Here is a 113366-nt window from a genome sequence, read left to right as displayed (position 1 = left end):
ATGTTGACATGAGTTTCGTTACCACCGGGTTCGGCGGGCGCCGGCGCCGCGAAGAGCCCGACCTGCCGCCGGGGCAGTACCTCGCGCACGACTTCCCGGTCCTGTCCGCCGGGCCGACCCCCAGGCTGAGCACCGACCGGTGGGAGTTCGTCATCACCACCGAGACCGGTGAGCAGACGAAATGGACGTGGGCGGAGTTCACCGCCCTGCCGCACGAGGACGTGACGGTCGACATCCACTGCGTCACCAAATGGTCGAAGCTGCAGACCGGCTGGCGGGGCGTCGCGATCGACACCCTGATGGAGGACGTCGAGTCGGCCGCGGACTTCGTGATGGCGCACTCCTACGACGGGTACACCACGAACCTGCCGCTGGAGGACCTCCTCGACGGCAAGGCGTGGGTGGCGTACCGCTACGACGACGAGCCGCTCACCCCTGAGCACGGCGGCCCGGCCCGGCTGCTGGTGCCACACCTGTACTTCTGGAAGTCCGCGAAGTGGGTGCACGGCCTGCGGCTGATGTTGCAGGACGAGCCGGGCTTCTGGGAGGCGGCCGGCTACCACGACTACGGAGACCCGTGGCGCGAGCAGCGGTACCAGGGAGACTGAGCGTGCCGGGGCGCAGCACAGGACGACTCAGCTGGCGCAAGGCCGTGCTGTCGGCGGCCGTCTTCGAGACGCCGACGGCCCGGACGCTGACCTTCGACGTGCCCGACTGGCCCGGCCACCTGCCCGGCCAGCACGTCGACGTGCGGCTCACCGCCGAGGACGGGTACACCGCCCAGCGCAGCTACTCGATCGCGTCCGCGTCCGGGCTGCGGATCACCGTCCAGCGGCTCGAGGACGGCGAGGTCAGCCCGTTCCTCACCGACGTGTACGAGGTCGGGCAGCCGGTGGAGGTGCGCGGGCCGATCGGCGGCTGGTTCGTGTGGCGGCACACGGACCCGGCGCCGGTCCAGCTCGTCGCGGGCGGGTCCGGGATCGTGCCGCTGATGGCGATGATCCGGTCCCGCGCCGAGCTGGGCGTGCGCACCCCGTTCCGGCTGCTGTACTCCGCGCGCACCCCGCAGGACGTGATCTACGCCGACGAGCTGCGCCGGCGCGCCCGCGACGACCGCGGCCTCGACGTGCAGTACGTGTACACGCGGGTCCGCGGCTCCCGGGTCGGCGTCGCCGACCTCAACACGCACGCGTGGCCGGCGGACTTCCGGCCGGCGGTCTTCGTGTGCGGGCCGACCGGCTTCGTGGAGACGGTGGCGGACGTCATGGTGGCGCTCGGCCACGACGCCAGGAGCGTCAAGACCGAGCGCTACGGCTGACGCGGTTACATGATCCCCAGGTAGCGCTCGCGCTCGAAGGGGGTGACGACCCGGCGGTACTCTTCCCACTCGGTCCGCTTGTTCTTGAGGAAGAAGTCGAAGACGTGCTCGCCGAGGACCTCGGCGACCAGCTCGGAGCCGGCCATCACGTCGACCGCCTGGGCGAGGTTCTCCGGCAGCGACTCGTAGCCGGCGGCGCGCCGCTCGCCGTCGGTGAGGGCCCACACGTCGTCCTCGGCGCCCGGCGGCAGCTCGTAACCCTGCTCGATGCCGCGCAGGCCGGCGCCGAGCATGACCGCGTAGGCGAGGTACGGGTTCGTCGCCGAGTCCAGCGAGCGGACCTCGACGCGGGCCGAGTTGGGCTTGCCGTAGGCGGGCACCCGCACCAGCGCCGAGCGGTTGGTGTGGCCCCAGCAGACATACGCCGGCGACTCGGTGATCCGGTTCGCCAGGGTCTGCGGGAACAGCCGCTTGTAGGAGTTCACCCACTGGTTGGTGATCGCGGTGTACTCCCGGGCGTGCACCAGCAGGCCCGCGATGAACGCCTGGCCGACCTTCGACAGCTTCATCGGGTCGCTGGCGTCGTGGAACGCGTTGCGCTCGCCCTCGAACAGCGACAGGTGCGTGTGCATGCCGCTGCCCGGCTGGTCGGTGAACGGCTTCGGCATGAACGTCGCGTGCACCCCGTGGGAGAGCGCGACCTCCTTGATGACGTGCCGGAACGTCATGATGTTGTCCGCGGTGGTCAGCGCGTCGGCGTAGCGCAGGTCGATCTCCTGCTGGCCGGGCGCGACCTCGTGGTGGCTGAACTCGACGGAGATGCCGATCCGCTCCAGGGCGAGGACCGCCTGGCGGCGGAAGTCGCGGGCGACGGCGTGCGTCGTGTGGTCGAAGTAGCCGCCGGTGTCGACCGGGGTCGGCAGCGACCCGCGCTCCCCCAGCGACTCGAGCAGGAAGAACTCGATCTCGGGGTGGGTGTAGAAGGTGAAGCCTTTCTCCGCCGCCCGCGACAGCGCCCGGCGCAGCACGTGGCGCGGGTCGGCCCAGGACGGCGAACCGTCGGGCAGGGTGATGTCGCAGAACATGCGGGCGGACTCGCCCGACATGCCGCCCTCGAACGGGAAGACCTGGAACGTCGTCGGGTCCGGCATGGCGACCATGTCCGACTCGTACACCCGGGCGAAGCCCTCGATCGCCGAGCCGTCGAAGCCGATGCCCTCCTCGAAGGCCGACTCCAGCTCGGCCGGCGCGACCGAGACGCTCTTCAACGTGCCGAGCACGTCGGTGAACCACAGACGCACGAAGCGGATGTCGCGCTCTTCGAGCGTCCGGAGCACGAACTCCTGCTGACGGTCCACGGTGGTTCCCCCACGAGCTGCGGTGTCTACGGGCCAATTCGGGCAAGTCTCGCCCGAAGGTGTTACACACAAGTTACCGGACCTGCCCTTGGCGCCCGGCACTGGTGTGAACGTCCTGTGTCGGCCGGGGCCGTCACGGGTGAGCGGCACCGCGTGGCACTGGAGTGAAGGTCACAGACGCACCGGCGGCGGGTCTGGTCCACACTTGAGGTATGCCCCGGTTGCGCCTCGCGCTCGCCCAGATCGACCCTACCGTCGGTGACCTCACCGGCAATGCCTCCCTGGTGCACGGCTGGACGAGCAAGGCCGCCGGCGCCGGCGCGCACGTCGTGGCGTTCCCGGAGATGATGCTGACCGGCTACCCGGTCGAGGACCTGGTGTTCCGCAAGTCGTTCGTGGCCGCCTCCAAGCGCACCGTCGACGACCTCGCCGCCCAGCTCGCCGCCGACGGCCTCGGCGAGACCGTCGTCATCGTCGGCTACCTCGACGCCGACCAGGTCGGCCCGCGCAACGCGCTCGCCGTGCTGCACCGCGGCACGCAGGTCGCCACGTACTTCAAGCACCACCTGCCCAACTACGGCGTCTTCGACGAGGACCGCTACTTCGAGCCCGGTGACACCCTCACCGTGGTGCGGGTCGGCGGCGTCGACATCGCCCTCACCATCTGCGAGGACCTGTGGCAGGAGGGCGGCCCGTTCGCCGTCGCCGCCGCCGCGATGGTCGGGCTGGTCGTGAACATCAACGGCTCGCCGTACGAGCTGAACAAGGACGACACGCGCCTCGCCCTGGTCGCCCGCCGGGCCGCGGAGGCGCGGGCGACCGTCGCCTACGTCAACACCGTCGGCGCCCAGGACGAGCTGGTCTTCGACGGCGACTCGATGGTCGTGCGCCCCGACGGCTCGCTGATCGCCAGGGCGCAGCAGTTCGCCGAGCAGCTGATGGTCCTCGACCTGGACCTGCCGGCCGCCGAGCCGACCCCGCCGGCCGTCGACAGCGCCGAGATGCACGTCGTCAACGTCCTCATCTCCGACAGCGTGGCCGACAGCGGCCAGCCGGCGCCGGCGCCGGAGATCGCCGCCCGGGTCACCGACGAGGCCGAGATCTGGCAGGCGCTCGTGCTCGGCCTGCGCGACTACGTGCGCAAGAACGGCTTCCGGGGCGTCGCGGTCGCCCTGTCCGGCGGCATCGACTCCGCCGTGGTCACCGCCATCGCCTGCGACGCCCTCGGCCCCGCCAACGTCACGGCCGTGTCGCTGCCCAGCGCCCACTCCTCGCAGCACTCCAAGGACGACGCCGAGGACATGGCCCGCCGCACCGGCCTGGACTACCGCGTCGAGCCGATCCAGCCGATGGTCGACAGCTTCCTGGCCAACATGGCCCTGTCCGGCCTCGCCGTGGAGAACCTCCAGGCCCGCGTCCGCGGCGTCATCATGATGGCCATCTCCAACCAGGAGGGCCCGCTCGTGCTGACCACCGGCAACAAGAGCGAGCTGGCCGTCGGCTACTCCACCCTGTACGGCGACTCCGTCGGCGCGTTCAACCCGCTCAAGGACGTGCCGAAGACCCTGGTGTGGAAGCTCGCCCGTTGGCGCAACGAGGAGGCCGAACGCCGCGGCGACGTGCCGCCCATCCCGGAGCGGTCGATCACCAAACCGCCGAGCGCGGAGCTGCGCCCCGGCCAGCTCGACGCCGACTCCCTGCCCGACTACGAGGTCCTCGACGCGATCCTCGCCGGCTACGTCGACGGCGACCTCGGCCGCGACGACCTGGTCGCCGCCGGCCACGACCCGGCCGTCGTCGACCGCACCCTGCGCATGGTGGACCTCGCCGAGTACAAGCGCCGCCAGAGCGCCCCCGGCACGAAGATCTCCATCAAGGCCTTCGGCCGCGACCGCCGCCTCCCGATCACCAACCGCTTCCGCGAGAGCAGTTCCTAGCTTGGCCGGCCGCGGCGCAAACCGCCCGAAGCAAGGAACAGTGACATTTCGCATCCGTGGTGTCGGGGGGCGAGGGTCGGTGCGACCATCGGGGTGAACAGCCCGGGGACCCCGCGACGGGGCCTCGAGGAGTCCGAAGGAGGACATCGATGTCCGAAGTCCAGTCGCTGTACGGCGGTGCCGTCAACCGCCGGGTGCGCACCAGGGACCTGCTCGCCGCCAAGGAGCGGGGTGAGCGGTGGCCGATGCTGACGTCGTACGACCAGTACACGGCCGGCATCTTCGACGAGGCCGGGATCCCGGTCCTGCTGGTCGGCGACTCCGCCGCCAACAACGTGTACGGCTACGCCTCGACCGTGCAGGTCACCGAGGACGAGCTGCTGCCCCTGGTGCGGGCCGTGGTCCGCTCGACGCGGCGCGCGCTCGTGGTCGGGGACCTGCCGTTCGGCTCGTACGAGGAAGGGCCGGCGCAGGCGCTGCGCACCGGGGTGCGGTTCATGAAGGAGGGCGGCTGCCACGCCGTCAAGCTCGAGGGCGGCGTGCGGGTCGCGCCGCAGATCGCCGCGCTGACCGGGGCCGGCATCCCGGTGATGGCGCACATCGGGTTCACCCCGCAGAGCGAGCACGCGATCGGCGGGTACCGGGTCCAGGGCCGCGGCGACGCCGCCGACGAGGTGATCGCCGACGCGCACGCGGTCGCGGAGGCGGGCGCGTTCGCGGTGGTGCTGGAGATGGTGCCGGGTGAGGTCGCCAAGCGCATCACGCACGAGCTGCGCATCCCCACCGTCGGCATCGGCGCCGGCGCGGAGACCGACGCCCAGGTGCTCGTCTGGCAGGACATGGCAGGGCTGCGCACGGGGAAGGCGCCGCGGTTCGTGAAGCGGTACGCGGACCTCGCCGGCGCGCTCGGCGAGGCCACCCGGGCGTTCGCCGACGAGGTGCGCTCCGGGGCGTTCCCGGCCCAGGAGCACACGTTCTGACCGGCGAACACCGGCAGACGAACGTCAGAACGTGAAGTGTGAGACCAGCTGGCGCAGGTCCTGCGACATCTGCGCCAGCTCGGTCGCGGCGCCCTCGGCGGCGGCGACGCCCCGCGTGGTGGCGTTCGTGGCGTCGGCGACCCCGGCGATGTTCCCCGCGATCCGCTCCGCGCCGGTCGCCGCCTCGGCCACCGAACGGCTCATCTCGGCCGTGGTCGCGGACTGCTCCTCGACCGCGGAGGCGATCGTCGACTGGTACTGGTTGATCTCCTCGACGACGCCGGCCATCTTGCGGATCGCGTCCGCCGCGGCGCCGGTGTCGGCCTGGATCGCGGTGACCCGCTGGCGGATGTCCTCGGTCGCCTTCGCGGTCTCCTGAGCGAGGTCCTTGACCTCGTTGGCGACGACGGCGAAGCCCTTGCCCGCCTCGCCGGCCCGGGCCGCCTCGATGGTGGCGTTGAGGGCCAGCAGGTTCGTCTGCTCGGCGATCGAGGTGATGAGCTTCAGCACGTTGCCGATCTCCGTGGACGACACCGCGAGCCGCTCGACCTTCTCGTTGGCGGCGGCCGCCTCGCGCACCGCGCCGGAGGCGACCCCGGCCGCGTCGGCGGCGTTGCGGGCGATCTCGTGGATCGACACCCCCATCTCCTCGGCGCCGGTCGCCACGGTACTGACGTGCCGGGACACCTCACTCGACGAGGCGGACGCGTCGGCCATCTGCGCGCTGGTCGAGGTGGCCGCGCCGGAGATCTCGGCGCTGACCCTCGACAGCTCCCGGGAGGCGTTGGCGAGGCCGTCGGAGCTGCTGGAGACCTCGGAGATGGAGGTACGGATGCTGGCCATGGCCTCGTCGAGGCAGACCGCCATCTGACCGATCTCGTCCTTGCCGGCCACGCCGACGGACTGGGTGAGGTCGCCGTGGGCGAGCCCTTCCAGGACCGCGCGGACCCGGCGGACCGGCCGCACGACCGCCTTGCCGATCGGCAGCGCGATGGCCAGGAACAGCACGATGCCGGCGGCGATCGCCCCGATCATGGTCCAGAGGGTCGCGGTACGGGTGTCGGCCATCTCGGCCCGCTCGACGGCGATCCGCGCGTCGATCTTGTCCTGCAGCGCGCCGATCTTGTCGTCGAGGTCGTGGTTGCGGTCGGCGATCTCCGGCTCGCGGGCCATCACCGCGCGCTGGTCCTTCGCCGCGTCGCGGACGAACGCGTCGATGAACGCGTTGAACGCGACCGCGTCGGGCTTGATCGCCTCCAGGTCGGCGCGGATGTCCGCGGGCAGCGTGATCGCGTCGAGCTGGGCGAGGGTCTCGGTGACGGAGTCCAGGTCGCCGGGCAGGTCCTCGATGATCGCGGCGACGTCGACCTCGGCGAGCGCGCGGTACCCGTCGACCTTCAGCTCCGACCCGCGGGTGTCGAGGTGGTGCAGCCGGCCGTTCGCGGACTCCAGCGCGCGGACCTGCTCCGCCTGGTCGGTGAGCCGGTCCTGGGCGTAGATGCCGACGCCGCCCGTCGCGGCGGACACCAGGATCCCGGCGGCGCACAGCACACCGATCTTCTGGGCGATGCCCAGGTTCGCGAACACGGCCATCAACGACCCCAATCTGCGATGCGCCACGATGCACAGGTGACATCGGCCACACCCAGACGGGGTTGAAACATTCTTCTCAGAGCGAGACGTCGAGCCTTTCCAGACCTCTGATCACATATCCCGGTTTCCACTGCGGCTCCCGCTCCAACCGCAGGCCGGGCGCCTTCGCCAGCAGCGCGCCGAACGACGCGGCGAGCTCGATCCTCGCCAGCGGCGCCCCCAAGCAGTAATGGATCCCGGCGCCGAAGGAGATGTGCGGATTGTCGCGGCGTTCGACGTCGAGCCGCTCCGGGTCGCTGAACACGGCCGGGTCGTGGTTCGCGGAGCCGAACAGCAGCGCGACCTCCTGCCCCCGGCGAATCGTCTGACCGTGGACCTCGATGTCCTCCAGCACCCACCGTTCGAACATCTGCAGCGGCGTGTCGAACCGCATCAGTTCTTCGACCGCGACCGGCACCAGCCCGGGATTCGTCTGAATTTTCCGAAGTTGATCAGGATTGCGGAACAGGGCCCACCATCCGTTGCCGGTCACATTGACGGTCGCCTCATGCCCGGCGTTGAGCAGCAGCACACAGGTGCCGATCAGCTCGTCCTCGCTGAGCCCTTCGACGGCGGTGAGGGCACTGATCAGATCGTCCTGCGGGTCGCCCGCGCGGCGGCGGGCCAGGGCGCGCAGGTACTCGGAGAACTCCTCGGCGGCACGTACCGCCGCGGCCGCCGTCTCCCGCGACGGGTTCAGCTCGTACATGCCGCAGATCGCCGCCGACCAGGGCCGCAGGTGGTGCCGGTCGGCGTCGGGGATGCCCAGCAGCTCGGCGATGACCGTGACCGGCAGCGGCTCGGCGACCTCGGCGATCAGGTCGCCGCCGCCCTTGGCGACGAACGCGTCGACGAGGCCGTCGGCGAGGCGCTGGACCACCGGCCGCAACGCCTCGACCCGCCGCGGTGTGAACGCCTGCGACACCAGCCGCCGCAGCCGGGTGTGGTCCGGCGGCTCGCGGTCCAGCATGCCGTTGTTGTTGAGCCGCCAGAACGGCTCGTCCTGCGCCGGCGGCGGCGTGCGGCCCATCTCCTCGTGCGTGGCGACGTGCAGGTACGTGCGGCCCAGCCGCCGGTCGCGCAGCAGCGCGTTGACGTCCTCGTGCCGCGAGATCAGGTACTGGCCGCTCGGCTCGAACCAGCTGACGGGCTCCTGCTCGCGCAGCTGCCGGTACGCCTCGTATGGGTGCGAGACGAACGCCGGTGACCAGGGGTCGAACGTGCTCACAGGTCCGTCACCCGGATACCGGCGTGCACCTTGTACCGCTTGTTGACAGCGATCAGGTTCGCCGTCAACGCCTCGACCTGCCCGGCGTTGCGCAGCCGCCCGGCGAACACGCCCCGCATGCCGGCGATGCGGCCCGCGAGGGCCTGGACCTGCGCGGCCGCCTCCCGGTCGTCGCCGAGCACGAGCACGTCCAGGTCGACCCGCTCGACCTCCGGGTCGGCCAGCAGCACCGCGCTGACGTGGTGGAACGCGGCGCAGACCCGCGCCTCCGGCAGCAGTGTGGCGGCCTGCTCGGCGGCGCTGCCCTCCGGCACCGGCAGCGCGAACGGCCCCTGCTTGTCGAACCCGAGCGGGTTGACGCAGTCGACCACGACCTTGCCCCTGGTCAGCAGCGGCGCCAGCTCGGCGACCGTCGCCGCGTGCCCCTCCCACGGCACCGCGATCACGACCACGTCCGCCTCGCAGGCGAACGCGTTGTCGCCGCCCTCGGCCTGCGCGGCCACGCCGGGCAGCGCGTTGAGCTCCTGCGCCGCCTGGACGCCGCGCTCCGTGGACCGGGAGCCCACCAGCACCCGCACGCCCGCCCTGGCGAACCGGTACGCCAGGCCGCGACCCTGCGGCCCGGTCCCGCCGATGATGCCGACCCGCAGCGCTGACACGTCGGGCAGTTCGATCTGGTCGTAGCTCATGCGTCAAGTCTTACCGTGTGGAAGAGCACCTTGCGGCGGGTGGGGTCGGCCTCGGTGAGCCGCACCCGGATCCGCTCACCCAGCGGCAGGTCCCCGCCCTCCTCCCGGCCCTCGCAGCGGGCCCGCACCGGCGGCTCGTCCAGCGCGATGTCGGCCCGGTGCCGGTCCACGTCCAGCACCGCGGCGTCGAACTCCTCGCCGACGCGGTGCTGCAGCAGGACCGCCTCCACCAGGTCGACCGCGCCGCGCTCGGCGGCGTTGGCGACCCGGTCGGTGCGGCTCATCACCTCCGGCAGCCGCGGCAGCGCGTCGCGCGCCCAGGCCGGCACCTCGGCGCCCGTGTGCAGGGCGAGGCACACCTCGGTGACGTACCGGTCGGCCAGGCGCCGCAGCGGGGCCGTCACGTGGGCGTACGGGGCCGCCACCGCCCCGTGCAGCGGCTGCTCGGGCGCCGCGCCGTCGAACGGGGTGTACCCGGCGCCGCGCATCATCTCCGCGGCCTGGTCGATGAACGCCGCCGCCTTCGGGTCCATCGGGTCCAGCGCCGCGATCACCGCACCCGGGCCCGCCCCGTCCGGCCACGGCAGGCCCAGCGCCCGGGCGGCCAGGCGCAGCTTCCGTACCGCGTCCTGCTCCGGCGGCGGCATGGTCCGCAGCAGCCCGATGCCACCCTTGAGCATGATCTGCGCCGCGGCCATGCCGGTGAGCAGGGAGATCTGCGCGTTGAACTCCTCGACCGGCACCGGCCCGCGGATGACGAGCTTCCAGCCGTCGCCGTCGGGCTCGATCTCCTGCTCCGGCATCGGCAGGTTGACCGCGCCCCGGTCCAGCCCCCGCTGGGTGAGCAGCCGCCCGAGCTCCGGCAGCAGCTGGACCGACGGGTGCGGGGTGCCCGCGTCGACGTCGCGCTGCACCTGCGCGTAGTTGAGCTTCGCCCGGCTGCGGACCGTCGCCCGGCGCACGTCGGCGCCGACGGTCACGCCGGTGCCGTCCACGTCGATCGTCCACAGCACCGCCGGCCGGTCCTGGTCCGGCAGCAGGCTGGCGGCGCCCTCGCTGAGCACCGGCGGGTGCAACGGGACCTTGCCGTCGGGCAGGTAGACGGTCTGTCCCCGGCGCCAGGTCTCCGCCTCGATCGCGGGGGCGGTCACGGTGAACGCGGCCACGTCGGCGATCGCGTAGTACACCCGGTAGCCGCTGCCCTGCCGTTGCAGCAGCAGGGCCTGGTCGAGGTCCTTGGACGTCGGCGGGTCGATCGTCACGAACTCGAGGTCCGTGCGGTCCTCACGGTCGTCGTGCCGCTCCTTCGCGGCGGCCTCCGCCTCCCGATCGGCCGCCTCGGGGAACGCGGTGGGCAGGTCGAGCTCTCGGCGCAGCCCGGAGAAGTCGATGCGGGGCGCCCGGATACGTCGTAAGACCACGGCACAGTCTTACACCGCCCCCGCCGTACGAAGCGGCGGCGCCACGGTCCCAGTGGACCACGACGCCGCCGCTGCCGTTCACACCGTCACGGACGGGCCAGGCTCGCCCAGTCCTCGGGGGTCATGCTCGCCGCCCCTTCGACGTTGTTGCCGTTCTCGCGACCGGGGATCGCCTCGGTGGCGCCACCGCCCGCGGGCGCACTCGGTCCACCCTCGATGTCGCCGGGGGCACCGGCGTCGAGACCGCCCTCGGACACGACCGCCGGCGGGGTCGCCGGCTCCGCGGCCGCGGGGGCGGGCGCCGTCTCGGCCTTCTTCGCCGGCGCCTTCTTCGCGGGCGCCTTCTTGGCGGCCGCCTTGGCGGGGGCGGAGCCGGCCGGCTCGGTCGCCGCCGGGGCCTCGGCCGGCGCCGCCGCCGGGCTCTCGGCCGTGGTCGCGGCCGGGGTCTCGACCGTGGCGGTGGCCGGGGTCTCGGCCGTGGCGGTGGCCGGGGTCTCGGCCGTGGCGGTGGCCGGAGCCTCGGCCGCGGGGGCCGGGGCCGCCTGGGCCGCGGTGGCCTTCGCCGTCTTGGCCGGGGCCGCCTTGGCCGCGGACCTGCTCGGCGTCGCCGCCTTGCTCGCCGTGGCCTTGGTCGCGGTGGACTTGGTCGCGGTGGCCTTGGTCGCGGTGGACTTGGCGGGGGTGGCCTTGGCCGCCGTGGACGCCTTGGCGGGCGTCGCCGTCGACTTCGCCGGGGCGGTCTTGGTGGCCGTCGCCTTGGCCGCGGTCTTCGCCGGGGCCTTGGTCGCGGTCGCCTTGGCCGCCGGGGCCGCCTTGGCCGTGGTCGCCTTCGCGGCCGGGGCCGTCTTGCTCGCGGTGGCCTTCGCGGCCGGGGCGGCCTTGCTCGCGGTCGTCTTGGCCGCGGTGGACTTGGCCGCCGGGGCCGCCTTGGACGCCGCCGCCTTGGCCGCGGTCGCCTTCGCGGCCGGAGCCGCCTTGCTCGCCGCCGCCTTGGTCGCGGTCGCCTTGGCCGCCGGGGCCGCCTTGGCCGTGGTGGCCTTCGCCGCCGGGGCCGCCTTGGACGCCGCCGCCTTGCTCGCGGTCGCCTTCGCGGCCGGGGCCGCCTTGGACGCCGCCGCCTTGCTCGCGGTCGCCTTCGCGGCCGGGGCCGCCTTGGACGCGGTCGCCTTGGTCGCGGTGCCCTTCGCGGCCGGGGCCGCCTTGGACGCCGTGGACTTGGAGGCGGTCGCCTTCGCGGCCGGGGCGGCCTTCGCCGTGCCGGTCGCCTTCGCCGTCTTGGCCGGGGCCGCCTTCGCCGTGGTCGCCTTGGCGGTCGTGGCCTTCGCCGACTTCGCCGGAGCCGCCTTCGCCGCCGTGGACTTCGCCGCCGTCGCCTTGGCGGTCTTCGCCGGAGCTGCCTTCGCCGCCGTCGCCTTGGCCGTGGTCGCCTTGGTCGTGGTCGCCTTGGTCGTGGTCGCCTTGGTCGCCGGCGCGGCCTTCGCCGCGGTGGCCTTGGCGGTGGTCGCCTTGGTGGCCGGGGCCGCCTTCGCCGCCGTCGCCGTGGCCTTCGTGGCCTTCGTGGCCTTCGCCGGGGCCGTCTTCGCCGCCGTCGACTTCGCGGTGGTCGCCTTCGTCGCCGGGGCGGCCTTGGCGGTGGTGGCCTTCGCGGTCTTGGCGGGGGCCGCCTTCGCCGCGGTCGCCGTGGCCTTCGTGGCCTTCGCCGGGGCCGCCTTCGCCGCCGCGGTCGCCTTCGCCGTGGCGGTCTTCGCCGGCGCCGCCTTGGTCGCCGGAGCCGCCTTCGCCGTGGTGGCCTTGGCCGTGGTCGCCTTCGTGGCGGCCTTCGCCGGGGCGGCCTTGGCGGTGGTGGCCTTGGCGGTGGTGGCCTTGGCGGTGGTGGCCTTCGCCGTCTTCGCCGGAGCCGCCTTGGTCGCCGCCGCGGTCGCCTTGGCCGTGGTGGCCTTCGTGGCGGCCTTCGCCGGGGCCGTCGACTTCGTGGCCGTCGACTTGGTGGCCGCCTTGGTCGCGGACTTCGACGGGGTGGCCTTGGCGACCGCCTTCGTCGCGGCGGACTTCACCGCGGTGGTGGCCTTCGCCGCGGCCTTGACCGCGGACTTGACCGCCGCCTTGGCACCGGTGGCCTTGGTCGTCGACTTCGCCGGGACCGCCTTGCTCGCCGGAGCGGCCTTCGCCGCCGACTTCGTGGCGGTGGCCGCGGTGGTCGCCTTCGCCGCCGTGGACTTCGCGGCGGGGGTCGCCTTCGTCGTGGTGGTCTTCGCCGCCGTCGACTTCGCCGCCGGGGTGGCCGCGGTGGTCGCCTTCGCCGCCGTGGACTTCGCGGCGGGGGTCGCCTTCGTCGTGGTGGTCTTCGCCGCCGTCTGCTTGGCGGCCGGGGTGGTGGTCTTCGCCGCGGTCGACTTCGCCGTCGTGGACTTCGCCGCCGGGGTCGCCGCCGTCGACGACGCCTTCGACGACGTCGTGGACTTCGCGGCCGGGGTGGCTGCCGTCGCCTTCGCCGTGGCCGACTTCGCCGTGGCCGGCTTCGCGGCCGGGGTCGCCGTCTTCGCCGCGGTGGTCTTCGCGGCGGCCGGGGTGGCCGACTTCGCCGCAGTCGCCTTGGTGGCGGTCTTCGCGGCGGTAGCCTTGGAAGCGGCCGGGGTCGCCTTCGCCGTGGTGGCCCGCTTCGCGGCGGGAGCCGCCGCGCCGGACGAGGCCGTGCCCGCGGCCGAAGCCGGCTTCGGGGACGCCGAGGCGGAGCCCGAGGCCGCACCGGCGGCGGAAGACGCCGGCGTCGCGACCGTCAGTGAGGCAGGGGTCGAGCGCCGGCGGGGAGCGGCGGCGACCGTCTTCGCGGCCCTGGCGGGGGTCGTGGTCACTGCGGGCGTCGCCGCGTCCGCGGCGGGAGTCGTCGCGGCCGCGCTCGTTGCGGCCGATCTCGTGGTGGCCTTCTTAGCTGCGGCCATCGTGGTCCTCCTGGAGGAGTTCTCCCGCGTCCTGCGGGATGTTCGCGGTTGGGTTGTGCGGGTGGAGACGGGTCGAACGTGGTCGTGTGCCGGAGGCGGTTCGCGGTCGCCGCCGGCTGCGACGTGGTGCTAGTGCTTGCCTTCCCACCGTTCGTCCTCGGCGTCCCACGCCTCGTTGCGTTTCTGGACTGTCGTCAGCGCCTGTTCGGCTTCTGACGCCGAATCATAGGGGCCGAGCCGATCCCTTCCGGCGCACATGTCTGCCTCGGACTCGACCCGTTGGTGGGAAAGGCACCAGTAGTACCGCTCAGCACCGCTGCTGCTCATGACATCACTGTGCACCGCAAATGCAACACGCGCCACCGAAACCGGCAAATAGCTGGTTGGGATTCCACAGTAGACGCAACCGCCCGCGGAGGGGAGCAGACGCCCGAACAACGTCCGGAACGTGTCGCGCGCCCGCCCGGACAAAGCGCGAAGCCGTTGCGCGGCAAGCATTCCGGGAATCGATGCGGCGTCGGTACGGGTGGCGCGCAGGCACCGACGGGCACGGATGGCTGTGGTCACGATCACCCGAGGGTGAGCCGTTCGGTGGATCGGGATTCGAGTCGGTCGGGCGACCCACCCTCATCGTTAGGAGACGAACGGTCCACCGTGGACGCCGGCCGGTGGAAGTTTCCGGCGGCGGGCTCTATGCGGCGGCGGGCGAGGGCCAGATACTCGGTGCCGTGGAGCCCTCCTCTTCCCCGGCGGCGCGGGTCGCCGTCCTCGCGATCGGCGGCTCGGCGGCGGCGCAGGACGTCGCCGCGCACCTGCGCGCCGGGCGGGTGGCGAAGGCCGCCGACGGCCATGTCCTGGTCCTCTACGACGACCCCGCCGACGCGGTCCGCGACGCCGCCGGGTACCTGCGGCCGCGCGCCATGACGCTGGTCCGCTTCGGCCTGCACGTCGGGGAGCCGCCGCGGGAGGCCGGCGACCGGCTCACCGGGCCGGCGGTGTCGGCCGCGACCCGCCTCGCCGACCTCGCCGCCCCGGGACGGGTGCGGGTCTGCGCGACCGCCGCAGGGCTCCTCGACGGCACGGTGGCACTCGAGGCGGCGGGCGACGGCTCGTACCAGACGACGAAAGGATTTGGGACGGGGTGAGGTCGCCCTCGTGCGGCCCGCGGGCTGCGGGACAATCGAGGAGTGAGCCTCCATGCCGATGAGCTGCCGGACGTCCTTGCCGTCACCCCGCTGAGCGCGCCGCCCGACGTGTCGCTGCGGCCGCCGGGCTCGAAGAGCATCACCAACCGCGCGCTGCTGTGCGCCGCCCTCGCGCCGGGCCGCAGCACGCTGACCGGGGTGCTGTTCGCCGACGACACCCACGCCATGCTCGGCGCGGTGCGGGCGCTGGGCGCGACGCTGACCGTCGACGAGGCCGCGTACACGGTCGTCGTGGACGGCGTCGACCCGCGCACGCAGACGCGGCCCGCCGCCGTCGACGCCCGCCAGTCCGGCACCACCGGCCGGTTCGTCGTGCCCGCCGCCGCGCTGCGCCCGGCGCGCAGCGTCGTGGACGGCTCCGCGCAGCTGCGGGCCCGGCCGTTCGGCCCGCTGACCGACGCGCTGCGCGAGCTCGGCGCGACCGTCGAGGACCTCGCCGAGCCCGGGTTCCTGCCGGTCGCGGTGACCGGGCCGGTCGCCGGGGGCAAGGTCGCGCTGCCCGGCCACCTGTCCAGCCAGTTCCTGTCCGGTCTGCTGATGGCGGGGCCGCTGATGGCCGAAGGGCTGTCGGTGGAGCTGACCTCGCCGCTGGTGTCGGTGCCCTACGTCGAGGCGACCGCGGCCGTCATGGCGGCGTTCGGGGTCACCGTCGACGGGCTGCACGTGCGGCCGCAGTCGTACCGGGCGACCGACTACGCGATCGAGCCCGACGCGAGCGCCGCGTCGTACCTGCTCGCCGCCGCCGCGATCAGTGGGGGACGGGTCACCGTCGAAGGGCTCGGCACCGCCAGCCTGCAGGGCGACGTACGGTTCGCGGACCTGCTGGAGCAGATGGGCGCGCGGGTCGAGCGGACCGCCGACCGGGTCACCGTCACCGGCACCGGCACGCTGCACGGCATCGACGTCGACATGGCCGACATCTCCGACACCGCGCAGACCCTCGCGGCGGTCGCGGTGTTCGCCGACTCCCCCACCCGCGTGCGCGGCATCGGCTTCATCCGCAAGAAGGAGACCGACCGGATCGCCGCCGTCGTCACCGAGCTGCGCCGGGCCGGCATCGACGCGGTCGAGGACGAGGACGGGTTCACCGTCACGCCGGGCACGCCCGCGCCGACGGCCTTCCACACGTACGACGACCACCGCATGGCGATGAGCCTGGCGCTGCTCGGCCTGCGGGTGCCCGGCATCGAGATCCGGGACCCGCGGTGCGTGTCGAAGACGTACCCGACGTACTTCGTCGACCTGGCCCGCCTGTGACCGACGACGACGCCGACCTCGCGCGCCGCGCCGCGCTCGCCGGTGCCGAGGTCGGGCTGCGGTACTTCGCCGCCCTCGCCGAGCTGCCGAAGGAGGTCAAGGCCGACGGCAGCGTCGTCACCGAGGCCGACCGGGCGGTCGAGACGGCGGTGCGTGACGTCCTCGCCGCGGCGCGCCCCGGCGACGCGATCCTCGGCGAGGAGGGCGGGCTGACCGGTGCCGGCGGGCGGCGCTGGATCGTCGACCCGATCGACGGCACGGCGATGTTCGTCGCCGGCGACGACCGGTGGCTGGTGCTGGTCGCCCTCGAGGACGACGGCGGGATCGTCGCCGCCGCGGCCGCGGTGCCGGCACAGGGCGAGCTGTGGTGGGCCAGGCGCGGCGGTGGGGCGTACATGGGACGCATCGGCGACGACGGGCCCGGCCGGCGCCTGCGGGTGGCCCCCGGCGGCGCCGACACCCCCGACGGCGCCTCGCTCGGCATCGTGCCCGACGACGGCCAGGTGTTCCCGGCGGAGTGGGCGATGCTCGCGCCGCTGACCGCCGTGGCGCGAAAGGAGCCCTGGCCGACCCACGCGGCGCTGCTCGTCGCCGACGGGCGGCTCGACCTGGCCGTGCAGACGCGCGGCCAGGTGTGGGACTTCGCCGCCACGTCGCTCATCGTCGCGGAGGCCGGCGGGCGGTACAGCGGCCTCGACGGGCGGCCGGGTCCCGGCGCCGGGCCGTCGCTGTTCGCCCGCAGCGCCCCGTTGCACGAGGCCACCCTGAAGCTCCTCGGCGGGTCTTGACACTCATCGATGCATTCGTCCAGCATGTCCGGCGGGGTCATTACCGAACATGCTTGGAGAGTCACTGTGCGCCGTGCCCGGGGGTTGCTGTCCGCTGCCGTCGTCCTGTCCGCGCTGCTCACGCCCGGGATCGCCCGGGCCGAGCCGAGCCCGGGCGCGGCGCCGCCCGGCAGCACGGCCGCTGACGACGACCCGGCGGCGCACGGCCTCAAGCGCACCCCGCTGGACCTGACCGGCGACGCCGGCGGCGTGCAGACCAACGCGCTCGCGCCGACGACGATCCCCGGTGCCTCGATCTGCCGGCGGTACTACATCTTCAGCTACCGGGCCGGACGCTACGTCTCCGAGGAACAGGGGTACACCGGCAGCAACCACAACATGCTGCGCGCCAGGACCTCGGCCGGGGCGCTGGGCACCTGGGAGCAGTTCAGCCTCTGCGCCTACAACGGCCGGACCGACCTCATCTACATCCAGGCCAGCTCCGGCTACCTCGTTTCGGCCGAGTACGGCTACGCCGGCAACCTCAAGGGCATGCTGCGCGGCCGCGGCGAGTGGCCGGGCGACTGGGAGGTCTTCGAGGTGTGGTCCGACGCCGGCGTGTACTTCCTGCGCAACCAGGCGACGAAGGGCTGGGTGAGCGTCCGGGTCGACATGACCGGCAGCTACACCAACATGCTGCGCGGCAACGGCACCAGCGCCGGGCCGTGGGAGCAGCTGGCCCTCACCTCGGTGGCGTGAGCGGCGGCAGGTCCCGCCCGGCGAGCTCGTTGACCTCGCGCCACGCCTGCACCCACAGCGGCGTCATGCGCAGGTACACGTACCGCGGACCCGGACGGAACCCCGTCTTCGCCGCGAACGCGTCCGCCACCTCCGGCGCGATGCCGGTGGCCGCCAGCGGCTCGACGTCGCACTCCATGAGCACCACGTCGCGGGTCTGCCCGATCCCGACCCGGGCCCGCCCACCGGCGGCCAGGTTGCGGGCCGTCGGGTTGCCCGGCGCGGTGGAGAACAGCAGCGTCGCACCGTCCCACAGGAACGACAGCGGCACCATGCACGGCTCCCCCTCCGGTGAGGCCGTCGCCACCCAGGCGTCGACGTCGCGCTCGAGCCGTCGCAGCGTGTCGTCGACCCGCTGCGCTGTGCTCCGTGCCGGTGCGGTCATGATGCAAGCCTAAGCCGTGACCCGACCGAGGATGTGATCGTGGACAACGACACCGACCTGCTGGCCCAACGGTTCGAGGAACACCGCCGCCATCTGCGTGGGGTGGCGTACCGGATGCTCGGCTCCCTACCGGAGGCCGAGGACGCGGTCCAGGAGGCGTGGCTGCGGCTGAGCCGCTCCGACCACGCCGCCGTCGACAACCTCGGCGGCTGGCTGACCACCGTGGTCGGCCGGATCAGCCTCGACATGCTGCGCAGCCGCAAGTCCCGCCCCGAGGACCCCACCGACGACGTCGGCCTGCCCGCCGTCCTGCCCGCCGCCAGCGACCCCGAGCAGGAGGCGCTGCTCGCCGACGACGTGGGGCTGGCGATGCTGGTGGTGCTGGACACCCTGGCCCCCGCCGAGCGGCTCGCGTTCGTGCTGCACGACATGTTCGCCGTGCCGTTCGAGGACATCGCCACCATCGTCGGCCGCTCCCCCGCGGCCGCCCGCCAGCTCGCCAGCCGCGGCCGCCGCCGCGTCCAGGGCGCCCAGACCGAACCCGACCTGCCCCGGCAGCGCGAGGTCGTCGACGCGTTCCTCGCCGCCGCCCGGGGCGGTGACTTCCAGGCCCTGCTCGCCCTCCTCGACCCCGACGTCGTCCTGCGCGCCGACGCCGCCACCGTCCTGGCCGGCGCCGCCCCGGAGGTCCACGGCGCCGGCGCGGTGGCCGAGACGTTCGCCGGCCGGGCCAGGGTCGCGCAGACGGCCCTCATCGACGGCTTCGTGGGCGCCGTGTGGTCCGCCGGCGGCAAGCCACGCGTGGTCTTCGACTTCGTCGTGGAGAACGGCCGGGTGGTCGAGATCGAGCTGCTCGGCGACCCGGAGACGCTGCAGCGGCTGGACCTGGCCGTCCTCAACTGACGGCGCGCGCCGCGCGGTCGTGGACCTCCTGGAGGGGTGCACGACCGCGCGGCCCCGTGCACCCCGACACGCGTGGGCGTTTCCACGACGAGCTGACCGGGCCGCACCCACCACTATCGTCGACCCGTGCGGACGGTCGCCCTCAGCGAGTCCCAGAACGCGTCGCCTGCGTTGATCGGCGGGTTCGGCGCTCTCGTGCCGGTGTTCGCCCTCCTGAACCTCGGCTTGCGCTGGTGGGCCCAGCAGCGGGTGCGGGCAGGCAGATCGCTGCCCGGCCCGCTGGGGACCCTGCGACTGTTCGTCGACCACCCGAAGCTCTTCCTGGCCGGCCTGGGCCTCGAGGTCGCGGTCGGCCTCGTCCTGATCGCCGTCGCGGTCAGCGGAGCCGCCGACTGAACGGTCGGCCGCGCGCCTCCGGGGGTCCGTGGGGCGGCACGGGAGACGGACGGCGACCACCGGATCGGGGCGCGCCTGGCGCGGAAGCCGCCGCGCCGCCGGGCGCAGGCGGTGCGAGCGCCAGCGAGCACGGGGGTGCGGGTGGGAACCCCCGCCCGGCGCCGCCAGGCGCCGAGGGATACAGACGGACGAGTCGACCTGTACGCCGGGTTTTCACCGTACGCAAGACGTCTACCAGGGAAAACGGCCCTGTTTGATCTTGTCGGGCCGTCATTGGGCCGTGTCCTGCCGGTCAAGGATCGCGTCGATCGCGTCGCGGGTGCGGCCCTGGCTCGCCGGCATCAGGTGGGTGTACTGCCGCAGCGTGAACCCGGCATCCCAGTGCCCGAGGTACTCCGAGAGCGCCTTGATGCTCTCCCCCGCGTCGAGCAGCACCGACGCGTAGTGGTGCCGCAGGGCGTGGGTGCCGGTCGCCCGGGTCCGCTCGATGCCGGCGTCCTTGACCGCCGGGTTCCAGGCGAACTCGTCGAAGGTGTTCCGGCGGACCGCGTTGCCCCGTGGGGTGGTGAGCAGCAGGGTGACGGTCACCAGCTCGGCGCTGAACGGGTCCTCCCACGGCAGGGTGACGGCCACCGGCTTGTACGTCTCACCGCGGACTTCGAGACGCCGGGCCACCGACGCCGGGAGCGGCACCTTGCGCTCCCGGTTGCTCTTGGGCAGGCCGAACACGAGCCGGGACCGGACCACCTTGACCTGCCGCCGTACGTGCAGCCAGCCGCCGGCGACGTCGAGGTCCGCGTCGCTGAGCCCGAAGATCTCTCCCTGCCGCAGGCCGCAGCCCGCGCCGAGGTCGACAACCAGGCGGTATCGCGCGGGCAGCTTCGACCGGACGGCCTGGACCTGCTGCTGCGTCCACGGCACGATCTTCTTCTGCGCCGGTTCCGGCTGGACGACGGAGCGAGCCGCGCACGGGTTCTTCGCGATCTTCTGGTCGTCGACGGCGGCGTTGAGGATGGTCCGCAGGTGGGCGAAGACCACGGAGCGGGTGCTCAGCGCGAGTTTGCCCTCCATGGAGCGGTCCCACTCGCGGATCGTCCCGGGCTTGATCGCGCCGAGCTGCCGTGCACCGAAGAACGGCAGCAGGTGCTTGCGCACCCGGTACTCCACGGTCTCCCGGGTCGACTCGTCCAGCCGGGCGGTCCGCAGCCACTGCTCGGCGTAGGTGCCGAACAGCATTCGGCCGGCGTTCGGGTCGATGAAGTTGCCCCGGACCTTGTCCGCCTCGACCGTGGCGAGGAACGCCTCAGCGGCCCTCTTCTGCCGGTCGGGGAACGACTCATTGCGTTCGCGGCCGTCCGGTCCGAGGTAGCGGACGCGGTACCGCATGCCCGTGCCGTACCGGTCGGACTTGACCCGGACCGGCTTGCCGTCCTGCCGCACGGTCCGGTACCAGCGGTCCTCGACGTGTCCCATGGTCAGGCCGCCGACTGCTGGCGGAACCAGGCCCGCACGTCCGCCGGGTCGTAGCGCAGGTGCCGGCCGATCTTCGCGGCGGGCGGCCCGTAGTGCCGCTTGCGCCAGGTGTACAGCGTCTCCACCGGCACACGCAGGTACGCCGCCACCTCGTCGACGGTCCACGTGCTGTCTTGCTCGGGTGTCACCGGGTCACTCCTGTCAGATCTACTGTCAAGGAAGGCTTGACGCTCTGCCGCGCGTCAGGCGGCGGTGCTGCTCAGGTACTCGCGGGCCTGCTGCTGGTGCTCCCGGGCCATGGCGGCGGACGTGGTGGCCAGCATCGCGTCGGCCGGGCTGAGCCACCCGGCGCCGACGAACTGCAGGAAGTTCACAACGAGGGTCGTCGGCTGCTCGGCCACCTGGCCGTCGCCGGCGGGGCCGCTGGTCTCGGTGCGGCGGTGCACGATGCGGCGCTGGCGCAGCACGGCGAACGTGACGGAGTACGTGCGCGACTTGGTGAAGAAGTGGCCGCCGAACCCAAGCATGTGCGCCCATCGGCGCAGGCCACGCCAGTCGCGTGGGGTGCCGAGGGTCCAGCACGCTTCGATGAGCCGTTCGGTGTGGGTGCCGTCCGGGTCGGCGTACAGGCTGACGGTCGCGTCGGTGAGCCGGTTGGACGCGTGCCCGGTGACCTCGGTGGCCTTGGTGGCGTACTTGGCGAGGTACGCGGCGACCATGCCGTCGGTGACGTCGCCGTCGGCGGCGGTCGTGATGACCTTCGTGAGCAGCTGCTCGCCCCAGCCGATCCGCCATCCGTCCGGGTTCGCCGGGTGCGGGTCGGTGGTGAACGCCGTGCGAGCCGCGTACTCGACCGCGTCGACCAGGTCCTGCGCGTCGAGGCCGGGCGGCGGCGGGAGGATCGCGGTCTTGTCGTCGGGGTCGGCGCCGTCGAGCCGGATGATGGCGTGGAAGTGGATGACGCCCCGCCGCTGCATCTCCGCGGCCTTGCCCTTGGCGAGCCGGACCCGGTCCGGGTCGATGCCGCGTTGCCGGGCGACCCGGCGGATGTACTTGCGGATCGCCTCACCGGTACGCCGCCACAGCTCGCCGGCCTGGAGGTTCCACACGACCTGGGCGGCGTGGTCGTAGCAGTCCAGGCACATCGGCGTGCCGAGCGCCTTGTCCGTGGCCTCGTGCCGGGCGAAGCAGACGATGCGCCGGCCGTGCGGGCAGACGGCGACGTCGCGGCGGGCGTGGCACGGCTCCGGCCGGCAGTCGCACCCGGGCCGTTTGCCGCAGGTGTGCCGCTTGACGACGCGGGTGTGGACCTCGCCGAAGCTGGGGGCGGTGAACGTCGGGAACACCGCCGGGTGCTGCGCCACGTGCTCAGGGACGCCCTTGCCGCCGACGAGCCCGGCCCGCACGACCTGATAGGCGTCGCGCTTGTACGTCTCGGAGCAGCTCGGGCAGACGCTCTCCCGGCGATTGCCGCACGCCTTGTAGATGACCCCGTCCGGCATGTGCGCGGTGTCGACGCTGTCCAGGAGCCTGCCGGTGGCGGCCTCGATGGTGGTCATCGTGCCGGCGAGCCGGACCGGGCGGGTGCAGCCCGACGCCGCGCGGACGTGCGAGACCCAGGCCGGATAGTCGGGACGCGCGGCGCGGGCGATGGCCTGGTCGCGGATGTCCGTCGAGCGGGCCAACAGGGCGAGAGCGGCGGGTTCGGGGGTCACCACAGCGTCAGCGCCTCGTGCTCGGCCCCGGCCGGCGGCGCGGCGGGACGGCGCCGGCGGGCTGCCGGGGTAGGCAGGGTCCGCACGACGTTGGCGGCGTGGGTGGTGATGACCGGCCCGTCGGGCACCACGACGGCACAGTCCGGGGCCGGGCAGGGACAGTGCCAGGCGCAGGCGGGTCCGGTCGCCCGCCAGACCTCGGCGAGGACGTACCCGAGGCGGTTGACCACGTACGTCTCGGACGAGACCGGGTTCCAGCCGGGCTGGCGGTGCGCGCACCGGTCGTGGCGGCCGGCGAGGCAGTGCCCGCACGGACCCCACTGGCACGGGCACGTCTCGTCCAGAACCCGGCTGGCCCGGTGGTGCTTCCGGTTCAGCACGTGCTCGCGGATCCAGACGCCGGCGGCCGGGTCCATGACGGCCGGGGTGGACGGGATGACCGCTCGGGGGCGGCTCGCGGTGCGTCCGGTGACGAGCCGGACCGTGACGAACGGGTCAGCGACGGCGAGGACGACCGCACGGGGCTGTGACCAGCACTCCCGGGCCGCGCCCCGGGTCTTCGGGGTGAGGTAGACGGTCTCGCCGGCCGCCACGGGTTCGCGGCCGGTCATGACATGCGCCTCGTGCGTGAGGCAGGGCGGGGTGGGCTAGGTTCGGCGGACACGGCGCCGTGTTGGGGGACGCGATGAACATCGAGCTGGGCGTGTGGTTCGAGGCCGCGCCGGTCACCGACGAGCGGGCGGCCGACCGGTACCAGGACCTGCGCGCCGAAGCCGTCGAGGACGTCCCGCCGATACACCCACGTGCGTGGGCGTTCTACAACGAGCTGACCAGGCAGGACCCCGCCCCGGACGGTGCCGACGGCGAGGCGACCGTCTGGCAGCGGACGTGGGCGACCGACATCACGACCACGCCTGTGGCGGTCTTCATGACGATCGTCGCGGACGACGCCGATGACATGGTCCGCGTCGTGCACGAGATGGCCGAGCGGCACGAGCTGGTCTGCCACGTCCCACGGACCGGCGCCACCAGCATCCCGGACTACGTGCGCACCGGAACCCGCCTGGTCCTGGCGTCGTGCGACGGCGCTCGGTCCGTCAACCCCACCCCGAGGCACATCGCCGCGACCCTGCGACGGCTGTCCCCCACCAACGACTTCGTGATGTTGTGGTGGGGCGACGGCCGGTACCTGCAGGTCGAGGTCAGCCAATGGGCGCCAGGCGAGAACGGGTGGTACGTGCTGGAGTACGTCGACCCGGATGCGGGCCGTGGCGGCGTGACGATGGTGCGGGGGCTCGACGACACGATCGAGGCGTTCTACTGGTACGCCCGGGGCGACATGTCCTGGGCGGACCGGCACGTCTGGCAGTAGCGGCGGCGGCTCGGCGCACGGGGCCGTGCCCGAAGCCGAAGCTTCGGGCGCGACGCTGGACGTCGAGACAGTCACCGGGTCGCCCGTGCGGGGCGGTTGCCGTTGACGGTCGCGGGGTTCGGACGGGTTCCGTTGATCCCGGTGAGGACCTGGGAGGCCACGTCGGAGGGCACCTGGAGTCGCACGGCGAGCTGTCCGACGGTGATCGGGGTGCCGTGTTCGGTGCCGTACTGCTCCACGACCTGCCTGCCACGTTCGAGCAGGGCCGGGTCCAGCAGCGGCAGGTGCAGCAGTTGTGCAGCGTCAGGCGCGGTGACGGAGTCGGTGGCGGACGGTGCCAACTGCGAGGCCGGGCTGGTCAGTCTGGTCGAGCGGTGCGGGTGGTCGGGGGCAGCCGGACCGGACGCGGCAGCCGAACCCGTGAGGGCAGCGGGCCGTGACGGCCGGGTGATCCGGGTGGCGAGGTCCGCCGGGGTCGGCGGAACGTCCGCAGTCGCGACCGTGGCCGGGCTCGGCCTCATCGCCGTGGCGGCCCGGTCGCTGTCTGCTGGTGACGAATCCATCGGCGTCGGCCGGTCATGAGCCGTCACGGGGACGGCGACCGGCACGGCGGGAACAGTCGGTTCGGTAGCAGGTTCGGATGGTTGGTCGGTGGGCGTGACGGCGGTCGCCGGCACGGTGGTGCGGGTGGTGCGGCTGGTGCTCGTCGCGAGGAGCGCGCTGGTGGCCATGACCATTAGCCCGTCGACAGCGAGCGGGCCCAGCACCACGACCAGGTCCTCTTCGCCGTAGTGGGCGAGCAGGCCGGACAGGTGCCGGTAGGACACCAGTGCGGCGACCGCGGCGACGGGCAGGAGCCCGCCGAGCCGCATCAGCAGCCACTTCCAGCCGTGCGGCCACGCCACCCGGGCGAGGATCTCCACGGCGACGAACAGGAACACCGGCCAGACGATCGCGCCGACCACGGCACCGGGTTCCGGTGTCCAGCCGGCGGGTTGCCCGGGCGGTGCGATGAACGAGTGGGCGACGTTCGCCGCGACCGAGACGAGACCGCCGAGGATCGCTCCCAGGTAGGCCCAGCCACGGCCGGACGAGCGGCGCGAGACCTCATCGGTTCCTGATGACCTGCGCAACCACTTCATCGGGCACCGCCGACCAGGCTGCTGTGGAACGCAGCCGCCGCCCGCAGCACGCCGACCACTTCGGCCGTGGTCACGGCCGGGTCGGTGACCCAGTACCAGAGCTGGTTCAGGCCTTCGCCGGGCTGGACGGTGAGCCTGCCGGACGTGGCGAGGTAGCCGCAGAGCAGGTCCACGATCTCGGCGAACTCCGGGTCCGCCGCGTACAGGTCCTTGCAGCCGGCCAGGTTGCGCCAGTACCGGCCACCCGAGGCGACGACCGTGAGCGTTTCGATCACGCCCACCAGGCGCGGCGGCATTTCCGGGTACCGCTGGGCGAACTGGTGGCCGTCGGCGATCCGGTCCGCCGTGTGGCGGAACACCCGAGCAATACGAGCGGTGGTGCTGTACATGGCGATCAGCCCTTTCCGGTGCAGAGGTCGAGCAGGGTCGGTTCCTCGCGGTCAGAGCTGGGCGCCGGTCGGGCCGCCTGCTTGACCGCGCGTCGGCCCTGGCGGGCCGCTTTCGGGTCGTGCAGGTAGGCGATCTGGGCGTCGGTGAGTCGGGTGAGTGCCTGGTGGTCCTCGTTGCGCCGGGCGAACAGCAGCGGTCGCACGGTGGCGAGGGTCGGGCACTCGACGGACGTGTCGGTGTAGCGGTGGGCGCAGGCCGGGCACGTCGACGGGACCGGACTGCCAGGGAAGTGATCGGCGAACACGTCGACCAGGACGGTGACCGTGACGGTCAGGCCCGCCTGAGTGATGCGCCGGTCGAGGGTGACGCGGTCGGACTTCTCGCCGTACCGCATCTGGGCCGCCTGCCGGGACACCCCGAGCCGGGACCCGATCTCGTCCCACGAGTACGAGTACGGCGATTTGCGCAGCGCCCGGACGGCGTCACGCACCACCGTGTCGACCTCGGAGGCGAGCATCGCCAGACCGGGCAGCGCCTCCACGTCGCCGGCGGCGACCCGGCGGGCGTAGGCCCGCAGAATCCGCCGGGCGAACGCGTCGAACGCGGTGTTCTCCACGGTCCGCTTGGCACGCTTGCCGCGTTTGCCTGTCAAGCCGGGCTTGACGGTGTTCCGGCTCATGCGGCACCGCCCGCGAGCTGGACGTAGGTCGGCTGGCCGGGCACATCCCATACCGCCGTGGAGAACATGCCGTCGTCCTCGACAAGGTGGGCGATGCAGGTCAGCTCCGTCGTGCAGAAGCAGTGGCTGTCGCAGGTGTCGCAGTCACCCGACATTCCCGGGGTGTGCGGTGCACCGTCGTGCGGCAGGCTGTCCACCCAGGTCCGCCACTGCGCCCGCAGGGCCGTAACATCGGCCGGGTCGACCGCCGCCACGTAATAGCAGCGCAGGCACGCCGTGCACTCGTAGGCCCGCTCGATGCTGAACCGGTCCGTGCCAGGTTCGCCGACAACGACGAACGGCCGGTTCGGGTCCGGTACACACCGCTCGTCCTCGCAGCAGCGCGGCACCCACCGTCCCGGGTCCGACGTCGCGGCCTCGCGCAGCATGGCGAGGACCTCACCGACCGTCCGGTCCGGGGCGTCGTTGAACGTGTACGGGTCCCCGCACGCCTGTCCGTAGGTGTGAGTGAGGTAGCCGCCCAGGTGGCACATGGCCGCTTCGAACGTGTCGAAGCCCGGGTGGGTGAAGTTGTCCGCCGGCGCCTCAGCCGGGTAGCCGTAGGCGACCACCGACAGGGCACCGACCGTGCACGCCGCCGGCGTCAGGCAGGACGGGTCGGCGTAGTACTCCTTCTGGATCCAGCCGTGCTCGGACAGGTAGCCGGCCACTGCGAGGAGCGTCGAGCGCACCTCGGCCAGGTCGTCCGTCGGGCCGGTCCGGTCGCCCATGGGCGGGTTTTGGGTAGGCTGCATCGCAGCCACCTCCTTTCGAAGAAGGGCTGTGTGGTGGTTGGGACCGGCGGCACCGGACGCTTTCTCAGGGCGTAGATCCGGTGTCGTCGGGCTGGCCTGCCGGCCACCGCACGAGCCGCGCCAGGGTTCGCGGCCCGCACGGAAGCGGTCAGGAGCCGGCTACTCGTGCCAGTGCTGGACCACCGTGATGCAGCGTCGCCCGACCGTGCCGACCAGCGCGGCGAGCACGACCAGGACCCCGGCAGCGCCGAGCACGGCGCCGGTCGAGATGGCCGCGACCGTCATCTCGGCCAGCAGCCAGCCGCCGGCGGCGAGCAGCCCGAGCGTCGTGGGGACCGCGACGATCAGCACCCGGCGGACCTTGCGGTCGTGCCGGCGGATCTCGTCCTGCCGGCGCTGCCAGGCGGCGTACTGCTCGCGCCGGTCGAGGCGCTGCCGGTGCTGGCGGCCCATCGCGTCGGCGAGGGCCAGGGCGAGCACGGCGGGCGGGACGTTGCGCAGGTCGGCGCCGGTACGGGTGGCCGGGTCGACGTAGTGGATGACCCGCACGGGCGGGGTCTGGGCGGGCAGGTGCTTGGCCATGACAGGGGCTCCGTTCTCAGGCCGCGACGAGGTCGAGCTTCGGTTTGGGGGCTTGCGCCGCCTGCCGCTCCTGGCGGGCGGCGGCGCGGGTCTGCGCGGCGTGGGCCGCGATGCGGGTGCACGTGTCGTCGTCCATCCACCCGGTCTTCATCAGGTGCGGCACCCCACCCTCGGCGAGCAGCAGGTTGCAGCCGTGGTTGGTCGGGGAGATCGTGTTGGCGGTGTAGCCGCGGTTCGCCCAGCCGTGGCCGAGGATGATGTCCGACGAAGAGTCGGTGGTGCAGCGGAACGCCGCCCGGTACGCGAACAGGTCCCGCAGGCTGGTCGGGATGATGTCCGACGACGGCCGCTGGGTCGCCGCCACGACGATGATCCCGACCGCGCGACCCCGGGCGACCAGGTCACGCACCAGCGACGCGAAGTCCTCGCGCAGCTTCTTGTCCCCGACGGTGGCGGTGAAGTACGCCAGCTCGTCGATCAGGATCAGGATCGGCGAGAAGTTGTCGTTGCGGCGGATCTTGCGGCGCAGCCGCCACCGCAGGTGCCGGTACCGGTTGTCCATCACGATCTGCAGCCGCCGTACCGTCGCGATGGCCAGCGCCAGGTCAGGGCCGACGAACACGTCCGCGCACGCCTCCCACTGCCCGAGCTCGACCTGCTTGCCGTCGAACAGGCACAGCCGGCAGTCGGTGGACAGCGCGCCATGCGCGGCGATGACGTTCAGCAGCGATGACTTGCCGCCGCCCGGCTCACCGGCGATCAGCATGTTGCGGTAGATCAACCGCACCTCGACCGGCATGCCGGACTCGTCGATCCCCAGGTACACCGGGTCGAAGATCGACAGCTCCGGCACGTTCACCGGTACCGGCGCGGCGGCCGTCGTCGTGGGCATGGTGGTGACCCGCTCACGCAGCCTGCGGCAGCGACGCCGGCCGCTCAGTGGACGCCGACGCCCACGGGTCGTCCGGGACCACGTCCGGGGTGAACCCGTCCGCCCGCGAGCGGCTCAGCTTGGTCACCTTCGCCGTGGCGAACCGCAGCGACGGACCGACCTCGTCCGCGTCGAGCTGCATCATCGAGCGCTTCTCGCCCTTGTCGTCCTCCCACCGCGACAGCCGCAGCCGACCGACGACCACGACGCGGGCGCCCTTCGTCAGCGACTCCGCCACGTGCTCGGCGAGATCCCGCCACGCGGTGCACGGCATGAACAGCGGGTCCCCGTCCCGCCAGGTGTTCTGCTTCTGGTCGAACACCCGGGGCGTCGACGCCACCGTGAACCGGCACATCGCCACACCAGCGCTCGTGTACCGCAGCTCCGGGTCGCCGGTCAGGTTCCCCATGACCGAGACCACCGTTTCGTTCGCCATCTTCACTCCTTGGTTGCGAACCTCTGGCGCGCCTCTCTGGCGGCCACCGCACCCGCCCGGCGCCGGCCGGGCAGGACGGAAGCTGTCAGCGACGACCCCGCGACACCGGCTCCTCGACCGGCGCCGGCACGTCCTCCAGGTCCAGGCCACCCACGGGCTCGTCCCCGGCCAGGACCCCCAGGTCAGGACCGGCTGTCTTGTCCGCGAACAGCACGGCGAGGGGCGACAGGACCACCCCGGTCAGTGGGTCACGTCGGGTCACGTCGACCCGCAGCAGCGCCGCGTACCGTGCCGACGCCCGCGCCACCCGGACCTCGGACGCCCAGCAGGCCACCGCGACCTTGCCCGCCTTGCCGTCAAGGTCCGACAGGTCCAGCCCCGGACGCAGCCACAGCCACACCCGCTCCCCCGCCGGCGTCGGCCGCGCCCACAGCACGAGGGGCAACGTCCCGGACTGCGACCGCGACGCCGACCGCAGGAACTGCGCGAAGCACAGCCGCAGCCGATGCCGCACGACCACGCACCAGGCCCACGCCGTGACCCACCGACGCACCTTCGGGACGCCCAAGACCGTCCCGGCGAGCCCGACCAGCAGCAGCGCAGCCAACCAACCCGCCGTCACCCGACCGAGCCACATCACCGGACCGAGCACCAGCCCCGCGGCGGTGATCTCGACCGACCACCACCACAGCACCCGCAGCACCGGCCAGGCCGTCACGAGTACCGCCAGCGCCAGCCCTGTAACGACACCCACCAGGAGCGACACCGGTACCGCCGCCCACAGCGACAGCCCCGACAGGAACAGCACGACGGACGCCAACGCCGCGCCCACAGCCCCGCCGACGAACAGTGCAAGGCGTGCCTTCTGGGCGTACGACCGTGACACCGGCGCGTCGACCAGGGCGATCGTGCCGACCCGCCCGTCACCGAGGAACCTGCTCAGACCCATGCGACCCTCCGCACCAAGGTTTGTGGGTTTGTGGACAAACTTGATATCAGTGAGGGTAGATGCACGGGGAGTAGTCCGCAAGAAGTTCGCCCACAAACCTGCAAAGATGGGGGCATGGAGCCCCGCCCGACCGCCGTCCGTCCGCCGATCCACCTCCGGATCGCGGACGACATCCGCATGCAGATCGAGCGCGGCGAGCTGCCACCCGGCGCGGCGATCCCGACGCTCGCGGAGATCAGCGAGCGATGGTCGTGCGGCATGAACTCGGCCCGGGGCGCGGTCGCACTGCTCAGAGCCCAAGGACTGATCACCTCGGGACGCGGCAAGGCCCCCGTCGTACGCATCCCGCCCCGACGGGTGATCCGCTCATCCGAGCGGCATCAGATCGAGAAGGACCTTGCGCTCAAGCCCGAGGCCGAGCGCGGCGCCATCGGCGAGGCCGAGACGAACCTCAACATGTCCATCGGCGCCCAGCGCTTTTCGTCGCAGTACGACCAGGTGGAGGCGGGACCCGAACTGGCGAAGGTGTTCGGCGTAGAGCCGACGACTCTCATGCTCCGCCGGCAGTGGGAAGCGACCGACCCGAACACTGAGCTACGGCTGTCGTGGAGCGTCTCGCACATCCCGCTGGACATCGTGAAGAGCAACCCGGCACTGCTCGACCCGAACAACGAGCCTTGGCCCGGCGGCACGCAGCACCAACTGTCGACCGTCGGCGTGGAGATCATGAAGATGGTCGACGAGGTCACGGCCCGGATGCCGACCACCGTCGAGGCGCAGCTCTGGGGGCTGCCGGAGGGTGTGCCGCTCATCTTCTGCCGCAGGATCTCGATCGACGGCGACGGCCGCGTGATCGAGACGTCGGACGCCGACTACCCGGCGGACCGCACCGAGCTGCACTTCGTCACACCACTCCGTCCGTGGCCGAAGAGGCGTCAAGCCTGACTTGACGCTGAACGCACGAACCCTTCAAAGGACAGGACCCATGCAGGTAAGCCTCAGCGCGACCGATTCCGAGTTCCTGCGCCGCGCGATCGAGATCTCCCGCCACGCCCTCGAAGACGAGGGCAAGACCCCGTTCGGCGCCATCATCGTCATCGACGGGGCCGTGATCGCAGAGGGCACGAGCAGCGTGGTCGAGCTGATGGACCCGACCGCCCACGCCGAGGTCATGGCCCTGCGCCACGCCGGCCAGGTGCTCAAGCGCCACATCATGACCGACGCCGTCATGTATGCCAGCAGCGAGCCCTGCCCAATGTGCCTCGTGGCCTGCTACTGGGCCCGCATTCCCCGCCTCGTCTACGGCGCGTCGAGCTACGACGTCGGCACCTACGGGTTCGAGGATCTCCAGCTCTACCGCGAGCTGACCGTCGAGTCCGACCTACGCACGCTGCGGGTCGAGGCCGCCGCCGGCGACCTCCACGACCAGGCAGCCGCCGTGCTCAAATCATGGGCCGCCCAGCTTCCGGAGCCCGTCGTTCCGAAGCTCTGACTCACGTCGCGATCCCGCCCGAGAGATTTGCCGCCGCCTGGGCCGATGTTCACAGGGTGCAAGCAAGGCGAGCAGCCCACACGCCAATGCTGTCGGCGCAGGGTCCCGACTCACCTGGCCGATGTTCTAGATCCCTCGACAACGAGCTGGTCTACTGGTTGCGGGGTTCGACAGAACGCGCGAGTACACGTTCGCCCTTCGCCCCGTTCCACCAGCTAGCGAGTCTCGTTGAACATCGGAGAAGCTACTGCGACTCCGTTGCGCAGTCTCGCGATCACGTTGCGGAAGTACTAGTTGGCTACGCAAGCGTCGGAGGTGTCGAGTGGGCAAGACGAAGGGCCGCCCTCGGAAGAACGATCTCGTCGACATGTCGATCATCCCCGAGCAGCGCACCTACTCCCCACCACCACCGGAGGCGTGCGAGGAGACCACCGTCCCGATCCGACTTCCCGAGCCAGGACACGAGCTGCGGGTACGGTGCGCAATGTACCGCGGACAAGTTGTCGACTTCGCAATCATCCAGATAGCCCGAGTCGACGGCGACTGGGTGAACGTAGCGAAGATCGATTGCGATCGCGGCGTCGTACACCGCCACCAGTACGAACGCGATACGGGAGTTGACCTCTGGGACCACCGACCACTGTGTGAAATCCCACCCGATCACGGTTGGGAAGTAGTCGACAGGTGGTATGACGAAGCCCTGCAAATGATGGAAGATGAGTGGGAAGACAACCTGCGGAGGTGGAACGGTGACGCAGCGTAGTAGGGAAGCACGCGCTGTAGCGTTCGAGTTCGCTCGCCGTTTGCGTGATCCAGGGTTCCGCCGCTTTCTGGAGACGAACAAGTACTCTTCGGGACAAACTGTCGTGACGGCGCTGGACGACGAACCTTTGGCAGAGGTATTTGGTCGAATCATGGTCGAGACGAGCCCGCCCGTCGTCGTCGCGATCCGCCGCGAGTCTGCCGTACACGGCTTCGTTTGCATGACCATCGGACATGTGGGAGTGGACCCGGAGAGCGGCGACAACGAGCACGTCGGCCCGACGGCCACCATCGGCATGCTGTACGACGCAATGGCGGCCAGGACATCGCCTAGGACAGTACTTACTGTCCCCAACGACTGGGATGCACCCAAGTTCAACGTCTCGCTTGCAGTAGCTGGCTAGACCCAACCGCCTTCACGGCCCCGGTTGTCGGATCTCCCCGATAACCGGGGTCTACTGTTTGCAGACCTTCGAGCTCCAAGGGCGTTGCTCAAGGCCAGCAAGACCCCGCCCAAGTGTCCTGGATACCTGAACGCACACGTGGCTGGACGTGCGGCCGGACGCTGCGAGCGTGTCGGGCCGAAGCGGTGTCGGGCCGCGGTGTCGGGCCGAAGCGGTGAGAACTTTCCATACGTCTTCAAGGCGGCCCTGGCGGGCCGCTGCGCGCCGCTCGGGGCACGCCGCGCCTTGCCGCTTCGCTCCCGGCGCGGCGACCCCGGCTACGCGCGAGGTCCAGCGGGCACGCCGACGCCCCGGACATCCTCACCACGAGGAGCCGGGGCTTCAAGCGAACCGGTGGACTCGACGCCGATGCCTCGTTCTCAGCGCCGGCGATGGTAGCTAGCCGTAAGGGTGCCACTCCTCTATGGGAACGTAGTGCCACACGTCGTCGACCCGCTCCCCGAGGAAGAGTGGCCGGGTGAGGACTACATCCCCTGCCCGCTGTGCACGGACGACCAACCCGAGATCCACAAGGTGCGGGTCAGCGCCGGGCGAGTAGGCCAGCTCGACGTCATGTCGCTCGACGTACTCCAATGCCCAGTGCTCGACCTCGGAGGGCACACGTCCCACCAGCTTCACGCCGTCCACCGTGACCTGCGGACCGATCAGCGCGTCGATCGCCACGCAGTACAGGATCGCCGCGCGAAAATACGCCGTCATGTGCGGGTACGAGAGCACTCCAACGCCCAACGTCCCGCTGGAGGAAGCGCCCGGCCGGGAACCCAGCGCTGCTATCACCTCATCGAGACTCATCCCGAACCACAGCGGTCCCACAGTGACCAGCGCATCGAGGACCCAGTTGTCACGCTCATCGTCACGCTTGACGTCCCACAGCCCCAAAACCTCAGCTCCTCCGTCCGCGCCTGACGTCGGCGGCAGGCTACTGGGCCGCCTCAGGACCCTGCCTCCGGCGGGTAGGGCCTCCGGCCCTACGACCCGGAGCGTGCCTCCGGCGGCCAGGGCTGCTCGCCCTGGAACCTCGGCGGCCCGGGAAGCCCGGGGGTGGGCTCCGAGCCCTCCCGTCGCGCACCGGAGGCAGCCATGCCGCACCACCGGGGCGCCAGCGCTCGCGGTGACGGCGCGGCCCGACCGACATGGCGCCCCGGCGGCACAGCATGTCAGGGCGGAGCCTGCGCAACGGGAAGCCTCTCCGGGTCCGGAGCATGTTGCGGAAGCAACCGGAGAAGCGCAGCCCGAAGGCCGTCTGAGTTGATCTCCGCTGGGCCGTCCCTGGGCCGTCCGGGCCGTCACCGGGCCGTCGAACGACCGCCAGTATTGACCGACGTCGACCAGTACTGACGTACGAAACACCAGGTCAGCGGCCACGAGAAGGGCCGTGACCAGTGTGCGACGGACGAGTCGACCTGTACGCCGGGTTCTGTCCCCGCTGGTGAGCGGGGGGCGGCCATCCATCTCGGCCTGCCGTTGCCGGCAGGCTCTAGCGGTCTACCCGCAGGCTCGGGCGGGCCGCCCTCGAACGCCTGCGTCTGACCTTGCTCCGGGTGGGGTTTACCGAGCCGCCCCGGTCACCCGGGGCGCTGGTGGGCTCTTACCCCACCGTTTCACCCTTACCCGATCCGAGCCGCGCGGTGCGTGACCCGGGTCGGGCGGTCTGTTTTCTGTGGCACTGTCCCGCGGGTCGCCCCGGGTTGCCGTTAACAACCACCCTGCCCTCTGGAGCCCGGACGTTCCTCGGCGGCACCGGTGAAGGTGCCGACGCGGCCGCCCGGTCGACTCGTCCGTCGTGCTGACTATGGTAGGCGGGACCATGAACCTTGTAGACATCGCGCTCCTGTCGGGGGCGGGCCTGGCCGCCGGCACGGTCAACGCCATCGCCGGTGGGGGCTCGCTGATCACGTTCCCGGCCCTGATCGCGACCGGGTTGAGCCCGGTGGCGGCGAACGTGACCAACTCGGTGTCGGTGTTCCCCGGGTACACGGCGTCGGTGTTCGGCAGCCGGACCGACCTGGGCGACCTGGCGCGGGACAGCTCCCGGCGGCTGCTGTTCAGCGTCGTGCCGACGTCGGTGGTGGCGGCGGCGCTGGGGTGCCTGCTGCTGCTGGCCACGCCGGCCAGGGCGTTCGAACTGGTGGTCCCGTTCCTGGTCTTGGCGGCGGCCACCACCCTGGCGTTCCAGGACCGGCTGCGGCGGCTGGTCGGGCACCCGCGGGACCTGTCGCCGGGGCGCCGGGCGCTGAGCCTGCACGCGATGGTGTTCCTCGGCTCGCTGTACGGCGGCTACTTCGGCGCGGCGCTCGGCGTCATGCTGGTCGCGGCGCTGGGGCTGGTGCTGGACCAGTCGATGGCGAGGGTCAGCGCGTTGAAGAACGTCGTGTCGGCGATCGCCGGGCTCGTCACCGTGGTCGCGTTCTCCGCGTTCGGGCCGGTGAACTGGGTGGACGTGCTGGTGGTCGCGCCGACGGCGATGGTCGGCGGCTACGCGGGTGCCAGGCTGGCCCGCCGGCTGCCGTCGGCGGTGCTGAAGTGGCTCATCGTGGCCTTCGGCACCGGCGTGGGCCTGATCCTGCTCTACCGGGCGCTGTTCTAGGCCAGGTGGGCCGTGTCGTTGACGGTACGCACCGCGACGCCGCCGTCGGGCCACGAGTCCACCACCGACAGGCCGGCCGGGTCGAGGTACAGCCGGTACATGAACGCGTCACCGGCGGCCAGCGCGTCGCGGAGCAGGGACTTGATCGGCGTGACGTGGCTGACGACGGCGATCTGCTGCCCGGCGTACCGCTGCTGCAACCGCCGCACGGCGCGCCGCACGCGGATGGCGACCTGCTGCATCGACTCGCCGCCGGGCGGTGCGACGAGCGGGGAGGCGAGCCAGCGGTCGAGCTCGGTGGGGTACTCGGCCCGGACCTCGCCGAACGTGAGCCCGTCCCACTCGCCGAAGTCGCACTCGACCAGGTCCGGCTCGACGACGACCTCGGCGGCGGCGCCGGTGGCACCCGCGGCGACGATCGCGGCCGCGGTGTCCAGGCACCGCCGCAGCGGCGAGCTGACCACGGCGGCGAGGTCGGGCGCGACGGCGTGCACCCGCCCGGCGGCCCGCATGGCCTGGTCGCGCCCCTGGTCGGACAGCGGGATGTCACTGCGCCCCGAGTAGCGCTTCTCCACCGTGTACGCGGTCTCCCCGTGCCGCAGCAGCACCATCCGCAGCGGCGACCCGGTCGCCGGCGGCGCCCACGACCGCACCCCGCCCGCGAACGAGCTGCCTTCTTCCGTGGAAGCGGCGACGGGCGCGGAAGAGGAGGAAGCGGACGACGCCGCGGCCGCGACCGCCCGAGCGGCCGCGCGACCCGGCGAGTCAGGCCCGGCGACCGGAGCCGCCGGCACGGCGTCCGCCGGCGGCGCGGCGGACGGCAGCGGGTCCGGGGCGTCCTTGCCGTCCATGGCCGCGTTCGCCAGCCGGTCGGCGTGCTTGTTGCGCTCCCGCGGGATCCACGAGTACTTCACGACCCGGAAGCCGCCGGCCAGCTTCCCGGCCTGCTCGGCCAGGGGACGCAGCCCCGGGTGCTTGATCTGCCAGCGGCCCGACATCTGCTCGACGACGAGCTTGGAGTCCATGCGGACCTCGACCTCGTCGGCGCCCAGGTCGGCGGCGGCGCGCAGGCCCTCGATCAGGCCGGTGTACTCGGCGACGTTGTTGGTGGTGACGCCGAGCCGGCCGAGGCGTTCGGCGAGGACCTCGCCGGTGTCGGCGCGCACGACCGCCCCGTAGCCGGCGGGGCCGGGGTTGCCCCTGGACCCGCCGTCGGCCTCGACCGTGACCTTCACAGGCCGGACTCCGCGGTCCGCACGAGGATGCGCCGGCACTCCTCGCAGCGGACCACCTCGTCGGGGGCGGCGGCCTTGACGCGGGCCTTGTCGCCGCCGGCGAGCTCGAGCCGGCAGCCCTCGCAGCGGCCGTGGCGGAGCATGGCCGCGCCGATGCCGCCGCTGCTCTCGCGGATCTTGTCGTAGAGGGCGACGAGGTCGGCGGGGAGGTCGGCGGCGAGGGGCTTGCGGCCGGAGCGGCGGAACTCCTCGTCCTTGGCGATCGCGGCGAGGGCCTCGCCGCGGCGCTGCTCGGCGGCGGCGCGGACCTCGCGGGTCTCGGTGAGGCGGCCGACGATCTCGTCGAGGGTGGCCTGGGCGGTCTCGCGCTGCTCCATCAGCTCCAGCTCGGCGTCCTCGAGCTCGCTCTGGCGCCGGTTGAGCGTGGCGATCTCGTGCTGGAGGGCCTCCAGCTCGCGGGCCGGGCCGGTGCCGGCGTCGAGGCGGGCCTGGTCCTTGTCCTTGCGGGCGCGGACCTGCTCGGCGTCGCGCTCGAGGCGGCTGATGTCGCGGTCGAGGTCGTCGACGGCGACCTGGGCGCGCACCCGCTCGTCCTCCATCGTGGACAGCTCACGGGCCAGCCGGTCGAGCTCGGCGTGCTCGGGCAGCGACTTGCTCCGGTGCGCGAGCTGGGTGAGCGCGATGTCGATCGCCTGCAGGTCGAGCAGGCGCCGCTGGGCCTCTGGGTCTGCCTTCACGAGTTGCCGTCCTCCATGAATGTCCACGGTGAGGTGTCCACATCGGACACGATGGTCTGCAGGCCCGTCTCGCGCCGCAGGAACGCCGCCACGTCGTCGAGCCAGGGCCGCTCCGACGCCCAGTGCGAGACGTCGAGCAGCACGGGCCCGCCGCCGGCGAGGTGCTCGTGTGCCGGGTGGTGGCGCAGATCCGCAGTCAAGTATGCGTCAACGCCCGCCCGCGCCGCGTCGGCCAGGAACGCGTCACCGGCGCCGCCCGACACGGCGACCGTCTCGATGGTGGCGTCCGGCGGGCCGGCCACCCGTACCCGACCGACGGACGAGGAGACGAGGGCGGCGAACTGCGACAGGGCCATCGCAGATGGCAGCCGGCCGACGCGCCCGTGGCCGCGGCCGGTGTCGTCGGTCGGGACGAGGGGGCGCGGGTCGAGCAGGCCGAGGCGGGCGGCGAGCGCGTCGGAGACGCCCGGGTTGGCCACGTCGCCGTTGGTGTGCGCGGTGTACAGGGTGATCCCGGCCTTGATCATCCGGTGCACGATGGCGCCCTTGTACGTGGTGGGCGCGACGCTCGACACTCCGCGCAGCAGCAGGGGGTGATGGGTGAACAGGAAGTCCGCGCCGGCCTCCACGGCCTCCTGCACGGTCCGCGGGTCGCAGTCCACCGCGAGCAGGACCCTGGTGACCTCGGCGGTCGGCTCACCGAGGGTGAGGCCGACCCGGTCCCAGCTCTCGGCCCAGGACGGCGGGTAGCGCTGTTCGAGCAGTTCGACGAGTTCGGCGACAAGCACGGCGCGACGTTACTCCACGCCGTCGCGTGACGTCTGCCGGTCGAGCGCCTCGATGGGCAGGTGCCACGGGAAGGTGTCCACGAGCCGCTCGCCGGTGCCGGGCGGGTGCAGGGGCAGCACGTCGGGGCCGTAGATCATGGTGACGCCCCAGGCGCGCAGCTTCTCGATCGACTCGCCGAACGCGGGGTGGCGGGCCATCGCGGCGTTGGTGAACGGCACGGCGACGATCGGCAGCTGCATCCCGAGCCCCTCGACGAGCAGGCCGAGGGCGAGGGTGTCGGCGATGCCGGCGGCCCACTTGTTGATCGTGTTGACCGTGGCCGGCGCGACGATCATCGCGTCGGCCGGCGGGAGGATGTCGGGGTCGCCGGGGTACTTGTAGCGGTGCCGGACGGGGTGCCCGGTCTGCGCGACGAGGCTCGGCACGTCGAGCCACTTGAGGGCGTCCGGCGTGGCGACCACGCAGACCTCCCAGCCTTTCGCCTGGGCGAGCGACACCAGCTTGCTGGCATCCCGCGTAACAGGCGATCCGCACATTACGGCGTACAGGACATGAGCGGCCATGCGGGCATTGTGCTACCTGCCGGCTAAACCCCGACGCTCATGTGCTCGGCGAGTTCCGCGACGGGCGCGGTCGGCGTGCCGCGGGTGCGCCGCAGCACGTCGCTGAGCACCTCCCGGGCCAGCGGCCGGCAGCGGATCTCCGACGGGGCGAGCCGGTCGCCCTCCAGGAGCATCTCGCTGGCCAGCTCGATGTCGCCGATCAGCGCGTGCGCGCGGGCCTGGTCGAGGTAGTGGTGGGCGCGGCGCTCCGGCAGCAGGGCGTTGAAGGCCTCCAGGTCGAGCCCGGCGTGGACCTCGACGGCGACCCGGCCGTCGCCGAGCTCGACGGCCGCGGCGGCCCGGTGCAGCTGCACATTGGTCGGCCCGAAGCAGGACCAGTAGTAGTTGTGGTCGCCGTCGAGCCCTCTGGCCGCCTCCTCGGCCCCGCCGAGCAGGTCACGGACGGTGGCGCCGTCGCCGATGCGGGCCGCGGCCATGGCGCCCTGCAGCAGCAGCATGCCGTAGACGGACAGCCGCTCCGGTGCGCAGTCGTTGCCGTCGGTACCGGGGGCGAGCCGGTTGGCGATGTTGACGTTGATCTCCAGGGCCGGGCGGGACCGGCCGAGGGAGAGCAGCGCGAGGGCGACGCGGGTGGTGGCGGTCCCGGCGAGCAGCTGGTCGCCGGCGCGCTGGGAGACCGCGATGGACCGGTCGGCGGCGAGCCAGGCCAGCTCGTGCTCGCCGAGCTTGCGCAGCGCCGAGGACGCGATCTGGTAGACCTGCCCGAGCAGGTGGGCGGCCTCGCGGCCCTGCGCGCCGTCGGCGTAGGCGGTGTCGGCGGCCTGGGCCTCGCGCAGCAGCCGGGGCAGGGTGCGGGCCAGCATGCCGTACTTCGCGTGCTGGTAGCTCAGCCAGGCGTGGGTGACGGCCTTGCGCATCTCGGGCAGCGGCGGCGGCTCGGGCGGCGCGTAGAAGAAGGCGCTGATCTGGTCGTAGCGCTCCAGTGCGGCGCGGATCTCCTCGACCTCGACCTGGTCGACGCAGTTGACGCTGTCGGGGCGGCGCTCGGGGTCCTTGCCGAGCAGGATCTGCACGTCGAGCTGCAGGACGTCGGCGATCTCGTAGACGACGGAGAACTTGTCCAGCCGGCGCACGCCGCGTTCGACCTTGTCGACCCAGCTCTTCGACTTGCCCAGCCGGTCGGCGAAGACCTGCTGGGACATCTTGCGCCGGTTCCGCCAGTAGGCCACGCGCCGGCCGATCGGCAACTCATCCACGCCGCTCACCTCCGGAGGTCACCCGCTCGGTCGACGTCGCACCTTTTGTGCGGTTCGTCCGGCGTCCATGCTCATACGTTCCGATGTGCAAGTTGCAGCCCCCGTTGCCATGACCAACGACGGACACGACGTCGGGTGACGCGACGTGGTTCTGTGCGCCCTTTTGAGTGATCTCCCCTGCTAGGAGGAGCACATGCGGTCCTGGGAACGCGCCAAACTGCGCAAAGCGGCGCTCAGGTACGTCGAGCACGGCTGGCACGTGCTGCCCGGCGCGTACCTGGTCGGCCAGCACGCCGGCCGGCACGCCAAGGAGCGCCGCTTCGTCTGCGGCGAGATCGGCTGCCGCACGGTCGCGTGCCACCCGGCGGCGCGGGTGCCGAGCCGCTCGCCGGCGGTCGTCGCCGGATGGTGGCGCAAGGACCCCTGGACCGTGCTGTTCCCCACCGGGTACGCCTTCGACGTGCTCGAGGTCCCCGCCGCGCTGGGCCGGGCCGCGCTGCTGGGCGACGGCCTCGTCGCGGCGCGGGGACCGGTGGCCGTCGCGCGGCCGGGCCAGGGCGAGCGCTGGCACTTCCTGGTGCTGCCCGGCCACGGCCTGCTGCCGGAGCTCGCCCAGCAGCCCGGTGTGGTGCTGCACGGGCAGGGCTCGTGGGTGCCGGCGCCGCCCAGCCCGCAGTTCGGCGGGCGGGTGCGCTGGGAGCTGCCCCCGGAGGCGCACGGCTGGCGGCCGGCGGAGCCCTACGCCGTGCAGGCGCTGATGCTCGACGCCATCGGGGCGGGGCCCCTGACCGCGGCCGGGCAGCGGGCCACCTGGCGCACCGCGGCCTGACCCGCGCACCGGAACAGACGGCCGGTCCGCCCGGGGGGACCGGCCGTCGCCGTGCGCGCACCCCGCGCCCGCCGGGCGGCGGTGGGGTCGCGGCGCGCCAGGCTCCAGAAAAGATTCACGTGCAGAATTCATGGCGATGCCCAACGTAGCGTGGGTGTAGCCCTACGTCGACCCTCTGTAGCCCGGCAGAGTTACTCAACGGTTGCAGATTTACCTACTCATCGTTGAGTGTTGATCTACTTATTTGATCAGTAACCGACGGACACGTCGACCGTAGTCACTACCCGTCGGACCCCGTCGGCGGCCTTCCGGTCAGGCACCTCGGTCGGCTCGGCGGCCGGGTCGACCCGGACGATCCGGCCCCCCTCGGGCAGCCGGACACCGCGCGCGGCGAGCAGCGCCGTCAACGCACCATAGATGAGCGTCTCCACCTGGTCGGCATCGGCCCATGCCTGCAGGCCGATGCGCCAGCGCACCTGCCGGGCCCACGGCAGCCTCGAGCGGACCGGCGCGCCGACCGCCTCCACGAGCAGCACCGGCAGGCTGCCGGCCAGGTCCTCGGGGCGCTCGGTCACCAGCGTGGCACCGGACAGGTGATGCTGGGCGCGCAGGTACGCCACGACGAGACCGACCGCGTCCGGTTGTGCCACGGCGGTCACCGCCTCCTCGGCAAGGCGCCCGACCTCACGCGTCCTGCCCCCCGTCATCACCGTCGCCGCCATACCTGCCCGTTGCCCCGTCGAGGACAACGGCAACCGCACCCCCCGGTCGCGGTACCACAGATACATTTCATGTTCCCCGAAGAAAGGATTTACCGGCGATCGGAGAAACGGCGCGTCCAGCTGTATGGTCCGGCATTTCTGCGCGACCGGCTGTCGGCACCTCGACATCGCCCCGGCTTGCGCGTTCGCAGGCCTGCTCCTGCCAGGCTAGCGACCGGAAAAGATCGTTGTGCGCGCATCGCCACGATCGGGGAAATCGTGTTCTTTGCGGCATACATCGGCGCCCTCCGATCGGCGGCGGAACACCGATTGGGGGGCGCCGATGTGCGGATCAGCTGAAGCTGGCTCCCTGGTCGCGGCGGTACGCCCAGGCCGCGAGGGCCGCCGCCGCGACCGTCCAGACGGCCAGGGCCGCCATCGAGGTGCCCGACACCTCGAAAGTCGCCGACGGCGCCGCGGAGCAGCTGGGCGCGGTCCTCGGCGACGCCGACCCCGTAGGTGGACGGGGAGCTGACCAGAGAGGGGCCCGCGGACTGCCGCGGGCCCCTCTCCTGGTTGCCGGTGCTGTTACGAGTCGCCGCCGGTCTCGCCGACCGGGGCGGCGTTGACGTCGTCGATCGCGTACTTCTTCGCGGCCTCGGCCGGGACCGACGCCGGCACCTCGCCGCGGCGGGCGAGCTGGCGCAGCGTGGCGACCACGACCGACTCGGCGTCGACGTGGAAGTGCCGGCGCAGCGCGTGGCGGGTGTCGGACAGGCCGAAGCCGTCGGTGCCGAGCGACGTGTAGTCGCCGGGTACCCAGCGGGAGATCAGGTCCGGCACGGCCCGCATGAAGTCGGAGACGGCCACGACCGGACCCTCGGCGCCTTCCAGGGCCTTGGTGATGTACGGCACGCGCGGCTCGTCGCCCGGGTGGAGCAGGTTGTGCTCCTCGACGGTGATCGCGTCGCGGCGCAGCTCGGTCCAGGACGTCGCGGACCACACGTCGGCGGCCACGCCCCACTCCTCGGCGAGCAGCTTCTGCGCCTTCAACGCCCACTGCATGCCGGTGCCGGAGGCGAGGATCTGCGCCTTCGGCCCCTCCTGCACGGGCGCGGCCTGGTAGCGGTAGAGCCCCTTGAGCAGCCCCTGGACGTCGAGGTCCGCGGGCTCCGCCGGCTGGAAGATCGGCTCGTTGTAGACCGTCAGGTAGTAGATGAGGTCCTCGGGCTGCTCGCCGTACATGCGGCCGACCGCGTTCTCGGTGATGTGCGCGATCTCGTAGCCGAACGCCGGGTCGTACGCCACGACGGCCGGGTTCGTCGCCGCGATGAGCAGCGAGTGGCCGTCCTCGTGCTGCAGGCCCTCTCCGTTGAGCGTGGTCCGGCCGGCGGTGGCGCCGAGCAGGAAGCCCCGCGACATCTGGTCGGCGGCCGCCCAGATGCCGTCGGCGGTGCGCTGGAAGCCGAACATCGAGTAGAAGATGTAGACCGGGATGATCGGCTCGCCGTGGGTGGCGTAGCTGGTCGCGGCGGCCGTGAACGAGGCGACCGAGCCGGCCTCGTTGATGCCCTCGTGCAGGATCTGCCCGGTGGTCGCCTCGCGGTAGGACAGGAACAGCTCCCGGTCGACCGGCGTGTAGTTCTGCCCGTGCGGCGAGTAGATCTTGGCGGTCGGGAAGAGCGAGTCCATGCCGAACGTGCGGGCCTCGTCGGGGATGACCGGCACCCAGCGCTTGCCCATGCCCTTGTCGCGCATGAGGTCCTTGAGCATGCGGACGAACGCCATCGTGGTGGCGACCTTCTGCTTGCCCGAGCCGCGCTTGATGTCGCCGTACACCGAGGAGTCCGGCAGCTTGAGGTCCACGTGCGTGGTCCGCCGGTTCGGCACCGGGCCGCCCAGCTGCGCGCGCCGCTCCCGCATGTACTGCATCTCGTCGGACTTCTCGTCGGGCCGGTAGTACGGCACCGCATACGGGTTGTCGCCGATCGCGCTGTCCGGGATGTCCAGGTACAGCCGGTCGCGGAAGTCCTTGACGTCCTGCAGCGTCAGCTTCTTCATCTGGTGGGTGGCGTTGCGGCCCTCGAAGTGCGAGCCGAGCGTCCAGCCCTTGATCGTCTTGGCCAGGATGACCGTCGGCTGGCCGGTGTGCTCGGTGGCCGCCTTGTACGCCGCGTAGAGCTTGCGGTAGTCGTGCCCGCCGCGCTTGAGGTTCCAGATCTCATCGTCGGACAGGTGCTCGACCATCTTGCGGGTGCGCGGGTCGCGGCCGAAGAAGTGCTCGCGGACGTACGCGCCGGACTCCGCCTTGTAGGTCTGGTAGTCACCGTCGGGGGTCACGTTCATCAGGTTGACCAGCGCGCCGTCGGTGTCGGCGGCGAGCAGCGGGTCCCACTCCCGGCCCCAGACGACCTTGATCACGTTCCAGCCGGCGCCGCGGAAGAACGCCTCGAGCTCCTGCATGACCTTGCCGTTGCCGCGCACCGGGCCGTCCAACCGCTGCAGGTTGCAGTTGATGACGAAGGTGAGGTTGTCCAGCTCCTCGCGGGCGGCCACGCCGATCGCGCCGATCGACTCCGGCTCGTCCATCTCGCCGTCGCCGAGGAAGGCCCATACGTGCTGCTGGCTGGTGTCCTTGAAGCCGCGGTTGTGCAGGTACCGGTTGAACCGCGCCTGGTAGATCGCGTTGATGCCGCCCAGGCCCATGGAGACCGTGGGGAACTCCCAGAAGTCCGGCATCAGCCGCGGGTGCGGGTAGCTGGGCAGGCCGCCGCCCATGCCGCGGTGCGACAGCTCCTGGCGGAACCCGTCGAGCTGCTGCTCGCTCAGGCGGCCCTCCATGAACGCGCGCGCGTACATGCCCGGCGACGCGTGGCCCTGGAAGAAGATCTGGTCGCCGCCGCCCGGGTGGTCCTTGCCCCGGAAGAAGTGGTTGAAGCCGACCTCGTACAGGCTGGCGGCGCTGGCGAACGTGGAGATGTGGCCACCGACGCCCACGTCCGGGCGCTGGGCGCGCTGCACCAGCATCGCCGCGTTCCACCGGATGTAGGCGCGGATGCGCCGCTCGACGTGCTCGTCGCCGGGGAACCAGGGCTCACGCTCCGGCGGGATCGTGTTGATGTAGTCGGTGGTCGTCAGCGGAGGCACGCCGACCTGTCGCTCCCGCGCGCGCTCCAGCAGGCGCAGCATCACGTAGCGGGCGCGCTTCGTGCCGCGCTCGTCGATCACTCCGTCCAGCGACTCGACCCACTCGGTCGTCTCCTCCGGGTCGATGTCCGGCAGTTGACTCGGCAGGCCGTCGCTGATCACTGGGCGCTTGCGTTCGGTGGACACAGGCGTTCCTTCTAGGTGTAGGACCGGCCGCGCTGCGGTAGGACGGCTATGACCGGTCGGGATGGCCTCGGGGCGTGCATGTTGAGGCAATGTGTGAGCCCATGTCCCATCCTGCCTGGCTCCGGTGCCGTCCGTCACGTCTACGGGGCGTCAACTGCGACGCGCGACACGATACCGGCCGGTAACTTTCGGGTGACAAAACGACGACTCATCGAGCATCCGAGGGTCCCGGGTCGGCTACGGTCCGGCCGTGTCCGACAACTCCACCTGGTGGCTGCTGCTGCCGCTGCTCTGCGTCGTGGGCTCGATCACCGTCGTGGCCATCGCGATCACGTTCGTCGTGCGCCGGACCGTGCGCCGCACCGTGAACACCGCCTTCAACAGCACCCTGAACGGGTTCGGCCCCGGCGGGTTCGGCCCCGGCGGTCGCGGCGGGCCGGCGGGCGCCACGCCGTTCGGGCCCGACTGGACCCCCGACGGCTTCACCGGCGCGCCCTTCGACGGGCACGGCGGCCACCACGGCGGGGGGCACGGCGGGGGGCACGGCGCCCACCACGGCTCCCATGACGGGCACGTGCACGGTTGGGGCCACAGCATGGACCACGGCCACTCGCACTCCCACGACTCGGGGTCGTCCTGGTCGTCGTCGGACTCCGGCTCGTCGTCCTCCAGCGACTCCGGCTCGTCGTCCTCGTCGGACTCGGGGTCGTCGTCCTCGTCGTCCAGCGACTGACCCCGGCTGACACACTGTCGCGTATGCACTCCGAGGTCATCACCGTGCGCACCGGGTCCCGGCCCGTGGTGCGCGACATCACCGACGAGGCGGCGCGGTTCGTCGCCGCGCACGCCCCGGACGGCGACGGGCTGCTGCACGTGTTCGTCCCGCACGCCACCGCCGGGGTCGCGATCATCGAGACCGGCGCCGGCAGCGACGACGACCTGCTGCGGGCGCTCGACGACGTCCTGCCGGCCGACGACCGCTGGCGGCACCGGCACGGCTCGCCCGGCCACGGCCGCGACCACGTGATGCCGGCGTTCGTGGCGCCGTACGCGACCCTGCCGGTCGTCGGCGGGCGCATCGCGCTGGGCACCTGGCAGTCGATCTGCCTGGTCGACCCCAACGGCGACAACGCCACCCGCCAGGTCCGCTTCAGTCTCCTTCGCGGTTGAGCGTCGCGTGCACCGCGTTTCTGCCGGGCATCCCGGCCATCAGGCGGGAGGATCGCAGGCGTGATCGAGCGTCGCGTCGCCGTCGTGTTCCTCGTCGACCCGCAGGGGCGGCTCCTCATGCAGCACCGCGACTCCCACGCCAAGGTCTCGCCCAACCAGTGGGCGATGCCCGGCGGCAAGATCGAGGACGGGGAGACGCCCGAGGAGGCCGCCCGCCGCGAGGTCCGGGAGGAGACCGGACTCGTCGTCACCACGCTGGAGCACTACGTGACCTGCACCCGCCCCTCGGTGACCACCGCCGACGGGCTCGTGGAGATGCACGTGTACTACGCGGCGACCGACGCCACCCAGGACGAGATCGTGCTCGGCGAGGGCCAGGCAATGGTCTTCCTCACACCTGAGGAGGCACTCGAACGTGACCTCGGCGTGACCGCGGCGCTTCTGGTGCCCGGCTTCCTGGCGTCTGCGCAGTACAGGGCCCTGGCCGAGGGTCGCGGGCGGTAGCCGCCGGGGCACGCCCGGGCGCATCGGACTGGCAGACGAAGACCCATTTCGGCCATGCTGTCGAGCGTGACCACGCCTCAGGATCTCGACGAGCGGTTCCGCGCGGAGCTCGCCGGGCTCGTCGCCGCCACGGTCATCCGGGATCTGGACGAACCGGTGCGCGACGACACGGCGCTCACCGGCGTGCAGGCCCGGGCCCTCTACGACGCCCAGTGCACCAGCCGCCACCTCGACCTCGCCGCCCGCTGGCTGCGCAGCTTCGACGCCGGCTACTACACGATCGGCTCGTCCGGCCACGAGGGCAACGCGGCCGTCGCCGCGGCGCTGCGCCCGACCGACCCGGCCCTGCTGCACTACCGCTCCGGCGGCTTCTACTGCATGCGCGCCGCCCAGATCCCCGGCAGCGACCCGATCCGTGACGTCCTGCGCGGGGTCGTCGCCTCCTCCAAGGAGCCGATCGCCGGCGGCCGGCACAAGGTCTTCGGCCACCCCGACCTGCACGTCGTGCCCACCACCTCGACGATCGCCTCGCACCTGCCGCGCGCCGTCGGCGTCGCCTTCGCGCTCGGCCGCGGCCGGCGGCGCAACCCCGCCGCCGGTGCCGCCAACGGCCACGGCTGGCCCGGCGACGCCCTCGTCGTGTGCTCCTTCGGCGACGCGTCGGTCAACCACGCCGCCGCGACCGCCGCGTTCAACACCGCCGGCTGGTGCGACCACGTCGGCCTGCGGCTGCCGCTGCTGTTCGTCTGCGAGGACAACAGCCTCGGCATCAGCGTCCGCTCCCCCGAGGGCTGGGTCGCCGCCGCCCTCAGCAGCCGGCCCGGCGTGCGGTACTACACCGCCGACGGCTGCGACAGCGCCGCCACCTACGACCGCGCCGCCGAGGCCGCCGCGTGGGTGCGCCGCTTCCGGCGCCCCGCGGTCCTGCACCTCACCACCGTGCGGCTGATGGGCCACGCCGGCGCCGACGCCGAGATGGCGTACCGCTCCCCCACCGAGATCGCCGCCGACCTGGCCCGCGACCCGCTGGTGCGCACCGCCCGGCTCCTCGTCGAGGCCGGCGTCGCCACCCCGGCGGAGCTCATGGCCCGCTACGACGAGCTGGGCTGGGACGTGCGCCGCGTCGCCGAGGAGGTCCTGGGCGAGCCGAAGCTCGGCAACGCCTCCGAGGTGACCGCGCCGCTCGCGCCCCGGCGGCCCGTGCGGGTGTCCCGGGCCGTCGCCGACGCCGCCGCCGACCTGGTCGACGAGACCGTGGACCCCGACGCGTGCAGCGCCATCGACGACGACCTGGAGCTGGCGGAGGCGTACACCGGCACCGCGGCGGAGGCGCCGGACGCGGAGCACCCGGCGCCGGCCGAGGACGACGCCCAGGAGCCGGCGCAGTCCGGTACACCGGAAGAAACGGACAATCAGGGCGAGGCGGTTGACGACGACGCCTGGCCCGAGCCTGCCGACCCCGCCGAGCCTGCCGACCCTGCTGAGCCTGCCGACCCCGCCGGTCCCGCCGACGCGACCGAGCCCGCCGAGGACACGGGGGCGCCCGAGCTCGCCGAGGACGCCCGGGGCAACGGGCACCCGCCGACCAGGGCCGCGGCGTTCAACGGCCGGCTGCCCGAGCGCGCCGGCCCGCTCACCCTCGCCCAGACGATCAACGCCGCCCTGACCGACGCCATGCTCGCCTACCCGCAGATGGTGGTCTTCGGCGAGGACGTCGCGACTAAGGGTGGCGTCTACGGGGTGACCAAGGGCCTGCGGGACCGCTTCGGCACCACCCGCGTCTTCGACACGCTGCTGGACGAGACCTCCATCCTCGGCCTCGGCCTGGGCGCCGGCCTGGCCGGGATGCTGCCCGTGCCGGAGATCCAGTACCTCGCGTACCTGCACAACGCCGAGGACCAGTTACGCGGCGAGGCCGCCACCATGCAGTTCTTCTCGCAGGGGGCGTACCGCAACCCGATGGTGGTGCGGGTGGCCGGCCTCGCCTACCAGCTCGGCTTCGGCGGGCACTTCCACAACGACAACGCCCTCGCCGTGCTGCGCGACATCCCCGGGCTCGTCGTCGCCGCGCCCGCCCGCGCCGAGGACGCCGCGCCCATGCTGCGCACCTGCCTCGCCAGCGCGATCGTCGACGGCAGCGTCTGCGTCTTCCTGGAGCCCATCGCGCTCTACCACACCCGCGACCTGCACACCGCCGGCGACAACTGGTGGCTGTCGGAGTACGCGCCGCCGAGCGAGTGGTCGGCCATCCACGTGCCGATCGGCCGGGCCCGGGCGTACCACAGCGGCCCGAACGACGACCTGACCATCATCACCTTCGGCAACGGCGTGCGCATGTCGCTGCGCGCCGCCGCCCGCCTCTCCGAGGAGGGCGTCAGCTGCCGGGTCGTCGACCTGCGCTGGCTGTCGCCCCTGCCCGTCGGCGACATCATCAAGCACGCCTCCGACACCGGCCGGGTCCTCGTCGTCGACGAGACCCGCCGCTCCGGCGGTGTCGGCGAGGGCATCATCGCCGCGCTCGTCGACGCCGGGTACGTCGGCGTGGCCCGCCGGGTGGCCGCCGTCGACTCGTTCGTGCCCCTCGGACCGGCCGCCAACCACGTCCTCGTGTCCGAGGAACAGATCGTCCAGGGAGCAAAATCGCTGTTGGCCCGGTAGTTTGGACCGATAGTTTTTCGATCGCATCGGTGCGCCACTTGCGTTGACGGCCCGTACTGTGTGGACTACGCGCTAACAGTGGTGTTGCGACAGGAGGCAGTGGACAGTGAACGCGACCGCGGGTCAGGCCGAGGTGAAGAGCCTGGCGGACCGGTTCGGCGTCGAACCGGGCATGGTCGTTATGGAGATGGGGTACGACGACGACGTCGACCAGGATCTCCGCGACGTCCTGATCGACCGGTGCGGGGACCTGGTTGACGAGGAGACCGACGAGGTCGTCGACGTGGTGCTGCTGTGGTGGCGCGACGACGACGGCGACCTGGTCGAGACGCTCATCGACGCGCTGGGCCCGCTCGCGGACAACGGCGTGGTGTGGCTGCTCACCCCCAAGGCCGGCCGTCCCGGGCACGTCGAGCCGAGCGATATCAACGAGTCGGCTCCCACCGCCGGGTTGCAGCAGACCTCGACGGTCAACGCCGGCAAGGACTGGACCGCGGCGCGCCTGGTCGCACCGCGCGCCGCACGGTCCCGCCGCTAGCCGCTGCGCTCGCCGGCGTCCTCTTCCCACGGCCCCTCGCCGGGGAAGCGGCCGAAGGCGAGCCAGACCAGCCCGCTTCCCGCCGTGCCGCCGGGTCCCGGGCCGATCCCTCCTGCGCGCGCTTCTGTTCCGTTGAACCGCGGTGACCTGGCCGTCGGGCGACGGTGGCCGCCAACCTCCCGCAGCGCCGGGTCGATCACCTGCGGACGGCGCCACGACGGTCCTGACCTGGCAGGCCGCTCCAGGTCGCTATGCACTCCGTAACTCCGGTGACAAACGCCAGCCGCCGGACGGCCAGCGGTCACATCGGCTGGCGGACGGCCGGGGCGCCTTGTCATGACGGCGATCCAGGCCCCCGGTCGGCGAAGTGCTTGCCACGCCCGTCGTGGGATGACCGCCCCTTGTGGGACCTGGTCGGCTCGGCCTGGTAACGCCGGGCCTCCGACGGCCTCACCCTCTCGTGCCGGGCGCCGATCACTCCGGCCGGCCTTCGGTCGGGCCTCCACCGGAGACGGCGCGGACCCCCGCAGTCGCGGTGCGCCGGGCCGGCATCACCCCCACCGCCGGTCGGTCTCCGCCGCATGCCGAGCGGACCCCACCATGCTGGCGCAACTCCGTCGGCACGCCGGCGCGGCTCTGTCGGCCACTGACGCAACTCCGTCGGGCCACACCAACCCGGCCAGGCCACGCCGGGGCGGCCAGCCCACGCCTGCTCGACCGGGCCACACCAACCCGGCCAGGCCACGCCGGGGCGGCCAGCCCACGCCTGCTCGACCGGGCCACACCAACCCGGCCAGGCCACGCCGGCCCAACCAGCCCCCAACGCCGGCCGAACCAGCCCACTTCGCCCGGCCAGCCCATGCCCGGCCAGCCCATGCCCGGCCAGGCCATGCCCGGCCAGGCCACGCCGGCCTTGGCGGCGGTCCGGTCCGCCCGTGTGGGCCGTCGACCGGGGTGTCAGGTGGATGAGCGGGTCTGGGTCGGTTTCGGGGTCCAGGTGGGGGACGGGGAGTTGGACCAGCCCGACCTCGACGGGGACGGGGAGGTGGTGGGGTTGCCGCCGCCGCCGGAGTTGGACTGCGGCTGCCAGACCCTGACCTCGGAGAAGGTGATGTCGGCCGGGTCAGCGGAGGTGAAGGCGCCCAGGTTGACGCGGCCGCGCTTGATCAGGTCGTGGGTCTTGGAGCCGAGCTTGGTGCCGTTGACGTACACGGACACCTCGATGCCGATGACGACCAGCGCCACATACGGGTCGCCGGTGATCTTCACGGGCCAGGAGGCGAGCTCGTTGTCCTGGCTGGGGGCGAAGTCGCCGAGGGCGTGCAGCCGGACCACGCCGTCGCAGACGCCGACCGTGTACCCCTTGTCGCCCGTCCTGGCCCAGATGCCGGCGCAGCCGTTCTGGCGGTGCACCTTCGCCTCGATGCCGACGTCGGTCATCGGCACGTTGAGCGGGTCCTTCAGGGTGCAGCCGGTCAGGCCCTGGCGCTCGGTCACGACGTGCAGCTCGCTGTCGGTCGCGTCGCAGCGGCCGCCCTCGGACTCGTCCTGCGAATACCACAACTCGTGCAGGCCACGCTGCTGGAACAGCTTCCAGTTGCTGGGCAGCCACGACGGCCGGTCCTCGCGGGGCCGGACCGGGATCTCCAGGACGTTGCCGCTGGCGGAGGACGACGGGCCGGCGCCCGCGCTCGTGCTCGTCGTGGGCTGCTGGGCGACGTCGTCGCCCTTGTTGCCGACTTCCTTGTAGACCACGTAACCGGCCAGCGCCAGGGCGAGGACCAGGATGCCGACCAGCACCGGGATCGCCACGCTGCGCTGCCTGGGTGGCGGCGGCAGCGGCTCCTCCCGGGGCAGCGGCGGCGCGTAGTCCATGCGGGTCGCCGACGGGGACTGGTACACCTGCTGGACCGGCGGTGGCGGCACGGCCCGCGGCGGCTGGACCGGTGCGTAGCCCTGCTGGTAGCCCTGTTGGGGGCCGGCCGGCGGTGCGCCCCGGTAGCCCTGCGGCGCCGCCGGCGGGGTCATCGGACGGATCCGCTGGGTCGCCTCGGCGTCGCCGAACCCGGGGCTCACCGGCGCGCCCGCCGGGTAGCCGCCCTGATACCCGCCCGGGGCGCCGCTCACCGGCGGCGGCGCGCTGACCGGCATGTTGCCCGCCGGCGGCGCGCTCATCGGCTGCCCACCCACGGGCCCACCGACCGGCGGACCGCTCATCGGTGGGCCACTCATCGGAGGGCTGCTCACGGGCGGCCCGCTCATCGGCACGGCACTGACCGGCGCGTTACCCCCGGGCGGCGTCATGGGCCCCTGCTGGAACCCCTGCACCGCACCGGCGGGCCCGGCCACCCCGGCCGGACCGGCGACACCGGCGGGACCCGCCGGACCGGCCACGCCCGCCGGGCCGGCCACACCGGCCACGCCCGCCGGGCCGGCCACACCGGCCGCGCCGATCGGGCCGCCACCGGCACCCGCGGCGGCAGCCGCCGCGCCGCCCGCGACGCCGCCCGCGATCACGCCACCCACCGCCGCACCGCCCGCCGCGGCGGCAGCGCCGCCGGGGAAGCCCTGGGCGGCGGGACCGCCCGCGGCGCCGGGCGCCGCCTCGGCCGGCTGGACGCCGACGTTGACCCAGGCGCGGAGGCTGCCCTCGGCGACCACCATCTCGGGCTGCTCGATGATCGTCGGGGCGACCCCGAGCTCCTTCTGCAGCAGCGTCGCGACCAGCGGGATCCGGCTCGAACCGCCGACCAGGAACAGCCCGGCGAGCTTGCTGTTGTCCAGCCCGGCCCAGCGGACCACGGCGGCCGTGGTGCGCACCGTCTGCTCCAGCAGCGGCCTGGCCAGGTCCTCGAACGCCTCGCGGGTGATCTCGACGTCGGCGGCCGCGATCGGCACGTGCAGCCCGGTCGACGGGGTGCGCGACAGCATCTCCTTGGCCACGCGGGCGTCGTCCCACAGCAGCCGGCGGTGCCGGCGGTCCTCGGTGGTCTGCGGGCTCTCCAGCCGCGCCCAGACCGGCGGATCCTCCAGCTTGCGCTTCGCGTAGTCGACGATCAGCGCGTCGAGGTCGATGCCGCCCAGGTCGTCGATGCCGTCGACGGCGCGCACGTCGAAGCCGTCACCCGCCCGGGTCACGACGCTGGCGTCGAAGGTGCCGCCGCCGAAGTCGTACACGAGCAGGCCCTGCTCCGCGGTCAGCGGCTTCTGCAGTACACCGGCGAAATAGTGCGCGGCGGCGACCGGCTCCGGCATGAGCGCCGGCTGCGGCAGCCCCGCGATCGTCGCGCCCTCGACCAGCGCGAGCCGCCGGGACACGCCCCACGCCGCGGGGTGGGTGAGCGTGACGGCGCCGACCTGCCCGCCGGCGACCCGCCGGGCCTCCGACGCGACGTGCGTCAGCACCGCCCCGATCAGCGCCGGCACCGTGAACTCGCGGTCGCCGAGCAGCACCGTGCCGTCGTCGATGCGCCGCTTGGGGCTCGCCTCGAACCGGGCCGGGTCGACGCGCGCGGCGTGCACCGCGTCGCGACCCACCAGGACCTGCCCGTCTGGCTGCGCATAGACGCAGGACGGCAGCAACGGCGAACCGTCGAACAGCAGGGGGCGGACCCGCCCATCCGGCCACGCCAGCAGCGCAACGGTATGGGAGGTCCCGAAGTCGATGCCCAGACGCGGACCGGCAGCCATGCGGGCGAGTGTAGGCCCCCGGTACGACAACCTGGCATGCTCGTCCGCATGACGGTGGATGTCGGGGCCGAGGCGCCGGACTTCGTGCTCAAGGACCAGAACAACCAGGAGGTCCGACTGTCGGATTTCCGCGGTCGCAAAGCGGTGCTGCTGGTGTTCTACCCGTTGGCCTTCACCGGCACCTGCCAGGGCGAACTGTCCACGGCCGGCGACTTCCAGTCCGACACGGTGCAGGTGCTGACCGTCAGCGTCGACTCGCCGTACAGCCACAAGGTCTGGGCCGACCGCGAAGGCTATGACTTCCCTCTCCTGTCGGACTTCTGGCCGCACGGGGCGGTGGCGCAGGCGTACGGGGTCTTCAACGACAGGGCCGGCTTCGCCGACCGGGGCACGTTCCTCATCGACACCGGCGGCGTGGTCCGGTTCGCCGAGCACCACGGCCCCGGCCACACCCGCGACCAGGAAGCCTGGCGGACGGCGATCGCATCGTTGCAGAGCTGATACACACCTGATACCGACTGGGGCGGATGAGGCTCGGCAGGTAGCATCCTTGGGTACCCGGGTTCGCCGACTTCGGGGCGCGTAGCTCAGTGGAAGAGCACCCGCCTTACAAGCGGGGGGTCGTTGGTTCGAACCCAACCGTGCCCACCAGATCAGCAACGGCTCCCGCTCAGGCGGGCGGCCGGACACGCCGCGATGCCGCTAGCGGCTGTGCGGCACGCGCTCCACAGCCGCGCCCGACTGGGCGAACATGTCGTAGCCCACGCGGCATCGATGCGTATGCGCCTGTCTGGCACCAGTTGACGCTGACCGGGGCGGTCTTCGGCTTCGCCAGCGGGTGCCCGGCGGCCTCGGCTGGGAGGCGTGGACCCGGGACAACCCGCGCAAGGGACGGCTGCTCGGGATGACGGTGCCGGTGTTCCTGACGTTCCCCGGTGCGGCCCTGCTGTCGCTGGCCTGGAGCTTCGGGTACGTCTTCGTCGACCATCAGGGCATCGCCGCCCGGGTCGGGCTCGTGGCGGTCTGGGTCCTCGGGCTGCTCGCCTCGGCGTTGTCCGCGGCGCTCGTACCGGAGGTCGCCGGGCGACCGGCCGGCGGCCGGCCGCTCGCCGGCTGAACCACCGAAGCCGGGCGCCGGCGGTCAGTACCGGAACGTCTGGACGATGCCGCGCAGGCTGCCTGACAGCTCGGCCAGGCTGCCCGCGGCGCGCCCCGCCTCCGTGATGCCCGTGGTGGTGAGCTGCACCGACGTGGCGACCTCGCCGATCGTCGCGGCGACCTGGTTGCCCGTGGCGGCGGCCTGTTCGACGCTGCGGCTCATCTCCTCCGTGGTGGCGGACTGCTGCTCGACGGCGGAGGCGATGGTCGTCTGGTACTCGTTGATCCGGGCGATGATCCCGGTGATCTCCTCGATCGCGGCGACGGCGCCGGTGGTGTCGGCCTGGATCGCCGCGACGCGGCGGCTGATGTCGTCGGTGGCCCGGGCGGTCTCCTGGGCGAGGTCCTTGACCTCGGAGGCGACGACCGCGAAGCCCTTGCCGGCGGCGCCGGCGCGGGCGGCCTCGATGGTGGCGTTGAGGGCCAGGAGGTTGGTCTGCTCGGCGATCGAGGTGATCACCTTGATGACGTTGCCGATCTCGGCGGAGGAGTCGCCGAGCTTGTTCATGACGGTGTTGGTGGTGCCGGCGACCTCGACGGCGCGGCCGGCGACGGTCACGGCCTGCGTGGCGCTCTGGGCGATCTCGCGGATCGAGGCGCCCATCTCGGTGGCGCCGGCGGCGACGGTGGAGATGGCGCCGGACATCTGGGAGGCGAGGCCGGCGACGGCGCCGGCCTGGCGGGCGCCGGTCGCGGCGCCGCGGGAGCTCTGGGTGCTGGTGGTGGCGAGCTCCTCGGCGGCGCTGGCCAGGACCGTGGAGTGCTCGGCCAGGGTGGCCACGGTGCGGCGCAGGTTGCCGGTGGCGGTGCACAGCGCGTCGGCCATCTGGCCCACCTCGTCGCGCTGGTCGACGGCCGGGTCCTGGGTGAGGTCGCCGTCGGCGACGGCGCGCAGGACGCGGGAGACGCGGCCGAGCGGCGCGACGATGAGGCGGGCGATGTACAGGGCGAGCCCGACCGCCAGGGCGAGCGCGACGGCGAGCAGCACGACGACGGTGAAGCGGACCGAGGTCACCGTGTCGCCGAAGTCCTTGCCGGCGACGAGGGTCGCGTCGGCGCGGGCGATCTCCTGGTCGAGGAGGTTCTCGTACGTCTTGCGCAGGTCGCGGTTGGGCCCGAGCGCGGCGGTGACGGCGGCCGCGCGGTCGGTGCCGAACAGGGTGAACTCGGCCTGCAGGGCGGTGAACCAGGCGTCGACGGCGGCCCGGATCCGCTGGACGGCCTCGCCGGACGGGGCGAGGGCCCGGGCGGCGTCGAGCGAGCGGTCGATCTCTGCCCGGCGGCCGAGGGCCTCGTCACGGAAGGACGGGTTTCCGCCGAGGAGGAAGCCGCGCTCGTCGTTGGCGGCGGACTTGGCGGTCAGGGCCGCCTCGTTCAGCGCCGTGATGTACGGCACCGCACGCCCGACCTCCTCGTTGCGGGTGTCGCTGAGGTCGTCGATGCCGACGACGGCGAGGATGCCGGTGGCGGCGGTGCCGGCGATCGCGACGGCCGCAACGATGAGGATCTTGGTGTAGACACGGCGGGAACCGAGCCAACGGCGCATGGTGACGTCCTTTCGGATGTTCTGTCCGGCTGAACGACCGACGACGTGACCATCTGAGGAAAAGCGTGCGCGAAGATGTCGCCGTGGACAGTTGGGTGCCGTTCCGCCGGTCGGACACCGCGAAGGTGGTGGAGCTCGTGCGTACCGTCGCGGCCGCAAACGATCCCGGCGAGCACGGTGAGGGCGTCGAGGTGGTCGTCGAGGCCCCGCGGCGGCGCTGGTGGCAGGCGCTGCTCAACCGGGACGACACCCTGGCGCAGGCGAGGATCGTGGTGACCCGGGACGGCGGCGAGGTGCGCGGCCCGTACGACATCCAGCTCGTCACCGCGCACGGCGCGGACGCGGCGCACCGGCTCGGGCGGCGCACCGGCTGGGCCGTCAGCAACTCCAACGGCCTGGCGTTCCTCATCCACAAGGGACCGGAGCCCGACTTCGGGGAGCTGGTGACGGGCGCGGTCGAGGCCCTCGCGGCCCTGCGCCGCCAGCCCCGCGACGGGGGCTGGCGGGCGCGGGTGGACCGGGGCATCACCAGGCGTTGACGGTCTCCAGCTCGGCCGCCGTCAGGGAGAAGTCCAGCACCGACAGGTTCTCGGCCATCCGCTCCCGGCGGGTCGACTTGGGGATGATGACGATGTCGTGGTGCAGCTGCCAGCGCAGGACCACCTGCGGCACGGTCACGCCGTGCGCCTCGGCGATCGCGACCAGGCGCGGGTCGTCCAGCGGCGTGTTCTTCAGCGAGCTGTACCCTTCCACGACGACGCGCCGGTCGCGCATGTCGGCGAGGAACTGCGCGTCGTGCTGGGCGGGGCTCCACGCGACCTGGTTGACGGCCGGGGTCTCCCCGGTCTCCTTGGTCAGCTCGTCGATCAGCGCGGCGTCGTAGTTGCTGACCCCGACCGACCGGGTCAGGCCGGCCTCGCGGGCCTTCAGGAACGCCTCCCACACCGGCACGGACCTCCCGCGCGCCGGCGGCCAGTGGATGAGCCACAGGTCGACGTGGTCGACGCCGAGGGCCTTCAGGCTCGCCTCGATCGTCTGCCGCTCCCGGCCCGCCTGCGACGGCGGGAGCTTCGTGGTGATGAAGATGTCCGAGCGGTCGACGCCGCTGTCGCGCAGCGCCCTGCCGATCTCGTCCTCGTTGCCGTACATGGTGGCGGTGTCGATGTGCCGGTACCCGACGTCCAGGGCGGTCCGGGTCGACTCGTACGCCGACGAGCCGGTGATCTGCCAGGTGCCGAAGCCGATCGTCGGCAGCTGCACGCCCGGGCCCAGCTCGGCGGTGGGAATCTCATGTGCCATACGCCCATACTGCCCGAGAAGCCGGAACGTTCCGCGGCGCGGCATGAACCGGTAACGTGCGATCATGTCGGACTTTCCAACCGGGTTCCAGTTCGGTGTGTCGACCGCCGCGTACCAGATCGAGGGCGCCGTGGACGAGGACGGCCGCGGCCCGTCCATCTGGGACACGTTCAGCCGCACCCCCGGCACGACGCGCGGCGGCGCCACCGGCGACGTCGCCTGCGACCACTACCACCGGTGGGAGTCCGACCTCGACCTGATCCAGGAGCTGGGCGCGACCGCGTACCGGTGCTCGGTCGCCTGGCCGCGGGTCCAGCCGACCGGCGAGGGCCCCGCCAACGCCGCCGGGCTCGCGTTCTACGACCGGCTCGTCGACGGCATGCTCACCCGCGGCATCGACCCGGTCGTCACCCTCTTCCACTGGGACCTGCCGCAGGCGCTGCAGGACCGGGGCGGCTGGGCCGACCGCGACACCGCGATGCGGTTCGGCGAGTACGCGGAGCTCGTCGGCGAGGCCCTCGGCGACCGGGTGAAACTGTGGGTGACGCTCAACGAGCCGTACATCCACCTCGTGCTCGGCCACGTCCTGGGCATCCACGCCCCGGGCCTGCGGCTCGGCATGGACCTGCTGCCGGTCATCCACCACCAGCTGCTCGGCCACGGCCTGGCCGTGTCGGCGCTGCGCCGGGTCTCCACCGCGCCGGTCACCCTCGCCAACAACTACTCGCCGGTCTGGCCGAAGAGCGACGCCGAGGACGACCAGACCGCCGCCATGTTCTACGACCTGGTGCAGAACCGGCTCTTCACCGACCCGGTCCTGCTCGGCGAGTACCCGCCGATCGTCGAGGGCCTCACCGGCGGCGCCGACATCGACTCGATCGTCCTGGACGGCGACCTGCGGGTCATCTCCCAGCCGATCGACGCGCTCGGCGTCAACTACTACAACCCGAGCCTCATCAGCGCCCCGCTGCCCGGCGAGGACCTGCCGTTCAGCCGGCTCGACATCACCGGCTACCCGACGACCGACTTCGGCTGGCCCGTCGTGCCGTCCGCGCTGCGGGACCTGCTGGTCACCCTGCGCGGCACGTACGGCGACCGGCTCCCGCCGATCTGGATCACCGAGAGCGGCTGCTCGTACGCGCCCGTCGACGACCAGTTCCGCATCGACTACCACGCCGGGCACCTCGACGCGGTCCGCGAGGCCATCGCCGCCGGCGTCGACGTGCGCGGCTACTGCGCCTGGTCGCTGCTGGACAACTTCGAGTGGGCCGAGGGGTACGACCAGCGCTTCGGCCTCGTCCACGTCGACTTCACCACCCAGGAGCGGACCCGCCGGGCGTCCTTCGACTGGTTCCGGCGGGTTTGCACCTCAGCTGCACCCCGGCCGGACTTGCAGGGCGGACCGACCGGATGACATCGTCGCTGCGGGGCGATCCGTAGCGTTGCGCAGGTCAGTCGTGCGCAGCGTTGGGAGTCGTCGTCGTGACCGAGCAATACGCCGGAGCCCTGCTCTACCTGGTCCCGGTGATCGTGGCGGCGGTCGTCGCGTTCGTGGTCACCAGGCCGGAGAAGGACGAGGCGTCCGCGGCGGCGCCCACCCCGCTCAGCCGGCGGATCCCCGCGCAGCGCACGTACCCGCCGCCACCCGCGTACCCGGGCGGCAACCGGCGCGCGCCGGCCCCGGCCCAGCAGTCGCCCACGCTGCTGCACGCCGCCCTGTCGTCGCACCTGGCCGCGGTGTCACGCACCGCCACGTCCGCCGGCGCGCCGCTGTCCTCGCCGGTGGTCCGCCCGGCCCGCCTCGTGTCGATCCGCCGCCCCACCAGGATCCCGCGGCGGCCGCTGTACCAGTGCCCGCACCAGCGCCCCTGAGCCGTCTCACCGGCGAACGCCGTCCCCCGGTCCTGCGCGTTCCGGCACGGCGGCGCGCTGCGCCGGCATGGCCGGCAGCCCGTCCTCGACGACGGCCGCCACGACCTCGTCCGCCACGCCCGCCGCGGCGTGCGACGTGACCGTCCACCACGTGTCCCCGTTGACCGGCATCAGGTGACCCAGGCGGCGCCACCAGACGCGGGCGTGGCGCCCGTACTCCGTCCCGGGGCTCGGCACCTCAGGCAGGTGCGGGGCCGCCGCGCGGTGCCCGGCCCAGTGTGCCCGGCCCACGACCATCAGGTTCACGGTGCACTCGACCTCGTCCACGCTGTTCCACCGCGAGGACTGGAACCCCAGCCGCGCGAACACGAGGTCGTCGAGGCGGTACAGCCTTCCCGACCCCGTGAACCCCCTGAGGCCGGCGTCCGTGTCGAGGTGCTCGCGGCGCGGCGGGCCGGCCGGGACCGCCTGGTGCGGCACCAGCGCCTCGCGGCCTCGGACGAAGACCGTGACGTCATGGAACGAGCCGTCCAGCGGGAACGTCTCCGGGCGCCGGTGCACGTCCGCGAAGAGCTTCCGGTGGTCCGTCCCATCATCCGACCCGGCCACGCAACCGTCGCGCGGGACACCGCTCACGCGAGGGCGGCCAGTAGCTCCGCGACCGGGCCGAAGGACAGCACGCCTGACTGGGCGCCCGCGTGTTCCGCGGCGGCCGGCAGCAGGGCCGTGTACAGGGTGCGCATCGTCGGGCGGTCGTCGAGGGCGACCGCCGCCCGCGCCGCCAAACACAGTCGGGCCTCCAGCAGAGCGTCGTGCGGGGATGGGGGCAGGGACCGCAGCGCCCCGAGTGCCTCGTCCCGGCGGCCGGCGCGAATCAGCAGCAGCGGCCGGACCCACGGCTCGTACGGGCCCCAGTCCCCGTCGGGGTACACGTCCACGGTGAGCAGGGACAGGCTCAGCAGGCCCTCCGCCATCCCCGGCAGGTCGGCGCGGGCGAGCAGGGCGTGCGCCGTGCGGTACGCGGCCTCCGAAGGGTGGCGCAGTGCCGCGTACAGGGTGGTGAACACGCCGACGAGGGGCAGGTCGTAGCGGGTGGCGAGGATGTCGGCGGCGGTGGCGTGGGTGTCGGCGGTGGGCAGGTCGCCGAGGGCGGCGGCGGACTGCAGCCGGATGAGGTGGCCGAGGACCTCGAACGTGGGCAGGTCGTGCCGGGCGGCCAGGTCGGTGAGCTCGGCGCCGATCGCGGCGCGGGCGGGGGCGAGGCCGGGGCGGTGGAAGGTGTGCATGTACCGGGCGTTCAACGCGAGCGCCAGCTGCACGGGGTCCCCGGTCGTGCGGGCGATGCGCTCCGCGGCGGACGCCGCCCGCCGGCCGCGCGGGTCGGTGCTGCCGCGCAGCTCGAGGGCGAGGGTGCTCAGGACCCGGCCCCGGTGCCGCTCGTCGAGCGGGCCGGACAGGGCGCTGGTGGCGGCGGTGACGAGGAGCCCGGACAGGCGCTCGTCGTCGTTGCGGGGCCAGATGGCGGGCACGTCGAAGGCGGTGAGGGCGGCCGGGTCCGGGGCGACGGCGGCGCGCAGGCGGCGGGCCTCGGCCATGTGGCCGGTGACGGCGAGGGCCCGGGCGAGCCCCATCAGCGCGGTGGGGTCGGTGCCGGCGCGGCGCCAGTGGCGGGCGGCCTCGTGCGGGTCGCCGCGGTGCTCGGCGTGCAGGGCGGCCTCGCGGGCGTACCGGGCGGCGGCCTGGGCGTGCGCGGGGCCGGCGTGCGCGAGGTGGTGGGCGATGGCGGCGGCGTCGGACGGGTCGAGACGGATGAGCGCGTCCCCGGCGGCGGCGTGCCAGGCCCGGCGGGTCAGTTCGGACAGGTCGCCGTAGAGGGTGTCGCGCGTCAGTACGTGGGCGAAGCGCAGCCCGCCGTCGGTGAGGAACCCGGCGTCGACGGCCGGGTCGAGCGCCGACGGGTCGGGGACGAGGGCGGCCAGGACGTCGGGGGCGACGTCGCGGCCGAGGACGGCGGCGACGCCGAGCGCGGTACGGGTGGCGGGTGGGAGCTGGGCGAGGCGGTGGCGCAGGACGTCGCGGACCCCGGCCGGGACCGTCCGCAGGGCGGCGTCGCCCTCGTCCTTGACGAGGCGGGCGAGCTCGCGGACGAAGAACGGGTTGCCGCCGGTGCGCCGGTGCACCGTGGCGGTGTCCAGGTCGCGGCCGGCGACGGCGCGGGCGAGCGCGGCGGTGGCGGGCCCGTCGAGGCCGGTGAGGTCGACTCGGACCGGTTCGGCGCGGGCGAACGCGGCGAGGGCGGCGGTGAGCGGCGGGCCGAGCTCGGTGCCGCGGAACGTGCCGGTGAGCAGGACCGGGCCGCGGACCGGGTCGCGTTCGGAGAACAGGTCGGTGAGCAGCTCCAGGGTGCCCGCGTCGGCGCGGTGCAGGTCGTCGGCGATGAGGAGCACGGGGGCGGTCCGCGCGGCCTCGGTCAGCCCGGCGACGGCGGCGCGGCGGCGGCGGAGGCGGGCCACGGCGGGGTCGGTGACCGGGGCACCGGCCGGTGGCGGCAGCACGTCGGGGTGGACGGCCGGGGCGCCGTCGTGTTCGGGGGCGTGACCCCACGAGGTCGTCCAGCCGGCGGCGGCGAGGTCGGCGGCGAGGGCCGAGACGAGCGCGGTCTTGCCGGCGCCGGGCTCGCCGGACACGAGGGCGAGCACGGGCCGCCCGTGGGACACGGCGTCGGCGGCGGCCAGCCGGAGCCGGCCCAGCTCCCGGTCCCGCCCCACGAGCCCCGGCGACCGCGAAGGCCCCGCCGACGCGGGCGACCGCGAAGGCCCCGGCGACGCGGGCGACCGCGAAGGCCCCGGCGACCGCGAAGGCCCCGGCGACCGCGAAGGCACCGCGGGGGCGTCCAGGTCCGGGGACTGGGTGAGGATGTCCGTCTCCAGGGTGCGCAGCGCCGGCCCCGGGTCGATGCCGAGCTCCTCCGCCAGCACCGTCCGGGCCCGGCGCAGCGCGGCGAGCGCGTCGCCCTGCCGGCCGGACCGGTACAGGGCGAGCGCCAACGACTGCCAGGCGCCCTCCCGCAGCGGGTGCGCGGTGGTGTGTGCCTGCAGCTCGGTCGCCGCCTCGGCGGGCCGGCCGAGGGCGAGCAGCGCCGCCGCGTGGCGTTCCACGGCGAGGGCGCGCAGCTCGTCGAGGCGGTCGATCTCGGCGCGGGCCCACGGCTCGGCGGCGAACTCGGCGTACGCGGGCCCGCGCCACCACCCGAGGGCCTCGGCGAGCCGGGGCAGCGCGGCGTCCGGGGGCAGGTCGCGGGTGGCCTCGACGGCGGCCTCGAAGCGCCACGCGTCGACGTCGCCGGCGGCGGGGCGCAGCGCGTACCCCGGCGGCTCCGTCACCAGCAGCGCCGACGGCCGGCGCGGTGCCCGGTCGGGCTCCAGGGCCCGGCGCAGGTCGGCGACGAACGTGCGGATGGCCGCGACGGCGCCGCGCGGCGGGTCCTCGGGCCACAGGTCGTCGACGAGGACACCGACGGGGACGACCCGGCCGCGGGCGACGACCAGGCGGGCGAGGACGGCCCGCTGGCGGGCGCCCTGCAGCGCGGCGGGTCCGGCGCCGGTCTCGGCCCGCACCGGACCGAACACGCCGAACCTGGTCACCCGAGCAAATCTACTGCTCATCGGACACTCATCGGCGCCGCGCAGGCTGGGCCCATGAGAATCCACGGCTTCGACTACCGGCAGGTCCCCGTCGCCGACGGCGTGACGCTGAGCACCGCGGTCGGCGGCTCGGGACCGCCGGTGGTGCTCCTGCACGGTTTCCCGCAGACGCACCTGATGTGGCGGCACGTCGCCGCCGACCTGGCCGCCGACCACACCGTCATCTGCCCGGACCTTCGCGGGTACGGCGCCAGCAGCAAACCGGCCGGCGACGCGGCGTACGCCAAGCGGGTCATGGCCGCGGACGTGGTCGCGCTCGCCGGCGCGCTCGGCCACGAGCGGTTCGCCCTCGCCGGGCACGACCGGGGCGCCCTGGTCGCGATCCGGGCGGGCCTGGACCATCCGGGCGCGGTCACGCACCTGGCGTCGCTGGACGTGCTGCCGACCCTGGACATGTGGGACGTGCTGCACGGCACCACCGCCGCGGTCGGGTTCCACCTGTACCTGATGGCGCAGCCGGCGGGGCTGCCGGAGACGCTGATCGGCGCGGCGCCGGACGCGTTCTTCGGCTACTTCCTGGACCTGTGGACGCGGGATCCGGGGGCGATCCCGGGGCGGGTGCGGGAGGCGTACCTGGCCGCCTGCCGCGACGCGGTCCCGTCGATCGTCGCGGACTACCGCGCGTCGGCGGGCGTGGACGTCGAGCACGACCTGGCGGACCGGGCGGCGGGTGCGACGCTGCGGATGCCGGTGAGCGTGCTGCAGCAGGACTGGGGTGCGGCGCTCGGGTTCGACGCGGCGGCGCGGTGGCGGGCGTGGGCGCCGGACCTGGTCCACGCGACCGTGTCGTGCGGGCACTTCATGGCCGAGGAGGCGCCGGCGGAGGTGGTACAAGCGATCCGGGCCCTGCTGGCCCGCTGATACATGACCGGCCACCCCTCGGTGTGAGGGGTGGCCGGTCACGCGTCGGGCCGTCTAGTGCGACGGCGCGGGCTCCAGCGGGTCGACCCGGTGCCGGCCCTCGCCCTCGCCGTCGTCGCCGGTGAACGGCGGCTCGGCGGTGGTGACGGCGGCGTGCCGGCCCTCGCGCTTGATGCGGCGGCGTTCCTTGACGCCCTCGACCATCGTGTACAGCGTCGGCACCAGGACCAGGGTCAGCAGGGTCGAGCTGACCAGGCCGCCGATGACGACGATGGCCAGGGGCTGGGAGATGAACCCGCCCTCGCCGGTGAGGCCGACCGCCATCGGCGCGAGCGCGCAGATGGTGGCGACGGCCGTCATGAGGATGGGCCGGAGCCGGTGCCGGCCGCCCTCGATGACCGCCTGGCGGACGGGCATGCCGCCCTCCCGGTACTGGTTGATGAGGTCCATCAGCACGATCGCGTTGGTGACGACGATGCCGATGAGCATCAGGACACCGATCATGGCGGGCAGGCCGAGCGGGGTGTTCGTCGCGAGCAGCAGCAGGATCGCGCCGGTCGCGGCGAACGGGATCGACACCAGCAGGATGATCGGCTGGGCGATGCTGCGGAACGTCGCCACCATGATGACGAACACGATCGCGATCGCGGCGAGCATGGCCAGGCCGAGCTGCGCGAACGCCTCCTGCTGGTCCTCGGTGACGCCGCCGAGGGTCACGGTCGCACCGGCCGGCAGGGTCAGCTCGTCGAGCTTCTTCTGCAGCTGCGCGGAGACCTTGCCCAGGTCGGAGCCTTCGGCCCGGCCGGTGACCGAGGCGCTGCGGTTGCCGTCGATGCGGGTGATGGCGACCGGGCCGGCGCCCTCCTTGACCTCGGCGACCTGGTCGAGCCGCACGACCGGGGTCGTCGCGCTCTGCACCGGGATCGGCAGCGCCTTGAGCTGCTCCAGGGTCGCCGGGGCCGGGCCGGAGCGCAGGATCAGGTCGCGCTGCTGGCCGTCGACGGTGAGCTGGGCGAGGTTCTGCCCGCGGTACGCGGCGCTGACGATGCCGCCGATCGCGGCGTCGGACAGGCCGTACTTCGCCGCGACGTCCCGCTTGACCCGCACGTCGACGCGCGGGTTGCTGGCCGCGAGGTTGCTCTCCACGTCGGCGATGCCGGGGGTGCCGGCCATCGCCTCCTGGGCCTGCGCGGCGGCCTTGGCGAGGTCGTCGGTGTTGTTGGCCTTGACGACGACCTCGAGCTGGTCGGTCGAGCCGCCACCACCGCCGCCGGCGGTGATCTTCACGACGCCGAACGCGGCCTGGTCGGCGACCTGCTTGCGCAGCTCCTCGATGACCTTGTCGACGTCGGCGTCCTCCTTCGCGGTGACCGAGAAGTTGGCCGTGTTGCCCGACTGGGCGCCGGCGAAGCCGAAGCCGGCGGAGGCGCCGACGGTGGCCTGGTAGGTCTCGATGTCGCTGCGGGCGCCGAGGAGGTCCTCGACCTTCTTCGCGGCGGCGTCGGTGACGGCGAGGCTGGAGCCGACCGGCAGCTCCTGGGAGATGGAGAACTCCGTCTGCCCGCTCTGGTCGATGAAGTTCGTCTTGAGCAGGCCGGCCAGGCCGATCGTCACGAAGAACACCAGGATGCTCAGGCCGACGGTGATCCAGCGGGTGGCGCGGCTGCGGGTGACCCAGCTGATGACCGGCACGTAGGTGCGCTGCAGCCGGCTGCGCTCCTCCTTGTCGAGGGCCTTGGCGAGGATCGCCTCGCGCTCCACGGCGCCGACCTGCTTCGGCGGGCGCAGGAACCAGTACGCGAGCACCGGCACGACGGTGAGCGACACCAGCAGCGACGCGAGCAGCGCCACGGTGATGGTGACGGCGAACGGGCGGAACAGCTGGCCGGCGAAGCCGCCGACGAGACCGATCGGCAGGAACACCGCGACCGTGGTCAGGGTGGAGGCGACGACGGCGCTGGTGACCTCGCGGACGCCGGTGAGGATGGCGTGGCGTTTCTCCTCGCCGTACTCCAGATGTCGTTTGATGTTCTCCAGCACGACGATCGAGTCGTCCACGACCCGGCCGACGGCGATGGTGAGCGCGCCGAGGGTGAGCAGGTTGAGCGAGTAGTCACCGATCCACAGGCCGATCAGCGCGACGACCACCGACAGCGGGATCGACACGGCGGTGACGAGCGTCGAGCGCAGCGAGAACAGGAAGACCAGGATCACCACGACGGCGAAGAGCAGGCCGAGGGCACCCTCGGTGCTGAGGCTCTTGATGGACTTCTCCACGAACGGCGCCTGGTCGAAGACCGGGGTGATCGCCGTGTCACCGCCGAGCTCCTTCTTGAGCTCGTCGAGCTTGTCGCGCACCGCGTGGCTGATCTTGACGGCGTTGCCGTCGGGGGACGCGGTGACGGCGATGCCGAGGCTGGGCTTGCCGTCGGTGCGGGTGATCGAGGTGGTCTCGGCCGTCTTCAGCTCGACCTTCGCCACGTCGCCGAGCTTCGTGGCCGGCGTGATGTTGAGCGCCTTCAGGTCGTCGAGGGTCGCGAGGGTGCCGCCGACCTGCACCGCGAGGGAGCGGTCGCCCTCGGTGAGGGTGCCGGCGGGGAACGACACGCCGTTGGACTTCAGCGCGGCGGTGACCGTCTGCGCGTTGACCCCGGCCGGGAACGCCTTCGCCGGGTCGAGGGTGATCTCCACGTCCTGCGTCGCCGCGCCGGTCACCTCGACCGCGCGCACCCCTTCGATCCCCTGCAGCGCCGGCACGACGATCGCGTCCAGCTGCTGGGCGAACGCGACCTGGTCACCGGACTTGCTGGCGGCGAGCACCACGGCCGGCAGGTCGTCGGTCGAGCCGGCGATGACCTGCGGCTCGACGGTCGACGGCAGCGTCGACTTGATCCGGTTGATCGCCGTGGAGATCTTGTTGGTGACGTCGTCGATGGACGAGCCGAACTCGAAGGACACCTGGACGGTCGCGACACCCTCACGCGTGGTGGAGGTGACGTCCGTGAGCCCGGGCACGCCCTGCAGGGCGTTCTCGATCGGCTCGGTGACCTGCTCCTCGACGATGTCCGGCGACACGCCCGGGTAGGGCGCGAGCACGAACGCCGCGGGGAAGTCGATCGACGGGATGAGCTGCTGTTTCAGGGACGGGATGGCAATGGCGCCGAAGCCCAGGACGACGATCGCGATGATCGCGACCAGCCCCCGGTTCGCCAAACTGAGCCGGGCGAGGAACGACATGTCTGGAGTCTTCTTCCGATCGGCTAAGACACACGTTAGTTCGTGTGATGCTAATGGTTCGCCTCGCGCAAAGCTTTTCCAGGGGGTAAAACATTGCTGTGACGATTCACAGGAATGCGCTGCTGCTGCGCGTGATGGCGGCGGAGCAACGGCTGCGCACCCTGTTCGCGTATGACCGCACCAACCGGCTGTTCTCAGTAAACCTCACGATGCAGCAGCTCAAGGTGCTTATCCTGCTCGCCCGGCACGACGGCATCGCCTCGCACGAGCTCACCAGGCATCTCGGCGTGACGTCCGCCACGCTGTCCGGCATCGTGGATCGCCTGGTGACCCACGGCTATGTGACACGCACCGAGGACCGGCACGACCGCCGTATCCGCCGCATCCACCTGTCGCCGGCCGGCCGCGAGGTGCTGACCGACATCATGGACAGCGGCAACCAGGCGCAACGCCGCCTGCTGGACCGGCTCGACGACGAGACCCTGCTCATGCTGGAGACCGTGCTGGCCCGGCTGCTGGACGCGGCCCGCGCCGATGCCCTGGAGCAGGGCGTCGACATCCCGGATGACGAGGCCACTAGTCTGGAGGTGTGACGGTTCGCGTGCGTTTCGCCCCCTCCCCGACCGGGATGTTCCACGTCGGCGGTGCCCGTTCGGCGCTGCAGAACTGGATCTACGCCAAGCAGCAGGGCGGGGTGTTCGTGCTGCGGATCGAGGACACCGACGCCGCGCGCAACCGCCCCGAATGGACCGAGGGCATCCTGAACGCCCTCGAGTGGATCGGCATCGCCCGGGACACCTACGAGGGGCCCTACTTCCAGTCGTCCTACGCGGAGGCGCACACCGCCGCCGCCCACGAGCTGTACACGGCGGGCAAGGCGTACTACTGCGACTGCACCCGCGAGCAGATCCAGGAGCGCGCCGGGGCGCAGTTCCGCGGCTACGACGGCTTCTGCCGCGACCGGGCGCTCGGCCCCGGCGAGGGCCGGGCGCTGCGCTTCCGCACCCCCGACGAGGGCTCCACCGTCGTGGTCGACCTGGTCCGCGGCGAGCCGACGTTCGACAACAAGCTCATCGAGGACTTCATCATCGCCCGCGGTGACGGCTCCGCGGTGTTCCTGCTGGCCAACGTCGTCGACGACATGACCATGGGCATCACCCACGTGATCCGCGCCGAGGAGCACCTGCCCAACACGCCGAAGCAGCAGCTGCTGTGGTCGGCGCTGGGCCGCACGCCGCCGGTGTGGGCGCACGTGCCGGTGGTGGTCAACGAGAAGCGCCAGAAGCTGTCGAAGCGCCGGGACAAGGTCGCCCTGGAGCAGTACCGCGACGAGGGCTACCTCGCCGACGCGATGCGCAACTACCTGATGCTGCTGGGCTGGGCCCCGTCGAACGACCGCGAGATCGTGCCGTGGTCGGTCATCGAGGACGAGTTCCGCCTGGAGGAGGTCAACCCGTCGCCGGCGTTCTTCGACGAGAAGAAGCTGCGCGCGTTCAACGGTGAGTACATCCGCGCCCTGTCGCCGGAGGCGTTCGCCGAGGCGTGCCGGCCGTGGCTGACCGGCACCCCGGTCGCGCCCGGCGGCACCCCGGTCGCGGCGCCCCCGTGGGACCCGGCCGACTACGACCCGAAGGTGTTCGACGCCCTCGCCCCGCACGCGCAGACCCGCATCGCGCTGCTCGCCGAGATCGTGCCGAACGTCGACTTCGCGTTCCTGTCGGAGCCCGCCGTCGACGAGGCCGCCTGGGCCAAGGCGATGAAGGAGGGCGCGGCCGACCTGCTCGGCGCGGCCGTCACGGCGTTCGAGACCGCGGCGTGGGACGCGGAGTCGCTGAAGTCGACCCTGGAGGCCGTCGGCGCCGAGCGGGGCCTGAAGCTCGGCAAGGCCCAGGCCCCGATCAGGGTCGCGGTCACCGGGCGGTCGGTGGGGCTGCCGCTGTTCGAGTCCCTCGAGGTCCTCGGCCGCGACCGCACCCTCGCCCGCCTGCGCGCCGCCCTCGCGAAGCTCTAGCCGGTCACCGCTCGTCGTCCCACGCCATCGAGGTGATCAGCCACCCCGATGGCGTGCGGACGAACTGCGTGGAGATCCGCCCCACCGCGGCGAACGCCGTGCCGTCCTGCACGCCCCGCTTGTCGTAGACCGACCAGCGCTGCGCGACGTTGCCGAACTGCTGCGTCTCACCCGAACGCTCCGACTCGTGGAACTCGGTCAGCGCCCCGGACTCGACCAGCGCCAGCCGCGGGGCGATGAACTGCTCCACCGTCGACACCTCGGGCGCCCCGACCGCCTTGACCAGCAGGCCGCCGGGGACGAACAGGCCGTGGATCGTCTCGTACGCGGGGCGCCCGCCCGGCTCGAACGACACGGCCCGGAAGAAGTCGCGCAGCAGCGTCACCATGTCCACGGGTGTAGAACGTACCGGCACGGGTAGCGGTTCGCCTCGTGAGAATCCAGGTCCTCGTCGCCGTGCTCGCCGGTGCCCTGCTCGCACCCGCGCCGGCGCACGCCGAAACGGCGGCACACACCGGGATCCACGTGCGCGACGGGCGGCTGGTCGAGGCGACCGGCAGCGACCTCGTGCTGCGCGGCGTCAACCACGACGTCATGTGGTACCCGGACCGCAACGGCGCGTTCGCCGGGATCAAGGCCGCCGGCGCCAACGCCGTGCGCATCCCGCTCGGCATCGGCCACCAGTGGCGCCACAGCGGCCCCAATGAGGTCGCCACGGTCATCGGGCTGTGCAAGGCGAACCGGCTGATCTGCATCCTCGACGCGCACGACACCACCGGCTTCGGCCAGGACAAGAAGGCCGCCACGATGGCGCAGGCCGTCCAGTTCTGGCTCGGCCTCCGCGACGTCCTCGTCGGCCAGGAGGACCACGTCATCGTCAACATCGCCAACGAACCGTTCGGCAACGGCACGACGATGCCGTGGGTGCAGCAGACCACCGACGCGATCCGCACCCTGCGGGCCGCCGGCTTCCGGCACACCCTGATGGTCGACGCGCCCGGCTGGGGCCAGGACGAGTCGTTCGTGATGCGTGACAACGCCGAACGGGTCCGCGACGCCGACCCGACCGGCAACACCATCTTCGACATCCACATGTACGGCGAGTTCGACACGGCCCCGAAGGTGAACTCCTACCTCAGCTCGTTCACCGACCGCCGCCTGCCGATCCTCATCGGCGAGTTCTCCGGCGAGCACCAGTGGGGCGACCCCGACGAGGACGCCATCATGGCCTACGCCGAGGCCCGCGAGCTCGGCTACTTCGGCTGGTCCTGGAGCGGCAACGACAAGCAGTACAGCTACCTGGACCTGGTCGACAACTTCGACGCGGGCAAGCCCACCGCCTGGGGCCGCCGGTTCATCTCCGGCCCGAACGGCCTGACCACCGACACCCGCGAGGCGACCGTCTACCGCAACGCCGCCGGCACCGCCCCGGCCCGCGCCCCGCAGCAGGTCCGCGTCGTCGACGTGTCCAGTTCGACGATCACCCTCAGCTGGAAGCCCCGCCGCTACGCCACCTACCAGGTGGTGACCGTCGACGGCGCCGCCGAGACCCGGGTCGCCACGACGAGCCGGACCACGGTCACCGTGCCCCGGCTGCGCGGCTCGACGGACTACACGTTCGCCGTGTACTCCCGCGACCTGCTCGGCGCCCGCTCGCCGCGCTCGGCCCTGGTCGCCGCCATCACTCCCCCGGCCCGCCCGGGGTGACCCCGCCGCCGTCCGCGTCCACCCCGACCAGTCAGCGGTCCTGAGGCGGCTCGCTCCCGGTGGTGGGGCGGTCGGCGAGCGGGAGCAGGGTGCGGCTGCGGCCGGGGCGGGGGTACTCCACCGCGGCGGCGGCGAGGCGGGTGGCGTGCTCGCGCTGCTTCTGCCAGTGGCCGTACAGGGCGCCCTGCTGGGCGAGGCGGGACACGGCGCGGATGGTCTCGGGGTCGACGTCGCCGGGTGGGGCGTCGCGCCAGGGGGTGCCGGGCAGCGGCATGAAGACGTGCGAGTGGATGCGGGCGCCGAGGGCGGCGAGCTCCTGGGCGAGCTTCAGCGACGCCTCGGCGTCGGCCGGGTCCTCGCCGGGCATGCCGAAGATCATGTCGACGTTGATGCGGAAGCCCTCGGCGATGCCGATGCGGACCGCGCGGCGGACCGACTCGACGTCGTGGCCGCGTTTGGCGGCCTCCAGGACGCGTTCCGAGCCGGACTGGGCGCCGACGATGAGGTTGTCGTTCGCGCAGTACCGCTTGACGAGGCGCAGCGCGTCGACGGTCATGTGCTCGGGGCGGATCTCGCTGGGGAACGAGCCGAAGAACACCCGGCCGTCGGGGCCGATGCCCTCCTTGCAGGAGGCCAGCAGCTCCTCGACGGCGGCGAGGTCGGGCTCCTCGCCGTCGGTGCCGTAGGACAGCGACGTGGGCGTGATGAACCCCGGTACGTGCCGAGGGGCGCCTTGTGCGCCTTGCCGGTGCGCACCAGGCGGCCGGTGCCGTCGCGGTACACCAGGCCGGTGATGCCGGCCGGGTCGCCGCCGCTGTCGACGAGGTCGAGCAGGGTCCGCTCGCCCTCCCCGACCGCCGCGACGTCCCAGCCCGCGTCGAGGGTCTGCACCGGCTCGGCGGTCGCGTGCACGCCGCCGGCGACGTGGGTCGCGCCGGGCGCGGCGGCCTTGATCGTCGCGAGCTCCCCGGCGAGCGCCGCCGCGTCCGGCGAGTAGAACGACCACAGCACCAGCGTCCGGGTGCCACCGGCGGCGGTGATCGCGTCGATCGTGGCCTGCGCCGACTCGGCGAACACCACCTCGTAGCGGGTGTCCGTCGGGTGTTCCTCCAGCGCCGCGAGCAGCGTGTGGAACCCGTACGTCACCGCCTTGCGGTACCGCAGCACCAGGACGAGATCGGTCACCCGGCCGATTCTAGGGACGGCTCGGTGCGCAGCTCACGGGCACCGTCCTCGCGGGTGACCTCGTAGTAGAGGCGGCCCGGCACCGTCGCGCACCGACACGGCGCCCGGCTGGACGCCGCGGGCGTCCCAGGTGCCGGGCCGCGGGGCGAGGGCGACGCCGTGCCAGGTCCAGTCGACGCCGTCGGTGCTGGTCGTGTACCAGGTCGACATGCGGTCGGCGGGCTCGGCGGTCTCCAGGGGGTGCACGGACGCCCACAGGAGCCTGCGCCGGCCGTCGAAGTGCAGGACCGCGTCCTTGACGCCGATCTCGTCGGAGCCGGGCAGGACGGTAAACGAACACGCACTGCGGTTAGGTCTGGCTACTGCGGCACAGGCCCATCCGCGGCCAGGCCGTAGCCAGACGTTGCTACTGATGCGACCGTATACGAACAGCACTTCTGATGATCAGTCTGGCCCGTTAGAAGCCCTGGAGGTCAGGGCCCCAGCAAAGTCGTTAGGTGATGCCGATTATCGCCAGCGATCGGTTGGGGTTGCGGGCGTGGTGACGGTTGGCGGCAGCGATGTTGGTGGTGCCGGTGAGGCGTAGGGCGCCGATGGCGGCGTTGCGGAGGTGGCCATGACCTGTGGGCCGGTGCCGGTGCGGATCGGGGATCGACCTTCGTCGTAGGTGACGTCGCGGACCCAGTGGGTCTTGCTCTCGATTGACCAGTGTCGGCGTGTCCAGTCGGCGAGTTGCCACGGTTTCGCTTGGTGGGCAGGGAGATCGGTGATTGCGTGGACGGCCTCGGTGGTGAACCGGCGGGGCTGATCGAGGCGTCGCCGGCGACGGCGGATCTGTATCGCCTGGGCCGCGCCGGGGAACGCGATGCCGGTGGACACCGAGAGGATTTCAGGGTGCGGATCTCTCGGCGGCCGTGGCCGCTTGCGGTGTCGCGGTCGGTGACGGGGACCTACTGCCAGGGCAGGCCGGTCAGTTGCTGGTGCAGACCGGGCTGGTTGCCTTTGACGGTCAGGATCCAGTGCGCGCCGCGGCCGGCGAGGTAGGCGACCTGCTCTCGCTGACAGTGCAACGCATCAGCGGTCACCACGACGCCGGTCAGGTCGCTGATGTGGTCGAGCAGGACGTCGAAGCCGGTGATCTCGTTGGTCTTGGTGTCCACGCCGGTACTGGCCAGGACGACGCCACTGTCCTGATCGGCCAGTCGAGCGCACCGTCGACCTCATCACCCTTCCGCCTGTTTTCATGCCGTTCGTCACCGTCCTCACTGTGTCGCTCGGACTGCTGATTCGCAGTCCGCACTGGGTCCGGCTGCCCACGGCCGGCGTGGAGATCGGTACGCCCCGCGCTCGGGCGGTCCTCATTCCGTTGGTCGGCCGTGGAGTCGGCGACGGTTCGCGGTGGGTCGGTCCTTGCCAGCCTCGACGTCGTCCCGCGCTCGGTGGCGATGGCAGCGTTGCAGGACGCGGAGGGCCAGCCACCCTGGATGCGTACACGCGGCGGCCGGCGAGGCTAATTCGTGCAGGTCGGGCTCTCCCGAGCGGTCCAAGAGCGGTAACGGCCGCACTGCGCGCCCGAGGCGTCCCGCAGGCCCGCGCCAACTGTCGGCCTCCGCTGACTCAACGCACTAACCGACCGGATATCACCCGCACGACTTTGCCGGAGCCTGCCCTGGAGGTCATCAAGGCGTCGCCTTGGTACTGCCGGTCCCGGCAGCGGCGCATACTAACCCCAGACGGCCGGAGCAGCACCTGAAGACCGACGTGCGCTAAGGTCAACGCGTCAACGCGCGGCAGGTGGAGGGCATATGTTAACGCGGCTTGAGGTGAATGGCTTCAAGAACCTTTTAGACCTCAGCGTCGATTTCGGAGCCTTCACTTGCATTGCAGGCGAGAATGGGACTGGCAAGTCGAATGTCTTCGACGCAATCCAGTTCCTCAGCCTACTGGCCGACATGCCGATGATGGATGCTGCGCAGCATGTTCGCGGGGTCCACGGCGAACGCATAGGCGATCTACGTGACCTGTTTTGGAATGGATACGAGGCCGCAGAGCGACGGATGTCGTTTGCGGCGGAGATGATCGTTCCATGGGATATTGAGGACGACTTCGGACGCGCAGCTCACCCTACAATCTCCTTCCTGCGATACTCCGTAGAGATCGGATATGCTCCACCGTTCGGCATTGAAAAAATTGGACGCCTGCGCCTTCTGCATGAGTCTCTTACCCATATCAATCAAGGGGACGCAGCATCACGTCTTCGCTTTCCGCACAGCGCGAAGAACTTCCGATCGAATGTTATCAAGGGCAGAAGGAGCGGCACCGCCTTCATCTCAACCTCGGTTGAAACCGGCGAACCGGTCATTAGCATTCACCAAGACGGAGGAAGCCGCGGCATGCCGAGACCTGCGGCCGCCTCTCGCGCTCCGGCGACCGTGGTGAGCACTGTAACTGGCAGTGATGACCAGACGATCCTGGCGGCCAGACGCGAGATGCAAAGTTGGCGCAGGCTAGCCCTTGAGCCATCCGCACTACGAACCTCTGACCGTTATGTCGATCCACGCCTTATGGAGAGCGACGGGCGGCACTTATCTGGAACGCTTTACAGGATCGCGATTGGCGAGAGTCACGGCGATCCCGCAAGGATCTATGCACGAGTAGCAAATAGGCTTGCGGAGCTTGCTGGCGTCTCAGTCCGGGGGGTCGAGGTCGTTTCGGATGACGTTCGCGAACTTCTGACCATATATTTGGAGGAGTCATCCGGACTTCGCCTTCCCGCCAGAAGTCTCTCTGAGGGTACCCTTCGGTTCCTTGCTCTATGTGTACTGCTCGAGGATCCGTCCATGACCGGCCTATATTGCATGGAGGAGCCGGAGAATGGGATTCACCCAGCAAATCTTCCGTCAATGGTGGACCTTGTCAAAGACCTCGCCGTGGACGTGACCGAAGCGCCCGGCCCGGACAATCCATTCCGTCAAATCATTATCAATACTCATTCGCCGGCGGTAGTCCAGTTGGTCGACCCGGGCGACCTCTTGTTCGCAACGTCCGTAAGAAAGCCTAGTCCTGACGGCACGATGTCACGCTCATTGGTACTCCGGCCTCTTGCCAACACTTGGAGAGTGGGCGGTCAAGCAAGTAAGCATGCCGTCACAAAAGCGGACATCCTTCCGTATCTAACATCACCTCCCGGCGCGCAATTGTCGCTGGATCTGGATGCGGCCTGATGTACAGTGTGCTGTTTTTGGGCGAAGGTCCGAGTGATAGAGGCATCGTCACGCATATTTACCGAATCGCCGAATCATGCGGAAAGTCGGTAATTGTCACAGCTCCTGATGTGGGGAGCCTTCCGTCACCTGATAGGTCGGTGCACGGCAAGTTGGGTTCCATACGCGAAATCGGTGGCGAGTATGACCTCGTCGTCATTCATCGAGATGCGGACCGTGACGGTCCCGAGGCACGACTTGCCGAGATTCTTGGCGCTGCGACATCGTTAATGCCGGGGTCGCTCTGTGTACCCGCAATCCCAGTCCGAATGACTGAGGCCTGGCTTATCCTGGACGAACAGCAAATCCGAAGAGTTGCCGGCAATCCAAACGGAACCATGGACCTCGCCATTCCGTCGTGGAAGGAAGCCGAGAGGATCGCCGACCCGAAGGGTCTGCTTAGAGAGCTATTGTTAACTGCCTCGGGCCTCACCGGAAGAAAGCGAAAGACGCTATCGGCCCGACTGTCATACCAGCGGAGTCAGATGCTCGAAACACTGGACCCGGACGGGCCCGTCAGTAAGTTGCCTTCTTGGAATCGGTTCCAGAGCCGGCTCTCGGCCGGTACGTGCCGAGGGGCGCCTTGTGCGCCTTGCCGGTGCGCACCAGGCGGCCGGTGCCGTCGCGGTACACCAGGCCGGTGATGCCGGCCGGGTCGCCACCGCCGTCGACGAGGTCGAGCAGGGTCCGCTCGCCCTCCCCCACAGGTGCGACCAGTTGGAGTGGGCGCGGTCGACGGGGTCGCGCAGCAGCAGGATGAGCTTCGCCTGCGGGATCAGCCGCTGGATGCGCCGGTGGGATGCGCGGTCGTACAGGTAGAAGGGCGTCGCCTCGCCCCGCAGCGTGCCCGGGGGCGCGGCGTCGAACAGCGCCTCGTACTCCTCGCGCCGCCACACGTGCTCCTGGTAGGTCTGGCGGTCGCCCGGCTCGCCGCGGTCCGGCGGCGGCCCGTCGGGCAGGAGGAACTTGGGCTCCTGTCGCACCAGCGTCGCGTGCAGCGCCGACGTGCCCGCCTCCGGCACGCCCGCGACCAGGAGGTCCGGCAACGCCATCAGAGCCATCCTACCTATTCAGTCGATAGGAAAGATGGCCTGACACCCACCGGCGAGGGACGACAACGGAGCGCGCCGATGCGATGCTGGCGCCATGAGCGTGGTCTCCGTGATCAACTACAAGGGCGGGGTCGGCAAGACCACACTGACGGCCAACATCGGCGCCGAGCTCGCCGCCCGCGGCCGCAAGGTCCTGCTCATCGACCTGGACCCGCAGTCGAGCCTCACGTTCTCCTTCTACCGGCCGGCCGAGTTCGAGTCGCGGCCCACGATCCTGCCGTGGTTCGAGGGGTACCTCGCCACCCGCGCCGCGGAGCCGCTGCACAAGTACGTGGTGAGCCCCCGCGAGGTCAACGCCGTCGTGCAGCCGCGGGGCGGGAAACTGGACCTGCTCGCCGGCGACCTGGGCCTCATCGAGACGGACCTGAACCTGGCCGCGGCCCTGGGCGGCGCCCGCCTGCAGACCGGCAACCCCCGCTACCTGCCGGTGCACCGGCTCCTCGCCGACGCCCTCACCGACCACGCGTTCGACGGCTACGACTCGATCCTCATCGACTGCGCGCCCAACTTCAACATGGTCACCCGCACCGCGATGGTCGCCAGCGACCACGTCATCGTCCCGGCCCGCCCCGACTACCTGTCCACCCGCGGCATCGACTACCTGCGCGCCCGCATGTCCCGCCTGGTCGAGGAGTACAACGCGGTCGCCCCCCGCCCGATCAACCCCGAGATCATCGGCGTGGTCTACACGATGGTGCAGTACACCGGCACCGGCCCGCTGATCTCGCAGCGCACCTCGGTCAACGAGACGTCCCGGATCGAGATCCCCGTCTTCCGCCAGACCGTCCGCGACAACAAGACCGCCGTCACCGACGCCGGCGAGCGCAGCCTCCCGGTCGTCCTCGCCCCGCCCGGCACCGCCTCGATCGAGACCCTACGATACGAGTTCCAGCAGCTGACCAGCGAGTTCCTGGCCCGCACCCGGATCTGAGGAGTTGCCCGCGATGACCGACCCGGCCGACCTCGCCCACGACGTCCTGCTCAAGGTCGCCGCGTTCGTGAAGGCCCTGCCGGCCGACCAGCTCGCCGACCTCGCCACGGGCGCCGCGACGCTCACCCTGGTCCCCCGCGCCGGCCGCGCGCCCGCCCCCTCCCGCGCCACCGCCACGAAACCGCTGTCCCGCCCGGTCGCGGAGATCGAGACCATGCTGGCGGAGATCGGCACCCGCGCCGCGGCCGTGCAGTACCTGCACGACGAGCGGCTGACGGTGCCGCAGCTGCGCGAGCTGGCGAAGACGCTGGGGGTGGCGCTACCGGGGAAGTCGGCGAAGGACGCCATCATCACGAGGATCGTGGACTCGGCGGTGGGCCGGCGCCTCGATTCGGCGGCGATCGGGCGGCTGGCCGCCCGCTGACGGCGCGGCGCCCTGGCGTCTTGCGTCGGTGTCCGCGTGCGGGACCGATGCGCCATGTGTGTCTCGCCGGCGAGCGCCGGGCTGCGGACGTCAGGCCCGCCGGTGCCGGCCGGAAGGCCGGGACCGGTCCGCCCGCTCGTCCAGCAACGTCGCCGTCCGCTGCAGCACCTCGTCCCACATCGGCACCGGCGCCCCGGCCACCACCAGCGCCGCCAGGTCCTCGGCGAGCCGGTCCAGCTGCGCCATGTCGACCGTCGGGTCCGCGTCGGGCTCGATCACGACCCGCTGCCGCGGGATCCGCGCGGTGACGTCGGGCCCGGGCTCGACCGGCAGCGGGTCGCCGGAGCAGACGATGTCCAGGTACCGGATGGTGCGGGTGAGCGCCACGAACAGCAGCCGGTGCCCGCGGTCGTCCTCGGCGACGATCTCCTCGGGCTCCACGACGATGACCGCGTCGAACTCCAGGCCCTTCGCCTCCTGGGGGCTGATGAGGTTGATCGCGTGGTCGAGCTCGCCCTGGTCGGCGCGGCCCCACTGCAGGTCGTTGGCGTGCAGGGCGAACTCCAGCTCGGCGCGGCACGCGGCGGGGCAGACGATGCCGACGAAGCGGCCGCCGAGGGCGTGGTCCTTGGCGACGAGGGCGGCCCGGCCGGCGCGTTCGGCGGGTTCGACGACGTGGATGCCGGGGTCGGCGGGGCCTTCCCGGACGGCCCTGGTCGGCTCGACGTCGGGGGCGGCGACCGGCAGGAGCTCGGCGGCCAGCTCGTACACCTGGCGTGGGACGCGGTAGCCGTACCGGAGCCCGACGACGACCTGGGGCAGCTGGGTCGGCAGGTGCTCGGTGACCTCACCCCAGTGCTCGCGGGCCCAGGCGCCGGTCGACTGGGCGAGGTCGCCGACGACGGTGAGGGAGCCGGTCGACGAGCGGCGGGCGACGGCACGCAGCTGCATCGGGGAGAGGTCCTGGGCCTCGTCGACGACGATGTGGCGGTACCGGCGCGGCGGGCCGTTCAGCAGTTCCTCGAGCTCGTCGAGCAGCGGCAGGTCGGTGTTGCTCCAGATCTGCTCGGAGAGCTTGTCGGCGCCGCGGCGGTGCAGCAGGGCGAGTTCGTCGGGGGTGAACTCGTCGCCGGCGGCGTTGGCGAGCCGGGCGCGGGAGCCCAGCAGGGCGCGCAGGAACGCGGCGGCGCTCTGCAGCGGCCAGAGACGTTCCAGGAGGTTCTCGACCGGGCCGAGGCGCTCGGGATCCGTGGGGCCGCCGCGGCCGCGGACGAGGTCGGCGAGCTGGGCGCGCAGGCGTTGGCGGCGTTGTGCGTACGGGCCACCGGCCTGCCGGGCAGCGGCGACCGCGGCGGCCACCTCGACGCCGGACAGGGTGATGAACGCGCCGTCGAAGAGCAGCCGTTCGGCGGGTTCGGGGGTGCCGACCCGGTTCTCCAGGGCGCGGGCGAGCAGCCGGGCCATGCGGGCCTCACCCTTGAGCCGGCGGGTCTGCGGCGGCTCGGGCCGACCGCGCTGGACCGGCGGGCCCAGCTGGTCGATGTCCAGCTGTGCCACGTCGGCGTCGCCGAGGCTCGGCAGGACGGTGCGGATGTAGCGGGTGAAGGCCGGGTGGGGGCCGACGACGAGGACGTCCTGGGGGCGCAGGCGGTCGCGGTGGTTGAACAGCAGCCACGACACGCGGTGCAGGGCGACGGCGGTCTTGCCGGTGCCGGGCCCGCCCTCGATGACCAGGACCTGGTCCAGGGGTGAGCGGATCAGCCGGGACTGGGCGCCCTGGATGGTGGCGACGATGTCGGTCATCGTGCCGGTGCGGCCCCGGTCGAGCTCGGCCAGCAGCGCGTCGTCGGGGGCGTCCAGCGCCGCGACGGCGCCGGCGAGCTGGGCGAAGACGACGTCGTCGAAGTCGCGGATCTGGTTGCCGGCGCAGTGGAAGGTGCGTTTGCGTTCCAGGCCGCGCGGGTCCTCGTGGGTGGCCTCGTAATACAGGGCGCCGATCGGGGTCTGCCAGTTGACGACGAGGACCTGCCGCTGGTCGTCCAGGATGGTCTCGCGGCCGATGTAGAACACGTCGTCGACGCCGGGGTCGGCGGGGGTGCAGTCGATCCGGCCGAACGCGACCTGCTCCTCGGGGGCGGCGAGCGCCTCCTTGCGGTTGCGGCGGAAGAGCGCGAGGCGCCGGCCGGTGCCGGCGTTGGCGGCGGCGTCGGGTGCCTCGCCGAGCTCGGCGCGGACCCGCTCGCGGTGCTTGCGGGCCAGGTCGAAGTGCTGTTGCTCGGCCGCCAGCTCAGCCGACTTGGACTCCACGGCCCGCCTCTCAGCGATCTTGACCACGGTACGTGTTGCCAAGATTACCCGTAGGCAGGGACCGGGGTCGATACCCGTTTGGTGGGCACATCGGCGGGTAGCGCCCCGCCGTGCTGATCAGAGCGGCGTTCCTCGCCCTGCTGCTGTCGTTGCTCGGTGCGGCGTACGTCTCGGTGGAGCCCGCCTACGGGGCGAGCGGCATCAAGGCCCAGGACGGCCACCTCGTCGAGGCGAACGGGGAACGGCTCGTGCTGCGGGGGGTGAACCACGGGTACTACTTCGGCAAGGGTCCCGCGTCCGTGTTCGCCGACATCAAGGCGTCCGGGGCGAACTCGGTGCGGGTGGCGCTGTCCAGCGGCACCGGGTTCCCCGCGACGACCCCGGCCGAGGTCGCCGACGTCATCGGCCGGTGCCGGGAGAACCGGCTGATCTGCGTGCTCGACGTGCACGACACGATGGGCTACGGCACGGAGCCCAACGCCGCGACGATCGCGCACGCCGTCGACTACTGGCTGACGCTGCGCAAGGTGCTGGTGCGGCAGGAGTCGTACGTCATCATCAACGTCGCGAACGAGCCCTCGGGACACGCGGTGAACATGGACTGGATCGGCGACACGAAGACCGCGATCGCGCGGCTGCGCGCCGCCGGGCTGCTGCACGCGATCATGGTCGACGCGCCGAACTGGGGCAACGACTCGTTCCACGTCATGCGCGACCACGCGGCCGAGGTGTTCGCCGCCGACCCGGAGCACAACACGATCTTCGACGTGCACATGTACGGCCCGTTCGACACCGCGCCGAAGGTGGCCGACTACCTGGACCCGTTCGTGCGGCAGCGGCTGCCGATCGTGGTCGGCGAGTTCTCCTCGATCCACCAGTACGGCGACCCCGACGAGGACGCGATCATGGCGTACTGCCAGCGGCACGACCTCGGGTACATGGGCTGGTCCTGGAGCGGCAACAGCCCCGAGTACCACTACCTGGACATGGTCGAGGCGTTCCGGCCGGCGAAGCGGACCGACTGGGGGCGGCGGCTGATCGACGGCCCGAACGGGCTGCGGCAGACCTCGCGGGAGGCCGGGATCTACGGCGGGTTCTGGTTGGCGGCCAGACGATGAAAAGCTGTGCGGGTGACGAACCAGGAGCGGCCGGGACGGCGTGACAGCCACCGGAGCCTCGAGGCGAGCGTGCGCTCGATCGAGCGGGCGGCCGGCGCCCTCGCGACCGCGAGCGTGGCGCGGATGGACGAGACGCTGCCCTGGTTCCGGGACCTGCCGGCCGACCAGCGCGCGTGGGTGATGCTGGTCGCCCAGGCCGGCGTGCGGTCCCTGGTCGAGTGGCTGCGCAACCGGGAGGAGGGCGGCACGCTGCCGCCGGACAACTCCGACGAGTTCTTCGACGCCGCGCCGCGGGCCCTGGCCCGCTCGATCAACCTCGGCCAGACGGTCCAGCTGATCCGGGTGACCATCGAGGTCGTCGAGGAGCAGCTGCCACTGCTGGCCGCGGAGGGTGAGGAGGCCGGCATCCGGGAGGCGGTGTTGCACTACAGCCGGGAGGTCGCGTTCGGCGCCGCCCGGGTCTACGCGCGGGCCGCGGAGACTCGGGGCGCGTGGGACGCGCGGCTGCAGGCGCTGCTGGTCGACGCGCTGCTGCGCGGCGACTCCTCCGACGTGCTGGCCAGCCGGGCGGCGGCGCTGGGCTGGGCGGACGCGCCGCCGGTCGCGGTCGCCGTGGGCCGCTCGCCGGGCGGGGAGGCCGCGGCGGTGCTGCACACGGTGTACCGGGCGGCCCGCCGCATCGGTGTGGAGATCCTCGGCGGGGTCCACGGCGACCGCCTGGTCGTGGTCCTCGGCGGGGCGCCGGACCCGATCGCGGCGACCGAGCGGCTCCTGGCCGGCTTCGGCGACGGCCCGGTCGTCGTGGGCCCGGCGGTGCCGTCGCTGGACGAGGCGACCGAGTCGGCGCGCGCCGCCCTGGCCGGGTTCCGGGCCGCGCCCGCCTGGCCGGCCGCGCCCCGGCCGGTCGCCGCCGCCGACCTGCTGCCGGAGCGGGCCCTCGCCGGCGACGCCGAGGCCCGGCGGATCCTGCGCCAGGACATCTACGGCGCGCTGGTGCGCGCCGGCGGTGAGCTGCTGGAGACCCTGGACGCGTTCTTCGCCGGCGGCGGGGTCCTGGAGGTCGCCGCGCGCGGCCTGTTCGTGCACCCGAACACCGTGCGGTACCGGCTGCGCCGCATCGGCGAGGTCACCGGCTTCGTCCCGTTGGTGCCTCGTGACGCGTTTGCCCTCCGGATCGCGCTGACCATCGGCAGACTGGATCCGTTCGCACCCGCACCATCCGGTCCGCCGCCGCAGTGACCGATTTCATCGCCGCAGTGACCCAGGTCGCAGGCGAGGTGAACGTAGGATTGCGGTGGGTGACGGCGTGGATCTGTTGGGGCAACACCACGCAATCTTTTGTAGGGTTCCTACAAACGAGGTGGTCCACTTTGGTGCGTAGCGCTACCCGCGTGATTGACGGAAATCCGGAAAAGTCATAGACGTGCTCGCCGTACTCGCCCCAGGGCAAGGCTCCCAGAAACCCGGCTTCCTGACCCCGTGGCTCACGCTGCCCGGCGTCGAGGCCCGCCTGCGCTGGTGGTCCGTCCTCGCCGGGGTCGACCTGGTCCACCTCGGCACCGAAGCCGACGCCGAGGAGATCAAGGACACCGCGAAGACCCAGCCGCTGCTGGTGGCCGCCGCCCTGCTCACCGCGGAGCAGCTGCCGCTGTACGACGCCGCCGTCTTCGCCGGGCACAGCGTCGGCGAGCTCGCCGCGTCGACCCTGGCCGGGGTGTTCAGCCCCGAGGCCGCGGTCACCCTCGCCGCCGTCCGCGGCCGGGAGATGGCCGCCGCGTGCGCGCTGGAGCCGACCGGCATGAGCGCGGTCCTCGGCGGCGACCCCGACGAGGTCATCGCCGCCGTCGAGGCCGCCGGTCTCCACCCCGCCAACCGCAACGGCGCCGGCCAGGTCGTCGCCGCCGGCACGCTCAGCGGCCTGGAGAAGCTCGCCGCGAACCCGCCGGCCCGCGCCCGCATCATCGGGCTGCAGGTCGCCGGCGCGTTCCACACGCCGTACATGGCGCCGGCCGAGGAGGCCCTCGCCGCGATCGCCGCCGGGGTCACCACCGCCGCGCCGACGAAGCTGCTGCTGTCCAACCGCGACGGCTCCGTCGTCGACCACGGCCCGAGCATGCTGCAGCGCCTGGTCAAGCAGGTCACCGCGCCGGTGCGCTGGGACCTGTGCATGGCCGCCCTCGTCGACCTCGGCGTCACCGCCGTGATCGAGCTGGCGCCCGCCGGGACCCTCGCCGGGCTGGTCAAGCGCACCATCAAGGGCATCGAGATCGTCACCGTCAACACGCCGGACGACCTGGCCGCCGCCCGTGACCTGATCACGCGGCACGGCAGCGCACCGGCCCACGAGCCGCACCCGCACCAGCAGCACAGTGTGGTCGTGGCCACGACGGCCGGCACGTTCACCCCCGCCGAGGGCCTGGTCGAGGGCACCGAGGTGAGCGACGGGCAGCGCATCGGCGCGGTGCAGACCGGGCAGGGGCCGATCGACGTCACCACCCACGGCGCCGGCGTGCTCGCCGAGTGGCTCGTCACCCCCGACGAGCCGGTCGCGCCCGGCCAGCCGCTCGCTCGCATTGGAGACCAGCTATGAACCAGCCGACCGGGTCGAAGATCCTCGCGTTCGGGCACTACCAGCCGTCACAGGTGGTCACCAACGACGACCTGTCCAAGGTGATCGAGACCAACGACGAGTGGATCCGTGACCGGGTCGGCATCGCCGCCCGCCGCATCGCCGGCAGCGAGAGCGTCGCCGACATGGCGACCGCCGCCGCCGGCAAGGCCCTCGCCGCGTCCGGGCTCACCGCCGCCGACATCGACCAGGTGATCGTCGCGACGTGCAGCTCGATCGACCGCTGCCCCAACGTGGCGACCCGGGTCGCGGCGAAGCTCGGCATCCTCGCGCCGGCCGCGTACGACCTCAACACCGCCTGCTCCGGCTTCTGCTACGGCCTGGCCAGCGCCGACCACGCGATCCGCGCCGGGGCCAGCCGCAACACCCTCGTCATCGGCGCGGAGAAGCTCTCCGACGTCGTCGACTGGACCGACCGCACCACCGCCGTGCTGTTCGGCGACGGCGCCGGCGCCGCGGTCGTCACCGCCACCTACGGCGACGAGCCGACCGGCGTCGGTCCCGTCGTGTGGGGCTCGGCGCCCGAGAAGGGCGACGTGCTCAAGATCGAGGGCTGGCGGCCCTACATCAAGCAGGAGGGCCAGGCCGTCTTCCGGTGGGCCACCACCGCCATCGCCCCCCACGCGCAGGCCGCCCTGGACCGCGCCGGCGTGCAGGGCAAGGACATCGCCGCGTTCGTCGCGCACCAGGCCAACACCCGCATCATCGACGGCATCGTGAAGCGGCTCGACCTGCCCAACGCGATCATCCTCAAGGACCTCGTCGAGTCCGGCAACACGTCGGCGGCGAGCATCCCGCTCGCACTGTCCAAGGCCGTCGAGCGGCGCGAGGTGCCCTCCGGCGCGCCGGTGCTGCTGTTCGGCTTCGGCGGCGGCCTGACGTACGCGGGGCAGGTCATCCGCTGCCCCTGAGCCTCCGGGCCGCTGTGCCGCTGCGCCAGCGTTTGTTGTTTCTCCAGCGTTCGACTCCGTGTCGGCCCTGCGTCAACCCAAGGAAGGAAAGCTCTATGTCCACCCGTGAAGAGATCGCCGGCGGTCTCGCCGAAATCCTCGAAGAGGTCGCCGGGGTCAACCCCGACGACGTCGCCGAGGACAAGTCGTTCACCGACGACCTGGACGTCGACTCGCTGTCGATGGTCGAGGTCGTGGTGGCGGCGGAGGAGAAGTTCGGCGTGAAGATCCCGGATGACGAGGTGCCGAACCTCAAGACCGTCGGTGACGCCGTGTCGTACATCGTGAAGTCGCAGGCCTGAGAGCCGTTGTCGCGGTCTCGGGCCCGGACGGTCACCCCGGACCTGCCCGAGACCGCGCCATGTGGGTCAGCCAGAGAGGTGTTGTGCTGTGAGTGTTGAGGTCGTCGTCACCGGACTCGGGGCCACCACGCCCCTGGGCGGGGATGTCGCATCCACCTGGGATGCCATGCTCGCCGGGAAGTCGGGTGTGTCGTCGCTGACCCAGGACTGGGCCGCGCAGCTGACCGTGCGGATCGCCGCGCAGCTGGCCGTCGAGCCCAGCACCGTGATCGACCGGGTGCAGGCCCGCCGCCTGGACCGCTCGGAGATGACCGCGATCATCGCCGCCCGCGAGGCGTGGGCCGACGCCGGCTCGCCCGAGGTCGACAAGCTGCGGCTCGCCGTCAGCGTCGGCACCGGCATCGGCGGCGCCCAGACGCTGCTCAACCAGGACGACATCCTGGAGGCCAGCGGCCCGCGCAAGGTGTCGCCGCACACCGTGCCGATGCTGATGCCCAACGGCCCGGCCGCCTGGGTCGGTCTCGAGCTCGGCGCGCAGGCCGGCGTGCACTGCGTCGCGAGCGCCTGCGCCACCGGCGCCGAGGCCATCGCGCACGCCCTGGACCTGATCCGGCTCGGCCGCGCCGACGTCGTGGTCGCCGGCGGCACCGAGGCCGTCATCCACCCGCTGCCGATCGCCGGGTTCGCCTCCATGCGCGCCATGTCGATCCGCAACGACGAGCCCGAACGCGCGTCACGCCCGTGGGACAAGGGCCGCGACGGCTTCGTCCTCGGCGAGGGCGCCGGCGTCATCGTCCTCGAACGCGCCGACCACGCCCGCGCCCGCGGCGCCCGCATCTACGCCCGGCTCGCCGGGGCGGGGCTCACCTCCGACGGCTACGACATCGTCCAGCCGCACCCCGAGGGCGACGGCGCGGTACGCGCCATCGACTTCGCGCTGCGCGACGCCGACATCGCCAAGTCCGACGTGGTCCACGTCAACGCCCACGCCACCTCGACCCCGGTCGGCGACCTGGCCGAGATCAAGGCGCTGCACCGGGCGCTCGGCGACCACCCGCTGCTCACCTCCACCAAGTCGATGACCGGGCACCTGCTCGGCGCCGCCGGCGCGGTGGAGTCGATCGCGACGATCCTCGCGATCTACCACGGGATCGTCCCGCCGACGATCAACCTCGACGAGCCCGACGACGAGCTGGACCTGGACGTCGCCGCGCACAAGGCCCGCCACCTGGACATCCCCGCCGCGCTGAACAACTCCTTCGGCTTCGGCGGCCACAACGCCGCGCTGGTGTTCGCCCGCGCCTGACGGCCGTGCACACAGGGGGCGCCGGACATCCGGCGCCCCCTGTCGCGTCTCCGTGCTCGCCGGTCAGGCGGGCAGCGCCTGCCACGCGCCGAACGGCTGCGCGACCCCCGGGGCGACCTGCGTCCTGACCCGCACCACCCCGTCCATGCCGACGGTGGCGAGCACCACCGCCCCCGAGGCGTCGACACCGGCCGCGGGCGTGTCGATGAACGGCCCGCCGTCCAGGTCGCTCCACGTCCACGACCCGCCGGACGGCACCCCGACGGACACCATGCCGTCGCAGGTGCGGCTCAGCAGCATCGGGTCCCGGCCGCTGACCACCGGGCCGGTCGCGCCGGGCCGGCCGGCCGCGGTCACCGCCGCGTTCCACCCGGCCGCCGGCGCGGCCTGCCGGTTCACCACGACCTCACCGCCGACCCCGCGGTAGGTGACGGCGACGGTGCCGTCCTGCAGCAGCACCGTGCTCGGCAGCGACGCCGGCACCGTCCCCGGGAACGTCGTGTTGAGCACCAGCGCGCCGCCCACCGTGTTCTGGTACCAGTGCAGGATGCCGGTCCTGGTCGCGGCGACGAGCTCGACGCACCCGGTCGGGTTCACCACCCCGGACAGCTCGCCCTGCACGTCGCTGCCGCCGAGGTCGGTCCACGCCGCCGGGAAGCCGACGTTCGGGCCCGTCTGCGTCTTCGCGGACACGCCACCGCCGCCGTTGCGCACGACGAGCAGGATCCGCCCGTTGCCGAGCAGCACGCAGCTGGGCGCGCCGACCTGGTCGCCGTTGCCGTACGCGGTGTTCGGGTTGCCCAGGTCGACCCAGCTCGCCGCCCAACCGCCGTTCACCGCCGTCTGGTACGTGCTGACGATCTTGTGATCGGTGAGGCGCCGGCCGAACACCTGCAGGCGGCCGTCGGCGTTCGCGCCGACCGCGATGGTGCACGCCAGCTCCCCACCGGCGCCGCCGAGCACCTGCGGGGTGTTCCACGCGCCGCCCGCGGACTGGACCCACGTCCACAGCACGCCGCCGCGCACCACGAACAGCTGCAGCCGGCCGTCGGCGTTGCGCCCCATCCACGCCCCGCCGCGCGGCCACCGCAGGTACGTCGAGTCCACCCAGCCGGTGTTGTACACGCCGCTGTCGTACGTCGCGTACGCGTTGATCATCATCTGCTTCGCGGCCCGGTCCGTCGCGTTCAGGTCGGCGGGCGAGTCCTGCACGGTGTAGCAGCGGTGGTTCACCAGCGGCAGCGCGTCGCAGTACGCGGCGGCCGCGAGCGCCGCGAACTTCGCCACCGCGACGTGGTCGGCGTGCTCGGGCGCGTACCGGGTGTCCGGCAGCTGGTCCAGGGTGTGCACGACGGTCGGCTGGTAGCGGGCCATCAGCCCCGCGAGGAGCCCGACGACGTCGGCCTTCACGCTGCTGAACGTCCGCGTGACGAGCCCGCCGGTGACGAGGACCGTGGTCCGGCTCTGTCCCGAGTTGATGGCGTCGAGGCCGCCGTCGGGGAGGTTGACGAACACCAGCTCGACGGGGGCCGCCGTGCCCTGCAGCGTGTACGCCTCGACCTGCCGGCCGGACGACCACAGCGTCGTGCCGGTCCACTGCGGGGTGCTGATGCCGCACATCTGCGCGTAGGCGGCCATCACGCCGAGCTGCCGGTTGCGGGCCCGCTGCCCGTCGGTGCTGCCGTTGCCGGTCAGCTGCCCCGCGGTGACGTACACGGTGACCACCGGCAGCTGCGCGTCGATCGCGGCCGACACGTCGGGATTGATGAAGAACAGGTCGTCGTCGGGGTGCGCGACGACGTGCATGACGTGGCCCGGCATCGGGACTCCAATCCATCTCTCGGCCGTGCGTTCACGGTGGCGATCCGACGCCCCGCCCCGCAACTGCCGAACGGGTGCGTCCGGGGCACGGGACGGCATGACGGATCACCGGATGTCATTGCGCGGACACCGATCTGCGTGCCGGCATCCACCGAACGGTGATCAACCGGGCGGCGTTGCTGTTGCGGTCTTCGCGTCGGGCTTCGGCCTTCGTGGCGGCCTTCGTGTCGGGCTTGGTCAGCCGCAGGCGGTCGCCGGCAGGCCCTGCACCGGGACCGGCGAGCGGCCCGGCGCCTTCGCCTTGCCGACCAGCACGTCGGCGAGGGCGGACATCGACGCCTGCGACGACGAGTACGTCGCCAGCAGGGTGCCCTTCGCGGAGCGCAGCACGTACGGGGTGTCGAGGGCGACCGTCACCGCCGCCGACGCGGACAGGTCGGAGGCGCCCTTGCCGTAGCCGACGAGCCGGACCTCGGCGCCGCCCTGCTTGACCACGGTGGCACCGGCGGCGGTCAGGGCGCCCTCCAGCCAGCCGCGGGCGGTCTCGCTGCCGGCGCTGGTGACCCGGACCGGCCCGGTGACGAGCGGGCCGGAGCACGGGCCGCGCAGCACGGTGACGGCGGCCGCGGCGCTGGCCCGGGCCGCCGCCTTGCCGGCCTCGCCGTTGACGACCGAGGCGGCGGGGCGGGGCACGGCGGCGAGCCGGAACTTCAGCGTCAGGACGCGGGTCGCGGCCTCCACGACGCGCTGCTTCGGCAGCCGGCCGGAGCGCACCGCGTCGAGGAGCCCCTTGTGCGCCTCGGTCAGCTTCGGCGGCATGAGCAGGATGTCGTTGCCGGCCAGGACGGCGCGGACGGCGGCCTCCCCCGGGCCCCACTGCTCGGCGGGCTCCATGTTGAGCGCGTCGGTGACCACGACGCCGGTGTAGCCGAGCTTCGTGCGCAGCAGGTCGATGAGGACCTTGCTGGAGAACGACGCCGGCACCCCCGGGTCGACGGCCTTCACGTCGAGGTGGCCGGACATGACGAGACCCACGCCGGCGGAGGCCGCGGCGACGAACGGCGGCAGGTCGCCGCTCTCCAGCCCGGCGAGGCTCTGGCTCAGCACCGGCAGGCTGCTGTGGCTGTCGACGGTGGTGTGGCCGTGGCCCGGGAAGTGCTTGACGGTCGCCGCGACACCGGCCGCCTGCAGGCCGCGGACCGCGGCGGCCACCTGCTCGGCGACGAGCTTCGGGTCGCTGCCGAAGGCGCGGGAGCCGATGACCCCGCCCGGCTGGGCGCCCAGGACGTCGGCGTCGGGGGCGAAGTCGAGGTTGATGCCGAGGGCGGCGAGCTCGGTGCCGGCCGCCTTCCACGCGGCCTCGGTCAGCGCCGGGTCGTTGCCGGCGCCGAGGGCCAGGGCGCTGGGCAGCTGCACCATGCCGTCGCGGATGCGGGTGACCTGGCCGTACTCCTGGTCGGTGCCGATGAGCAGCGGCACCTTCGCGGGCAGGCTCAGCGCCGCCGTCTGCAGCCCACCGGTGAGCTTCGTGACCTGGGCCGGCGACTCGACGTTGGTGGTCTTGTTGGTGCCGGCGGTCGGGTCGTCGGCGCTGCTGGACACCAGGATGATGCCGCCGAGCTTGTACTTGCGCACGATCTCCGCCGGGGTCGACGCCCCGGTGTAGGCCCTGTTCGCCGACGCCGAGCCGGAGGACACCTTGTCGGCGTCGTTGCCGTACGCATACGGCATCAGCAGCTGCCCGACGAGCTCCTCGTCGGACATCCGGGCGACGAGCTGCGCCGCCTGCGTCGCCGGGTCGCCGGTGGGCAGCACGGCGGAGTCCTGGGCGGTCGCGGACGGCGACGGCGTGGCGGACGTCCCGCCGCCGCATCCGCCGAGCAGCACGGCGACGGCCGCCAGCGGCACCAGCAGGCGCGACCGAAATCCTGACATGGTTGCGAGGCGCGGCACCGTGCCACTCAACCACGCACGTGCAAGTTACCCAACTCGGGTGAGCAGGGTCATGGGTACGCCGTCGGCGGCGTGCCGGTACGGCTCCAGCTCGGCGTCCCAGGGGCCACCGAGGGCTTTCTCCATGGCGTGGGCGAGGTTCTCGTACCCCCGCGACGTGGCGATCAGGTGGCGCAGTCGGTCTTCGGACAGCACGATGTCGCCGTTGGCGCTCGTCGAGCCGTGGAAGAGCCCGCGACCGGGCACGTGCATGAACCGCTCGCCGTCGACCCCGGGGCTCGGCTCCTCGGTCACCTCGAAGCGGATCATGGGCCACTGCCGCAGGGCGGCCGCCAGCTCCCCTCCGGTCCCGGTCGCTCCGGTCCATGAGCATTGGGCCCGGCGAGCCGACGGCTCGACAGGCTGCGGCGTCCACTCGAGCCTGACCGGCGCTCCGAGGACGCGCGCGATCGCCCACTCGACGTGCGACGACACGGCGAGCGGTGACGAGTGGACATATATGACGCCACGCGTGGGCACGGATGACCTCCCGGAGACCGAGGTGCGTCTTCCCCTACGACCTCGAACCCGGCGGGTCTTGCGTCAGCCCTGTGGCTATGTGCTTGTGGGACTCATGATGACGATGTTGCGCGCGGTGCGCCAGCGAATCGGCAACTCGGGTCCTACGAAATGTCCAACGGGTGGAGCCTCCACCAGGTAACTCGCTTTTTTCGGCCGGACCGGCCGGGTGTTACAGTTTTGCCGTCTTCTGCAGTTCAGCCTCGACAAGGAGTTCCCGCCGTGGCGAATAACACCTCAAAGACCGCGCGGGCCTCAGTCCGCGCGGGCCAGGCCGGCGCGTCCGGCGCCCTGAGCGTGCTGGGTGAGTTCAAGTACCTCATCCCGCTCAACGGCGGCAAGCACGTCTACGTGCGCAACCTGACCAACGGCAAGACCAACCGCCTCGCCACGTCCTCCGACGCGTTCATCGAGGAGATCCGGGTCCTCGCCGGCGCCGGCCACGCGGCGAAGCTGCGGGTCGAGCTGCAGGCCCTCAACGCCGCGCACCCCGGCCACGGCTGGGACGCGACGGAGCAGCGCCTCGTCGACGCGGGCGTGTTCGAAGCCGCCTGACGCGCTCTTCCACAGCCGCCGCCCTGGACACTCCGGGCGGCGGCTGTGTGCTGTCCGCCGGGCGCGCCCCGCGGTCACTCCGGAAATACTCCCGCGGATGACCGGGGTATTTCGACGTACTTCCGGGTAACAATGGTCCATGGGTACCGTCGTCTCCCCCTCCACCGTGAGGCTCCAGGACGGCGCCCGCCTGTACAGCGTGCTGTACCCGCCGGCCGCCGGCGGTGACGGTGCGGCGCGGACCCCGGTGACCGTGGTCTTCCTGCACGGCTGGACGCTCGACAACCGCCTCTGGCGACAGCAGATCGCCGACCTCCCCGCCCGCCTCGGCGCCCCGGTGCGGATGCTCGCCTTCGACCTGCGCGGTCACGGCCGCTCCTCCGCCACCTCCGGCACCGACGCCACCCTCGAACAGCTCGGCGACGACCTGGCCGAAGTCCTGAACGGCCTCGTGCCCACCGGCCCGGTCGTCCTCGTCGGCCACTCCCTCGGCGGCATGGCGATCATGGAGTACGCACAACGCCACGCCGCCGCCTTCGCCACCCGCGTCGCCGGCGTGGTCCTCGTGTCGACCTCCGCCGAGGGTTCGTCCCGCACCAGCTACGGCCTGAGCCCGCGGCTCGCCCGCGTCATGCGCATCCTGGAGATCCAGGGCGCCGGCCTGCTCGCCCGCTCCGGCGCGTGGCGCCCGCACCGCAGGCTGATGCCGCTGCTGGCCCCGGGCGTGCGCTGGCTCGTGTTCGGCCACCGCGTCGACACGTCCTGGGTGACCCTGACCACGTCCATGGTCGCCAACGCCCCGCTGTGCGCGATCGGCGGTTTCCGCCCCTCCGTCGACCTGCACCACCGCGTCGAAACCCTGTCCGCGATGCGCGGCCTGCCGGCCGCTGTCCTCGTCGGCACCCTCGACCGCCTGACCCCGCCCGCCTGCGCCGCGACCATCGCCGGCGAGCTCCCCGACGCCGAGCTGATCACCTGCGAGGACGCCGGCCACATGCTCCCCATCGAACGCCCCGACGTGGTCACCGACGCCGTCGTCGGCGTCATCCGCCGCGCGGCGGCCACCCCGCGGATGACCCGCCAGCCCTCAGGCGCGGCGGCCGCCGCCGCGGTCAGAGCCGGCGCAGCCACCACGACCAGCGCCGCCGCCATCACGATCACCAGCGCCGACGCCGGCGTGACCGTCTCCGAGGAAGGAGTGATCGGCGGCGGCGAGGCTGGTGCCGTCACCACGACCGCCGGCGAGCCCGGCGCGCCCACCGCCGATGACGGCGAAGCCGGCGCGACGACGGCGACCGGCGAAGCCCGCAGGGGCGACAAGGCCAGCCCGGCCGGCAAGCCCCATCCGGGCGGCAGGACCAGCCCGAACGGCAAGGCCAGCCCGAACGGCAAGGGAAGCACCCGCGCCGGCAAGACCAGCACCCGCGCCGGCAAAGCCGACTCCAGCGCCGTCGAAGCCCAGCCCGCCGACGCCGAGGTCAGCGCCGCAGCTTGACGGTGGCACCGGCCGGAAGTGGGCGTTTGCCCGCTGCCGGCCCGGCTCCCCGGAGTGCGAGGCTCGCCATGACGCTGACCAGGTGTGACTCGGGCTGGCCCGGCACCGCCCACGTCCCACCCCGTGACCGGCGTCCTGCTCTCAGTACGGTAGTACACCCTTCCAAACCGCCGTACGGACTCGTCACGCACGGTCATTGTGGCTGGTGGTTCAGTGTGGGGTGGTGACCGTGACGCCGTCGAGGGTTTCGGCGAAGGAGGCGCCCAGCGCCGTCGCGGGGGTGTGCGTGCCCGGTGCGATGCCGCCGGCGAGGACGCGCTGCACGGCGCGCAGCGACGCGTCGGCGGTGAGGGCGTAGGCGTTCGGGCCGGTCAGGGTCGCGGTGCGGGTGTTGCCGGCGGCGTCGGTCACCTCGCCCCACACCTCGCAGCCGGTGCCGGCGCGGCGGGTGGTGGAGGGGCCGCCGGAGGGGATCAGGGCCTGCGCGGCGGCGCGCAGTGGGCGCAGGCGCAGCAGCCGCACCAGGGGCGAGCCGGCGTTGCGGGGCAGCCGCATGTACACGGTGATGTTCGGGATGCCGGTGGAGTGGTAGGCGGTGACCAGGTCGCCCCAGCGGGTGGCGCCGACCTTGCGGGGGCCCGACGGGAACGGCACCGTGCGGGAGGGGGTGCCGAAGGGGGTGGCGACGAGCCGGCCGTCGACGCGGCGGCGGCCGCCGGACGCGGCCTCGGCGAGGCTGGTGCGGGCGGTGCCGCGGCTGAGGCCGCCGGGCGCGTCGAAGGCGAGTTCGAGGGTCACGGCGCCGGGCAGGGCGGCGGCGAGGGTGGCGGCGAGGCAGTCGGTGGGCACGACGTCGAAGCCGGCGCCGGTCAGCAGGACCACGCCGGCGGTGACGGCGCGTGACGACTGGGCGAACATCCAGTCGAAGACGTCGAGCTCGCCGGTGATGTCGAGGTAGTGCACGCCGGTGGTGATGCAGGTCTCGACGAGGGGGCGTGCGGTGGCGGCGAACGGCCCGGCACAGTTGACGACGGCGGTGACGCCGGTCAGGTCGGGTTTTGACAGCGGGAACGTCCGGTGGGGCAGGCCGAGTTCGGCGGCGAGGCCGGCCACGGCGGCGGAGCGGCCGGCGAGCACGGGTCGTTCGCCGCGGGACACCGCGAGCCGGGCAAGAAGTGACCCGCTGTAACCGTTCGCGCCATACACCATCCATGTCACGCTGGTCACCGTATGAGAGGGTGGAGGCGAAAACCACCGCGGGGAGGCGACTGTGCATCACATCGAGACGTGGATGGCCACTCTCTCGCCGATCTGGGTGTATCTGCTGGTCGGTGGCGTGATCGGGATCGAGAGCATGGGCATTCCCGTGCCGGGCGAGATCACGCTGGTCACCGCGTCGCTGCTGTCGGTGACGACGAAGATCGACCCGTGGTTCGTGGCGATCTCCGCGTCGGTGGGGGCGATCGTCGGTGACTCGATCGGCTACCTGATCGGCCGGCGTGGTGGGCGGCACCTGCTGGAGCGGGTCGGGCGGCGGTTCCCGAAGCATTTCGGGCCGGCGCACCTGGCCAAGGCGGAGCGGGCGTTCCAGCGGTGGGGCGTGTGGGCGGTGTTCTTCGGCCGGTTCATCGCGTTGCTGCGCATCCTGGCCGGGCCGCTCGCGGGGGCGCTGCGGGTGCCGTATGGCAAGTTCCTGGCGGCGAATGCGCTGGGCGGTCTGACCTGGGCGTTCGGCACGGTGTTCGCGATCTACTCGGTGGGGCGGGCGGCGGAGAAGTGGCTGAAGGACTTCTCGTGGATCGCCCTGGCGGTCGCGGTCGTCGCGGGCCTGGCCACGACCCTGTACCTGCGCCGCAAGGCGGCCGCGGAGGCCCGGGCGCTGCGCGAGGACGCGGAGAAAACGCCGGCGACCACGCCGTGAAGTAGGCTCGTAGGGTTGTTTTTTAACCCGGTGCTAGGGGTGGGGCGTTGAACGACGCGGTCCGCGAGTCGGAGATCGCCGCCGAGCAGGCATACCTCGACCGGGTCTACGCCCGTCTCGACCAGTTGCGGGTGACCGCCGCCGAGGTGGAGCGCGAGGGTTACAGCCTGGCGAGGGTCGGTAACTTCGGTGCGCTGGTCGAGCGCGACGCGATGGTCTACCACGCGGCGAAGCGGCGGCGGGCGCTGGAGAGCGAGCATGACGGGCTGGTGTTCGGCCGGCTCGACCTGGGGCCGGACGGGCGGTCCGGGGACGGCAAGGACGCCGCGTCCGCGGATCCGGTGGTGCCCGGCGGTGAGGTCCGCTACATCGGCCGGCTCGGGTTGCGTGACGAGTCGTACGAGTCACTGGTGGTGGACTGGCGGGCCCCGGCGGCGGCGCCGTTCTACCGGGCGACGCCGGCCGACCGGATGGGGGTCGTGCGCCGGCGCAGCATCCGCAGCAGCGGCGAGAAGGTCGTGAGCATCGAGGACGACCTGCTGGATCCGGAGGCCGCGCCGAGCGACATGGCGGTGATCGGTGACGGGGCGCTGCTGGCGAACCTGTCCCGGGCGACCGGCACCGGGATGAAGGACATCGTCGCGACGATCCAGCGGGAGCAGGACGACGCGATCCGCTCCCCCAGCCTGGGTGTGACGATCGTGCGTGGCGGGCCCGGCACGGGCAAGACGGCGGTGGCGCTGCACCGCGCGGCGTATCTGCTGTACGCGGACCGTAACCGGTACGAGTCCGGTGGTGTGCTGGTGGTCGGCCCGTCGGACGTGTTCGTCGGCTACGTGTCGCGGGTGCTGCCGTCGCTGGGTGAGGACACCGCGTCGCTGCGGTCGCTGGGGCAGCTGCTGGAGGGGGTGCAGGGGACCCGGCACGAGCCGCCGGAGGTCGCCGCGGTCAAGGGGTCGCTGCGCATGCAGCGGGTGCTGGGCCGGGCGGCGCGCGGCCCGGTGCCGGACTCGCCGGAGCGGCTGCGGGTGCTGTACCGGGGTGAGCTGCTGGTGCTGGAGCGTCCGGCGCTGGACGAGCTGCGCCGCACGGTGCTGAACCTGGGGGTGCGGCGCAACGCGGCCCGGGCGAAGGCGGCCGGGCACGTGCTGGACGCGTTGTGGCGGCAGAGCGTGGAGCTGTTGCCGTCGGGGCGGCAGCAGAAGCGGGAGGAGTTCGCGCCGGACATCGCCGAGCGGCCGGAGTTCGTGGCGTTCATGCGGGCCTGGTGGCCGGTGCTGCGCCCGGCGCAGGTGCTCGGCTGGCTGACCGACCGGCACCGGCTGTCGCGGTGGGCGAACGGGGTGCTGAGCAACCGGGAGATCGCGGTGCTGGCCGGGTCGATCGACCCGGAGGACCCGTCGGTGGAGGACGTGGCGCTGCTGGACGAGCTGCACGAGCTGCTCGGTGACCCGCCGGTGCGCAAGCGGGTGGCCCGGGATCCGTTCCAGGTGGCCGACGGCGTGCGGGAGGTCACCACGTACGCGGACCGGATGGCGGCGGCCCGGGCGCAGGCGGTGGAGCGTCCGACGGACTACCGCGACTACGCGCACATCATCGTCGACGAGTCGCAGGACGTGTCGCCGATGCAGTGGCGGATGATCGGCCGTCGGGGGCCGAACGCGACGTGGACGATCGTCGGTGACCCGGCGCAGGCGGCGTGGGCGGACGCGGCGGAGGCGGAGCGGGCGATGGACGGCGCGATCGGCAGCCGGCGGCGTTCGGCGTTCACGCTGACCACGAACTACCGCAACTCGGCGGAGATCTTCGAGGTGGCGGCGCGGGTGATCCGCAAGGCGCAGCCGGACATCGAGCTGCCGACGGCGGTGCGGTCGTCGCATCAGGCGCCGGTGCTGACGACGGTGGACGCGCCGGAGCTGGAGGCGGCGGTGCGGGCGGCGGCGCAGACGCTGCTGGAGCAGGTCGAGGGCACCGTCGGGGTGATCACGCCGACGGCCCGCCGGGACGAGGTCGCGAAGTGGGTCGACGGTCTCGACGCGCGGTTGCAGACGGTGGGTGCGCTGGACTCGAAGGGTATGGAGTACGACGGGGTGCTGGTGGTGGAGCCGGCGCAGATCAGGGACGAGGCGAGGACCGGTTTCAGGACGTTGTACGTGGCGTTGTCCCGGGCGACCCAACGTTTGACCACGGTCGGAACCGCGCCGTTCTGAACACGGTTCACACAGTTCACTGTTCGAGTTTGTTGACTTCTGGTCGGCTAGGTTCGAAGCTGTAGCGCATGCGCGCGCACCCAGCCGCCGTTCGTGGTGGTGTCCACCCGGCCGTGAACTTCGGCCGGGTCACCGGGGTGCGCACTGTCCCTGGCGACGTAACGTCTGCGTTGGAATCTGCGATGGGATTCGCCATCCGCGCAGCCGCGCCGGCCGCTGCGCTCGCGAAGGGAACGGCGTGATGCTCGCACAGCAACGGCAAACGGCCATTCTGGATCTGGTGCGTCGGCACGGGGGTGTGCGGGTCAGCCAACTGGTGCGCCAGTTCGGCGTGTCCGACATGACCATCCGCCGTGATCTGGAGGCCCTCGCCGACCGCGGGCTGGTCGACAAGGTCCACGGCGGCGCGACCATCGCCGGACCCGGATCCACCGAGGAGCCGGGGTTCGACGCCAAGTCGGTGCGCCAGCGCAACGAGAAGGCCGCGATCGTCGAGCGGGCCGCGAAGCTCATCGAACCGCACACGGCGGTCGCGTTGTCCGCCGGCACCACGACGGCGGCGCTCGCCGCGCACCTCGTCGACGTCCCGGGGCTGACCATCGTCACGAACTCGATCCCGGTCGCCGACACCCTGTACCACGCGGGCCGGCCCGACCAGACGGTCGTGCTCACCGGCGGTATCCGCACCCCGTCCGACGCCCTCGCCGGCCCGGTCGCCGAGGCGGCGATCGGCTCGCTCAACGTCGACGTGCTGTTCCTCGGTGTGCACGGCATGAGCCCGCGCACCGGGTTCACCACGCCGAACCTCATGGAGGCCGGCACCAACCGCCTGATGGTCTCCGCCGCCCGCCGGCTGGTCGTGCTGGCCGACCACACCAAGTGGGAGATGGTCGGCATCGCGACCATCACCCCGCTCGACGAGGCGGACATCCTCATCACCGACGTCGGGCTGCCCGCGGAGGCACGGGTGCAGCTCGCTGAGCGCGTCGGTGAGCTCATCGTGGTCGATCCGAACGGTTAGCCACCCACCTGGAGAACGAGTGAAGCGCACGGTCACCCACCTCGCCGACGGTCGGGAACTCATCTACTTCGACGAACGCGACGACGCGTCCCGGGACGCGGTCGACCAGCGGGAGCTGCCACCCCCGCCCGCGGCGTCAGAGATGCGTCACGACCCCATCCTCGATGAGTGGGTGGCCATCGCCGCGCACCGGCAGTCCAGGACCTACCACCCGCCGTCCGACCAGTGCCCGCTGTGCCCGTCGACGCCGGAGTGGCAGAGCGAGATCCCGTCGTCGGAGTACGACGTGGTGGTGTTCGAGAACCGGTTCCCGTCGTTCAGCCACCGGGTCGGGCCCGAGCAGGGCGACATCCTGCCGGGGCTGGTGCCGACCCGGCCGGGCGCCGGCCGCTGCGAGGTCGTCTGCTTCACCTCCGACCACAACGCGTCGTTCGCGTCGCTGTCGCCGGCGCGGGTGCGCACGGTGCTGGAGGCGTGGGCGGACCGCACCGCCGACCTGTCGACCCGTGACGACGTCGAGCAGGTCTTCTGTTTCGAGAACCGGGGCACCGAGATCGGGGTGACCCTGCCGCACCCGCACGGGCAGATCTACGCGTACCCGTTCGTCACGCCGCGGACCCGACGGATGCTGGCGTCGGCCCGCGCCCATGAGGGCGGCGGCAACCTGTTCGCCGACGTGCTGGCCGCCGAGCGCGCCGACGGCGAACGGGTCGTGGCGCAGAACGCGCACTGGACGGCGTTCGTGCCGGCGGTCGCCCGCTGGCCGTTCGAGGTGCACCTGTACCCGCACCGGCAGGTCCCCGACATCCCGGCGCTCGGCGCCGAGGAGCGTGCCGCGTTCGGCGGGCTCTACCTGGAGGTGCTGCGCCGCCTCGACGGCATGTTCGGGCTGCAGATGCCGTACATCGCGGCGTGGCACCAGGCGCCGGTCCGGGTCGACCGGCACCTGGCGTACCTGCACCTGCAGCTGTTCAGCACCCGCCGGGCGCCGGGCAAGCTCAAGCACCTCGCCGGCTCCGAGTCCGGCATGGGTGTGTTCGTCAACGACGTGCGGCCGGAGCAGGCGGCCGCGATGCTGCGGGAGGTCCAGCTGTGAGCGCTGCTGCGGAGGGTCCGGCGGTGCGCACCGCCGCGGAGCGGCTGAGCGCCGCCACGGACGGCGCCGGCACCCTGTGGGTCAGCCCGGGCCGGGTCAACCTCATCGGCGAGCACACCGACTACAACGACGGGTTCGTGCTGCCGTTCGCGTTGCCGCACGCGACCGCGGTCAGCGGGGTCCGGCTGGAGCGGCGGCACTGGGTCGTCACGTCGGAGCAGACGGGTGAGACGGTCACGTTCGACCTGAGCGAGAAGGTCGGCGGGTGGGCCGCGTACGTCGCCGCGGTCGTGTGGGTGCTGCGGGAGGCCGGCGTCGACGTGCCCGGCGCCCGGCTGTCGATCGCCTCGGACGTGCCGTCCGGTGCGGGGCTGTCGTCGTCGGCGGCGTTGGAGTGCGCGGTGATGGCGGTCCTCGCTGACCTCGCCGGGGTCGACGGCGCGCGGCTGCCGATGCGGGACCGGCCGCGGCTGGCGCAGCGCGCGGAGAACGAGTACGTGGGCGCCCCGACGGGCATCATGGACCAGGCCGCGTCGACGCTGTGCCAGGAGGGTCACGCGCTGTTCCTGGACTGCCGGTCCCTGGCCACCGAGCAGGTGCCGTTCGACCTGGCCGCGGCCGGGCTGAAGATCCTGGTGGTGGACAGCAGGGCGCCGCACGCGCACGTCGACGGCGAGTACGCGGCCCGCCGCCGGGCGTGCGAGGAGGCCGCCGCCGTGCTGGGCGTGGCGGCGCTGCGCGACATCGACGCCGACGCGCTGCCCGACGCCCTGGCGAAGCTCGACGACGACACGATCCGCCGCCGGGTGCGGCACGTGGTGACGGAGAACCAGCGGGTGCTGGACACCGTCGCGGTGCTGCGCGCCGGTGACCTGCGCGCGGCGGGGCCGCTGATGACGGCGTCGCACGCGTCGATGCGCGACGACTACGAGATCACGGTGCCGCAGGTCGACACGGCGGTGGAGGCGGCGCTGGCGCACGGCGCGCACGGCGCCCGGATGACCGGCGGCGGGTTCGGCGGCTGCGTCCTGGCGCTGGTCGACGAGGAGCGCTGCGACGCGGTGCGCGACGGTGTGCGGGAGGCGTTCGCCGCGGCCGGCTTCACGCCCCCCGACACGTTCGTGGTCACCCCCGGGCCGGGGACGTACCGGTTCAGCAGATGAGGCGCGCGTCGGCCCAGTCGGCGTGGTCGTAGTCGATGGAGCCGGCGCCGCCGGTGACGAGCCGCAGGTCGGTGCGGCCGGCCACGGAGACGTCCACGGTCACGGGGGCCGCGGCGGTCACGGTCGGGCTGGTCCACAGGGTGACGCCGTCGGCGACGACGCTGAACACCACACCGGTCGAGGACGTGCCGACCTCGGCGTCGAGGCCGGCGACGGCGGTGAACCGGCTGCACGCCCCGCCGAGGGGCACGCTGAGGTCGCCGGCGGCGTGGACGCCGACGCCCTTGGGGTAGCTGACCCCGCCGACGGTGATGAGGCTGCCGTCGCCGGTGGCCTGCTCACCGTTGGAGGTGTCGCGTTCCGCGGGTCCCCAGCCGTTGACGGCGGTGCCCCAGGTGCGGTCGCTGACGGCCGTACCGGTGCCGCTGCCGCCGCAGACGAGGGTGGGGCTGCCCCAGTCGGCGTGGTCGTAGTTGACGCCGTCACGGGCGTCGGTGACCCGCAGCTCCAGGGTCAGGTAGCCGCCGGTGGACACGGTCAGCCGGGTCGGTGCCTGCCCGCCGGTCTTCACGGCGGTGAAGCCGAGGAGCCGGCCGTCGCCGTACACGGCGAACCGGACGGAGCCGTTGGCGCCGACCTCGCCGTCGACGCCGACCTGGGCGGTGAACGTGCGGCACGCGCGGCCGAGCCAGACGTGCACGGCCGCGTCGGCGTGCGTGCCGATGCCCTTGGTGAACGCGGTCCCGCCGATGTTCAGGGCCGCGCCGTCGCCGGCGGCCTGCTCACCGTTGGCGCGGTCGCGTTCCACGGGTCCCCAGCCGCCGCTGGAGGCGAGCCACGGCAGGTCGCTCACCTGCAGCGTCCCGGCGGCCGGTGGCGCGGCGAGGGTGCCCGCGCGGGTGACCCGGAACATCGCGACGCCGTGCGGTGCGACGGTCGCCGAGACGGTTCCCGCGGTGGTGCCGGTGGCCGCGGTCCAGAGGTTGCGGGTGGTGTACGAGCTGGAGCCGCCGAGCCCGAGCGCGGCGGCGGTCGTGGACACGGTCGTCGCCGCCGCGCCGCGGTTGAACAGCACGGCGGCCACGGAGCCGTCGCTCATCGGTTTGGCCCACACCTCGGTGTCGCCGTTGTCGGCGACGCGGCGGCCCTGTGAGCCGCCCCAGTCCTGGTTGACGGCGATGACCTCGGCGTTGCGCAGCACGTCGAGGGTGGCGGTGGAGACGCTGCGCAGGTCGTTGCCGAGCAGCAGCGGCGCGGACAGCAGCGCCCACAGCGAGAAGTGGGCGACGTTCTCGTCGTGGGTGAGTGAGCCGTTGCCGACCTCGAGCATGTCGGGGTCGTTGGAGTAGCCCTTGCGGGCGAAGGTCTCCAGGCCCGCCTGCTGGTCCAGCAGCGAGGTGATGCTGCCCCAGCTGGCGTTGATGTCGCCGGTGGTGCGCCACAGGCTGCCGCCGACGTCCGGGCCGAACACCCACGGCGCGTCGTCGCCCCAGTTGCAGATGCTGTAGACGATGTGCCGTCCGGTGGCCTTGAGCGCGTCGCCCATCGCCTTGTACCGCTGCACGGCGGGGCGGCCCTGGTTGTTGCAGTTGTCGTACTTGAGCAGGTCGACGCCCCACGACGCCCAGGTCTGCGCGTCGACGGTCTCGTGGTCGAGGCTGGCCGGCAGGCCCTGGCAGGTGGCGGTGCCGGCCGATGAGTAGATGCCGAGCTTGAGCCCGCGGGCGTGGACGTAGTCGGCGATGGCGGCGATGCCGCCGGGGAAGCGGACCGGGTCGGGGCGCAGCCGGCCCTGTGCGTCGCGGGTGGGGGCCATCCAGCAGTCGTCGATGTTGACGTACGTGTATCCGGAGGTGCGCAGGCCGGTGCTCACCATGGCGTCGGCGGTCGCCTTGATGAGATTCTCGTCGATGTTACAACCGAACCTGTTCCAACTGTTCCAGCCCATGACGGGGGCCGCAACCGGTCCGGGCCTCGGGGTGGCGGTGGCGGCCGCCGGCCCGGACCCGACCGAAGTGATGAGGGTGGATACGAGCAGCGCCGTGGCGGCGGCGGTGAGGACGCGCCTCATCGCCCGGGGACTTCGGGTCATCCCAGCTCCCAGGGTCGAAAGATCGAAATTGTTGAATATTGTGGCATACCCGCCGCGGTTTGCACACGATCGATCGCCGCAATGTCTGGACAACTTTGCCAAGGTCCCGAACATGTGACAGTTGGTGTTTGGTTTTGGGCGGCTGGGTGGAAAGTCTTGACAGAAAAAGTTTGAGGATGAGTGAATGCGGTACGCCACAACGCGACGTGCCACACGCCGCGGTCCACCCCTCCGCTCAAGGGAGTGACCAAGATGATCGATGTGCGAGGCCGCTGGCGGCCCGCCCTGGCCGTTCTCAGCGCCGCCGCCCTGCTGACGACCGGCTGCGCGAAGTCCGAGGACGACCCCGCCGCTAAGGCGACCGCCGACAGCTCCGCCGCGGTGCAGACGACGAAGTCCGCCGCCGCCGGAGGCTCCACCTGCACCCTGCAGCAGTTCGGCGGGGCGAAGCTCGACCTCAAGACCGCCAGCATCGGCTTCTCGCAGTCGGAGAAGGAGGCCAACCCGTTCCGCATCGCCGAGACCCAGTCCATCAAGGACGAGGCGGCGAAGCTGGGCATCCCGGCCGCCAACCTGAAGGTCACCAACGCCGACTCGAAGTTCGACAAGCAGATCACCGACGTCAGCACCCTGATCGACCAGGGCGTGCAGCTGCTGGTCATCGCGCCGCTCAACTCAGACGGCTGGGACTCGGTGTTCCAGAAGGCCGCGGCGAAGAAGATCCCGATCGTCACCATCGACCGGAAGATCAACGCGAAGCACTGCACCGACTTCCTGACGTTCATCGGCTCGGACTTCTACGAGCAGGGCAAGCGCGCCGCCGACAAGATGGCCAAGGCCCTCAACAACACCGGCACCGTCGCGATCCTGCTCGGCGCCCCCGGCAACAACGTGACCACGCTGCGGACCAACGGGTTCAAGGAGCAGCTCGCGAAGGTCGCCCCGAACATCAAGATCGAGTTCGAGCAGACCGGCCAGTTCTCCCGCGAGGAGGGCCAGAAGGTCTCCGAGCAGCTGCTGCAGTCCAAGCCCAACATCAACGGCATCTACGCCGAGAACGACGAGATGGCCCTCGGCGCGATCACCGCCCTGAAGGGCGCCAGCAAGAAGGCCGGCGACGTCAAGATCGTGACGATCGACGGTACGAAGGGCGCGGTCCAGGGCATCGTCGACGGCTGGATCTTCTCGGTCATCGAGTCCAACCCGCGCTTCGGCCCGCTCGCCTTCGGCACCGCCACGAAGTTCTTCGACGGCGAGGCGATCCCGGAGAACATCATCATCTCCGACCGGGAGTACGACTCGACCAACGCCGCGGCCGACCTGGGCCTCGCGTACTGACCGACACCGCGCCGCAGCCCAGGCCGGGGACCGTCCCGGCCTGGGCCCGTGCTTCACGATGGGACCTCCCGCATGTCCGCTCCGGACGCGCCGCTGCTCGAAGTGGCCGGCGTCAGCAAACAGTTCCCGGGGGTGCGCGCCCTCGACGACGTCTCGTTCACCCTGCGCGCCGGTGAGGTGCACGCCCTCGTCGGCGAGAACGGCGCCGGCAAGTCCACCCTCATCAAGGTGCTCACCGGCGTGTACCGGCCCGACGGCGGCGACCTGCGGCACCTGGGGCGGCCGGTCACGTTCGACGGCCCGCTCGACGCGCAGGCGGCCGGCATCTCCACCATCTACCAGGAGGTCAACCTCGTCCCGCTGATGAGCGTGGCGCGCAACCTCTTCCTCGGCCGGGAGCCGCGCACCCGGCTCGGCCTCGTCGACGCCGGCCGGATGCACCGGCAGGCCGCGGAGATCCTCGCCGGCTACGGCATCACCTCCGACGTGCGCCGCCCCCTCGGCCTCATGGCGCTCGGCGCGCAGCAGATGGTCGCCCTCGCCCGCGCCGTCATGGTCGACGCCCGCGTCGTCGTCATGGACGAGCCGACGTCCTCGCTGGAACCCCGCGAGGTCGAGACGCTCTTCGGCGTCATCGCGCGCCTGCACGAGCGCGGCGTCGGCATCATCTACGTCAGCCACCGCCTCGACGAGCTGTACCGCATCTGCGACCGGGTCACCGTCCTGCGCGACGGCCGGCTCGTGCACACCGGCCCCATCAAGGACCTCGACCGGCTGCAGCTGGTGTCGCACATGCTGGGCCGGCCGATGTCCGAGGTGCGCAAGGCCGGCTACACCAGCTTCGGCGGGGAGCACTCCGCCGCCGACAGCCGGCCCGTGCTGCGCGCCGACGGCCTCACCAGCCGGCACCGGCTCACCGGGGTCAGCTTCGAGGTGCTGCCCGGCGAGGTCGTCGGCCTCGGCGGCCTGCTCGGCGCCGGGCGCAGCGAGACCATCAAGGCCGTCGCCGGGGCGCTGCCGCTGGACCACGGCACCGTCGAGGTCGACGGCGAGGTCCTGCGCCGGCCCAACCCGGTCACCGCGCTCAAGGCCGGCATCGCCGTGCAGCCCGAGGACCGCAAGGCCGAGGGCATCGCCCTGGGCCTGTCCGTGCGGGAGAACATCGCCCTGGCCGTCCTGCCGCGGCTGGCCACCGCCGGCATCGTCTCCGAACGGAAGATCGACAACATCGTGGAGACGTTCATGCGGCGGCTGCGGATCAAGGCGTCCGGCCCCCACCAGCGCGTCGGCGACCTGTCCGGCGGCAACCAGCAGAAGGTGCTGCTCGCCCGGCTCCTCGCGACCGGGCCGAAGGTGCTGCTGCTGGACGAGCCCACCCGCGGCATCGACGTCGGCGCGAAGGCGGAGGTCCAGGCGCTCATCGACGAGCTCGCCGCCGAAGGCCTCGGCGTCGTGCTGGTCTCCTCCGACGCCGAGGAGCTCATCGAGGGTTCCGACCGGGTGGTCGTGCTGCGCGACGGCGCCGTCGCCGGCATGCTGCGCGGCGACGACGTGACAACGGAGCAGCTGATGCACGTGATCGCGACGGCGGCGTCATGACGACGCTGTCCGTGAAGAAGGACGGCCTCGACGCCGCCGCCGTCAGGCGCCTGCTGCCCGTGTACGGGGTGTACGTGGCGCTCGCCCTGCTGGTGCTGTTCAACATCGCCTGGACCGACAACTTCCTCGCCTGGAACAACCTGCGCATCCAGCTGGTCCAGGTCACCCCGGTCGTCATCGTGGCGCTCGGCATGGCGCTGGTCATCGGCACCGAGGGCATCGACCTGTCCGTCGGGTCGGTGATGGCGCTCGGCGCCGCCCTCATCCCCCTGTACCTCGGCTACGGCACCGTCCCGGCGATCGTCCTGGCCGTCGCCGGCGGCGTCGTCGTCGGGCTGGTCAACGGCGGCCTCGTCGCGTTCGTCGGGCTCCAGCCGATCGTGGCGACCCTCGCCATGCTGGTCGCCGGCCGCGGCGTCGCCCTGGTGCTGTCCGACGGCAGGTACAAGGACATCCGCGCCAAGGACTTCCTCGCCATCGGCACCGACGCGTTCCTCGGCGTGCCGTACACGGTGTGGATCGCCGCCGTGCTCGCCGTGGTCGTCGGCTTCGTCGTGCGCCGCACCGTGTTCGGCCGGCGGCTGCTCGCCGTCGGCGACAACCGGGCCGCCGCCCAGCTCGCCGGCGTCCCCGTCAAACGGGTCCTGATCACCGTCTACGTCATCGCCGCCGTGCTCGCCGCCGTCGCCGGCGTGATCCAGGTGTCGCGGATCGGCTCCGCCGACGCGTCCCGGATCGGGCTGCTCATCGAGCTGTCCGCGATCACCGCCGTCGTCGTCGGCGGCACCCCCCTCACCGGCGGGAAGGTCCGCGTCCTGGGCACCGTCGCCGGCGCGTTCCTCATGCAGCTGCTGACCGCGACGATGATCGCCAACAACCTCAAGGACTCGACCGCGCAGATGGTCCAGGCGGTCATCATCCTGGTCGCGGTGTACGCGGCCCGGGAACGGAGGACCCGATGACGCTCGTCGCCGCACCGCGGACCGCGAAGGCCGAGGCGGCGGCGCTGCGCACCGAACGGGTCGTCGAGCTCGTCCAGCGGCAGGGCGCCCTCGCCGTGCTCGGTGTCGTGCTCGCCGTGGGGCTCGTCGCCTACGACAGCTTCCGCAGCCTCGACAACGCCGGCACGATCCTCATCTCGGCCGCGCCGGCCGCCCTCATCGCCCTCGGCATGACCTTCGTGATCATCACCGGTGGGATCGACCTGTCCGTCGGCTCGCTCTACGTGCTCGGCGGCGTCCTCGCCGCGTGGGCGTCGCGGTACGGCGTCGCCGCCGCGTTCGCCGTGCCCCTCGCCGTGTGCGGGCTGTTCGGCCTGGTGCAGGGCCTGGTCATCGCGTACGCGCGGCTGGCGCCGTTCATCGTGACCCTCGCCGGGCTGCTCGGCGCGCGGGGCCTCATGCTCGCCCTGTCCGGCGAGGGCCGCACCACGTACCTGGTCGACCCCGGGGCGTTCAAGGACTTCGGCCAGGGGGCGCTGCTCGGCGTGAAGTCCCCCGTCTACCTGGTCGTGGTGCTGTTCGCGGCCGGCATGGTGACGCTCTACCGCACCCGCTTCGGCCAGTCCGTGTACGCGATCGGCGGCAGCGAGGACGCGGCCCGGCTGATGGGCGTGCGGATCCGCGCGACGCAGGTCCGGGTGTACGTGCTGTCCGGGCTCCTCGCCGGGCTGGCCGGGGCGCTCAACGCGGCGCGGCTCGGCTCCGGCGTCACGGTCCTGGGCACCGGCATGGAGCTGGACGCGATCGCCGCCGTCGTCATCGGCGGCACCCTGCTCACCGGCGGGGCCGGCACGCTCGGCGGCACGATCGCCGGGGTGCTGCTGCTGCAGGTGATCCAGAACCTGATCAACCAGGACGGCACGGTCACCTCGGCGTGGCAGACCGTGATCAGCGGGGCGTTCATCGCGCTGGTGGTCGTGGCGCAGACGTACCTGGCCAGGCTGCGGCGGGTCGCGTCCGGCTAGCACGGACACCGCGTCCGGGTGGCGCACTCCGGCCGTCATCATCCGTTCGGCCGGAGTGCGTCTGCCGTTTTGCAGCTTGCATCGCTGACCCACCGACACAGAGCGCACACGTTGTGCGACTCTGGCCAGGGTGAGACGCCGAACATGAACTCCTTGCCGCGTCGGACCCGCCCCCAGGGAACCCCCGTCGGCGTTGGGAGGTCAGTGTGAGCGTGCCTGGGTACCGCGACACGCCAGGTCAGCAGTGGGATCCGCACCTGCCGGTGGATCTTCGGGAGGCCGAGGACTTCCTCGGGCAGTACTACCGGGAGCACCCGCAGCGCGGCGACGGGCGCGAGCGCCTCGCGCAGATCCGCGACGAGGTCGCCGAGACGGGCACGTACGTCCACACGTACCCGGAGCTGGTGTTCGGCTGCCGGGTGGCGTGGCGCAACGCGAGCCGCTGCATCGGCCGGCTGTACTGGCGCAGCCTCGTCGTGCGCGACCTGCGCAAGGTCAGCGCCCCCGACGAGATCTTCGAGGAGCTCGTGCGCCACCTGCACCTCGCCGGCCAGCGCGAACGCAACGTGATCCGGCCCGTCATCTCGGTCTTCGCCCAGCACGTCCCCGGCCGGGAGGGCGCCCGGCTGTGGAACGAGCAGCTCATCCGGTACGCCGGGCACCGCCACACCGAGGGCCCGCACGCCGGCACGGTCGTCGGCGACCCCCGCTACACCCAGTTCACCGAGACGCTGCAGCAGTACGGCTGGCGCGGCAAGCCCGACAACCCCTTCGACGTGCTTCCCCTCGCGATCGAAGGCCCCGGCGGCGACGTCAACCTGTACGACCTGCCCGAGACCGCGGTGTGGGAGGTGCCGATCGAGCACCCGACGCTGCGCTGGTTCGCCGAGCTCGGCCTGCGCTGGCACGCCGTGCCCGCCATCGCCAACATGCGGCTCACCATCGGCGGGGTCGACTACCCCCTGGCCCCGTTCAACGGCTGGTACCTGGGCACCGAGATCGGCGCCCGCAACCTCGCCGACACCGACCGCTACAACCTGCTGCCGGTCATCGCCGAACGGATGGGCCTGGACACCAGCACCGAACGGTCGCTGTGGCGCGACACCGCCCTGCTGGAGCTCAACCGGGCCGTGCTGTGGTCCTTCGACCAGGCCGGCGCCCGCATCAGCGACCATCACAGCGAGTCGGAACGGTTCCTCGCGCACGTCGCCAGCGAGGAACGCGCCGGCCGGCCGACCCCGGCCGACTGGACCTGGATCGTGCCGCCGATGAGCGGCGCCACGACCGGCGTGTTCCACCGGTACTACCACGAGGCGGACCAGCGGCCCGCCTTCTACCTGGACAGCGACGCCCGTGAGCTCGGCCGCCGGGGCCGCTCCCCCGTCGTGCCGCGGGTGCCGGACGAGCCGGCGTCGTGCCCGTTCCACGAGCCGGCACCGGCCGCGCTGTCCCGGCGCCGGGGCTGGCTCGGCCGGTTGCTCCAGCGCGACTGAGACCCGCGGCCTCCGGCCGCGGGTGTGCGGCCAGGGACCCGCGGCCGCCGGCCACGGGTCCCTGGCCTGGGACTGCGGGGCGCAGGTGGGGGGGCGACCGCCTGCGCCCCGCGCCTCAGCCCTTCAGCACCACCGTCAGCGCGTCCACCGCGACGTCGATGTCCCGCTCGGTCACCAGCAGGGGCGGCGCCAGGCGGAGCGTCGAGCCGTGGGTGTCCTTCGCCAGGACGCCCTGGGCCAGCAGCGCCTCGCAGGCCTGCCGGCCGGTCATCAGCGCGGGGTCGATGTCGATGCCGGCCCACAGGCCGCGGCCGCGCACGGCGGTGAGGCCGTGGCCCACGAGGGTGTCGAGCCGCTCGTGCAGGTACGCGCCGACCCGCCGCGCGTTGGCCTGCGGCTCGCCGGTATTGAGCAGGGCGATGACGGCGCGGGCGACGGCGCACGCGAGGGGGTTGCCGCCGAACGTGGAGCCGTGCTCGCCGGGGCGCAGCACGCCGAGGACGTCGCGGTTCGCGGCGATCGCGGAGACCGGCACGATGCCGCCGCCGAGCGCCTTGCCCAGGACGTACACGTCGGGGACGACGTCGCCGCAGGCGAACGTGGCGCCGGTGCGGCCGAGGCCGGACTGGACCTCGTCGGCGACGAACAGGACGTTGGTGGCGGTGCACAGCTCCCGCACCCCGGCCAGGTAGCCGGCCGGCGGGACGAGCACGCCGGCCTCACCCTGGATGGGTTCGATGAGCACGGCGACGGTGGTGTCGTCGATGGCGCCGGCGAGCGCGGCCAGGTCGCCGTACGGCACGATCCGGAACCCGGGGGTGTACGGGCCGTAGTCGGCGCGGGCGTCGGGGTCGGTGGAGAAGCTGATGATCGTGGTGGTGCGGCCGTGGAAGTTGTCGGCGGCCACGACGATGGTGGCCTGGCCGTCGGGGACGCCCTTGACCTTGTAGCCCCACTTGCGAGCCACCTTGATCGCGGTCTCGACCGCCTCGGCGCCGGTGTTCATGGGCAGGACGAGGTCCTTGCCGCAGAGCGTGGCGAGCTCCTGGCAGAACGGGCCGAACTGGTCGTGCAGGAACGCGCGGCTGGTCAGCGTCACCTGGTCCAGCTGGGCGTGGGCGGCGGCGATGAGGTCGGGGTGGCGGTGACCGAAGTTGAGCGCGGAGTAGCCGGCCAGGCAGTCCAGGTAGCGGCGGCCGTCGACGTCGGTGACCCAGGCACCCTCACCGGAGGCGATGACGACCGGCAGCGGGTGGTAGTTGTGCGCGGTCCAGCGTTCCGCGAGCGCGATGGCGGGCCCGGTGAGGCCGTCCAGGGCGGTGGTCATGAGCGCACCTCCAGCGTGCAGCACTTCGGTCCGCCACCGGCCTTGTGCAGTTCGGACACGTCGACCGGCACCGGTTGGAACCCCTTCGACGCTAGCTCCGCGGCGAGGCGGGTGGCGGCGGACGGCAGGACGACCCGGTGGCCGTCGCTGACGGCGTTCAGGCCGAGGACGGCGGCATCGGCGGCGGTGGCGATGACCCCGTCGGGGTACAGCCGGCGCAGCACCGCCTGGCTGCCGGGCGAGAACGCGCCCGGGTAGTACGCGACGTTGTCCTGCGACAGCACGGTCAGCGCGGTGTCGAGGTGGTAGTAGCGCGGGTCGACGAGCTGCAGGGTGATCACCGGCCGGCCGAAGAGCTCCTGGGCCTCGGCGTGCGCGGCCAGCTCGGTGCGCAGGCCGGTGCCGGCCAGCAGGTGGCCGCCGGCGAGCAGGAGGTCGCCCTCGCCCTCGTTGACGCTCTTCGGCGCGTGGACGGTGAAGCCGTTGCGCTCGAACCAGGCCAGGTACGCGGGGCCCTCGTCGGCGCGCTCCGGGTGGCGGAACTGCGCGCCGTAGACGGTGCCGTCCACGACCGTGGCGCCGTTGGCGGCGAACACCATGTCGGGCAGGCCCGGGATCGGGTCGATGAGGTCGACGGTGTGGCCGAGGGACAGGTAGAGCTCGTACAGCCGGGTCCACTGCGCGACGGCGAGGTCGGCGTCGACGGGCGCGGTCGGGTCCATCCAGGGGTTGATCGCGTAGTCAACGGCGAAATATGTCGGTCGACACATCAGGTAGCGACGGCTCATGCGGTCAAACCTAAGGGCGGCGCGCCCGGCGTTCCATTGCGGAAAGCTGCTTCTTGCCGCGTGTTCCTTGTGCGGTACGGCCGGCGGGCAGCGATTCGTTGCGCGCCGGTCGTCCACCGGGCACCCCGCCGGCCACCGGTCGCCGGCCGGGCCCGCTCAGTGCAGCTCGCGCCAATCGCCGGGCTGGGCGAGCAGGCCGGACACGCAGTCCATGGCGGGCTCCTCGGCGTCGAACTCGTACGTGCGGCAGCGCCCGTCAGCGCCACCCTCCCGCGACTCGACCCACCAGTGACCGGCGTCCTCGAACAGGTACACGTCGCGGCGGGCGAGCCGCCCCCAGGCGCCGTTCCACCAGTGCTTCCTTCGCTCCATGAGGGATTATTCGAACACACGTGCCAACGCCACGGAAGGCCGACACGCCGCATATCGATCAAGTCTGCTGGGTGACGGTTAGCCGGGTGGCACGCCGGGTACGCCAACGCATGCCCGAGCCGCGGAACCTGGGGAGCTGACCATGGAGCAGGACCTCGTCGACCTGCTCGTCGCCGAACACCGCCGGATCGAGTCGCTGTTCGCCGACATCGAGACGGCGCGGTCGCCGGACGCGCGCCGGGCCGCCCTCGACGCCGCGGTCACCGTGCTGGCCGCGCACACCGCGACCGAGGAGCGGCTGCTGCACCCGCACCTTCCGGCGGCGCTGGCCGAGTACGAGGCCGCCGAGCACCGCCGCATCGACGACCTCATGGCCCGGCTGGCCGAGCCCAACGACGTGGATCCGGCGTTCGAGGTGCTGCTCGCGGCGCTGCTGGAGGCGGTGCGGGAACACGTGCAGGAGGAGGAGACCGAACTCTTCCCCCGGCTGCCGCAATCGGTGCGTGTGACGGAATGACCTGACGGGTAAGCCACTGTTCATGGCAGTTCCGGAGGACAGGCAGCCACTCATCGCCACGCTGAAGCGCGCCGCGTACCACTTGAAGGACTCGGGCATCCCGTTCTGCCTGGCCGGCAGTTTCGCGGTCTACGCCCGCGGCGGCGAATCCGTCGACCATGACATCGACTTCCTCATCAAGGCCGAGGACGCAGAACGGGTCCTGACCGCCCTGTCGGAGGTCGGGTTCCGCGGCGAGGTGCCGCCCGAGGGGTGGCTGGTCAAGGCGTTCGACGAGGACAACCTGATCGACTTCATCTTCTGCCCGGTGCAGCGGCCGGTCACCGACGCGACCCTGGCCGACACCGACGTGATCGCCGTCAACGCCTGCCACATGCCGGTGCTGTCGGCGACCGAGCTGATGATCCACAAGGTGCTGACCTGGTCGGCGCACTACTGCGACTACGCCCGCGGGCTGCCGGTCGCGCGGTCGCTGCGGGAGCAGATCGACTGGCCCCGCGTCTACCGGGAAACGGCACACTCGCCGTACGCGCATGCTTTCCTGTTCTTGATCGACCGCCTCGGCGTCATGTCGCTGGACGAGACCAGCGCGCTCGCCGCTTCCCTGTGAGAAGGCCCGCATGATCATTGACCAGCACGTCGAGAGCGAGCTGCACCAGCTGCTCATCGAGGACGAGCGCATCGCGGAGCAGGGCATCCGGGTGGTCCGCACCGAGGACGGGGTCAGCCTCGTCGGCGAGGTCGAGAGCGCCGACCGCCGCGACCTGATCTGCCAGGTGATCGCCGAGGCGTTCCCCGAGCTGCCCGTGCACTGCAACATCGGGCTCACCCGGGTCCACGAGCCGCAAGACGTGGAGGAGCTATGACGGCCGAAGGTTGCGTGAGGGTCGCCGCGGTCGGCGACGTCCATCTCGACGCCGACGTCCTCGGCCGGTACCGCCCGGCGCTGGAGCACCTGGACGGCAAGGCGGACCTGCTGCTGCTCGCCGGCGACCTGACCCGGCACGGCACGGCCGACGAGGCGCGGTGCGTGGCCCAGGAGTTCGGCGGTCTCGCGGTACCGGTGATCGCGATCCTCGGCAACCACGACTATCACTGCGACCAGCAGGCGGAGGTCACGAAGGTACTGCAGGACGTGGGCATCACCGTGCTGGAGTGCACCGGCACCGTCCTGCACGTCGGTGACGTCCGCGTCGGCGTCGCCGGGACGAAGGGGTTCGGCGGCGGGTTCGCCGGCGCGTGCGCCAGCGAGTTCGGCGAGCCGGAGATGAAGGCGTTCACCCGGCACAGCCGCGAGCTGGCCGAACGGTTCGGGGTGGCCCTCGCGGAGCTGGAGTGCGACGTGCGGATCGCGTTGACGCACTACTCGCCGGTGCCGGAGACGCTGCTCGGCGAGCCGCTGGAGATCTACCCGTTCCTCGGCTCGTACCTGCTGGCGCAGGCGATCGACGCCACGCCCGGGGTGGGGCTCGCGGTGCACGGGCACGCGCACGCCGGCTCGGAGCGGGGCACGACGCCGGGCGGCGTGCCCGTCCGCAACGTCGCCCACCCGGTGATCAAGCAGGCGTACAACGTGTACCAGCTGTCGTCGGTCCTCGCCCCGGCGTAGCCCCCTACAGCGGGGCCACGAGGGCACCGCGCAGGTGGGTGAGGGCGTGGCCGAGCAGCCGGGAGACGTGCATCTGCGAGATGCCGAGCCGGTCGGCGATCTGCGTCTGCGTCAGGTTGCCGAAGAACCGCATCGCGATGATCCGCTGTTCGCGCTCGGGCAGCTCGGCGATCAGCGGCCGCAGCGACTCCCGGTCGTCGACGGCCTCCAGGTCGCGGTCGACGCCGCCGAGGAGGTCGGCGAGCTCGACGCCCGCCTCGTCGCCGCTGGCCGGGGCGTTGATGGACAGGGCCCGGTAGGCGTGACCCGACTCGATGCCCTCGATGACGTCCTCCTCGCTGACCCCGAGGCGGGCGGCCAGGTCGGCGACCGTCGGGGAGCGCCCCAGCTGCTGCGCGAGGTCGCCGGAGATCTTCGAGATCTCCAGGCGCAGCTCCTGCAGGCGGCGGGGCACGCGCACGTCCCAACCCTTGTCGCGGAAGTGCCGCTTCAGCTCGCCGACGATCATCGGGATGGCGTAGCTGGTGAACGCGGCGCCGCGGGCCGGGTCGTAACCGTCGACGGAC

107 protein-coding genes, 1 tRNA gene, 1 other RNA gene and 1 pseudogene (1 of these 110 running past the window's edge) are annotated in these 113366 nt (G+C 72.3%); 59 read left to right on the top strand and 51 right to left on the bottom strand.

Translation table 11 applies throughout. From position 1 onward, the window contains the following. The 3 genes in view from OP18_RS30260 to OP18_RS30250 are tightly spaced (at most 1 nt apart) and all read left to right on the top strand, a layout consistent with a single transcriptional unit that may run on beyond the window. Nucleotides 1–7 carry the final stretch of a S66 peptidase family protein gene (locus OP18_RS30260; protein WP_052387592.1) on the top strand. It extends 884 nt beyond the left edge of the window, so the window shows 7 of its 891 coding nt (coding positions 885–891); its start codon lies off the left edge, out of view; it ends in the stop codon at nucleotides 5–7. A 1-nt stretch (nucleotide 8) separates the two neighbouring features. After that, complete coding sequence (locus OP18_RS30255; RefSeq protein WP_033362482.1) at nucleotides 9–608, top strand: sulfite oxidase-like oxidoreductase; 600 nt, start codon at nucleotides 9–11, stop codon at nucleotides 606–608. Continuing rightward, nucleotides 605–1318: a ferredoxin reductase gene (locus tag OP18_RS30250; protein ID WP_389249543.1), complete on the top strand. Its 714-nt coding sequence runs from the start codon at nucleotides 605–607 to the stop codon at nucleotides 1316–1318. The genes OP18_RS30255 and OP18_RS30250 overlap by 4 nt, the downstream gene beginning before the upstream one ends. Before the next feature lie 5 nt (nucleotides 1319–1323). Here the strand turns inward: OP18_RS30250 and glnA are convergent, their stop codons facing one another. Beyond that, nucleotides 1324–2676 (bottom strand): type I glutamate--ammonia ligase, encoded by a 1353-nt coding sequence (gene glnA / locus OP18_RS30245; protein ID WP_033362480.1) that lies wholly within the window; start codon nucleotides 2674–2676, stop codon nucleotides 1324–1326. Between the two features lie 212 nt (nucleotides 2677–2888). Here glnA and OP18_RS30240 point away from each other — a divergent pair, with 212 nt between their 5' ends. Together OP18_RS30240 and panB are read left to right on the top strand one after the other, a co-directional pair. Beyond that, nucleotides 2889–4613, top strand: a complete 1725-nt coding sequence (locus OP18_RS30240) for an NAD+ synthase (RefSeq protein WP_033362479.1) — start codon at nucleotides 2889–2891, stop codon at nucleotides 4611–4613. A gap of 149 nt (nucleotides 4614–4762) precedes the next feature. After that, nucleotides 4763–5593 carry a 3-methyl-2-oxobutanoate hydroxymethyltransferase gene (panB, locus tag OP18_RS30235; protein ID WP_033362478.1) on the top strand — a complete coding sequence of 277 codons (831 nt, stop codon included), beginning with the start codon at nucleotides 4763–4765 and terminating at the stop codon, nucleotides 5591–5593. A gap of 24 nt (nucleotides 5594–5617) precedes the next feature. Here the strand turns inward: panB and OP18_RS30230 are convergent, their stop codons facing one another. The 5 genes from OP18_RS30230 to OP18_RS57760 form a co-directional block, all read right to left on the bottom strand. Further along, a complete protein-coding gene (locus OP18_RS30230; protein ID WP_033362477.1) occupies nucleotides 5618–7186 on the bottom strand; it encodes a methyl-accepting chemotaxis protein in 1569 nt (522 codons plus the stop codon). Between the two features lie 76 nt (nucleotides 7187–7262). Further along, nucleotides 7263–8453, bottom strand: a complete 1191-nt coding sequence (locus OP18_RS30225) for a cytochrome P450 (RefSeq protein ID WP_033362476.1) — start codon at nucleotides 8451–8453, stop codon at nucleotides 7263–7265. Further along, nucleotides 8450–9142 carry an NADPH-dependent F420 reductase gene (npdG, locus tag OP18_RS30220; protein ID WP_033362475.1) on the bottom strand — a complete coding sequence of 231 codons (693 nt, stop codon included), beginning with the start codon at nucleotides 9140–9142 and terminating at the stop codon, nucleotides 8450–8452. Before npdG ends, OP18_RS30225 begins: the two co-directional genes overlap by 4 nt. Next, entirely contained in the window at nucleotides 9139–10563 is a 1425-nt protein-coding gene (locus OP18_RS30215) for an RNB domain-containing ribonuclease (protein WP_033362474.1), read from the bottom strand. Before OP18_RS30215 ends, npdG begins: the two co-directional genes overlap by 4 nt. Nucleotides 10564–10649: 86 nt before the next feature. Beyond that, the gene (locus OP18_RS57760) at nucleotides 10650–12617 is read right to left on the bottom strand and encodes a hypothetical protein (protein WP_156089903.1); all 1968 of its coding nucleotides are present in this window, start codon (nucleotides 12615–12617) and stop codon (nucleotides 10650–10652) included. Here OP18_RS57760 and OP18_RS57755 point away from each other — a divergent pair. Continuing rightward, nucleotides 12586–13635: a hypothetical protein gene (locus tag OP18_RS57755; RefSeq protein WP_156089902.1), complete on the top strand. Its 1050-nt coding sequence runs from the start codon at nucleotides 12586–12588 to the stop codon at nucleotides 13633–13635. The two genes, OP18_RS57760 and OP18_RS57755, sit on opposite strands and share 32 nt — an antisense overlap. Here OP18_RS57755 and OP18_RS60980 read toward each other — a convergent pair. Beyond that, nucleotides 13632–14069: a hypothetical protein gene (locus OP18_RS60980; protein WP_245635572.1), complete on the bottom strand. Its 438-nt coding sequence runs from the start codon at nucleotides 14067–14069 to the stop codon at nucleotides 13632–13634. The two genes, OP18_RS57755 and OP18_RS60980, sit on opposite strands and share 4 nt — an antisense overlap. A 161-nt stretch (nucleotides 14070–14230) precedes the next feature. Here OP18_RS60980 and OP18_RS30200 point away from each other — a divergent pair, with 161 nt between their 5' ends. The 4 genes from OP18_RS30200 to OP18_RS53290 all read left to right on the top strand — a co-directional run bounded on the left by OP18_RS30200 (nucleotide 14231) and on the right by OP18_RS53290 (nucleotide 17490). Then, nucleotides 14231–14647 carry a hypothetical protein gene (locus OP18_RS30200; RefSeq protein WP_156089901.1) on the top strand — a complete coding sequence of 139 codons (417 nt, stop codon included), beginning with the start codon at nucleotides 14231–14233 and terminating at the stop codon, nucleotides 14645–14647. A 42-nt stretch (nucleotides 14648–14689) separates the two neighbouring features. Further along, nucleotides 14690–15964, top strand: coding sequence for a 3-phosphoshikimate 1-carboxyvinyltransferase (gene aroA, locus OP18_RS30195; protein ID WP_245635571.1), 1275 nt, complete (start codon nucleotides 14690–14692; stop codon nucleotides 15962–15964). Next, complete coding sequence (locus OP18_RS30190; protein ID WP_033362471.1) at nucleotides 15961–16752, top strand: inositol monophosphatase family protein; 792 nt, start codon at nucleotides 15961–15963, stop codon at nucleotides 16750–16752. Before aroA ends, OP18_RS30190 begins: the two co-directional genes overlap by 4 nt. A gap of 66 nt (nucleotides 16753–16818) precedes the next feature. Then, the gene (locus OP18_RS53290; RefSeq protein ID WP_156089899.1) at nucleotides 16819–17490 is read left to right on the top strand and encodes a fascin domain-containing protein; all 672 of its coding nucleotides are present in this window, start codon (nucleotides 16819–16821) and stop codon (nucleotides 17488–17490) included. On the opposite strand, the gene OP18_RS30180 is transcribed toward OP18_RS53290, so the two are convergent. Continuing rightward, nucleotides 17474–17914 carry a pyridoxamine 5'-phosphate oxidase family protein gene (locus OP18_RS30180; RefSeq protein WP_033362470.1) on the bottom strand — a complete coding sequence of 147 codons (441 nt, stop codon included), beginning with the start codon at nucleotides 17912–17914 and terminating at the stop codon, nucleotides 17474–17476. The genes OP18_RS53290 and OP18_RS30180 overlap by 17 nt on opposite strands. A 36-nt stretch (nucleotides 17915–17950) precedes the next feature. Between OP18_RS30180 and OP18_RS30175 the strand changes: the two genes are divergently transcribed. Together OP18_RS30175 and OP18_RS30170 are read left to right on the top strand one after the other, a co-directional pair. After that, nucleotides 17951–18817, top strand: coding sequence for a sigma-70 family RNA polymerase sigma factor (locus OP18_RS30175; RefSeq protein WP_389249540.1), 867 nt, complete (start codon nucleotides 17951–17953; stop codon nucleotides 18815–18817). Between the two features lie 126 nt (nucleotides 18818–18943). After that, nucleotides 18944–19213 carry a hypothetical protein gene (locus tag OP18_RS30170; protein ID WP_033362469.1) on the top strand — a complete coding sequence of 90 codons (270 nt, stop codon included), beginning with the start codon at nucleotides 18944–18946 and terminating at the stop codon, nucleotides 19211–19213. 270 nt (nucleotides 19214–19483) lie between these two features. Here the strand turns inward: OP18_RS30170 and OP18_RS30165 are convergent, their stop codons facing one another. The 4 genes from OP18_RS30165 to OP18_RS30150 are packed head-to-tail and all read right to left on the bottom strand — an operon-like array spanning nucleotide 19484 to nucleotide 23012. Continuing rightward, nucleotides 19484–20686, bottom strand: coding sequence for a tyrosine-type recombinase/integrase (locus tag OP18_RS30165; RefSeq protein WP_033362468.1), 1203 nt, complete (start codon nucleotides 20684–20686; stop codon nucleotides 19484–19486). A 2-nt stretch (nucleotides 20687–20688) separates the two neighbouring features. After that, a complete protein-coding gene (locus OP18_RS30160; protein WP_033362467.1) occupies nucleotides 20689–20874 on the bottom strand; it encodes a helix-turn-helix domain-containing protein in 186 nt (61 codons plus the stop codon). Nucleotides 20875–20928: 54 nt separating this feature from the next. Beyond that, nucleotides 20929–22401: a replication initiator gene (locus OP18_RS30155; RefSeq protein ID WP_389249148.1), complete on the bottom strand. Its 1473-nt coding sequence runs from the start codon at nucleotides 22399–22401 to the stop codon at nucleotides 20929–20931. After that, nucleotides 22398–23012: a DUF6248 family natural product biosynthesis protein gene (locus OP18_RS30150; RefSeq protein ID WP_033362466.1), complete on the bottom strand. Its 615-nt coding sequence runs from the start codon at nucleotides 23010–23012 to the stop codon at nucleotides 22398–22400. The genes OP18_RS30155 and OP18_RS30150 overlap by 4 nt, the downstream gene beginning before the upstream one ends. Before the next feature lie 74 nt (nucleotides 23013–23086). Here OP18_RS30150 and OP18_RS30145 point away from each other — a divergent pair, with 74 nt between their 5' ends. Next, nucleotides 23087–23773 carry a hypothetical protein gene (locus OP18_RS30145; protein WP_033362465.1) on the top strand — a complete coding sequence of 229 codons (687 nt, stop codon included), beginning with the start codon at nucleotides 23087–23089 and terminating at the stop codon, nucleotides 23771–23773. A gap of 71 nt (nucleotides 23774–23844) precedes the next feature. On the opposite strand, the gene OP18_RS53285 is transcribed toward OP18_RS30145, so the two are convergent. The 8 genes from OP18_RS53285 to OP18_RS30105 all read right to left on the bottom strand — a co-directional run bounded on the left by OP18_RS53285 (nucleotide 23845) and on the right by OP18_RS30105 (nucleotide 29676). After that, nucleotides 23845–24915 carry a hypothetical protein gene (locus tag OP18_RS53285; RefSeq protein WP_052387563.1) on the bottom strand — a complete coding sequence of 357 codons (1071 nt, stop codon included), beginning with the start codon at nucleotides 24913–24915 and terminating at the stop codon, nucleotides 23845–23847. Beyond that, entirely contained in the window at nucleotides 24912–25304 is a 393-nt protein-coding gene (locus OP18_RS30135; RefSeq protein ID WP_156089897.1) for a hypothetical protein, read from the bottom strand. The genes OP18_RS53285 and OP18_RS30135 overlap by 4 nt, the downstream gene beginning before the upstream one ends. A gap of 5 nt (nucleotides 25305–25309) precedes the next feature. Continuing rightward, nucleotides 25310–25957 carry a hypothetical protein gene (locus OP18_RS62350; protein WP_313900925.1) on the bottom strand — a complete coding sequence of 216 codons (648 nt, stop codon included), beginning with the start codon at nucleotides 25955–25957 and terminating at the stop codon, nucleotides 25310–25312. A 23-nt stretch (nucleotides 25958–25980) separates the two neighbouring features. Continuing rightward, the gene (locus OP18_RS30125; protein WP_156089896.1) at nucleotides 25981–26778 is read right to left on the bottom strand and encodes a DUF6197 family protein; all 798 of its coding nucleotides are present in this window, start codon (nucleotides 26776–26778) and stop codon (nucleotides 25981–25983) included. Nucleotides 26779–26937: 159 nt separating this feature from the next. Then, nucleotides 26938–27360: a hypothetical protein gene (locus OP18_RS30120; protein WP_033362462.1), complete on the bottom strand. Its 423-nt coding sequence runs from the start codon at nucleotides 27358–27360 to the stop codon at nucleotides 26938–26940. A gap of 16 nt (nucleotides 27361–27376) precedes the next feature. Further along, nucleotides 27377–28252 (bottom strand): FtsK/SpoIIIE domain-containing protein, encoded by an 876-nt coding sequence (locus OP18_RS30115; protein WP_052387562.1) that lies wholly within the window; start codon nucleotides 28250–28252, stop codon nucleotides 27377–27379. A gap of 13 nt (nucleotides 28253–28265) precedes the next feature. Beyond that, the gene (gene ssb / locus OP18_RS30110) at nucleotides 28266–28727 is read right to left on the bottom strand and encodes a single-stranded DNA-binding protein (RefSeq protein ID WP_033362592.1); all 462 of its coding nucleotides are present in this window, start codon (nucleotides 28725–28727) and stop codon (nucleotides 28266–28268) included. An 85-nt stretch (nucleotides 28728–28812) separates the two neighbouring features. Further along, nucleotides 28813–29676: a hypothetical protein gene (locus tag OP18_RS30105; protein ID WP_052387561.1), complete on the bottom strand. Its 864-nt coding sequence runs from the start codon at nucleotides 29674–29676 to the stop codon at nucleotides 28813–28815. A 114-nt stretch (nucleotides 29677–29790) separates the two neighbouring features. On the opposite strand from OP18_RS30105, the gene OP18_RS30100 reads away from it, so the two are divergent. The 4 genes from OP18_RS30100 (at nucleotide 29791) to OP18_RS57745 (ending at nucleotide 32334) form a co-directional block, all read left to right on the top strand. Further along, nucleotides 29791–30621 (top strand): GntR family transcriptional regulator, encoded by an 831-nt coding sequence (locus OP18_RS30100; protein WP_033362461.1) that lies wholly within the window; start codon nucleotides 29791–29793, stop codon nucleotides 30619–30621. A 40-nt stretch (nucleotides 30622–30661) separates the two neighbouring features. Further along, nucleotides 30662–31168, top strand: a complete 507-nt coding sequence (locus tag OP18_RS30095; protein WP_033362460.1) for a nucleoside deaminase — start codon at nucleotides 30662–30664, stop codon at nucleotides 31166–31168. A 322-nt stretch (nucleotides 31169–31490) separates the two neighbouring features. Then, nucleotides 31491–31931, top strand: coding sequence for a DUF7718 family protein (locus OP18_RS57750; protein WP_156089895.1), 441 nt, complete (start codon nucleotides 31491–31493; stop codon nucleotides 31929–31931). Beyond that, entirely contained in the window at nucleotides 31918–32334 is a 417-nt protein-coding gene (locus OP18_RS57745; protein WP_156089894.1) for a hypothetical protein, read from the top strand. The genes OP18_RS57750 and OP18_RS57745 overlap by 14 nt, the downstream gene beginning before the upstream one ends. Nucleotides 32335–32772: 438 nt before the next feature. Here OP18_RS57745 and OP18_RS55720 read toward each other — a convergent pair whose 3' ends face one another. After that, on the bottom strand, nucleotides 32773–33273 hold the full coding sequence (locus OP18_RS55720) for a hypothetical protein (RefSeq protein WP_052387560.1): 501 nt from the start codon (nucleotides 33271–33273) through the stop codon (nucleotides 32773–32775). A 511-nt stretch (nucleotides 33274–33784) separates the two neighbouring features. Further along, nucleotides 33785–34171: RNase P RNA component class A (gene rnpB, locus OP18_RS53310), an RNA gene on the bottom strand. Between the two features lie 30 nt (nucleotides 34172–34201). On the opposite strand from rnpB, the gene OP18_RS30075 reads away from it, so the two are divergent. Next, nucleotides 34202–34981, top strand: a complete 780-nt coding sequence (locus tag OP18_RS30075; RefSeq protein ID WP_033362457.1) for a sulfite exporter TauE/SafE family protein — start codon at nucleotides 34202–34204, stop codon at nucleotides 34979–34981. On the opposite strand, the gene OP18_RS30070 is transcribed toward OP18_RS30075, so the two are convergent. The 5 genes from OP18_RS30070 to OP18_RS30050 are packed head-to-tail and all read right to left on the bottom strand — an operon-like array spanning nucleotide 34978 to nucleotide 39561. Beyond that, nucleotides 34978–36216 (bottom strand): bifunctional RNase H/acid phosphatase, encoded by a 1239-nt coding sequence (locus OP18_RS30070; protein ID WP_033362456.1) that lies wholly within the window; start codon nucleotides 36214–36216, stop codon nucleotides 34978–34980. The genes OP18_RS30075 and OP18_RS30070 overlap by 4 nt on opposite strands. Next, nucleotides 36213–36953 carry a zinc ribbon domain-containing protein gene (locus OP18_RS30065; protein ID WP_033362455.1) on the bottom strand — a complete coding sequence of 247 codons (741 nt, stop codon included), beginning with the start codon at nucleotides 36951–36953 and terminating at the stop codon, nucleotides 36213–36215. Before OP18_RS30065 ends, OP18_RS30070 begins: the two co-directional genes overlap by 4 nt. Then, a complete protein-coding gene (locus OP18_RS30060) occupies nucleotides 36950–37741 on the bottom strand; it encodes a Nif3-like dinuclear metal center hexameric protein (protein ID WP_033362454.1) in 792 nt (263 codons plus the stop codon). The genes OP18_RS30065 and OP18_RS30060 overlap by 4 nt, the downstream gene beginning before the upstream one ends. Before the next feature lie 9 nt (nucleotides 37742–37750). Then, nucleotides 37751–38305, bottom strand: a complete 555-nt coding sequence (locus OP18_RS30055; protein WP_033362453.1) for a flavoprotein — start codon at nucleotides 38303–38305, stop codon at nucleotides 37751–37753. A gap of 23 nt (nucleotides 38306–38328) precedes the next feature. Continuing rightward, nucleotides 38329–39561: a helix-turn-helix domain-containing protein gene (locus OP18_RS30050; protein WP_033362589.1), complete on the bottom strand. Its 1233-nt coding sequence runs from the start codon at nucleotides 39559–39561 to the stop codon at nucleotides 38329–38331. 193 nt (nucleotides 39562–39754) lie between these two features. On the opposite strand from OP18_RS30050, the gene OP18_RS30045 reads away from it, so the two are divergent. Continuing rightward, nucleotides 39755–40390: a bifunctional DNA primase/polymerase gene (locus tag OP18_RS30045; RefSeq protein WP_033362452.1), complete on the top strand. Its 636-nt coding sequence runs from the start codon at nucleotides 39755–39757 to the stop codon at nucleotides 40388–40390. Between the two features lie 248 nt (nucleotides 40391–40638). Here the strand turns inward: OP18_RS30045 and OP18_RS30040 are convergent, their stop codons facing one another. Together OP18_RS30040 and aceE are read right to left on the bottom strand one after the other, a co-directional pair. Further along, nucleotides 40639–41040, bottom strand: coding sequence for a hypothetical protein (locus tag OP18_RS30040; RefSeq protein ID WP_156089893.1), 402 nt, complete (start codon nucleotides 41038–41040; stop codon nucleotides 40639–40641). A 639-nt stretch (nucleotides 41041–41679) separates the two neighbouring features. Further along, a complete protein-coding gene (aceE, locus tag OP18_RS30035; RefSeq protein ID WP_033362450.1) occupies nucleotides 41680–44424 on the bottom strand; it encodes a pyruvate dehydrogenase (acetyl-transferring), homodimeric type in 2745 nt (914 codons plus the stop codon). Nucleotides 44425–44674: 250 nt separating this feature from the next. Here aceE and OP18_RS58765 point away from each other — a divergent pair, with 250 nt between their 5' ends. The 5 genes and pseudogenes from OP18_RS58765 (at nucleotide 44675) to OP18_RS30010 (ending at nucleotide 49294) form a co-directional block, all read left to right on the top strand. Continuing rightward, nucleotides 44675–45157, top strand: coding sequence for a hypothetical protein (locus OP18_RS58765; RefSeq protein WP_162189856.1), 483 nt, complete (start codon nucleotides 44675–44677; stop codon nucleotides 45155–45157). A 23-nt stretch (nucleotides 45158–45180) separates the two neighbouring features. Beyond that, nucleotides 45181–45594: a YjbQ family protein gene (locus OP18_RS30025; protein WP_211273720.1), complete on the top strand. Its 414-nt coding sequence runs from the start codon at nucleotides 45181–45183 to the stop codon at nucleotides 45592–45594. 60 nt (nucleotides 45595–45654) lie between these two features. Further along, the gene (locus tag OP18_RS30020; protein ID WP_081971244.1) at nucleotides 45655–46098 is read left to right on the top strand and encodes an NUDIX hydrolase; all 444 of its coding nucleotides are present in this window, start codon (nucleotides 45655–45657) and stop codon (nucleotides 46096–46098) included. A 174-nt stretch (nucleotides 46099–46272) separates the two neighbouring features. Beyond that, a pseudogene (locus OP18_RS60975) lies at nucleotides 46273–48756 on the top strand (thiamine pyrophosphate-dependent enzyme); the annotation flags it as partial. A 106-nt stretch (nucleotides 48757–48862) separates the two neighbouring features. Then, nucleotides 48863–49294 (top strand): DUF3052 domain-containing protein, encoded by a 432-nt coding sequence (locus OP18_RS30010; RefSeq protein WP_033362448.1) that lies wholly within the window; start codon nucleotides 48863–48865, stop codon nucleotides 49292–49294. A gap of 957 nt (nucleotides 49295–50251) precedes the next feature. Here OP18_RS30010 and OP18_RS53265 read toward each other — a convergent pair. Beyond that, the gene (locus OP18_RS53265) at nucleotides 50252–52984 is read right to left on the bottom strand and encodes an Hsp70 family protein (protein ID WP_052387557.1); all 2733 of its coding nucleotides are present in this window, start codon (nucleotides 52982–52984) and stop codon (nucleotides 50252–50254) included. Nucleotides 52985–53032: 48 nt separating this feature from the next. Between OP18_RS53265 and OP18_RS30000 the strand changes: the two genes are divergently transcribed. The 3 genes from OP18_RS30000 (at nucleotide 53033) to OP18_RS29990 (ending at nucleotide 54101) form a co-directional block, all read left to right on the top strand. Then, nucleotides 53033–53485 (top strand): peroxiredoxin, encoded by a 453-nt coding sequence (locus OP18_RS30000; RefSeq protein WP_033362584.1) that lies wholly within the window; start codon nucleotides 53033–53035, stop codon nucleotides 53483–53485. Between the two features lie 75 nt (nucleotides 53486–53560). Further along, nucleotides 53561–53635 (top strand) — tRNA-Val (locus OP18_RS29995). Between the two features lie 187 nt (nucleotides 53636–53822). After that, the gene (locus OP18_RS29990) at nucleotides 53823–54101 is read left to right on the top strand and encodes a hypothetical protein (RefSeq protein ID WP_033362447.1); all 279 of its coding nucleotides are present in this window, start codon (nucleotides 53823–53825) and stop codon (nucleotides 54099–54101) included. Between the two features lie 24 nt (nucleotides 54102–54125). Here OP18_RS29990 and OP18_RS61990 read toward each other — a convergent pair whose 3' ends face one another. After that, a complete protein-coding gene (locus OP18_RS61990; protein ID WP_052387556.1) occupies nucleotides 54126–55688 on the bottom strand; it encodes a methyl-accepting chemotaxis protein in 1563 nt (520 codons plus the stop codon). An 83-nt stretch (nucleotides 55689–55771) separates the two neighbouring features. Between OP18_RS61990 and OP18_RS29980 the strand changes: the two genes are divergently transcribed. Beyond that, a complete protein-coding gene (locus tag OP18_RS29980; RefSeq protein ID WP_156089891.1) occupies nucleotides 55772–56227 on the top strand; it encodes a hypothetical protein in 456 nt (151 codons plus the stop codon). Here OP18_RS29980 and OP18_RS29975 read toward each other — a convergent pair. Then, nucleotides 56214–56987, bottom strand: coding sequence for an aldo/keto reductase (locus OP18_RS29975; RefSeq protein ID WP_033362445.1), 774 nt, complete (start codon nucleotides 56985–56987; stop codon nucleotides 56214–56216). The two genes, OP18_RS29980 and OP18_RS29975, sit on opposite strands and share 14 nt — an antisense overlap. Before the next feature lie 64 nt (nucleotides 56988–57051). Here OP18_RS29975 and OP18_RS29970 point away from each other — a divergent pair, with 64 nt between their 5' ends. Next, nucleotides 57052–58401: a GH1 family beta-glucosidase gene (locus tag OP18_RS29970; RefSeq protein ID WP_033362444.1), complete on the top strand. Its 1350-nt coding sequence runs from the start codon at nucleotides 57052–57054 to the stop codon at nucleotides 58399–58401. Nucleotides 58402–58469: 68 nt separating this feature from the next. Beyond that, nucleotides 58470–58859 carry a hypothetical protein gene (locus tag OP18_RS29965; RefSeq protein ID WP_033362443.1) on the top strand — a complete coding sequence of 130 codons (390 nt, stop codon included), beginning with the start codon at nucleotides 58470–58472 and terminating at the stop codon, nucleotides 58857–58859. Between the two features lie 6 nt (nucleotides 58860–58865). On the opposite strand, the gene OP18_RS29960 is transcribed toward OP18_RS29965, so the two are convergent. Both OP18_RS29960 and OP18_RS61985 read right to left on the bottom strand, forming a co-directional pair. Then, on the bottom strand, nucleotides 58866–59420 hold the full coding sequence (locus OP18_RS29960; protein ID WP_033362442.1) for a DUF4304 domain-containing protein: 555 nt from the start codon (nucleotides 59418–59420) through the stop codon (nucleotides 58866–58868). 71 nt (nucleotides 59421–59491) lie between these two features. Further along, nucleotides 59492–62503 (bottom strand): ATP-binding protein, encoded by a 3012-nt coding sequence (locus OP18_RS61985; protein ID WP_052387555.1) that lies wholly within the window; start codon nucleotides 62501–62503, stop codon nucleotides 59492–59494. A gap of 54 nt (nucleotides 62504–62557) precedes the next feature. Here OP18_RS61985 and OP18_RS29950 point away from each other — a divergent pair, with 54 nt between their 5' ends. Further along, nucleotides 62558–63424: an alpha/beta fold hydrolase gene (locus OP18_RS29950; RefSeq protein ID WP_033362440.1), complete on the top strand. Its 867-nt coding sequence runs from the start codon at nucleotides 62558–62560 to the stop codon at nucleotides 63422–63424. A 54-nt stretch (nucleotides 63425–63478) separates the two neighbouring features. Here the strand turns inward: OP18_RS29950 and OP18_RS29945 are convergent, their stop codons facing one another. Beyond that, nucleotides 63479–66661: an efflux RND transporter permease subunit gene (locus tag OP18_RS29945; RefSeq protein ID WP_052387554.1), complete on the bottom strand. Its 3183-nt coding sequence runs from the start codon at nucleotides 66659–66661 to the stop codon at nucleotides 63479–63481. A gap of 98 nt (nucleotides 66662–66759) precedes the next feature. Between OP18_RS29945 and OP18_RS29940 the strand changes: the two genes are divergently transcribed. Both OP18_RS29940 and gltX read left to right on the top strand, forming a co-directional pair. Next, complete coding sequence (locus tag OP18_RS29940; protein ID WP_245635570.1) at nucleotides 66760–67254, top strand: MarR family winged helix-turn-helix transcriptional regulator; 495 nt, start codon at nucleotides 66760–66762, stop codon at nucleotides 67252–67254. Then, nucleotides 67251–68672, top strand: coding sequence for a glutamate--tRNA ligase (gene gltX / locus OP18_RS29935; RefSeq protein ID WP_081971242.1), 1422 nt, complete (start codon nucleotides 67251–67253; stop codon nucleotides 68670–68672). The genes OP18_RS29940 and gltX overlap by 4 nt, the downstream gene beginning before the upstream one ends. A gap of 4 nt (nucleotides 68673–68676) precedes the next feature. Here gltX and OP18_RS29930 read toward each other — a convergent pair whose 3' ends face one another. Continuing rightward, nucleotides 68677–69066 carry a hypothetical protein gene (locus tag OP18_RS29930; RefSeq protein ID WP_211273719.1) on the bottom strand — a complete coding sequence of 130 codons (390 nt, stop codon included), beginning with the start codon at nucleotides 69064–69066 and terminating at the stop codon, nucleotides 68677–68679. A 38-nt stretch (nucleotides 69067–69104) separates the two neighbouring features. Here OP18_RS29930 and OP18_RS29925 point away from each other — a divergent pair, with 38 nt between their 5' ends. After that, nucleotides 69105–70379: a cellulase family glycosylhydrolase gene (locus OP18_RS29925; protein WP_052387552.1), complete on the top strand. Its 1275-nt coding sequence runs from the start codon at nucleotides 69105–69107 to the stop codon at nucleotides 70377–70379. A gap of 31 nt (nucleotides 70380–70410) precedes the next feature. Here the strand turns inward: OP18_RS29925 and OP18_RS51485 are convergent, their stop codons facing one another. The 4 genes from OP18_RS51485 to OP18_RS60950 all read right to left on the bottom strand — a co-directional run bounded on the left by OP18_RS51485 (nucleotide 70411) and on the right by OP18_RS60950 (nucleotide 72724). Next, on the bottom strand, nucleotides 70411–71385 hold the full coding sequence (locus OP18_RS51485; protein WP_245635569.1) for a TIGR04013 family B12-binding domain/radical SAM domain-containing protein: 975 nt from the start codon (nucleotides 71383–71385) through the stop codon (nucleotides 70411–70413). A gap of 212 nt (nucleotides 71386–71597) precedes the next feature. Continuing rightward, complete coding sequence (locus OP18_RS29915) at nucleotides 71598–71810, bottom strand: hypothetical protein (RefSeq protein WP_033362438.1); 213 nt, start codon at nucleotides 71808–71810, stop codon at nucleotides 71598–71600. 261 nt (nucleotides 71811–72071) lie between these two features. Beyond that, on the bottom strand, nucleotides 72072–72443 hold the full coding sequence (locus OP18_RS60955; protein WP_245635568.1) for a hypothetical protein: 372 nt from the start codon (nucleotides 72441–72443) through the stop codon (nucleotides 72072–72074). Between the two features lie 71 nt (nucleotides 72444–72514). Then, the gene (locus OP18_RS60950) at nucleotides 72515–72724 is read right to left on the bottom strand and encodes a transposase (protein ID WP_245635567.1); all 210 of its coding nucleotides are present in this window, start codon (nucleotides 72722–72724) and stop codon (nucleotides 72515–72517) included. A gap of 645 nt (nucleotides 72725–73369) precedes the next feature. On the opposite strand from OP18_RS60950, the gene OP18_RS55715 reads away from it, so the two are divergent. Beyond that, a complete protein-coding gene (locus tag OP18_RS55715) occupies nucleotides 73370–74788 on the top strand; it encodes an AAA family ATPase (protein WP_081971241.1) in 1419 nt (472 codons plus the stop codon). Nucleotides 74789–75294: 506 nt separating this feature from the next. Here OP18_RS55715 and OP18_RS57740 read toward each other — a convergent pair. Then, the gene (locus tag OP18_RS57740) at nucleotides 75295–75879 is read right to left on the bottom strand and encodes a sulfotransferase (RefSeq protein WP_156089890.1); all 585 of its coding nucleotides are present in this window, start codon (nucleotides 75877–75879) and stop codon (nucleotides 75295–75297) included. A gap of 94 nt (nucleotides 75880–75973) precedes the next feature. Between OP18_RS57740 and OP18_RS29900 the strand changes: the two genes are divergently transcribed. Continuing rightward, nucleotides 75974–76870 (top strand): ParA family protein, encoded by an 897-nt coding sequence (locus tag OP18_RS29900; RefSeq protein WP_033362437.1) that lies wholly within the window; start codon nucleotides 75974–75976, stop codon nucleotides 76868–76870. 13 nt (nucleotides 76871–76883) lie between these two features. Further along, entirely contained in the window at nucleotides 76884–77294 is a 411-nt protein-coding gene (locus OP18_RS29895) for a hypothetical protein (RefSeq protein WP_033362436.1), read from the top strand. A 90-nt stretch (nucleotides 77295–77384) separates the two neighbouring features. On the opposite strand, the gene OP18_RS29890 is transcribed toward OP18_RS29895, so the two are convergent. Further along, entirely contained in the window at nucleotides 77385–79601 is a 2217-nt protein-coding gene (locus tag OP18_RS29890; RefSeq protein WP_033362435.1) for a HelD family protein, read from the bottom strand. Nucleotides 79602–79711: 110 nt separating this feature from the next. Here OP18_RS29890 and OP18_RS29885 point away from each other — a divergent pair, with 110 nt between their 5' ends. The 6 genes from OP18_RS29885 to fabF all read left to right on the top strand — a co-directional run bounded on the left by OP18_RS29885 (nucleotide 79712) and on the right by fabF (nucleotide 85906). Beyond that, on the top strand, nucleotides 79712–80719 hold the full coding sequence (locus OP18_RS29885) for a cellulase family glycosylhydrolase (protein WP_211273718.1): 1008 nt from the start codon (nucleotides 79712–79714) through the stop codon (nucleotides 80717–80719). A 12-nt stretch (nucleotides 80720–80731) separates the two neighbouring features. Then, nucleotides 80732–81958, top strand: coding sequence for a PucR family transcriptional regulator (locus OP18_RS29880; protein ID WP_052387588.1), 1227 nt, complete (start codon nucleotides 80732–80734; stop codon nucleotides 81956–81958). Between the two features lie 184 nt (nucleotides 81959–82142). Further along, the gene (locus OP18_RS29875) at nucleotides 82143–83309 is read left to right on the top strand and encodes an acyltransferase domain-containing protein (RefSeq protein ID WP_033362434.1); all 1167 of its coding nucleotides are present in this window, start codon (nucleotides 82143–82145) and stop codon (nucleotides 83307–83309) included. Continuing rightward, on the top strand, nucleotides 83306–84259 hold the full coding sequence (locus OP18_RS29870; RefSeq protein ID WP_033362433.1) for a beta-ketoacyl-ACP synthase III: 954 nt from the start codon (nucleotides 83306–83308) through the stop codon (nucleotides 84257–84259). The genes OP18_RS29875 and OP18_RS29870 overlap by 4 nt, the downstream gene beginning before the upstream one ends. Before the next feature lie 95 nt (nucleotides 84260–84354). Then, nucleotides 84355–84600, top strand: coding sequence for an acyl carrier protein (locus OP18_RS29865; RefSeq protein WP_033362432.1), 246 nt, complete (start codon nucleotides 84355–84357; stop codon nucleotides 84598–84600). 88 nt (nucleotides 84601–84688) lie between these two features. Further along, a complete protein-coding gene (gene fabF / locus OP18_RS29860; RefSeq protein WP_033362431.1) occupies nucleotides 84689–85906 on the top strand; it encodes a beta-ketoacyl-ACP synthase II in 1218 nt (405 codons plus the stop codon). A 63-nt stretch (nucleotides 85907–85969) separates the two neighbouring features. Here fabF and OP18_RS29855 read toward each other — a convergent pair whose 3' ends face one another. From OP18_RS29855 to OP18_RS29845, 3 genes are all read right to left on the bottom strand, one after another. Next, complete coding sequence (locus tag OP18_RS29855; RefSeq protein ID WP_033362430.1) at nucleotides 85970–87727, bottom strand: PIG-L family deacetylase; 1758 nt, start codon at nucleotides 87725–87727, stop codon at nucleotides 85970–85972. A 237-nt stretch (nucleotides 87728–87964) separates the two neighbouring features. Next, nucleotides 87965–89662: a glycoside hydrolase family 3 protein gene (locus OP18_RS29850; protein WP_033362429.1), complete on the bottom strand. Its 1698-nt coding sequence runs from the start codon at nucleotides 89660–89662 to the stop codon at nucleotides 87965–87967. Between the two features lie 45 nt (nucleotides 89663–89707). Beyond that, the gene (locus tag OP18_RS29845) at nucleotides 89708–90199 is read right to left on the bottom strand and encodes a DUF3145 domain-containing protein (protein WP_033362428.1); all 492 of its coding nucleotides are present in this window, start codon (nucleotides 90197–90199) and stop codon (nucleotides 89708–89710) included. Between the two features lie 261 nt (nucleotides 90200–90460). On the opposite strand from OP18_RS29845, the gene OP18_RS29840 reads away from it, so the two are divergent. Both OP18_RS29840 and OP18_RS29835 read left to right on the top strand, forming a co-directional pair. After that, the gene (locus OP18_RS29840) at nucleotides 90461–90793 is read left to right on the top strand and encodes a hypothetical protein (RefSeq protein ID WP_033362427.1); all 333 of its coding nucleotides are present in this window, start codon (nucleotides 90461–90463) and stop codon (nucleotides 90791–90793) included. Nucleotides 90794–90932: 139 nt separating this feature from the next. Next, nucleotides 90933–92288, top strand: coding sequence for an alpha/beta fold hydrolase (locus OP18_RS29835; RefSeq protein WP_063745635.1), 1356 nt, complete (start codon nucleotides 90933–90935; stop codon nucleotides 92286–92288). 210 nt (nucleotides 92289–92498) lie between these two features. On the opposite strand, the gene OP18_RS29830 is transcribed toward OP18_RS29835, so the two are convergent. Then, entirely contained in the window at nucleotides 92499–93497 is a 999-nt protein-coding gene (locus OP18_RS29830) for a saccharopine dehydrogenase family protein (protein ID WP_245635579.1), read from the bottom strand. Nucleotides 93498–93579: 82 nt separating this feature from the next. On the opposite strand from OP18_RS29830, the gene OP18_RS29825 reads away from it, so the two are divergent. The 5 genes from OP18_RS29825 to galK all read left to right on the top strand — a co-directional run bounded on the left by OP18_RS29825 (nucleotide 93580) and on the right by galK (nucleotide 99699). Next, the gene (locus tag OP18_RS29825; RefSeq protein WP_033362426.1) at nucleotides 93580–94209 is read left to right on the top strand and encodes a DedA family protein; all 630 of its coding nucleotides are present in this window, start codon (nucleotides 93580–93582) and stop codon (nucleotides 94207–94209) included. A 47-nt stretch (nucleotides 94210–94256) separates the two neighbouring features. Then, a complete protein-coding gene (locus OP18_RS29820) occupies nucleotides 94257–96419 on the top strand; it encodes a HelD family protein (protein WP_033362425.1) in 2163 nt (720 codons plus the stop codon). A 241-nt stretch (nucleotides 96420–96660) separates the two neighbouring features. Beyond that, nucleotides 96661–97440, top strand: a complete 780-nt coding sequence (locus OP18_RS29815) for a DeoR/GlpR family DNA-binding transcription regulator (protein WP_033362424.1) — start codon at nucleotides 96661–96663, stop codon at nucleotides 97438–97440. 19 nt (nucleotides 97441–97459) lie between these two features. Further along, nucleotides 97460–98536: a galactose-1-phosphate uridylyltransferase gene (gene galT, locus OP18_RS29810; protein WP_033362423.1), complete on the top strand. Its 1077-nt coding sequence runs from the start codon at nucleotides 97460–97462 to the stop codon at nucleotides 98534–98536. Beyond that, a complete protein-coding gene (galK, locus tag OP18_RS29805) occupies nucleotides 98533–99699 on the top strand; it encodes a galactokinase (RefSeq protein WP_389249106.1) in 1167 nt (388 codons plus the stop codon). Before galT ends, galK begins: the two co-directional genes overlap by 4 nt. Here galK and OP18_RS51475 read toward each other — a convergent pair. Next, nucleotides 99689–101770, bottom strand: coding sequence for an NPCBM/NEW2 domain-containing protein (locus OP18_RS51475; protein ID WP_043788009.1), 2082 nt, complete (start codon nucleotides 101768–101770; stop codon nucleotides 99689–99691). The genes galK and OP18_RS51475 overlap by 11 nt on opposite strands. Nucleotides 101771–102043: 273 nt before the next feature. Between OP18_RS51475 and OP18_RS29795 the strand changes: the two genes are divergently transcribed. The 5 genes from OP18_RS29795 (at nucleotide 102044) to OP18_RS29775 (ending at nucleotide 108187) form a co-directional block, all read left to right on the top strand. Then, nucleotides 102044–103129, top strand: a complete 1086-nt coding sequence (locus tag OP18_RS29795; protein WP_033362572.1) for an ABC transporter substrate-binding protein — start codon at nucleotides 102044–102046, stop codon at nucleotides 103127–103129. A 72-nt stretch (nucleotides 103130–103201) separates the two neighbouring features. Beyond that, a complete protein-coding gene (locus OP18_RS29790) occupies nucleotides 103202–104728 on the top strand; it encodes a sugar ABC transporter ATP-binding protein (RefSeq protein WP_033362421.1) in 1527 nt (508 codons plus the stop codon). Next, a complete protein-coding gene (locus tag OP18_RS29785; RefSeq protein ID WP_033362420.1) occupies nucleotides 104725–105690 on the top strand; it encodes an ABC transporter permease in 966 nt (321 codons plus the stop codon). Before OP18_RS29790 ends, OP18_RS29785 begins: the two co-directional genes overlap by 4 nt. After that, nucleotides 105687–106694 carry an ABC transporter permease gene (locus OP18_RS29780; protein ID WP_033362419.1) on the top strand — a complete coding sequence of 336 codons (1008 nt, stop codon included), beginning with the start codon at nucleotides 105687–105689 and terminating at the stop codon, nucleotides 106692–106694. Before OP18_RS29785 ends, OP18_RS29780 begins: the two co-directional genes overlap by 4 nt. A 206-nt stretch (nucleotides 106695–106900) precedes the next feature. Then, entirely contained in the window at nucleotides 106901–108187 is a 1287-nt protein-coding gene (locus OP18_RS29775; RefSeq protein ID WP_081971238.1) for a nitric oxide synthase oxygenase, read from the top strand. 115 nt (nucleotides 108188–108302) lie between these two features. Here the strand turns inward: OP18_RS29775 and rocD are convergent, their stop codons facing one another. From rocD to OP18_RS29760, 3 genes are all read right to left on the bottom strand, one after another. Beyond that, nucleotides 108303–109514 carry an ornithine--oxo-acid transaminase gene (gene rocD / locus OP18_RS29770; RefSeq protein WP_033362418.1) on the bottom strand — a complete coding sequence of 404 codons (1212 nt, stop codon included), beginning with the start codon at nucleotides 109512–109514 and terminating at the stop codon, nucleotides 108303–108305. Beyond that, the gene (gene ddaH / locus OP18_RS29765; protein ID WP_033362417.1) at nucleotides 109511–110302 is read right to left on the bottom strand and encodes a dimethylargininase; all 792 of its coding nucleotides are present in this window, start codon (nucleotides 110300–110302) and stop codon (nucleotides 109511–109513) included. The genes rocD and ddaH overlap by 4 nt, the downstream gene beginning before the upstream one ends. A gap of 156 nt (nucleotides 110303–110458) precedes the next feature. Continuing rightward, nucleotides 110459–110674: a hypothetical protein gene (locus OP18_RS29760; RefSeq protein WP_033362416.1), complete on the bottom strand. Its 216-nt coding sequence runs from the start codon at nucleotides 110672–110674 to the stop codon at nucleotides 110459–110461. Nucleotides 110675–110816: 142 nt separating this feature from the next. Between OP18_RS29760 and OP18_RS29755 the strand changes: the two genes are divergently transcribed. Genes OP18_RS29755 through OP18_RS29740 form a run of 4 tightly spaced genes read left to right on the top strand, consistent with a single transcriptional unit; the run spans nucleotide 110817 to nucleotide 112800 of the window. After that, nucleotides 110817–111191: a hemerythrin domain-containing protein gene (locus OP18_RS29755; RefSeq protein WP_033362415.1), complete on the top strand. Its 375-nt coding sequence runs from the start codon at nucleotides 110817–110819 to the stop codon at nucleotides 111189–111191. Between the two features lie 22 nt (nucleotides 111192–111213). Next, the gene (locus tag OP18_RS29750; RefSeq protein WP_033362414.1) at nucleotides 111214–111801 is read left to right on the top strand and encodes a nucleotidyltransferase family protein; all 588 of its coding nucleotides are present in this window, start codon (nucleotides 111214–111216) and stop codon (nucleotides 111799–111801) included. 10 nt (nucleotides 111802–111811) lie between these two features. Next, complete coding sequence (locus OP18_RS29745; RefSeq protein ID WP_033362413.1) at nucleotides 111812–112057, top strand: hypothetical protein; 246 nt, start codon at nucleotides 111812–111814, stop codon at nucleotides 112055–112057. Continuing rightward, a complete protein-coding gene (locus OP18_RS29740) occupies nucleotides 112054–112800 on the top strand; it encodes a metallophosphoesterase family protein (protein ID WP_033362412.1) in 747 nt (248 codons plus the stop codon). Before OP18_RS29745 ends, OP18_RS29740 begins: the two co-directional genes overlap by 4 nt. Before the next feature lie 4 nt (nucleotides 112801–112804). On the opposite strand, the gene OP18_RS29735 is transcribed toward OP18_RS29740, so the two are convergent. Next, nucleotides 112805–113366: sigma-70 family RNA polymerase sigma factor (locus OP18_RS29735; RefSeq protein WP_033362411.1), on the bottom strand; the 562-nt coding region annotated here is incomplete at its 5' end.

Source organism: Dactylosporangium aurantiacum (genome assembly GCF_000716715.1).
Classification (GTDB): Bacteria; Actinomycetota; Actinomycetes; order Mycobacteriales; family Micromonosporaceae; genus Dactylosporangium; species Dactylosporangium aurantiacum.
The sequence above is the reverse complement of the archived record's forward strand: the minus strand, read 5'-3'. Positions and strand labels throughout refer to the sequence as shown.

Excerpts from the sequence above, each read along its gene's own strand:
- npdG (WP_033362475.1), bottom strand. The coding sequence starts at position 9,142 with ATGAGCTACGACCAGATCGAACTGCCCGACGTGTCAGCGCTGCGGGTC.
- OP18_RS30180 (WP_033362470.1), bottom strand. The coding sequence starts at position 17,914 with ATGACCGCACCGGCACGGAGCACAGCGCAGCGGGTCGACGACACGCTG.
- OP18_RS29795 (WP_033362572.1), top strand. The coding sequence starts at position 102,044 with ATGATCGATGTGCGAGGCCGCTGGCGGCCCGCCCTGGCCGTTCTCAGC.
- OP18_RS30165 (WP_033362468.1), bottom strand. The coding sequence starts at position 20,686 with ATGGGACACGTCGAGGACCGCTGGTACCGGACCGTGCGGCAGGACGGC.
- OP18_RS30095 (WP_033362460.1), top strand. The coding sequence starts at position 30,662 with ATGCAGGTAAGCCTCAGCGCGACCGATTCCGAGTTCCTGCGCCGCGCG.
- OP18_RS29815 (WP_033362424.1), top strand. The coding sequence starts at position 96,661 with ATGCTCGCACAGCAACGGCAAACGGCCATTCTGGATCTGGTGCGTCGG.
- OP18_RS30105 (WP_052387561.1), bottom strand. The coding sequence starts at position 29,676 with ATGGGTCTGAGCAGGTTCCTCGGTGACGGGCGGGTCGGCACGATCGCC.
- OP18_RS55715 (WP_081971241.1), top strand. The coding sequence starts at position 73,370 with ATGTTAACGCGGCTTGAGGTGAATGGCTTCAAGAACCTTTTAGACCTC.
- OP18_RS30230 (WP_033362477.1), bottom strand. The coding sequence starts at position 7,186 with ATGGCCGTGTTCGCGAACCTGGGCATCGCCCAGAAGATCGGTGTGCTG.
- OP18_RS29790 (WP_033362421.1), top strand. The coding sequence starts at position 103,202 with ATGTCCGCTCCGGACGCGCCGCTGCTCGAAGTGGCCGGCGTCAGCAAA.
- OP18_RS29835 (WP_063745635.1), top strand. The coding sequence starts at position 90,933 with ATGGGTACCGTCGTCTCCCCCTCCACCGTGAGGCTCCAGGACGGCGCC.
- OP18_RS29950 (WP_033362440.1), top strand. The coding sequence starts at position 62,558 with ATGAGAATCCACGGCTTCGACTACCGGCAGGTCCCCGTCGCCGACGGC.
- OP18_RS61990 (WP_052387556.1), bottom strand. The coding sequence starts at position 55,688 with ATGCGCCGTTGGCTCGGTTCCCGCCGTGTCTACACCAAGATCCTCATC.
- OP18_RS30025 (WP_211273720.1), top strand. The coding sequence starts at position 45,181 with ATGCACTCCGAGGTCATCACCGTGCGCACCGGGTCCCGGCCCGTGGTG.
- OP18_RS51475 (WP_043788009.1), bottom strand. The coding sequence starts at position 101,770 with ATGAGGCGCGTCCTCACCGCCGCCGCCACGGCGCTGCTCGTATCCACC.
- OP18_RS53285 (WP_052387563.1), bottom strand. The coding sequence starts at position 24,915 with ATGAAGTGGTTGCGCAGGTCATCAGGAACCGATGAGGTCTCGCGCCGC.
- rocD (WP_033362418.1), bottom strand. The coding sequence starts at position 109,514 with ATGACCACCGCCCTGGACGGCCTCACCGGGCCCGCCATCGCGCTCGCG.
- OP18_RS29785 (WP_033362420.1), top strand. The coding sequence starts at position 104,725 with ATGACGACGCTGTCCGTGAAGAAGGACGGCCTCGACGCCGCCGCCGTC.
- OP18_RS29760 (WP_033362416.1), bottom strand. The coding sequence starts at position 110,674 with ATGGAGCGAAGGAAGCACTGGTGGAACGGCGCCTGGGGGCGGCTCGCC.
- OP18_RS29825 (WP_033362426.1), top strand. The coding sequence starts at position 93,580 with ATGGCCACTCTCTCGCCGATCTGGGTGTATCTGCTGGTCGGTGGCGTG.
- OP18_RS30135 (WP_156089897.1), bottom strand. The coding sequence starts at position 25,304 with ATGTACAGCACCACCGCTCGTATTGCTCGGGTGTTCCGCCACACGGCG.
- OP18_RS29900 (WP_033362437.1), top strand. The coding sequence starts at position 75,974 with ATGAGCGTGGTCTCCGTGATCAACTACAAGGGCGGGGTCGGCAAGACC.
- ddaH (WP_033362417.1), bottom strand. The coding sequence starts at position 110,302 with ATGAGCCGTCGCTACCTGATGTGTCGACCGACATATTTCGCCGTTGAC.
- OP18_RS29740 (WP_033362412.1), top strand. The coding sequence starts at position 112,054 with ATGACGGCCGAAGGTTGCGTGAGGGTCGCCGCGGTCGGCGACGTCCAT.
- OP18_RS29865 (WP_033362432.1), top strand. The coding sequence starts at position 84,355 with ATGTCCACCCGTGAAGAGATCGCCGGCGGTCTCGCCGAAATCCTCGAA.
- OP18_RS30145 (WP_033362465.1), top strand. The coding sequence starts at position 23,087 with ATGAACATCGAGCTGGGCGTGTGGTTCGAGGCCGCGCCGGTCACCGAC.
- OP18_RS30255 (WP_033362482.1), top strand. The coding sequence starts at position 9 with ATGAGTTTCGTTACCACCGGGTTCGGCGGGCGCCGGCGCCGCGAAGAG.
- OP18_RS30045 (WP_033362452.1), top strand. The coding sequence starts at position 39,755 with ATGCGGTCCTGGGAACGCGCCAAACTGCGCAAAGCGGCGCTCAGGTAC.
- OP18_RS29945 (WP_052387554.1), bottom strand. The coding sequence starts at position 66,661 with ATGTCGTTCCTCGCCCGGCTCAGTTTGGCGAACCGGGGGCTGGTCGCG.
- OP18_RS57740 (WP_156089890.1), bottom strand. The coding sequence starts at position 75,879 with ATGGCGTTGCCGGACCTCCTGGTCGCGGGCGTGCCGGAGGCGGGCACG.
- OP18_RS29780 (WP_033362419.1), top strand. The coding sequence starts at position 105,687 with ATGACGCTCGTCGCCGCACCGCGGACCGCGAAGGCCGAGGCGGCGGCG.
- OP18_RS29970 (WP_033362444.1), top strand. The coding sequence starts at position 57,052 with ATGTCGGACTTTCCAACCGGGTTCCAGTTCGGTGTGTCGACCGCCGCG.
- OP18_RS30120 (WP_033362462.1), bottom strand. The coding sequence starts at position 27,360 with ATGGCCAAGCACCTGCCCGCCCAGACCCCGCCCGTGCGGGTCATCCAC.
- OP18_RS29850 (WP_033362429.1), bottom strand. The coding sequence starts at position 89,662 with ATGTCAGGATTTCGGTCGCGCCTGCTGGTGCCGCTGGCGGCCGTCGCC.
- OP18_RS30000 (WP_033362584.1), top strand. The coding sequence starts at position 53,033 with ATGACGGTGGATGTCGGGGCCGAGGCGCCGGACTTCGTGCTCAAGGAC.
- OP18_RS29870 (WP_033362433.1), top strand. The coding sequence starts at position 83,306 with ATGAACCAGCCGACCGGGTCGAAGATCCTCGCGTTCGGGCACTACCAG.
- OP18_RS29830 (WP_245635579.1), bottom strand. The coding sequence starts at position 93,497 with ATGGTGTATGGCGCGAACGGTTACAGCGGGTCACTTCTTGCCCGGCTC.
- OP18_RS29750 (WP_033362414.1), top strand. The coding sequence starts at position 111,214 with ATGGCAGTTCCGGAGGACAGGCAGCCACTCATCGCCACGCTGAAGCGC.
- panB (WP_033362478.1), top strand. The coding sequence starts at position 4,763 with ATGTCCGAAGTCCAGTCGCTGTACGGCGGTGCCGTCAACCGCCGGGTG.
- OP18_RS29745 (WP_033362413.1), top strand. The coding sequence starts at position 111,812 with ATGATCATTGACCAGCACGTCGAGAGCGAGCTGCACCAGCTGCTCATC.
- OP18_RS29855 (WP_033362430.1), bottom strand. The coding sequence starts at position 87,727 with ATGCCGGGCCACGTCATGCACGTCGTCGCGCACCCCGACGACGACCTG.
- OP18_RS30075 (WP_033362457.1), top strand. The coding sequence starts at position 34,202 with ATGAACCTTGTAGACATCGCGCTCCTGTCGGGGGCGGGCCTGGCCGCC.
- OP18_RS30100 (WP_033362461.1), top strand. The coding sequence starts at position 29,791 with ATGGAGCCCCGCCCGACCGCCGTCCGTCCGCCGATCCACCTCCGGATC.
- OP18_RS30240 (WP_033362479.1), top strand. The coding sequence starts at position 2,889 with ATGCCCCGGTTGCGCCTCGCGCTCGCCCAGATCGACCCTACCGTCGGT.
- OP18_RS30125 (WP_156089896.1), bottom strand. The coding sequence starts at position 26,778 with ATGCAGCCTACCCAAAACCCGCCCATGGGCGACCGGACCGGCCCGACG.
- OP18_RS29975 (WP_033362445.1), bottom strand. The coding sequence starts at position 56,987 with ATGGCACATGAGATTCCCACCGCCGAGCTGGGCCCGGGCGTGCAGCTG.
- OP18_RS29895 (WP_033362436.1), top strand. The coding sequence starts at position 76,884 with ATGACCGACCCGGCCGACCTCGCCCACGACGTCCTGCTCAAGGTCGCC.
- OP18_RS30055 (WP_033362453.1), bottom strand. The coding sequence starts at position 38,305 with ATGGCCGCTCATGTCCTGTACGCCGTAATGTGCGGATCGCCTGTTACG.
- OP18_RS30150 (WP_033362466.1), bottom strand. The coding sequence starts at position 23,012 with ATGACCGGCCGCGAACCCGTGGCGGCCGGCGAGACCGTCTACCTCACC.
- OP18_RS30115 (WP_052387562.1), bottom strand. The coding sequence starts at position 28,252 with ATGCCCACGACGACGGCCGCCGCGCCGGTACCGGTGAACGTGCCGGAG.
- OP18_RS53265 (WP_052387557.1), bottom strand. The coding sequence starts at position 52,984 with ATGGCTGCCGGTCCGCGTCTGGGCATCGACTTCGGGACCTCCCATACC.
- OP18_RS29755 (WP_033362415.1), top strand. The coding sequence starts at position 110,817 with ATGGAGCAGGACCTCGTCGACCTGCTCGTCGCCGAACACCGCCGGATC.
- ssb (WP_033362592.1), bottom strand. The coding sequence starts at position 28,727 with ATGGCGAACGAAACGGTGGTCTCGGTCATGGGGAACCTGACCGGCGAC.